Below are 114,449 nucleotides of genomic sequence, written 5' to 3'. Positions count from 1 at the left end.
TTCCAGATTGTCTTCCAGGCGCTCGCTCCAATGGTCCAGGGTGCGCGCGTAGTGCAGGCGCAGGCTTTCGACATCGACCACTTCCAGCCCGACTTCACTGATCTCGGCGGTCATCATCGCCAGGTGCGGCAGCTCGCCATTGGGGAATACATAGCGTTCGATAAAATCCCCCGCACCACGGCCTACCGGGCGGCCATCGGTGTGCTTGGCAGTAATGCCGTGGTTCATCACCAGGCCGCCTTCGCGCACGGCGCCGAACAAGGTCTTGCAGTATTCCGCCAGGTTGGCGTGGCCGACGTGTTCGAACATCCCCACGCTCACCACTTTGTCGAAACGGCCGTCCTGCGGCAGGTCTCGGTAATCGAGCAGTTGCAGGTCCACCTGGTCTTCCAGGCCTTCGGCTTTTACCCGCTCCCGGGCCAGGGCCAACTGCTCCTTGCTCAAGGTGATGCCAAACACTTTCACCCCAAACTCCCGCGCGGCGAACCGCGCCAGCCCGCCCCAACCACAGCCTACATCGAGCAAATACTCGCCCGGCTGCAGCCGCAGCTTGCGGCACAGGTGGCGAAATTTGTCTTGTTGAGCCTGGTCGATTGATTCGCTGCCGGTTTCGAAATAACCGCAGGAGTACGCCATGTCTTGGTCCAGCCACAGCTGGTAGAACTCGTTGGACAGGTCGTAATGGTAGGAAATGGCCGCTGCGTCAGTGGCCTTGTCGTGGATCGAGCGCACCGGACGACTCCCCTCGTCGTCTTCGATCAGGGCGTGACTCAATTCGTCACATACCCGGATGACCTCGGAGATGGAGCCTTCCAGCTCCAATTTGCCCTCGACGAAGGCTTCGCCCAGTGAATCGAGCGTGGGATGGGTCAGCTTGGAGACTACCGTGGGGTCCTTCACCACGATGGTCACACTGGGCTCGGGGCCCAAGTTGAATTCATGGCCGTCCCAGAGTCGAAGACGCAGCGGTAGCTGAAGATTCTGTAAGGCCGGTGGAAGTTGCGCGAGCATGAGTGATCCCCCCTTGTTTCAGACGTCTGCTGTGAGGGTAGACCATCCGAAGACAAAGTAGGAGGCTATCGATTTGATAGCGGTCTTCTATGGGGCTCGGCGCTCGAGCAAACCGTCCTGGATCCACTGTTTCAGCCAGGTGACGGCTTGCAGTGGTGCACCCTCTGCATAAGTGACTGCGAGTTCGGCGCACAGTTCTGAAAAACTCCAGCCGGTAGTCACCATGCCCGCCAGGGCGCAGATTTCTGCAGGCTCCAGGCTCCGGTAGTGGCACACATTCTGGTGCCGCCACACCAGGCAGATCTGCGCCGGGTCCAGCGACTGGCTGGGCGGGAAGTGCGACTTCGCCTTGCTGGCCTGCCAGAGTGCCACCGTATTGAAGCGGCAGAGTATCTGCTGCACGGAGGGCGCAAGCGTCACCTGCAAACCCGGCCAGTCTTCAGGCGCCAGGTGTGCCATGTCGTGGAGGGTCAGCGGTTCACCCTGGGGCGCATCAAACGCCAGTGTAAACGCCCACTCCAACCGCGCCAGTTCCGCCAGCGGCGCGCTTTGTTCCGCCACCAGGTGTTCAAGAATGAACGCCGGGAAACGCTTGCCCAGCCACCGCAGGCTGTAATGAGCCGATGGGTAACGGCGCACATAGGCGTCGGTCAGCGAGGCGAATTCATCATCGCCCAGCCAATAGAGGACAGCACTGAAATCATGCCGCAAGACTTCCCGCAGCCGTGCGAGGTAGGCGTTGTGGTAAATCGCCAGGCCCGTGTCCACGTCCAGCGTCGGCCCGCCCAGCAGGGTGGCGGCGAAGCCACTGTCGGCCACTGGGGTTTCGGCTAAAAGGTGCTGTTCAAAGGCCAGTTGCCAATCGATCAGGCGCATAACGATCTCCTGGCCAAGGCGATGGCCCCCAGTTCGCGAGCCTTGCCCAGCTCTGTGAGCAACGCTTCAAAGGGGGGGAAATGGTCGTCCCGCTCCAGTAGCGTCGACACCGGACCCAGGTGCTCCAGTGTCTGTTGATAGAGCGCCCACACCGGGTCACACACCGGATGGTCATGGGTGTCGACCACGTAGTCGCCATAGTCCATGTGCCCCGCCAGGTGCAGTTGGCGGATGCTCTCAGGGGGCAGGTTGCGGATAAACGTCCAGGCGTCAAAGCCATGATTGCGCGAGCTGACATACACATTGTTGACGTCGAGCAACAATTGGCAGCCCGACAGGTGCGCCAGGGCGTTGAGGAATTCCCACTCGGTGAATTCGTCCGCCTTCGAGCGCACATAACTGGAGACGTTTTCCAGCACCAGTGGACGCTGCAATACGTCCTGCACTTGGCGCACGCGGGCCGCCACGTGGTAAAGGCTTTCTTCGGTGTAAGGCAGCGGCAGCAGGTCGTGCAACTGGTGGGCGCTGCCGCGGCTCCAGCACAGGTGATCGGACACCCACGCCGGTTGGATACGCTCGGCGAGCTGTTTGATTTGCTTCAGGTAGTCGGTATCGAGGGCATGGGGCCCGCCGATGGACAGGGACACGCCGTGCATCACCAGGGGATAACGCTCGGCTATCGCCTCCAGGTAGTACAAGGCTTTGCCGCCCTGGACCAGATAATTCTCGGAGATCACTTCGAACCAATCCACAGGCGGCGATTGTTCAAGGATCTGTTCGTAGTATTCGTTGCGTAAACCCAGGCCGTAACCCAGGAAGGGAAGAGACGTGGCCATCATGGACTCCTGGAAAAGTGTCCGCAGCGGCGTGAAAGCCGCTGCGGTTGCACTCGGCTTGCGATTACTCGCCGACTTTGCCGCCGGCAGCGTCGCAGGCAGCCTTGGTCATGGCCTTGAAGCCGTGGCCCTTGCAGACAGCCTGGCCTTTGCAGGCGTTTTCAGCGGTCTTGCAGTCGTTCATGCCTTTGCAGGAGGTCACGCCGTAGCAATGAACGTTAGCGTCGGCGGCCTGCGCCTGGGTCGCAACACCGGCGAACATAGTGGCAGCAGCGATAGCCAGGGCAGCACCGGAAACGGCTTTTTTGATGTTCATTTTTGTATTCCTCAACGATCAGTAGGGGTGCCGTTCTGAACGGATTGTTCAGCCTCGACACACCACTAGAGTGAGGTCCCCCACAGGCGTTACAGCACCCGCAAAAAAAACTGAAAATTACTCCTCAAGCTTCAACAGGGGTTCCTGAAAGCGCAGCAAACGCCCGGCGTTCCCCAGTACCAGCAAGGTGCTGAGGTTATGCAACACCGCCGCAATCATGGCGCCAGCGGCACCCAACCAGCCAAACGCGGCAAACACGACAATGGCCAGGGTCCAACCCAGGCCGATGATCACGTTGACCTGCAACGTCTGCCGGCACTGGCGGCTCAAACGCACACAGGTGCCCAGGCGCCGCAGGTCGCTGCCGATCAGCACCACATCCGCCGACGCCAATGCGATATCCGCCCCGCCCGCGCCCATGGCCACGCCGACCACACCGGCCTTGAGCGCCAGCGAATCGTTGATGCCATCCCCCACCACCATTGGCCGGAAGCCGCTGCCGATCTCGCCCAGCACGCGGTTGAGCTTGTCTTCCGGCAGGGCCTGGGCCTGGACATCGCTGATGCCGACGTCCAGTGCCAGGCTGTCAGCCACACTCTGGCGGTCGCCGGTGAGCAGCAGTTGGCGACCGAGGCCAAGGTCCCGCAGCTCTTGCAGGGCCTGGCGGGCTTCCGGCTTGACGCTATCGGCCAGCAACAGCCAGGCCAGAAACTGCCCGTTCAGCGCCAACCCGGCGATGGGCCCATCGTGATTGGGAACAACCGTGGTGAGGATGCCCAGGTGTTCGAACAACTCCGGCCGGCCCAAGGCCGCTTCGCCCCCATCGGTCTGCGCCACCACACCAAGGCCCTGGCGCTCGCGAATATCCGTCAACGCCAGCCGCTGTCCCTGGGTCGCCAACCCCGCCAGCGCCCGGCTGACCGGGTGGCTGCTGGCCGAGCCCAAGCTGGCGGCCAGGTTCAGCAACACCTGCCGGTCCGGCTCGGTGGTTTCGATGGAGTGCAGGCGCAACGTACCGAAGGTCAGGGTGCCCGTCTTGTCGACCACCAGGGAGGTCAGGTCCGCCAGCTCTTCGAGGAACGCCGAGCTGCGAATCAGTATTCCATGCCGCGCCGCCACGGCAATCCCGGCAATGGCGGTGGCCGGCGCCGACAGCACCAAGGCGCATGGACACGCGGCCACCAACACCGCGAGCATCGCCTGGGCGTCATTGGTCACAAACCAGGTGACTGCCGCCAGCAGCAACACCAGCACCATATAGCTGCCGGCATAACGCTCCAGCAGCCGTGTGATCGGCGGCTTGGAACGCTCGGCGTTCTGCATCAGCGCAATGACCTTGCCCAAGGTAGATTCGTTACCGGTGCGGGTCACTTGCAGGCGCAGCAGGCCGTCGAGGTTGATCGCCCCACCAAACACCTGCACGCCCACGCTGGCTTCCAACGGCACCGACTCACCGGTAATCGGCGCCGTGTCCAGGCTCGCCTGGCCCGACAGCACCACACCATCAGCCGGTACCCGATCACCCGCACGCACCTCGACGATGTCGCCGGTGTTCAGCGTGCCGTTGTCCACCTCATGGATGCTGCCGTCAGCCTGCACCAACCGCGCATGACTGCGCGTGAGTTTACCCAGGGCATGAATCGCCTCCTGGGAGCCGATCACGCTGCGCTCTTCCAGCACATGCCCAAAGATCATGATGATCGGCAACAGCGCGGCGGTCAGCAGATCACCCGTGGCCCAGGCGCCGAGCATGGCCAAGGCGATCAGTTGGTCGGTGATGCCATGCAGGCTGGGAAATCGCAGGCTGTACCAGGCCGAACGCATCACCGGCACCGCCACCAACAGCGACGCGACGCCCAGCAGCAACTGGCTCACGCCGGTCTGGTCTGGCGCCAGCCAGCGCCATACCAGGCCTAACACCAGCAAGCCCAATGCGAGCATGGCCAGGGTCAATTGCCGGGCAGCGCTGCGCTGCTCGGCGGACGTCAGCATGGGTGCGCTCATTGTTCGGCTCCCTGGATGATCAAGCGGGCGTCGTCTTTAGGATCGACCGTGGTCACCGAGCCGGCCTGGCCGAGAATCTTTGGCAGGCGCTCGCGGTAGAGGCGCAACATCAGGCCCGGGTCTTTCACTTGGGCCAGGCTGGCGACCGTGGCCGTCTGCGCCTGGGCGTTGGCCAGGCGTTCGCTGGCCTGTGCGTGGGCGACTTGCACCAGGCGATCGGCCTGCTGGGTCGCGGTCTGGGTGAGTTTTTCCGCAGCGGTGCGGGCGTTGGCAACGGCTTTATCGGCCTGCTGACTGGCTGTCAGCACCGCATTGAACGCGTTTACCGCCGGGCCTGGCAGGCTCGATTGCACATCCACGCGGGTGACTTGGATACCCAATCCCAACCCTGTGGATGTCAGCTCCACCAGGCGTTTGTTGATGCCTTGCACCAAGTCGCCACGCAGCCGCTCGCGACGTTCGGCAGCGCCGTTATCGGACCCGATCAATTCAGGTCGTGCCACCAGGATCGTGTCCAGATCCCGTGCCGCCGTGAGCGCCACGGCACTGCGGGTGACCAGGCGATCCAGTTCCGGCAGCACATGCTCGCCCTGCAACACAAAGGCATAGGGTTCGATGACTTTGTAGAACACCCGCACATCCAACTGCACCACACCGGCATCGCCGGTCAGCAGATAACCGGAGCCGGCCAGCGCATCACTCAACGGCGTGGCGAAACTGGCCACGCGGTCGGCCTGGATCGCCGCGTCGGAACGCAGCAGATTCTCCACCCGCCGCTCGATCACACGGTCAGCCGCCGGCAATAGCACTACCTGCTCAAAAGGCTGCGGCCAGGCCAGCAAGAGCCCGGCATTCTGGATACGGTCGAGGGCGCCGAAGTGCAAAACCACCGCGCGGTACTGCGGGTCGATCTGGCGCACATTGGAAAACGCCCAGGCCAACGCCGCCAACACGGTCACCGCGTACAACGCCAGGAACGTCAGGCGCCCGGCCTGGATCCACGGACTGTCCGGGCTGTCACGCTCGGTCATGGCTGGACATCCTTCGGCCCGTCGACCAAGGCGCGGAATGGCGCAGCGTCGGTGCGCAGGATGATCTTGGTGCCTGGCGTGACCACGGTGCCCAAGGTATCCAGGGAGCGCAGCAGGTTGTACAGCTGCGGATTGCCGGCGTAGGCGCGGCCATAGATCTGAGCGGCCTCGACCCGCGACTGCGCTTCGATGTCGGCGGCTTTCACCGTGGCATCGGCCTGCACAATGCGCGCATCACGCTCGGCGGCGGAGCGGATCTGCGCCGCTTCGCGCTTGCCCACGGCGGTGCGCTCGGTGGCGATGGTTTCGCGCTCGGCGCGCATACGGTCGACGGTGGCGGTGAGGGTCACTGACGGCAAGGTCAGCCGTTCGATACCGACTTGGGCCACGCGCACGCCGTAGGTGGTGAGCAATTGTTGATCAATCTGCTGGCGCAACTGCGCTTCGAAGTCAGCGATGCGCACCTGGCTGGCATCGGTGTTGATCAGGCTCGACAGGTCGAAGCTGGCCGCGGTGGTTTCCAGCGCCGAACCCACGAAGGTGCGGATCTGCCGCGCCGCTTCATCCGGCTGGTTCTGCACCGCGCGCATGAAGCGCTGCACGTTGTCTGCGTCGCCCTGCACCTGCCACGCCACGTAGGCCTGCACGATGATGCGCAGGCCATCGCGGGTGCCCACATCCTGCAAACCGCTGGAGGTGGTGCGCAGGCGCAGATCCACCGGGATCGCCGCTTCGAACGGCGCCGGCCAACGCCAGCCCAGGCCGGGTTCCAGCAGCACCCGCGAAGGGTTGCCGAAACGAGTAATCACCGTGGCCTCGCCGGAGCGCACTTGCACCAGGCTGGCGGCGGCGACCGCAAACAATACCAGCAACAGCGCCCAGGCCATACGGCGCCAGGGGAACGGGCCAGCGGCGTGCTCGTCACCATGATGGTGGTGATGGTGATGGCCATGGTGATGATCGTGAGAATGAGCGCTCAACAGACAGACTCCTTATTGAACGGCTTTACGCGGCACCGAAGGATCGGCCGGCAAGGTAAAAGAACGCAGATCGATCGTCGGCGCGCCATCGGCGCCCAGGCGGTGATCCAGGATAAGCAACTTGGCATGGGCCAGGCCCTGGCTGAGTTGGCCAAGGTATTGCTCCAGCACGAAGGCCTGGCCGGCCGTAGCGTAGGCCTTTTGTTCGGCGGCGAAACGCAGGTCGGCGGCCTGGGCGCCGGCGTTCACTTCCCGCGCTGTGGCCTGGGCCTGATCGCGCGCGGTGCTGGCTTGCAGCAACGCCTGGTTGGTTTGCTCACTGGCCGCACCGCGCTCGCGGGAGATCAGGGCCTGGGCACCAATCTGCGCAGCTTGCACGCCGTGATAAGCGTTGGCGGCACCGGCCGGTGGGTGGATCGCCTCGACCACGGTGGCAAGGATTTCCACGCCACTGTCGAGTGTTTGCAGGTCCGCCTGCACGGCGCGCCCGATCTCGTCAGCCAGGGAGGTGCGTTGTTCGCCGAGCAATTCATCCAGGGTACGCGAGGCAAAGTCGTGCACCAGGATGCGACTGGCGGTGCTGCGGATGAGGGTCGGTACATCGGCGCTGTTGTAGGTGGCGGCCAGCGCGGCCTGATCGGTAAGGCCGATGCGGTAGACAAACCGCACGTCCATGTTGACGATCTGGAAGCTCTGCTTGTCGCCGCTGCTGCTGGCGATCACTTGGGATTTGTCATTCACATGGCTGGCGTCCCACAGCCGATTGGCAATCGACGGTGGCGGGCCTTCCGCAGCGGCCAGTTCCGGGGCAGCAGCTTCGCTGACACTGGTGGCCAGCTCATGCACCACGCCGTTTTCGACGCCGATGACACGGCCCAACGGCCACGGTAACCCCACATGCAAACCGGGGCCGAACACCTCAACGGGTTTACCAAAGCGCTCATAAATCCCACGGCCTTGCAGGGGCACTTCGTGCACACCGGTAAGCGCCCAGCCTACCGCAAGCACCACCAGCAACACCGGCAGGAACGCCCTGCGCATATAGGTAAAGGCCCAGATCTGGCGCAGGTCGATGCCGAAGCGGTTGTGCAACTCATGCTGCAACGCGAGCAAGGGTTGGGGCGGCCATCGAAGCAGCCCGGCGATAAAACTGTGCGCCATCAGCCGAGGTTCGACCCGTGGCTGGCGTGGGCTGAACAACGACAGCACAGCCCTCAATAGAAACTCCAGCGAGACCAATGCCGGCAGCAACCCGATCAGCACCGCCAGGCGCAACGGCCACACCGACTGCGCACCGGCAAATAGCAGGCAAACCGCACTGACCACCAGGCATATAATCGCCACCCGACTCAATTGCGCCAGTTGTGAGGCTTCCGGCCATTGCGCAACGGTTTCCTGAGCCAAGCGACGTTCGAACACCAGCAGGCCAAACGCCAAGGCCAATGCCAGCGCAGCACCGATGCTTGCCGATTGACCGACAGGGGCAGCGGGTAATGTCAGGTTCCAGAATTCGACAATGCTGATCAGCGCCAGCAGCGACCAGCCGCCCAGCCATAACACCGGCGCACCGATCTGCTTGCCAAAGCGCTCGACCAGGCGCGCGTAGCGGCCCGCGTCTTCAACCGGCAGGTCAACCGCGGGGGCCTCCAGTGCCTGGGCGCGCCAATCCGCCACCCACCAGGCCGACTGCAAAGCGGCGACCAGCAGCCATAACGCCGACGCGCAGTTGATCAGCACCACAGGCCAGATCGACAGCGGCGCAAACAACGCGACAAACAGCGCCAACACCCAGCCGGCCACCGCCAGCACCGTCAGGCTGATACCGGCCTGGCGCAATCGACGGGCATGGAACAGCCCCTGTTGAAAACGCGGTAGGCCTTCCACCGAAGCGCCGTCAGCTTCCAGATCCACTTGCATCCACTCAACGCCCAGTTGTACACAATTCGTTACGATATAACACGGAGCGTGAAATTTTTGTTCGAAAAACAGCAGTTTCAGATGCACCCAAATTCCCTGTGGAAGCGGTCTTGTGTGGGAGCTGGCTCGCCTGCGATAGCGCCACCTCGGTGTAACTGAAAAACCGAGGTGGCTCTATCGCAGGCAAGCCAGCCACCACAGAGGGACATCGTTGTGTTCAAGACCGTGACTAAACCCCCAGAAACACGCGCCATCACTGGTGCAGGCCGCGATTAATCGGCACACTCCAGAACAGTTTTTCGCGGGTCCACGGACAAGGAAGCGTCACCCCCCATGATTTCGATCTATCAGCTCAAACCGCGTTTTCAGAACTTGCTGCGCCCGCTTGTGCAGCGCCTTTACGACAATGGCACCACCGCCAACCAGATCACCGTGCTGGCCGGGGTGGTTTCGCTGCTGGTCGGGCTGCTGATCGCCAGCTTTGCCCAACACCTGTGGCTGTTCGCGCTGATCCCGTTGTGGATGATCCTGCGCATGGCCCTCAACGCCATCGACGGCATGCTCGCCCGCGAATTCGGCCAGCAGTCGCGCCTGGGCGCTTACCTCAATGAACTGTGCGATGTAATCGCCGACAGTGCGCTGATCCTGCCGTTTGCGCTGATCCCCGGTGTGAGCCTGGCGCCGGTGCTGCTGGTGGCGTTGCTGGCGGTATTCAGCGAATACGCCGGGGTGCTGGGGCCCATGGTCGGTGCGTCGCGCCGCTACGACGGGCCGATGGGCAAAAGTGATCGCGCCTTCGTACTCGGCGTGCTGGCCACCGGCGTGGCGCTGGGCTGGCTGAGTGCCGGTTGGGTCGATGCGGTGATGTGGCTGGTCGCGGCCCTGCTTGCCTACACCCTGGTCAATCGGGTGCGTCAGGGCCTTAAAGAACAACAAGAAACTTCACCGATTGCATAAGGATTTTTGCGATGCGCGAACAGCAAGAGCACAGCTTCAGCACCCATGATGGCGTCGAGCTTTTCTACCGGCACTGGCCAGCCACCGCCCAGGCAGACGGCGAGCCGCGCAAAGCGATTGTGTTGTTCCATCGCGGCCATGAGCATTCGGGGCGTATCGCCCACCTGGTCGATGAGCTGAACCTGGCGCAGTTCGACTTCTTCGCCTGGGACGCCCGTGGTCACGGCCAGTCCCCTGGCGAGCGCGGTGACAGCCCCAGCTTCGCCACCAGCGCCCGCGATGTGCAGACCTTTTGCAACCACATCGGTGCCACCTATGGCATCGAGGAAGAAAACTTCGCCGTCGTCGCCCAAAGCGTCGGTGCGGTCATTGCCGCCACGTGGGTACACGATTACGCGCCGAAAATCCGCGCCCTGGTGCTCGCCTCCCCGGCCTTCAAGGTCAAGCTCTACGTGCCGTTCGCGCGGCCGGGCCTGGCGCTGATGCGCAAGTTTCGCGGCAACTTTTTCGTCAACAGCTATGTCAAGGCCAAGTTCCTCAGCCATGACCCGGAACGCGTAGCCTCCTACGACACTGACCCACTGATCACCAAGGCAATCTCGGTAAACGTGCTGCTGGGCCTGTATGAGGCGGCCGACCGGGTAGTCGCCGATGCCCAGGCGATCCAGGTGCCGACCCAACTGCTGGTCTCCGGCTCCGACTTTGTGGTGCATCGCAAACCCCAGCAGCAATTCTTCGACCGCCTTGGCAGCCTGAAAAAAGAGCTGCATATCCTTCCCGGGTTCTTCCACGACACCCTCGGCGAACGTGACCGCGCCACCGCCGTGAACAGCGCCAGGCGCTTTATCCTGCAGAACTTCGAACACCCGCTGGACCGCGCCTCGCTGTTGGATGCGGACAAACTGGGCACCACCTGCGCCGAATCCGAAGCCCTCGCCGCGCCGCTGCCGCGCAATTCCCTGCGCGACCTGTACTGGCGCCTGACCCGCGCCAGCATGGGCCTGGGCAAAAACCTGTCGGATGGCGTGAAACTGGGCTTCGACACCGGTTTCGACTCCGGCAGCACCCTGGACTATGTGTACCGCAACACGCCCACCGGCAAGGGCGGGCTGGGGCGGATGATCGACACCAATTACCTCAACTCCATTGGCTGGCGCGGCATTCGCCAACGCAAGCTGAACGTCGAGGAACTGCTGCGCCTGGCCATGACCAAGTTGCGGGATGAACAGCGTGAAGTGCGCATCGTCGACATCGCTGCCGGCCACGGTCGCTACATCCTTGAAGCCTTGCAGGGTGTATCGCCGCTGCCGGAATCGATCCTGCTGCGTGACTACAGCGACATCAACGTGCGCGACGGTGGCGCGCTGATCCGCGAGAAAGGCCTTGGGGATATCGCGCAGTTCGTCAAAGGGGATGCGTTCGACCGCCTGGATCTGGCGGCGCTGGACCCGAAACCAACGCTGGCGGTGGTGTCCGGATTGTATGAACTGTTTGCCGACAACAGCATGGTCGGCGGCTCATTGGCCGGACTGGCCGAGGCCTTGGAGCCCGGTGGCTACCTGGTCTACACCGGCCAACCGTGGCACCCGCAACTGGAACTGATCGCCCGGGCGCTGACCAGCCATCGCCAGGGCCAAGCCTGGGTGATGCGTCGTCGCAGCCAGGCGGAAATGGATCAACTGGTGGAAGCTGCCGGCTTTCGCAAGATCACCCAACGTGTGGATGAGTGGGGCATCTTTACCGTGTCCCTGGCACAGAAGATCTGAACATGCGCGAACCCGGCTTGTTGAAACCAGCGGTCCTCTGGCTGCTGCTGTTGGCGCCGCTGTTCTTCAGTACTTACGGCTTTGCCACGTGGGTGACCAGCCAACGCAGCGACGTCGGCACGCTGGTGTTCGGCTGGGAAACCCATATGCCGTTCTGGGCATGGACCATCGTGCCCTACTGGTCCATCGACCTGCTCTACGGGTTTTCCCTGCTGCTGCCCAACACTCGGCATGAGTTGAAACAGCATGCATTGCGGCTACTGTCGGCCCAGGTCATCGCGGTCAGTTGTTTCCTGCTCTGGCCGCTGCGTTTCACCTTCGAGCGGCCAGCGTTGGATGGCGTTTTCGGCTGGCTGTTTGCCGTGCTGGCAGGCTTCGACAAGCCTTTCAACCAGGCGCCGTCGCTGCACATCGCGCTGCTGGTGATCCTGTGGGTCATGTACCAGCGCCATAGCCAAGGCGTGTGGCGTTGGCTGGTGCACGGCTGGTTCGCATTGATCGGTATTTCGGTGCTGACCACTTATCAACATCACTTTATCGACTTACCCACAGGCGCCCTCGCGGGGTGGATATGCGTGTGGCTGTGGCCGGTGGAACATCCGAGCCCACTGTTGAATGCGCGGCTCACACAAGACCCCAAGCGCTGGCGGTTGGGCGTGCGTTATGGCCTGGGTGCCTTGTTACTGGGGGTTCTTGCCTGGGTACTCGGCGGCGGCTGGCTGTGGATACTTTGGCCGGCGGTGTCGCTCGCCTTGATCAAGGCCAATTACTTCGTACTGGGCGCTTCGGGTTTCCAGAAACGCGCCGATGGTCAACTGACGCCCGCCGCGCGGTGGCTGTATGCGCCATACCTGGCAGCCGCGTGGATAAACTCGCGCCTGTGGACACGCAAGCATCCCCAACCCGACCACGTTGTGGATAATGTCTGGCTCGGTCGAATTCCTACGACAAACGAGCAGGCGCCCTTCAAGGCCATCGTCGATCTGTGTGCCGAATTGCCGATTAATCCACAGGGCCGCGCTTACCAATGCATCCCCGTACTGGACCTGATCGCCCCAACGCCGGACGAATGCCTGCAGGCCGCCCACGCCATCGAACGCCTGCGCGCCAGCGGCCCATTGCTGGTGTGTTGCGCCCTCGGCTACTCACGCAGTGCTACCGCCGTTGCCGCCTGGTTATTGCACTCTGGGCGCGCCGCGACGGTAGAGCAGGCGCTGACTATCATTCGTACAGCGCGGGCCGATGTGGTCCTGCACCCCGCACACCGTGAAGCGTTGGAGGGTTTGCCCCATGCCAGCTGATATGGAACTCCAAGTGGTTGCCAGCCTGTTACGCCGTGGCCGCTCGCTCGATCAGTTATCCACAGGCCTGACCGTGGCGGGTGTGTTGTTCGGCTTGGCCCAGTTGTTGATGGCGAGCATCTCGACGATCTGCCTGTTGCTCAGCCTGTGGATGATTATCCTCGGCTTGCTGCAGAAGTACTGGGCGCTGCGGGTGGCCTTCGACGCCGACCTGTTTGCTCTGTTGGCGCGTGATATCGAGCGCACCCCGGACCTTGACCAGGCCCTGCAAACCCTCGGCCTGCAATCGCCCAAGCGCGTTGGCCGGCCTTGGCCCGAACGCCGTCGCGGCGCGCTCAAACTGTTGCGCAAACAAGCCTGGCTGCTCGGCGCACAAGCGCTGCTGACCCTGGGCGTGATCCTCGCCAGCCCTTGGCTGCCTTTCGCCGGATAAGGAATCCCCATGTTCGAACCCGTGGTCGCCACGTTGATTACCTCCATGGCCCGCACCGTCACCGGAGCGCGCAGCCTGTGGCTGGGTTGCGCACCGGTGCCGGTGCAACGCATTTACTTCGCCAACCACAGCAGCCACGGCGACTTTGTGTTGCTGTGGGCCTCGCTGCCGCAGAACCTGCGTAAATTCACGCGTCCGGTGGCCGGCAGCGATTACTGGAATAAAAGCGCTCTGCGCCGCTACATCATCAACCGTGTATTCAACGGCGTATTGATCGATCGCGAACGCAAAGAGCCTGTGGATAACCCATTGCAGCCCATGCTCAATGCCCTGGAAGGCGGCGACTCGCTGATCATCTTCCCCGAAGGCACGCGCAATCTCGAAGACGGCCTGCTGCCATTCAAAAGCGGCCTGTATCACCTGGCCAAAAGTTACCCACAGGCCGAATTGATCCCGGTATGGATCGCCAACCTCAACCGGGTCATGCCCAAGGGCCGTGTACTGCCGCTGCCCCTGCTGTGCACCACCAGCTTCGGCGCGCCGCTGCAATTGGAGGAAGGCGAAGACAAAACCGCCTTCCTCGCCCGCACTCGCGATGCCCTGCTCGCCCTTGCCCCGGAGCACGTCTGACATGGATAGCCAAACCCTGATGTTGTTCGGCGGCATCGGCGCGATCCTGGTGCTCGCCTCGCTGATCGGCCTGATCCTCAAACTGCGCACCCGTGGCAGCCCAAACGCCGTCATCGACAACCTCAACGCGCGCATCAACGCCTGGTGGGTGATGGTGGTGGTCATCGGCATCGCCTTCTGGCTCGGCACCGGCGCGGTGATCCTGCTGTTCTACGCGGTGTCGTTCTACGCCCTGCGCGAATTCCTCACCCTCACCCCCACCCGCCGCAGTGACTACCCAGCGTTGGTCGCCGCGTTCTACCTGGCGCTACCGCTGCAATACCTGCTGATCTATTCAGACTGGTACGGCCTGTTCTCGATCTTCATCCCGGTGTACGTGTTCCTGCTGCTGCCGATCCTCGCCTCACTCGGCGGCGACAGCACACACTTCCTGGAGCGTGCCTCGAAGGTGCAGTGGGGCTTGATGATCGCGGTGTTCTGCGTGTCGTTCGTGCCCGCCCTGCTGACCCTCGACATCCCCGGCTACGAAGGCCGCAACCTGCTGCTGATTGCCTACCTGGTGATCGTGGTGCAGTTGTCCGACGTGCTGCAGTACGTGTGCGGCAAGCTGTTCGGCAAACACAAGATCGCGCCCAACCTGTCCCCTTCGAAGACGGTGGAAGGGTTTATCGGCGGGATTCTGCTCTCGTCGCTGATCGGCGCGGCATTGTGGTGGACCACGCCGTTCAACCCGTGGCAGTCGTTCTTGATTGCGCTGCTGATCAACCTGCTGGGGTTTGCTGGCGGCATCGTGATGTCTGCGATCAAGCGCGACCGGGGCGTGAAGGACTGGGGCCATATGATCGAAGGGCACGGCGGGATGCTGGATCGGTTGGATTCAGTGTGCTTCGCCGCGCCCATCTTCTTCCACCTCGTGCGCTACTGGTGGACCTGAACAAGCCCCTGTAGGAGCCGGCTTGCCGGCGATGGCGACCCGGAACGTTCATGAAATTCACGGGCCTAATCGCCGGCAAGCCGCTCCTACTGTCATTAGCCTGGCAAATGCCCCAGCGGCAATGCGCCTGGGGTCTTTACGGTCTGGATCGCGAAGTTGCTGCGGATGTCCCTCACCCCCGGCAGTTTCAACAGGCTGCCCGTGACAAACCGTTCGTACCCACGCAAGTCCGGCACCACCACCTGCAACAGAAAGTCCGACTCCCCCGACACCAGGAACGCCGAGATCACTTCCGGCAGCGCCGTCACTGCCTCGCGAAAGGCGTTGGCCTCGGTGTCGTTATGCCGCTCCACCTTCACGCCCACGAACACCATCATCCCCAGGCCGACTTCGTCACGGTCCAGCGTGGCCTGGTAGCCGCGAATCACACCGGCTTCTTCCAGCAGACGCACGCGCCGCAGACAGGGTGAAGCAGACAGCCCGATCTCGTCCGCCAGTTGCACATTGCTCAGGCGGCCGTCGCGTTGCAGGGCTTCAAGAATCTTGCGGTCAAACGCATCGAGTTTAAGGTTTGGCATAAATGCATGGCCGATAAGGTTGTAAATGGCAGGTTATGCCAAGAATAGACGCCTTTGTGGCTGACTACGCAAGCACCTGCCCCACCCTTCGGCCCTAGAATTGGCCAACACACAAGGGGGTGAGGCATGGCGGAACTCTGGTTATTCCTGGTGGCACTGTCGGTGGCGTATCTGTTGCCCGGGCCGGACATGATCCTGCTGCTGCAGACCGGAGCGCGCCAGGGCAAGGCGTTGGCGCTGACCACGGCGATTGGCTTGGGACTGGCTCGAGCCTGCCATGTGGCGTTGGCGGGCATGGGGTTGGCGACCTTGTTCAAGGTGGCGCCGTGGACCTTTGATGTCGTGCGCCTGGGTGGCGCGGCCTATCTGTTATGCCTGGGTATTCAATGCCTGCGCGCGACTATGCTGCCATCCCTGGAGACAGCAAACACCCCACTGGCAGCCCATGCCTGGCGTTCAGCATTCCAACGCGGCTTGCTCACCAACCTGCTCAACCCCAAGGCGCTGCTGTTCTGCTCGGTACTGCTGCCGCAATTCATCAACCCCCAGGCCGGCCCGGTGGCAGCGCAGTTTGCGTTGCTGGGCGTGATCCTGGTGGCCGTCGGTTTCGCGTTCGACTGTTGCTACGCCCTGGCCGGCGCGCGCATCGGCCAGTGGCTGGCACGCAATCGCTCGGCGCAGCGTCTGCAACAGTGGTTATTCGGCAGTCTTTTGATTGGTTTTGCGGTGCGTCTCACTTTTGTGCAACACGCCTAGCAGGGCGGCGTATCTGCGTCATCTTTTGTATCAAAGACGCGTGTAAGATACGCCGCACTTAGCCAGGGATGCTCACCATGTTCGATTCGTTCAAAGCGATCAGCCGCCGTATTGTCGGTGCGATATTGACTGTGGTGGGGGCCATCTTTGGCCAATGGCATCCACCGGTCTGGCTGCGCGCCACCGGCCGTGGGCTGGCGAACCTGGGCAGCAAAGCCCGCGCTTACCCACGTCAAACCGGTGCCGGCGTATTAGGGCTGGTCCTGTTGGCCGCTGCCGGTTTCTACGGCTGGCACTGGTATTCGAACCTGCCAAAGCCGCATACCGCGAGCTATTCGCTGCACAAGCCGAACCTCACCGACTACACCCAGCAAACGCCGGTTGTGGATAACTTGCAGGTGCGTTTCGGCGAGTCCGTGGCCCCACTGGCGGCCATCGGCAAACCGGTTACCGAGGGCATCAGCCTCAAACCTGCAGTCGCGGGCACCTGGCGCTGGGCGGATGACCGCAGCCTGTTGTTCGTACCGGAAAAAGACTGGCCCATCGACGCCCACTACACCGTCGAACTGGCAAAGAAAAACCTACTGGCCGACGGCGTGCTGCTGGACCAATACAGCACGCAGTTTTCCACTCAACCGTTCCGCGCCACCCTGGCACAAAACGAGCTGTACCAAGACCCGTCCAACCCGACGCTGAAACAGCTGGTGGCAACCTTCCGTTTTTCCCACCCGGTGGATGAAGACACCCTGCGCAAGCGCGTCACGGTCACCCTGGGCAAAGGCCTGGCCTACCGCGACGCCCAGTTGCCCAACCGCCCGGAAATCACCTTCGACGAGAAGAAACTCAACGCCTACGTACGCTCCGCCGCCCTGGCGACCCCGTTGGAAAGCACGCCGGTCAGCGCCAAGCTCGACGAAGGCATCAAGGCCCGCGACGGCGGCAACGCCAGCACCGCGCCGCTGGTGGCGGAAGTCACCGTGCCCGGTCGCTATCGCCTGACCTTCACCGGGGCCGAAGTGAGCTTTGTCGACAACGAACGTGGCGAGCCGGAGCCCGTGCTGATGTTCAGCAGCTCCAGCGCCGTGGCCGACGAAACCATCGCCGGCAAGGTCCAGGCCTGGCTGTTGCCGGAAAAAGCCCAGGACGAAACGCGTCCCTACAGCAGCAACGACATCGATGACGCCCTGCTCGCCCGCAGCACCAAGGTCAACCTGACCCACGTGCCCAGCGTCGAACCGCTTAATACCTTGCACGCCTTCAAATTCAAGGCCCCTGCCGGTCGCGCGGTGTATGTACGCGTGCCCGCCAACCTGGAAGCCATCGGCGGCTATCTGGCGAAGAATCCTACAGCGTCGCTGATCAGCATGCCGGCGTACCCGCGCACCTTGCAGTTCCTGTCCGACGGCGCCTTGCTCAGCCTCAACGGCGAAAAACGCCTGGGCTTCATGGCCCGTGGTGTACCTGGCGCCCATGTGGAAATCGCGCGCTTGCTGCCCAACCAGTTGCAACACTTGGTGGACCAGAGCAGCGGCAGCTTTGCCCGGCCGAATTTCGGCAATGAGTATTTCGATCGCATGGTCGAGCGTCAGGCGTTGGATATCCCGCTGTCATCCAATGACCCGGCAAAAACCGTCTATGACAATGTCGACCTGAGCCACTACCTAACCGCCAATGGCGGCCGGCGCGGCATTTTCGTGCTCAAGCTCAGCCCCCAGGATGACCCGGCCCCGCGCACGTTCGAGTACGACCGCAGCAGCACGAGCGACCTGCGCTTCATCGTGGTGACGGACCTGGGCATCATTGCCAAGCGCTCCAGCGATGGCAGCCACGATGTGTACGTGCAGTCCATTGGCAACGGTTCGCCAGTCTCCGACGCGCAAGTCGACATCATCGGCCGCAACGGTTTGCCGGTGAGCAGCGGCCACACGGATGCCGAAGGCCATGCGCATTTCGCCAAGCTCGATGAACTGCGCCGTGAGAAAACGCCGCTGATGTATGTGGTTACTCGCGGCAATGACCAGTCGTTCCTGCCGATCGCCCGCCAGTCCCAGCAGTTGGATCTGTCGCGTTTCGACGTAGGCGGCCTGGAAGAAGACGGTGCGATTGATCGCCTCAGCGCCTACCTGTTTACCGACCGTGGCCTGTACCGGCCGGGCGAAACCGCGCACCTGGGCATGATTGTGCGCAGCGGTAACTGGAAAGGCGCGTTGCAAGGCCTGCCGGTGGAGCTGCAGATCACCGACCCGCGTGGCCTGGAAGTGATTCGCCAGCCATTGAAGCTGTCCGCCAGTGGCTTTGAAACCTTTGATTTCCCCAGCAGCGAAGTCGCCCCTGCCGGTGAGTACACCGCAACCTTGCAGTTGATCGGCCAGAAACAGACCCGCACCGACCTGGGCAGTGTGAACTTCAAGGTCCGCGATTTCGAGCCGGACCGCATGAAGGTCAGCCTGAGCCTGCATGACACCCCTGTGCAGGGCTGGATTCCACCGGACCAAGTGGTGGCCAAGGTCACCGCCATGCACCTGTTCGGCGCTCCGGCAGCCGGCCGTCGGGTCACCGCGAAGATGTCCCTGAGCCCGACACTCGCGGCGTTTGACCGCTACCCGGATTACCGTTTCCGCCTCAACGACTCCCTGGAAGACGCCACGACCGAAGACTTGGCCGAAACCACCGTCGACGACAACGGCCAGGCCGTGCTCGACCTCAACCTGCAACGCTTCGCCAACAGCACCTATCGCCTGCAGGTAATGACGCAGGTGTTCGAAGCCGAAGGCGGCCGCAATGTGGCGGCGCAAAGTGCCTTGCTGGTGTCGTCCGCGCCTTATCTGGTCGGTGTGAAAAGTCAGGATTCGCTGTCGTACGTCGCCAAGGATGCCCCGCGCCAGGTGCAATGGCTGGCCGTCGCGCCGGACCTTACGCCGATGGCGGTGGATGGCCTGACCAGCGAAGTGGTCGAGCACCGCTATGTGTCGGTGCTGGTGAAACAGTCCAACGGCACCTACAAGTATGAGTCGCGCATCAAGAACATCAGCCAACCGGCCTCACCGCTGGTGATGACCAAGGAAGGCGCCAAGCAGACCTTGAACACCGGCACGCCGGGTGACTTCACCCTGCAACTCAAGGACGCCAACGGCAACCTGCTCAACCAGATCGACTACAGCGTGGCCGGGCGTGGCAACACATCGCGCTCCCTGGAACGCAATGCCGAGTTGCAACTGCGCCTGGATAAACGCAGCTACGCCACTGGCGATGAGATCGCCATCAGCATTCGTGCGCCGTATACCGGTGCCGGCTTGATCACCATCGAACGCGACAAGGTCTACACCCAGCAGTGGTTCAAGGCCGACAGCACCAACAGTGTGCAGCACATCCGTGTGCCGGCAGGGCTTGAGGGCAATGCCTACGTGAACGTGCAGTTTGTGCGCGACATGGGCTCGGCCGAGGTGTACATGAGCCCGCTGTCCTACGGCGTGGTGCCGTTCAGCATCAACCTGGATGCGCGGCGCATGGCCTTGAAGGTTGAAGGCCCGGCGAAGATCGAGCCGGGGCAGCCGCTGGATATCAAGGTCAACGCTGATCGCCCGGGCCGCGCGGTGGTCTACGCGGTCGATGAAGGCATCCTGCAAGTGGCGCGCTACCAGACGCCGGACCCGCTGGGTTTCTTCTTCCAGAAGCGTGCGCTGGAGGTTGGCACCAGCCAGATCCTTGACCTGATCCTGCCGGAATTCAGCCGCCTGCTCAGTGGGGCGGCGCCCGGTGGCGATACGGAAGGCGCCCTGGCCAATCACCTCAACCCGTTCAAGCGTAAACACCAGCCGCCGGTGGCCTGGTGGTCCGGGCTGGTGGACTTGCCGGCCGGCGAAACCGTGCTGCATTACCAAGTGCCGGACAGCTTCAACGGCAAGCTGCACCTGTTCGCGGTGGCGGTGGACAGCGACAGTGTCGGCGTCAGCGAAGCCACGACCGACGTGCGCGGGCCGATCGTGATCACGCCAAACGTGCCGGCCTTTGTCGCGCCAGGAGATGTGTTCAACGTCAGCGCCGGGGTGTTCAGCAATCTCGACGCGGCGGCGGACGTGAAGTTTGAAGTGCAGACCAGCGCAGGCCTGGTTGTGCAGGGCGACAAGGGCAGCACCTTGTCCCTGCAGCCGCGCAAGGAAGGCACGGCCGAGTTCAAGATCAAGGTTGGTGACACCCTCGGCTCGGCGGACCTGCGATTTGTCGCGGTACTGCCGGACGGCAAGCGTATCCAGGTGGCGGAAACCACCTCGATCCGGCCGTTGAGCGAGCACCGCGTGGCCCTCAGCCTGGGCCGTTTCGACAGCGCCAGCAAGGAGCTCAAACCCACCCGCGAGCTGTTCAGCCAACTGCGCGACGTACAGCTGGGCGTGGCCGCGTCGCCGCTGGTGTGGGCCAACGGCCTCAAGCATTACTTGGACGACTACGGCTACGCCTGCACCGAGCAATTGGTGTCCAAGGCCATGCCGGCGCTGATCTGGGGCGGCAACGCACCTGAAGCCGAACAGGCCTTCGTCAGTGCGGTGCGCATGCTGCGCCAGCGCCAGAACCAGGCCGGCGGCTTTGGTTTGTGGGCAGCCAACCCGGACGTGGCACCGTATGCCAGCCTGTACGCCACCGACTTCTTGATCGAAGCCAAGGAGCGCGGCTTACCGGTGCCGGAAGACCTGTTGGTGCGCTCGAATGCGTATCTGACGGATCTGGCCAATGGCCCTAGCGAAGGCCTGTCGGAATTGCGCAACCGGGCCTACGCCAGTTACCTGCTGAGCCGTCAGGGGATTCTAGTGAGCGGTGCGTTGAGCGATATCCGCGAGCGCTACGAAAGCTACTTCAAGGACACCTGGCAGAATGACCTGGGCGCCGCTTACCTGGCGGCCAGCTACAAGCTGCTCAAGCAGGATCGCCAGGCTGACACACTGTTCCGCAAAGTACCCTGGCGTTCGCTTGTGGATAAGTGGGACAGCGACGGTTTGTACTACGACCCGCTGGTGCACGACGCCGAACACCTGCACCTGCTGGCACGCCACTTCCCCGAGTTGATGGACGATGTGCCCACGGCGCTGCTGGACAAACTCGGCAAGCGCCTCAACGAGCAGCGTTACAACTCGCTGTCGGCGGCCCTGTTGCTGCGCGCCCTGGATAACTATGGCCAGCGTGCGCAAAGCGACATGACCCTTAAGGCCACCGCCTGGCTGGGCGACAAGCAGCAGCAATTGCTGGAGATGGCCGGCCAGCCGCCGCGCGCCGCCGTGCCGGGCAACACGCAAAAGCTGGTGATGGAAAAATCCGACGGCCCGGCCGCGTTCTACATGCTCAGCGAAGCCGGTTTCGACAAGGGCGCCAAGCTCAAGCCGATCAATAACGGCTTGGAAATCATCCACGAATACCTCGACCTCAAGGGCGAGCCCGTGAGCAAGGTTGCGGTGGGTGATGAGTTCCTGGTGCGCCTGCGCCTGCGCGCTACCGACCGCGATCAGGTGCAGCAAGTGGCCGTGGTCGACCTGCTGCCCGGTGGCGTCGAGCCTGTGTATAACCTGCCGCCGGAGCCGGAAGCCGCCAGCAGCGAGGACAGTGAGGGTGAAGAGTCCGAGTACGTCGAGGGAGACAGCCAGGAAGAACAAAGCTGGCAAGCGCCTATCGGTGAAACCGAACTGAGCAACTGGCAGCCGGAGTATGTGGACGTGCGTGATGATCGGGTGGTGTTGTACGGCACCGCACTGCGGGATGTCGGCACATTCGTGTACCGCGTGCGCGCCACCAACGCCGGTACCTTCAACACGCCACCGGCCTACGCCGAAGGCATGTACGAAACCACCCTGCAAGGGCGCGGCAAAGTAGGCCAGCTTGAAATCACCAAGCCTTAAGCGCCTGGCACCGCCGCTGCTCGTAGCGGCGGTAGTGCTGGTGGGCCTGCGGCTTTGGCCTCACGCCCCGCTGGAACAGGCCGTGACCTCATCGCGGGTGGTACTGGCCGACGACGGTTCGCTGCTGCGGATGACATTGGCGGATGACGGGCAATACCGCCTGTGGCTACCGCTGGAGCGGATCTCTCCTTCGCTGGTCCAGGCCTTGTTGCTCAAGGAAGACCGCAATTTCTATTGGCACCCGGGGATCAATCCCCCGGCATTGCTGCGCGCAGCCATGGCCACCTACAGCGGTGGCCAGCGCCAGGGCGGCTCGACCTTGAGCATGCAACTGGCGCGGCGCCTGTGGGACCTGAACACTCGCCAGGTGCCGGGCAAGTTGCAGCAGATGGCGTTGGCGCTGTGGCTGGAGGCGCGCTACAGCAAGCACGACATCCTGGAGGCCTACCTGAACCTGGCGCCCATGGGCGGAAATATCGAAGGGGCCGAGGCGGCGAGCCGTATCTACTTCGGCAAGTCGGCGGCGCAGCTGTCGTTGTCTGAGGCACTGGCGCTGGCAGTGATTCCCCAGCAGCCAGGCCGGCGCGCACGCTTCGGACCGTCGCTGCAAAACGCCCGCCTGCGCTTGATGAACGACTGGCGTGAGACTTATCCACAAGACCCGCGTAACGACAGTTTGCTGGAGTTGCCCCTTGAGGCCCGCAACCGCCAGCAGATCCCGTTCCTGGCGCCGCACGTGAGTGAACAGTTGCTGGCCTCCCAGGCCGGAAATGAGTTGAACAGCACCCTCAACCTGCCGTTGCAACAATTGCTCGAACGCCTGATCACCGGCTTTATCGCCGAACGGCGCAGTACAGGTGTGGAAAACGCCACGGCGATCCTGATCGACAGCCGCGACCAGAGTGTCAAAGCGCTGGTGGGTTCGGCGGACTACTTATCCACAAGCCTGCACGGCCAGGTCAATGGCGTGCTGTCGCGACGCTCACCAGGGTCGACGCTCAAGCCCTTCTTGTATGGGCTGGCGCTGGACCAAGGGGTCATCCACCCCATGAGCATCCTCAAGGACTTGCCGAGTAACTTCGGCTACTTCCAGCCGGAAAATTTCGACGGCAGTTTTGTCGGCCCGCTGACCGCGCGGGACGCCCTGATCCGTAGTCGCAACATCCCGGCGGTGTGGCTGGCCAGCCAGGTCAAGTCGCCGTCCCTGTACGGGCTGTTGCAGCGCGCCGGGATCAAAGGCCTGCGCGACGAAAGCCATTACGGCCTGGCCTTGGCCCTGGGGGGCGGGGAGATGACCCCGGAAGAGTTGGCGCGGCTGTATGTGATGTTGGCCGGTGATGGGCACCTTCGCCCGTTGCGCTATTTGCAGGAACAGCCCCAGACCACGGGGGCCCAACTGCTGACGCCCCAGGCAGCGTTCATGGTGCGCGACATGCTGCGCCGTAACCCACGCCCGGATGGCCTGCCCGGCCGTCACTGGCGCACCGCCTGGAAAACCGGCACCTCCTGGGGCTTTCACGATGCCTGGAGTGCAGGACTGGTCGGCCCCTACGTGCTGGTGGTGTGGGTGGGCAACTTCGATGGTCGTCCAAACCCAGCCTTCATCGGAGCCAAGACCGCCGCGCCGTTGTTCTTCCGCATCGCCGACGCCCTGCCTTTGGCCTTGCCCAACGTGGTGATCAAAGCCGACAAACCGCCCGCCGGATTAGTGCGCATTGATGTCTGCGCCGCGTCCGGCGAGTTGCCCAACCGCTGGTGCCCGCAAACCCGCAAGACCTGGTACATCCCCGGCGTATCGCCGATTCGCGTGTCGAACCTGCACCGCCCGGTGCTGATCGACACCCGCACCGGCAAGGCCGCCTGCCCGCCGTTTGACGCGCAATACACCCGCGAAGAAGTCTTCGAATTCTGGCCGAGCGACGTGCAACGCCTGTACCGCGCCGCCGGGCTGCCGCGACGTACCCCGCCAAACGTGATGAAAAACTGCCAGCCCAACCGCCTCAGCGACCAGAGCGAAGCCCCGCAGATCCGCTCGCCGCTGACCCAGGTGAGCTATCAACTGCGCCTGTCCCAGCCCCAGGAAAGCATCCCGTTGAATGCCAACGCCGCCAGCGATGCAACCACGCTGTACTGGTTTGCCGATCAAACCTTGATCGGCCAAGGGCCACCGCAAACCACGTTGAATTGGCGGCCGGGCAAGTCGGGGGAGTATCGGCTGCGGGTCAGTGATGATCAGGGGCGCAGTACGAGCCGGGGGTTGCGGGTGGAGTTTGTGCCTTAGGAGTGGTTGTCGCACGCAGCAAGCTCAACGTAGCTTGACTCCCCGCCTCCCGTCGCCCCCGACAACCAACCCCATACAAAGCTGAGCGTGGTAAGGCCGGCAGCATCCAACCCGACCGTGCCACGCGACCAACCGGACAGCAGCTCACCTTCCAAGGTCAGGCACTGAAAAAGCAGTTCGATAGTGTCCGGGCCTGTCACTCGTCCCACTTGCGTGCCCAGGCGAATGCGCCCGCCCTGGTAAGTGCCGGAGATGGCATCACCCTCGACAAGGTAATGAAACACCGTGCCCGAGCCGGAAAGCCCTTGGGCGTTGTTGGCGACGGTGAAGCGACGGTTGTTCAAGCGCTGGTGAATGTGGGACGAAGTTTGCATCGAGCGCGCGTCCTTTCGCGGGAGCCTGGAGGCCCGGGCGGGCCTCCAGGGGATGGCGGGTTACTCCACCGTCACCGACTTCGCCAGGTTGCGCGGCTGGTCTACGTCGGTGCCTTTGAGCACGGCCACGTAGTACGACAGCAGTTGCAGCGGGATGGTGTAGAGGATCGGCGACAGGGTGTCGTTGATGTGCGGCATGTTGATGACATGAGTGCCTTCACCGTTGGTCATGCCGGCTTTTTCATCAGCGAACACCACCAGTTGACCGCCACGGGCGCGGACTTCCTGCAGGTTGGACTTGAGCTTCTCCAGCAGTTCGTTGTTCGGCGCCACGGTCACCACCGGCATGTCGTCATCCACCAGGGCCAATGGGCCGTGTTTGAGTTCGCCGGCCGGGTAGGCTTCGGCGTGGATGTACGAGATTTCCTTGAGCTTGAGCGAGCCTTCCATCGCCACCGGGTATTGCGCGCCACGGCCGAGGAACAGGGTGTGGTTCTTGTCGGCGAACAGCTCGGCGACTTTTTCCACGGTGCTGTCCATCGCCAGGGCTTCACCGAGGCGGGCTGGCAGGCGGCGCAGTTCTTCGACCAGGGTGGCTTCGACGCCTTCGGCGAGGGTGCCGCGAACCTGGCCCAGGGACAGGGTCAGCAACAGCAGGCCAACCAACTGGGTGGTGAAGGCTTTGGTGGACGCCACGCCGATTTCACGACCGGCCTGGGTCAGCAGGGTCAGGTCGGATTCACGCACCAGGGAGCTGATGCTGACGTTGCAGATCGCAAGGCTGGCCAGGAAGCCCAGCTCCTTGGCATTGCGCAGGGCGGCCAGGGTGTCGGCGGTTTCGCCGGACTGGGAGATGGTCACGAACAGGGTATCGGGCTGCACCACCACCTTGCGGTAGCGGAACTCACTGGCGACTTCCACCTGGCACGGGATACCGGCCAGTTCTTCCAGCCAGTAACGGGCAACCATGCCTGCGTGGTAGCTGGTGCCGCAGGCCACGATCTGCACATTGCGCACTTTGGCAAACAGTTCGGCGGCTTGTGGGCCGAAGGCATTGACCAGCACCTGGTTCTGGCTCAGGCGACCTTCGAGGGTGCGTTGCACCACTGCGGGTTGCTCGTGGATTTCCTTCAGCATGAAGTGGCGGTACTCGCCCTTGTCGGCCGCTTCAGCGCCGTCGCGGTATTGCACGGCTTCGCGCTCGACGGATTGACCGTTTACGTCCCAGATCTGCACGCTTTCACGGCGGATGTCGGCGATATCGCCTTCTTCCAGGTACATGAAGCGGTCGGTGACTTGGCGCAGGGCCAATTGGTCGGACGCGAGGAAGTTTTCGCCCAAGCCCAGGCCGATCACCAGCGGGCTACCACTGCGCGCGGCAACCACGCGGTCGGGTTGGCTGGCGCTGACCACGGCCAGGCCATAGGCGCCGTGCAGTTCCTTGACCGTGGCCTTGAGGGCGACCGTCAAATCGCCAAGGTCCTTGAGCTTGTGGTTGAGCAGGTGGGCGATGACTTCGGTGTCGGTGTCCGAAGTGAACACGTAACCCAGGCCCTTGAGCTGTTCACGCAGCACTTCGTGGTTTTCGATAATGCCGTTGTGGACCACGGCCAGGTCACCGGAGAAGTGCGGATGGGCATTGCGTTCGCACGGTGCACCGTGAGTAGCCCAGCGGGTGTGGGCAATGCCCAAGCGGCCTACCAATGGCTCGCCAAGCAAGGCTTGCTCCAGCTCGCTGACCTTACCCGGGCGGCGCATGCGCTCAAGCTTGCCGGCATTGGTGAAGACGGCCACACCGGCGCTGTCATAGCCGCGGTATTCCAGGCGCTTGAGGCCTTCGAGCAGGATGGGGGTGATGTTGCGTTCAGCGACTGCGCCTACGATGCCACACATGGTGTTTCTCCTAGATGATTGCCGCGCATATCAGCGTAATGCCGCGGGCTTGGATCTGGTCGCGGGCCTCAAGCGGCAGGCGATCATCGGTGATAAGGGTATGGACGCTGCTCCACGGCAGTTCCAGGTTGGGAATCTTGCGGCCGATCTTGTCGGATTCGACCATCACCACCACTTCACGGGCGACCTCGGCCATGACGCGGCTCAGGCCCAGCAATTCGTTGAAGGTGGTGGTGCCGCGTTCCAAGTCGATGCCGTCGGCACCGATGAACAGTTGATCGAAGTCGTAAGAACGCAACACCTGCTCGGCAACCTGGCCCTGGAACGAGTCCGAATGCGGATCCCAGGTGCCGCCGGTCATCAACAGCACGGGCTCATGTTCCAGTTCGCTCAAGGCGCGGGCCACGTGCAGGGAGTTGGTCATCACCACCAGGCCGGGCTGATGGCCCAGCTCCGGGATCATCGCGGCGGTGGTGCTGCCACTGTCGATGATGATGCGGGCGTGTTCGCGCAGGCGAATGACCGCAGCACGCGCGATGGCACGCTTGTAGGCCGACACCGGTTGAGTGGCATCGCCCACCAATTCCTGGGGCATGGTGATTGCGCCACCGTAGCGGCGCAGCAGCAGGCCGTTGCTTTCCAGCGCAGCCAAGTCCTTGCGGATGGTAACTTCCGACGTTTCGAAACGTTTAGCCAACTCGTCCACGCTGACTTCGCCCTGTTCGTTGAGCAAAGTCAGGATGTTGTGGCGCCGCTGGGGGGTATTTCGTTTCGACATGGTGATGATAAGTTTCGTTTCGAAAGATAACGAAGGCAATCAAAACCTATTGGTGAAACGTCGTCAAGTGGGGCGTACAAAATTTTTAGATCAACACAAAACCAATGTGGGAGCGGGCTTGCTCGCGAATGCGGAGTGTCAGTCACTGGAGATGTTGACTGAACCACCGCATTCGCGAGCAAGCCCGCTCCCACATTGGATATTTATCGCTGATCAGATTGTGGATAACTCAGGTCTTTTTGATTTTGACCGGGCGTTTCCAACCGTCGATGTTGCGTTGGCGGGCGCGGGCGACAGCCAGTTGGGACTTATCCACATCCTGGTTGATGGTTGAGCCCGCTGCCGTATTCGAGCCATCACCGATGGTGACAGGCGCAATCAGTGAGTTGTTGGAGCCGATGAATACATCCTCCCCAATAGTCGTCTGATACTTGTTAGCACCGTCGTAGTTGCACGTGATGGCGCCTGCACCGATGTTGCTGCGTGCACCGATCACTGCATCACCGAGGTAGGCCAGGTGACCAGCCTTCGCATCGTCACCCATTTTCGCGTTTTTCAGCTCGACGAAATTGCCGACGTGCGCCCTGGCCCCCATCACTGTGCCGGGACGTAACCGCGCAAACGGCCCAGCATCGCTGCCCTCGCCCATCACGGCACCGTCGATATGGCTGTTGGCCTTGATTACCACGCCCTTGCGTAGGGTACTGTCCTTGATTACGCAGTTAGGGCCAATCACCACGTCGTCTTCGATGACCACACGGCCTTCGAGAATCACGTTGATGTCGATCAGCACGTCGCGGCCGACGGTCACTTCACCGCGCACATCGAAACGCGCCGGGTCGCGCAGGGTCACACCCTGGGCCATCAGGCGACGGCCTTCGCGCAACTGATAGTGACGCTCCAGTTCGGCCAACTGTTTGCGATCGTTGGCGCCCTGCACTTCCATCGGGTCGTGGGGTTGTTCAGTGGCAACCAGCAGGCCATCACTCACGGCCATTTCGATGACGTCGGTGAGGTAGTACTCGCCCTGGGCGTTGTTGTTGGACAGACGGCTCATCCAGTCAGCGAGCTTATTGGCGGGCACTGCGAGAATACCGGTGTTGCCTTCAGTGATGGCACGCTGGGCTTCGCTGGCATCCTTGTGCTCAACGATGGCGGCGACCTTGCCGTCGGCATTGCGTACGATACGCCCGTAGCCGGTGGGGTCGTCCAGCTCAACGGTCAGCAGGCCCATCTGGCCAGGCACAACGTGCTTGAGCAGGCGTTGCAGGGTTTCCACTTCGATCAACGGTACGTCGCCATACAGGATCAGCACGGTGTCGGCCGTAATGAAGGGGACGGCCTGCGCGGTGGCGTGGCCAGTACCCAGTTGCTTGTCTTGAAGGACGAAATTCAAGTCGTCTGCGGCGAGGCGTTCACGCACTGCATCGGCACCGTGACCGATCACCACGTGAATGCGCTGGGGGTCGAGCTGTCGGGCGCTGTGGATAACATGACCCAGCATGGAATTGCCCGCAACCGGGTGCAGCACCTTGGGCAGGGCCGAACGCATGCGGGTGCCCTGGCCTGCGGCGAGAATGACGATTTCAAGAGACATGAATGGCTACCAATCCTGGGCGGTCCTGCTTCAGACCTGAGAAGTGTTTTGCAAAAAAAGAAAAAGGGTAGCCGAGGCTACCCTTTTTAATCAATCGCGCATGAAGCATGACGGCATGGCCGCTTACTTCTTGCGGATCTGCTGGAGCGTGCGCAGCTGAGCTGCAGCCTCGGCCAGACGTACAGCAGCAGCGCTGTAGTCGAAGTCCGCGCCCTTTTCGTTCAGGGCCTTCTCGGCAGCCTTGACGGCTTCCTGAGCGGAGGCTTCATCCAGGTCGCCAGCACGTTGCACGGTGTCGGCAAGTACCTTGACCATGTTCGGCTGAACCTCGAGGAAACCACCAGAGATGTAAAACACCTCTTTTTCCCCGCCTTGCTTGGTCAGCGTGATAGGACCTGGCTTCAAGCTGGTGATCAACGGCGCGTGGCCCATGGCAATACCCAGGTCACCCAGGTCGCCGTGTGCAATCACCATTTCTACCAGACCGGAGAAGATTTCCCCTTCCGCGCTGACGATATCGCAATGGACTGTCATAGCCATCTGATTGCCTCAACCTGATGAGCGCCCGTTGCCGGGCGCTTGGATTACAGTTTCTTGGCTTTCTCGATCGCTTCTTCGATGCCGCCGACCATGTAGAACGCTTGTTCTGGCAGGTGGTCGTAGTCACCGTTGAGGATGCCTTTGAAGCCAGCAATGGTGTCTTTCAGGGAAACGTATTTACCCGATGCACCGGTGAAGACTTCAGCCACGAAGAACGGCTGCGACAAGAAGCGCTGGATCTTACGAGCGCGGGATACCAACTGCTTGTCGGTTTCCGACAGCTCGTCCATACCCAGGATCGCAATGATGTCCTTCAGTTCTTTGTAACGCTGCAGCACGTACTGAACGCCGCGAGCGGTGTCGTAGTGCTCCTGGCCGATCACGTTCGGGTCCAGCTGGCGCGAAGTCGAGTCGAGTGGATCGACCGCTGGGTAGATACCCAGGGAAGCGATGTCACGGGACAGTACGACGGTGGCGTCCAAGTGGGCGAAGGTGGTCGCTGGCGACGGGTCGGTCAAGTCATCCGCAGGTACGTATACCGCTTGGATCGAAGTGATCGAACCTTCCTTGGTCGAAGTGATACGTTCTTGCAGAACGCCCATCTCTTCAGCCAGGGTCGGCTGGTAACCTACTGCCGAAGGCATACGGCCCAGCAGTGCGGATACTTCGGTACCGGCCAGGGTGTAACGGTAGATGTTGTCGACGAACAGCAGAACGTCGTTACCTTCGTCACGGAACTTCTCGGCCATGGTCAGGCCAGTCAGTGCTACGCGCAGACGGTTTCCCGGCGGCTCGTTCATCTGACCGTAAACCAGTGCCACTTTGTCCAGAACGTTGGAGTCCTTCATCTCGTGGTAGAAGTCGTTACCCTCACGAGTACGCTCACCCACACCGGCGAACACGGAATAACCGCTGTGCTCGATGGCGATGTTACGGATCAGTTCCATCATGTTTACGGTCTTGCCTACACCGGCACCACCGAACAGACCGACTTTACCGCCTTTGGCGAACGGGCATACCAGGTCGATAACCTTGATGCCGGTTTCCAGCAGATCGTTGCCGCCCGCCTGTTCGGCGAACGAAGGTGCTGGACGGTGAATGCCCCAGCGCTCTTCGGTGTCGATCGGGCCAGCTTCGTCAATCGGGTTGCCCAGTACGTCCATGATCCGGCCCAGGGTCGCTTTACCGACCGGTACGGAGATGGCAGCGCCAGTGTCGACAACGTCCAGACCGCGCTTCAAGCCTTCGGTGGAACCCATCGCAATGGTACGAACTACGCCGTCGCCCAGCTGCTGCTGAACTTCCAGAGTAGTTTCCGCGCCTTGTACTTTCAGCGCGTTGTAGATGCTCGGTACGCTGTCGCGTGGAAATTCCACGTCGATAACGGCGCCGATGATTTGAACGATACGTCCGCTACTCATAGCTGGATCCTCTGAATATTTGAACCGTTAAACCGCGGCAGCGCCGCCGACGATTTCCGAGATCTCTTGGGTGATCGCAGCCTGACGCGCCTTGTTGTAGATCAGCTGCAAATCGCTGATCAGATCACCGGCGTTATCGGTAGCGTTTTTCATCGCGATCATCCGCGCCGCTTGTTCAGCTGCGTTGTTCTCGACCACCGCCTGGTACACCTGCGACTCCACGTAGCGCACCATCAAGCCGTCAAGCAGCTCTTTGGCGTCTGGTTCGTAGAGGTAGTCCCAGTGGTGCTTGAGTTCCTGATCCGGAGTCGCCACCAGTGGAATCAACTGCTCCACGGTTGGCTGCTGGGTCATGGTGTTGATGAACTTGTTGGATACCACGGACAGGCGGTCAATCCGGCCTTCCAGGTACGCATCCAGCATCACCTTCACACTGCCGATCAAATCATTGATCGACGGCTCTTCACCCAGGTGGCTGATAGCTGCAACGACGTTACCGCCGAAGTTGCGGAAAAAGGCCGCACCCTTGCTACCAACAACACACAGATCGATCTCGACGCCGTTTTCGCGGTTTACCGCCATGTCCTTGACCAGGGCCTTGAACAGGTTGGTATTCAAACCACCGCACAAACCACGGTCACTGCTCACAACCACATAACCCACACGCTTTACTTCGCGGTCGATCATGAACGGGTGGCGGTATTCCGGGTTGGCGTTGGCCAGATGCCCAATTACCTGGCGGATACGCTCCGCATAAGGACGGCTAGCAGCCATGCGCATTTGTGCCTTGCGCATTTTGCTGACCGCCACTTTTTCCATGGCGCTGGTAATTTTTTGCGTGCTTTTGATGCTCGCAATCTTACTGCGAATCTCTTTTGCGCCTGCCATGTAACACCTATCAGGTTAGCAAGCGGGAGCCTTGCGGCTCCCGCTGCGGCTTACCAGGTTTGGGTGGCCTTGAACTTCTCGATACCGGCTTTCATGCCAGCGTCGATATCGTCATTGAAGTCACCCTTCACGTTGATCTTCGCCATCAATTCGGCGTGATCGCGGTTGAAGTAAGCAATCAGCGCTTGTTCAAAGCTGCCGACCTTGGCGATTTCAACGTCGGTCAGGAACCCACGCTCAGCGGCATACAGCGACAACGCCATGTCAGCGATCGACATTGGGGCGTATTGCTTCTGCTTCATCAGCTCGGTAACGCGCTGACCATGCTCAAGTTGCTTACGGGTCGCTTCGTCCAGGTCAGAAGCGAACTGGGCGAATGCCGCCAGTTCACGGTACTGAGCCAGAGCGGTACGGATACCACCGGAGAGCTTCTTGATGATCTTGGTCTGAGCGGCACCACCCACACGGGATACCGAAACACCGGCGTTCACTGCAGGGCGGATGCCCGAGTTGAACATGGCCGATTCCAGGAAGATCTGACCGTCAGTGATGGAAATCACGTTGGTCGGAACGAACGCGGAAACGTCGCCAGCCTGGGTTTCGATGATCGGCAGTGCGGTCAGGGAACCGGTTTTGCCGGTCACTGCGCCGTTGGTGAACTTCTCTACGTATTCTTCGGAAACGCGGGATGCGCGCTCCAGCAGACGGGAGTGGAGATAGAACACGTCGCCTGGGTAAGCTTCACGGCCTGGTGGACGGCGCAGCAGCAGGGAAATCTGGCGGTAAGCCACTGCTTGCTTGGACAGATCGTCATAAACGATCAGCGCGTCTTCACCGCGGTCGCGGAAGAATTCACCCATGGTGCAACCGGAGTACGGTGCCAGGAATTGCAGCGCAGGAGATTCCGAAGCACTGGCAGCCACGATGATCGTGTTGGCCAGGGCGCCGTTTTCTTCCAGCTTGCGAACCACGTTGGCGATGGTCGATTGCTTCTGACCGATCGCTACGTAGACGCAGAAAATGCCGCTGTTCTTCTGGTTGATGATCGCGTCGATCGCCAGAGCGGTTTTACCGATCTGACGGTCACCGATGATCAGCTCACGCTGGCCACGGCCGACTGGGATCATGGCATCGACAGCCTTGTAGCCAGTCTGTACAGGCTGGTCTACCGACTTACGCCAGATCACGCCTGGAGCAACTTTCTCGACCGCGTCGGTCTCGGTGTTGCCCAGTGGACCTTTACCGTCAACAGGGTTACCCAGTGCGTCGACTACGCGACCCAGCAGTTCCTTACCAACCGGAACTTCCAGGATGCGGCCTGTGCACTTGGCGCTCATGCCTTCAGCCAGACTGGTGTACGCGCCCAATACAACGGCACCTACGGAGTCTTGCTCCAGGTTGAGGGCCATACCGTAGACGCCGCCCGGAAACTCGATCATCTCGCCGTACATGACGTCGGCCAGACCGTGAATCCGCACGATGCCGTCAGATACGCTGACGACAGTGCCTTCGTTACGGGCTTGGGAGGTCACATCGAGCTTGTCGATGCGGCCCTTGATAATTTCACTTATTTCGGAAGGATTGAGTTGCTGCATTGCTCTGCTGCCCCTTCAAACTCAAGATTTCAATGCTTCGGCAAGGCTCGCGAGTTTGCCGCGAACCGAGCCATCGATAACCAGGTCGCCGGCGCGAATGACAATGCCCCCAATGAGGGATCTGTCTTCCGCAACTTGCAGGCGCACTTCCCGGTCGAGTCGTGCACTGAGAACCTTGGCGAGTTTGTCTTGCTGTTCTTGGTTCAATGCAAAAGCACTGGTGACTTCAACGTCTACCGATTTCTCTTGCTCGGCCTTGTACAGGTCGAACAGAGCGGCAATCTCCGGCAAAAGCGGGAGACGGTCGTTTTCGGCAACGACATTGATGAAGTTCTGCACTTTCACATCAAACTTGTCGCCGCACACTTCAATAAAAGTGGCGGCCTTGTCTGCGCTCGTCAGGCGCGGGGCCTTGAGCACGCGCTGCATGGTGTCGTCTTGCGACACTGCTGCAGCCAGGCCGAGCATGGCTGACCAAGAGGCCAGCTGCTGGTGGGCCTGGGCGTGCTCGAAGGCTGCCTTAGCGTAAGGTCGGGCCAACGTGGTCAGTTCTGCCATGATCGCCCTCGCTTAAATTTCAGCAGCCAGTTTGTTAACCAGCTCCGCGTGCGCGTTTTGATCGATTGTGGCACCGAGGATCTTCTCAGCACCGCCGACCGCCAGAGCACCCAGTTGGGCACGCAGCGCGTCTTTGACGCCGTTCAGTTCCTGTTCGATCTCGGCATGAGCCGAAGCCTTCACACGGTCAGCTTCGACGCGGGCTTTTTCAACAGCCTCTTCGACGATCTGGTTACCGCGTTTCTTGGCTTGCTCAATGATCTCAGCTGCCTGTGCTTTAGCATCGCGCAGTTGATGACCCACTTTCTCTTGGGCCAACTCCAGGTCGCGAGCTGCACGGCTGGCAGCGTCCAAGCCATCAGCGATCTTCTTCTGACGTTCGTGCAAAGCCGCGATGACCGGAGGCCACACGAACTTCATGCAAAACACTACAAAAATGAAGAACGCAACGGATTGGCCAATCAGGGTTGCATTAATGTTCACGCCAACACCTCGCTCATTCGTTGTCCATCACTCCAATCAACTCGAAAAATTCGAGTGATTAGCCAGCGAGTTGACCAACGAAGGGGTTCGCGAAGGTGAAGAACAGAGCGATACCAACGCCGATCATGGTCACGGCGTCGAGCAGGCCGGCGACGATGAACATTTTAACTTGCAGCATTGGAACCATTTCTGGCTGACGCGCAGCGCCTTCCAGGAATTTGCCGCCCAGCAGGCCGAAACCAATGGCAGTACCCAGGGCGCCCAGGCCGATCAACAGTGCAACAGCGATAGCGGTTAGACCAACTACAGTTTCCATCTTTCCTCCCGACTTTTACGTCGTATGGTTTAGGTTTTTTAGATTTTAAAGCGGTAAAACAAATCGTTTCATAGCCCTGGTGGGCCACCTTCCCGTTTCACCGGGAAGGACATCAGACTAGTCGAGACTGGCCTTAATGGTTCTCTTCGTGCGCCATCGACAGGTAGACGATGGTCAGCATCATGAAGATGAAGGCCTGCAGGGTGATGATCAGGATGTGGAACACCGCCCACGCCCACTGCAGAACCACGCCCAGGCCGCTAAGCCAGAGCAGACCGCTGCCGAACATCACAGCGATCAGAATGAACACCAGCTCGCCGGCATACATGTTGCCGAACAGTCGCAGGGCCAGGGAGATCGGCTTGGCGACCAGGGTCACGAACTCCAGCAGGAAGTTCACCGGGATCAGCAGTGCTTGAACGAAGATGTTCTTGCTGCCGAACGGGTGCAGGGTCAGTTCGCCGATGAAGCCGCCGATGCCCTTGACCTTGATGCTGTAGAAAATGATCAACGCAAACACCGACAGGGCCATGCCCAGGGTGGCGTTAGGGTCTGTGGTCGATACGGCACGGAATGGAATGTGCGCATCGCCGGTGATCAGGATGGCCAGCTGAGGAATCCAGTCGACCGGGATCAGGTCGACGGCGTTCATCAGGAACACCCAGACGAAGATGGTCAGTGCCAGCGGTGCAATCACCGGGCTACGGCCATGGAAGCTGTCTTTCACGCTGCCATCGACGAATTCGACCAGTACTTCAACGAAGTTCTGCAAGGCACCTGGCTGACCGGACGTTGCCTTCTTTGCCGCCATGCGGAAAATCAGGACGAAGATCAGACCCAATGCGACCGACCAGCCCAGAGTATCCAGGTGGAAAGCCCAGAAGCCCATTTCTTTGGCTTCTGCTGCGGAGTGGGCAAAGCCCCAGCCGCCATTAGGAAGCTGACCGAAGGTCAGGTTCTGCAAGTGGTGCTGGATATAGCCCGAAGCGGTTGTTTCTGCCATGGTTGCCTCAAACGCCCTAAGGTTTCGAAAGTCTTGTTTTCATTAGCAGGGGAGCGAACCAGCTGACCAGTTGGGTCAACACGAAGACGCCGAATACAGCCAGCGGCGCCAATGGCTTCACACCTGCAAAGGTCAGTGCAAACAGCACTGCCGTCAAAATCAGTTTCCCCGCCTCGCCGGCATAAAAGGACCGGACGATAGCCTGGGCTGCTCGGGCGCCGGAAAACCGAAAGGCCCTGTGAGCAAAATACATATTGGGCAGCAAGGCTATCAGGCCTCCGCAGAGTCCTGAATATCCGGCTACGACTCCATGCCAATACCAAAGCGCCAACGCGGCGATCAGCAGAATGACAAATTGAGCCAATAAAACCGGGAAAACGGCCAAGCGATGGAACGGCAACGTGTTTGGCGTGCGGGTTTCCATCACTCTTGCTCCTCAATGGTCGGCTGCCGGAAATCAATAACTTGGCATAATTTGTGCCGACAAAATGCGCGCAGAGTATAGGGGCGGTTCTGCCCCTATTCAACTGCCGGGTAGTGATTTCCGATCACGCGCTACATAAGCAAATGTTTCAGCGGATGTGGGCAAGGACGCCCTGAAGCTCATCGAGAGAGTTATATCCGATGACTAATTGCCCTTTGCCTTTCTTACCGTGGCGAATTTGCACCGCAGAGCCCAGGCGCTCGGCCAAGCGCTGCTCGAGACGTGCGATATCCGGATCAGGTTTGGCCGCTTCGACCGGTGCGGGTTTACCGCTCAGCCACTGACGAACCAGGGCCTCGGTCTGACGAACGGTGAGCCCCCGTGCGACAACGTGTCGCGCCCCTTCAACCTGTTGATTTTCCGGCAAACCGAGCAATGCACGGGCGTGGCCCATCTCCAGGTCGCCATGGGACAACATGGTCTTGATGACTTCCGGCAGCGCGATCAGGCGCAGCAGGTTGGACACGGTCACGCGGGATTTACCCACTGCCTCGGCCACTTGTTGCTGGGTCAGCTGGAATTCCTGCTGCAAACGCTGCAGGGCGATGGCCTCTTCGATCGGGTTGAGGTCTTCGCGCTGGATGTTCTCGATCAGCGCCATGGCGATGGCGGTTTCATCCGGCACATCACGCACCATCGCGGGGATGGTTTCCTTGCCGGCCTGCTGGCTCGCGCGCCAGCGGCGTTCACCGGCGATGATCTCAAAGCGGCCGCCACCGATCGGGCGCACGACGATCGGCTGCATGACGCCCTGGGCCTTGATCGAGTTGGCCAGTTCTTCCAGCGCCTGGGGGTCCATGTCCCGGCGTGGCTGGTATTTACCGCGCTGGATCAGGTCCAGCGGCAGGTGTTGCAGCTCGCGCTCGTCGGCCTGCACCGCTTGTTCTTCAAGCGATGTGACGGTCGGACCACTCAACAGTGCATCCAGACCACGTCCTAGACCTCGTTTCTTGACGGCCATGGGGATTCCTTAAGTTGGCTGGGCTGCAGCGGTGCGTGAGTTGCGGCGCTGGCGACGAACCATCTCGCCAGCCAGCGCCAGGTAGGCGATGGCACCACGGGATTGTTTGTCGTACGCCAGGGCCGGCATGCCGTAGCTCGGGGCTTCGGCCAAGCGGATGTTGCGCGGGATCACCGTGTCATACAGCTGATCGCCGAAGTGTTCCTTGAGCTGCGCCGACACATCGTTCATCAGGCTCAGGCGCGGATCGAACATGGTGCGCAACAAACCTTCAATTTGCAGGTTAGGGTTGAGCAACTCGGCGATGCGCTTGATGTTATCCACAAGGTCGCTCAAACCTTCCAGCGCGTAGTACTCGCACTGCATGGGGATAATGACCCCATCGGCAGCCACCAACGCGTTCAACGTCAGCATCGACAGTGACGGCGGGCAGTCGATCAGAATGTAATCGTAATTCTCGCGGATCGGCGCCAGGGCGCTGCGCAGACGACTTTCTTTCATCTGCATTTCCAGCAGCACCACTTCCGCCGCGGTCAAGTCGCGGTTGGCCGGCAAAAGTTGGTAACCGCCGTGCTCGGAGTAGTGCATGGCTTGGGCCAGGTCGCACTCGCCAATCAGCAAGTCGTAGACCGAGTTTTCCAGGCCGTGTTTATCCACACCGCTACCCATGGTGGCGTTGCCCTGTGGATCGAGGTCGATCAGCAGCACCCGACGCTTGGTAGCGACCAGGGAAGCTGCGAGGTTGATGCAGGTGGTGGTTTTGCCCACGCCACCTTTCTGGTTCGCTATCGCGAATACCTTAGCCATTCTTGCTTGTGTTCCCAATCATGCCGTGCGGCGCAGTATCAGCAGATGGCGTTGGCCTTGGCAACCGGGTACGGCCAAGGCGTGTTCGCTATCGAGGTGGAAGTCTGCCGGCAATGCTAACAGCTCATCGCTTGGATGGACGCCCTTCATTGCCAGCCAGCGGGTGTCGCGGTCGCCCAGGTGGCGGGTCCAGTTGCTGAAGTTCTCCATACTGCTGAACGCCCGGGACACAATTCCGTTGAAAGGCTGTTCAGGCGTGAAGGCTTCGACGCGACTGTGGATAACGTTCAGGTTGTCCAGCTTGAGTTCGAGTTTGACCTGGGTCAGAAAGCGGGTCTTCTTGCCGTTGCTGTCCAGGCACGTCACTTGCGACTCGGGAAACAGGATTGCCAGCGGAATGCCGGGCATGCCACCGCCACTGCCTACGTCGAGCCAGCGACCGTTTTCGATAAACGGCATGACGCTCAGGCTGTCGAGCAGATGGCGTGACACCATCTCGTCGGGATCGCGCACTGCAGTCAGGTTGTAAGCCTTGTTCCACTTGATCAACAGGGCCAGGTAGCCCAGTAGCAATTCGTGCTGGACAGGGGTCAGGTCGACACCCAACTGGCGTGCACCTGTGGATAACTCTTCGGCGTGTTGCGAGGTGACCAACGAACTCAAGCGCTTTGCTCCAACTGACGGCCCGCGCCGCGTTTTTTCAAATGGATCATCAACAGCGAAATCGCTGCAGGGGTAACACCGGGGATACGTGAAGCCTGGCCCAGGGTCTCTGGCCGAGTTATCCCCAGCTTGCTTTGAATTTCCTTCGACAGCCCGGAAATCCCGGAGTAGTCGATATCCACAGGCAGCTTGGTGTTTTCACTGGCGCGCAGGCGGGCGATCTCGTCCTGTTGGCGGTCAATGTAACCGGCGTATTTGGTCTTGATCTCGACCTGCTCGGCAACCTGTGGGTCTTCTGCACCCTGGCCTGTCACTTCGACCAGACCAGCGTAGTCGATTTCCGGACGGGACAGCAGGTTCAGCAAGTTGTATTCGTGGGTCAACGGTGTGCCGAATTTTTCGGCAATCGCGTCGCCTTGCTCGGTGCCCGGGCGGACCCAGGTGCTTTTCAGGCGCTGTTCTTCCAATGCAATGCTTTCGCGTTTTTTGCAGAAGGCGGCCCAACGGGCGTCATCGACCAGGCCCAGTTCGCGACCTTTCTCGGTCAGGCGCAGGTCAGCGTTGTCTTCACGCAGGATCAGGCGATATTCCGCCCGGGAAGTAAACATCCGGTACGGTTCCTGGGTCCCCAAGGTAATCAGGTCGTCGACCAATACACCGATGTACGCTTCATCGCGACGCGGGCACCAGCTGTCTTTGCCCTGTGCGCGCAATGCTGCGTTGGTACCGGCCAGCAAACCTTGGGCGCCAGCTTCTTCATAACCGGTGGTGCCGTTGATTTGCCCGGCGAAGAACAGGCCGCCGATCACTTTGGTTTCGAGGCTGTACTTCAGGTCACGCGGGTCGAAGTAGTCATACTCGATGGCGTAGCCCGGACGCACGATGTGCGCGTTTTCCATGCCGCGAATCGATTGCACGATCTGGATTTGCACGTCGAACGGCAGGGAAGTGGAAATCCCGTTTGGGTACAGCTCGTGAGTGGTCAAGCCTTCGGGCTCGATGAAGACCTGGTGGCTTTCTTTGTCGGCAAAGCGGTGGATCTTGTCTTCGATCGACGGGCAGTAACGCGGGCCGATGCCTTCGATCACCCCGGAATACATCGGCGAACGATCAAGGTTCGCGGCAATGATTTCGTGGGTGCGGGCATTGGTGTGGGTAATCCAGCAGCTCACCTGTTTCGGGTGCTGCTCCTTGGAGCCCATGAACGACATGACCGGGATAGGTGTATCGCCGGCTTGCTCGGTCATCACCGAAAAATCCACAGAACGCCCGTCGATACGCGGCGGGGTCCCGGTTTTGAGGCGGCCGACACGCAGCGGCAATTCACGCAGTCGTTTTGCCAGGGCAATCGACGGCGGATCACCGGCACGACCCCCGGAATAATTCTGCATACCGATGTGGATAAGTCCGCCAAGGAACGTACCGGTGGTCAACACCACGGATTCTGCGAAGAAACGCAGGCCCATTTGCGTGACAACACCGCGTACCTGGTCCTGCTCGACGATCAGGTCATCGGCGGCTTGTTGAAATATCCACAGGTTCGGCTGGTTTTCCAGGGTTTCGCGCACCGCAGCCTTGTACAGAATGCGGTCGGCTTGTGCCCGAGTGGCCCTTACGGCCGGGCCCTTGCGGCTGTTGAGCACGCGGAATTGGATACCACCTTTGTCGGTAGCCATGGCCATTACGCCGCCAAGGGCGTCGATTTCCTTGACCAGATGGCTTTTGCCGATCCCACCGATGGCAGGGTTGCAACTCATGGCGCCGAGGGTCTCCACGTTATGCGTCAACAACAGGGTTTTTACGCCCATGCGTGCTGACGCCAGTGCTGCCTCGGTACCGGCATGACCGCCGCCGATGACGATCACTTCAAAACGGGAAGGGAAATCCACCACGCACCTCGTGCCTGCTTATGTAGGTAATTAGGAATTGATTGATTGAGCTGGTTTTAGAGCTTTGGCGGCAAGTATAGGGACTTAGCCCTTCCTAAAGAACCCTTTGCACAAAATTTAACCAGCTGTGGATGAATCACAGACAATAGAAATTAAAAGAGAGAAATTTATTAAATCTTTGTTTTTATGTTTATTTCTACTGAACCCTATTTCTGTGGATAGATCTACGCAGGCCTTTATCTACGGTATGTACAGCGATTCAAAAGTCTGTGGTCATGTACCAACGAGGCCCTTGGATAAGTGCTTTAAGCCTGTGGATTAAACGTATGGTTATCCACAGAGGGGTTTTTGCTCAGGTTTCAGGCCCTGTTATCAACTGGGCACAGGGGCGGTTATTCACAGGGCTTAATCCACAGAAATCGGTGATGCTGTCTGTATTCGGTCCACGACAACGCCAACAGAAACCTCCACTCGGTGATGAGCCCAGCAAAAAAGAGATCTATTGTGAGAAAACGACAGGGCAGTTAATAATAGCGATTATCATTAACCTACCTTGTCATGCCCTATGTCCCCTTCTTCACACACGGCTGCGGTCCAGAACATCTATGAGCAGCACCATTCCTGGCTGCACGGGTGGCTCAAAGGGAAGTTGCATAACGCCTGCGATGCGGCCGATGTGGCGCACGACACGTTCGTGCGCATCCTGGGCGGGCGGCATGCGGGGCAGATCGTTGAACCGCGAGACTATTTGGCGACCATTGCCAGGGGCTTGGTGATTGATCGTTACCGTCGACATGCCATCGAACAGGCCTATAAGCAAACCTTGGCCGAACGGCCTGAAGCCATAGCCATCAGCGAAGAAGACAAAGCCATCATCATCGAAACGTTGGTGGCTGTGGATAAAGCCTTGTCGGCACTCGGCGAGCGAGCACGGCGGATATTTATGCTGTCGCAGATCGAGGGCCTGACTTATCAACAGATTGCCGATCAGCTTCAGGTTTCACTGACCACGGTAAAGAAACACATGATCCGTGCATTGACCGAATGCGCATTGATCATGGCCAGCTTGTAATGGCGGCGCCTGATCGCAAAACCTTTGAGGCCGCTGCCAGTTGGTATGTGCAGTTTCAATCCCAAACCCCTACCGCCGCCGAGCGCCAAGCCTGGCAACAATGGCTAAACGGCGATCCGTCCCATCAGGCCGCGTGGAACCAGATGGAGCAGTTGCAGCGCAGTCTCGGCGCCCTGCCCCAGGATTTCACCCGCCGCGCCTTGTCGACCGGCCAGCAACGACGCCAGGTGTTGAAGTGGATGCTGGTGCTCGGCGGTACCGGGTATCTCGGCTGGAATGTCCAGCAACACACGCCCCTGGCCAATGTATGGGCCGACTACCGGACGTCCGTGGGAGAGCGCCGGCGTATCGAGCTGGCTGACGGTACGCGGATTGATCTGAACACCCGTACGGCAATTGATGTGGTATTCGATGGGCGCCAGCGTTTGATTCGCCTGCGTGAAGGTGAAGTACTTATCCACACCGGCAAGCGGGGTGGCCAGACGCCATTTTATGTCGAGACCCGCCAAGGCCGAATCCAAGCCCTGGGCACCACCTTCACCGTGCGCCAGTTGCCAGACTCCACACGTGTCGGCGTCCTCGAGGATCGGGTGAGCGTAGCGCCTGGTGACCAACCCAATCACGCGCGGCTACTCAGTGCCGGTGAAAGCGCTGACTTCGATCGCCAACACGTGGGGCTTAACCACGCGTACCGCGGCTCACAAGCGGCGTGGGTCGATGGTCAGTTGATCGTATTGGACGCTCGCCTCGGGGATGTGATCGAAGACCTCGCCCGCTACCGCCCGGGCGTCCTGCAATGCGACTTGGCGTCGGCACGCCTGCGTGTCTCCGGGACCTTCCGCCTGGATTCCACCGATGCGGTACTGGCCAATCTGCAGGCAACCCTGCCAATCCAGGTGAAGTACTTCACCCGCTATTGGGTTTCAGTGAAACGAATCGGTTGATTGCAAAAAATATCCGCACAAGGGTTATCTTTTTCAGACCTGACACGGCCCTACAGGTAATCACGACGCCACCTTCAGGGCTTATCCACTTATGCGCCTCCCTTCCAAGCTCCGCCAGCGACTTTCCTACCACGGTATGACGTGCAGCCTGCTACTCGGCACGGCAGCCACCGGCGGTATTTTATTATCCACCGATGTCCTGGCCGCCAGCGCGGTGCAGCACTACGCTATTGCGGCGGGGCCCCTGGACAATGCGTTGAGCCAATTTGCCGCTCGGGCGAATGTGATTCTATCTTTTTCGCCCCAGCAAACCGCGCGTTTGAACTCGACCGGGCTTGAAGGCGAGTATTCGGTAGAGCAAGGCTTTGCGCTGTTGCTGCAGAACTCGGGGTTACAAGCGGTAGCCCAGGCGCCCGGCAGCTATGTCCTGCAGGCCGTTCCTGCTGGGCAACTCACGCTTGCGCCCACCACCGTCAGCACTTATCAACAAGACGGTTTTAACCAGGAGATCGCCGGGGATGTGGGCTACAAGGCACAAAACAGCCGCGTCGGTACCAAGACCAGTACGCCTCTGTCAGAAACACCGCGTTCGGTATCCGTAGTCACCGGTCAGCGCATCAAGGACCAGAAGTCACAGACCCTGACGGAAGTGTTGGGCTACGTGCCAGGTATCTTTGCGCCACCCTTTGCTGCCGGCGACGGTCTGGCGGGTGACCTGTTCTTCATTCGTGGTTTCAATGCCACCGATTATGGCTACGGTTTGCTGCGAGATGGCCTACGTGTACAAGGCAATCGGTATGACACCACCAGTGAGCCGTATGGCCTGGAGCGCGTCGAAATCTTCCGTGGCCCCTCTTCCCTGCTCTACGGCGAAAACGCACCTGGCGGTTTGGTGAACCTGGTGAGCAAGCACCCGACAGCCACGCCGCAAGGTGAAGTCCAGCTGGGGTATGGCTCCAATAATCGGCGTCAGCTGGGTGTGGATATCTCGGGGCCGCTCAATGACAGCGGCAATATTCTTGGCCGGGTTGTGATGCTCGGTCGCAAATCCGACACGCAGACCGACCATGTGCCAGATGATCGCCTGTACATCGCGCCATCACTGACCCTGAATTTCGACGACTACAACACCCTTACCCTGTTGGCTAATTATCAAAAGGACCACACCAATCTCGAACTTGGCCTACCGGCTGCCGGCACCTTGCTGACAAATCCCAATGGCAAGCTATCCAAGCACACCATGCTCGGCGACCCGGACTGGAACACATTTGAACGCGAAGCCTGGAGCACCGGTTACGAATTCAGCCACAGCTTCAACGACGATTGGCAGTTCCGCCAGAACTCGCGGTATATGCAGTCGCGCATCAACCGCCATGAAACTTGGCCCAGCGCGCTGAATAACCGCGGGTTTGGTACGCAACTGAACATGACCGCCTATGACCGCTACAACAAGTCGATGGTGTATTCCCTGGATAACCAGTTGGAAGGCAAATTCCAGGTAGGCGGCCTGGAAAACACGGTGCTGTTGGGTGCCAGCTATGACCGCACTTCGTTCAATCAGGATTGGGACGCCGGTTTCGCCGGCACCATCAATGTGTATAACCCCGTGTATCTGCGTGATCCGCTTACGCCGGTGGCAGTGCAAAACACCTTGCTCGAGCAGCAGATGAAGGGCGTTTATGCACAGATCCAGAGCAAGTACGACCACTGGCTGTTCCTGCTGGGTGGCCGTCAGGATTGGGTCGACAGCGATTTCCGCGACAAGGTCAACAAGGCCAGTAACACCGGCTCGGAAGACCGCAAGTTCACCTACCAAGGCGGGGTGATGTACCAGTTCGACAACGGCCTGACGCCGTACGTCAGCTACTCCACCGCATTTGTGCCGGTGCAGCAGATCTCCAATGCCGGGTCACCGCTGAAGCCGATTACCAGCAGTCAGTACGAAGTGGGTGTGAAGTACGAGCCGATCGGCTGGGATACGGCGATGACCCTGTCGGTGTATGACCTGCGCAAGGAAGACGACACTTACCTCGACGCCACCACCAACAGTTATCGCCAGGTGGGCGAAAGCCGGGCCAAAGGTGCGGAAGTCGAGGTGAACAGCAACATCACCCCCAACCTGAATGTGACGGCCGCTTACACCTACACTGACGCTCGGATTACCAAGGATTCGGCTACATCGCTGGTCGAAGGGCACCAGATGACGGGGGTTCCACGCAACCAGGCTTCGGTATGGGGCAAGTACCGCTTCCTTGATGGCCAACTCAAAGGTTTGTCCCTGGGCGGCGGTGTGCGTTATTTCGACAGCACCTTTTCCTACACCGCGCCAACGCTCTACGGGAAGTTGGATGCAGGCAGCGTAACCTTGGTGGATGCAGCCGTTGGCTATCAAATCGATAAACATTGGTCTGTGGATGTGAACGCCAAGAACCTGTTCGACAAGGAATATGTATCTGGTTGCAACGACGCGGGCCGCTGCTATTGGGGGGACAGCCGCACGCTGCTTGGGACGGTTTCGTACAACTGGTGATGGGTGAGGGCCTGAAGAATGTGGTGTTCTTCAGGCCGCTATCGCTGCCAAGCCAATGCCTGCAGGGCGTGTGGATAACTTTTTTATTTGCCGATGCAGAAGCTGGAAAAGATCCGGCCTAACAAATCATCGGAGCTGAATGCACCGGTGATCTCTCCCAACAGCTGCTGCGCCTGACGCAGATCCTCCGCCAGCAGCTCCCCTGCCCCCGCTAAGGTCAGCTGTGCCCGGCCGTGCTCCAACGCTGCGCTCGCGTGGCCCAACGCCTCCAGGTGCCTACGGCGCGCACTGAAGCTGCTTTCCGAGGTCTGCTCGTAGCCCATACAGGCCTTGAGGTGCTCGCGCAGCAGTTCCAGGCCTTCACCCGCCGACTTGGCGCTCAGGCTAATCGTGACGTGGCCATCCGCGCTGGTTTCCATCGCAATGGCTTCACCCGTCAGGTCGGCTTTGTTGCGAATCAAGGTGACCTTGGCCGGGTCCGGCCGTTGCTCAAGGAACTCCGGCCATAATGCGAAAGGATCCACAGCCTCGGGCGCCGTCGCATCCACTACCAGCAGAACTCGATCCGCTTCGCCGATGGCCTTGAGCGCGCGTTCCACGCCGATCTTTTCCACCTGGTCATCGGTGTCGCGCAAACCGGCGGTGTCGACCACGTGCAGTGGCATGCCGTCGATGTGGATATGTTCGCGCAGGATATCCCGGGTGGTGCCGGCGATCTCTGTAACGATGGCAGCCTCACGGCCCGCCAGCGCATTCAACAGACTGGATTTGCCTGCATTGGGCCGTCCAGCAATCACCACTGTCATGCCGTCACGCAGCAGCGCACCTTGCCCGGCTTCACGCAACACTGTGGATAACTCGTCACGGACTTTATCGAGCATCGCCAAGACATGGCCATCGGCGAGGAAATCGATTTCTTCCTCGGGAAAATCAATCGCGGCCTCGACGTATATGCGTAGGCTGATCAGTTGTTCGGTCAGGTTATGCACACGCAGCGAGAACGCGCCCTGCAGCGAGCGCAGTGCGTTGCGTGCAGCCTGTGCAGAACTGGCTTCGATCAAATCAGCAATGGCCTCAGCCTGGGCCAGGTCGAGCTTGTCGTTGAGAAAGGCGCGTTCGCTGAACTCGCCAGGCCTGGCCAAGCGGCAGCCCAGTTGCAGGCAACGCTGCAGCAACATATCCAGCACAACCGGGCCGCCGTGGCCCTGCAATTCCAGGACATCTTCCCCGGTAAAGGAATTGGGCCCAGGGAAATAAAGGACCAAGCCTTCGTCCAGCACCGTTTCGTCTGCATCCAGGAACGGGCCGTAATGGGCATACCGCGGCTTCAACTCGCGACCGCTGATAGCCTTGGCTGCAACGCTTGCGAGCGGCCCGGAAATTCTAACGATACCGACACCGCCGCGACCCTGAGCGGTAGCGACAGCAGCGATGGTTTCACGAGGAGCGCTCATCAGCAGGTTCCAGAACTAAAGTGACGGAAAGCAAAACGCCCCACTAGGGGGCGTCTTGAGTGGTTATCCACAGAGTAAATTACGCCGCGGCTTTTGCGGTAGCCGCTTCGATTTTACGTGTGATGTACCACTGTTGAGAGATCGACAACACGTTGTTGACCACCCAGTACAGCACCAGACCAGCAGGGAACCACAGGAAGAAGAAGGTGAAGATGATTGGCATCATTTTCATTACCTTGGCCTGCATCGGATCCGGCGGAGTCGGGTTCAAGCGCTGCTGGATAAACATGGTCGCGCCCATGATGATCGGCAGGATAAAGAACGGGTCTTTGATCGACAGGTCAGTTATCCACAGCATGAACGGTGCCTGGCGCATTTCCACGCTTTCCAGGAGAACCCAGTACAGCGACAGGAACACCGGCATTTGCACAAGAATCGGCAAGCATCCACCCAGCGGGTTGATCTTCTCTTTCTTGTACAGCTCCATCATGGCCTGCGACATTTTCTGCCGATCATCGCCATGTTGTTCTTTCAGCGCCGCCAGTTTCGGTGCTACGGCACGCATGCGCGCCATCGACTTGTAGCTGGCTGCCGACAGTGGGAAGAAGATCCCCTTGATCAGCATGGTCAGGAAGATGATCGAGAAGCCCCAGTTACCCACAATGCTGTGGATATGTTGCAGCAACCAGAAAATCGGCTGGGCGATGAACCACAGGAAGCCGTAATCCACAGTCAGTTCCAGACCTGGGGACAACTCTTTCAGCACAGCCTGGCTTTTCGGGCCGGCGTACAGAGTAGCGCTGGTTTCAGCCTTGGCACCGGGTGCGACGGTCAACGCCGGGCCCGTAAAGCCAATGATGTAGTTGCCTTGGCTGTCCTTGCGGGTTTGAACCAGGTTTGCATCACCCTTGTTCGGGATCCAGGCGGTCACGAAGTAGTGCTGCAGCCAGGCTACCCAACCACCTTGGACGGTCTCTTTCAGCGAGCCCTTGTCGATGTCTTTCATCGACACTTTTTTGTACGGCTCGTTACTTGTCCACAGGGCAGCGCCCAGGTAAGTCGCGGTGCCGGTGGCAGTGCTGGAAGAAGGATCGGAACTGGCGTCACGCTTGAGCTGGGCAAACAGGTTGCCGCTCCATGGTTTGTCGCTTTCGTTGTCGATCAGGTAAGTGACCTTCAAGTCGTACAGACCACGGGTGAAGCTGAAGCGCTTGATGTAATTGACGCCGTCGAGGCTGAATTTCAGGTCGACGTTCAACTGGTTCTGGCCATCAGCCAGTTGATAAGTCTTTTGTTCGGTCGAATAAACCGGACGACCGGTAGCACGTGCATCCGGACCATTGGTGCCGGTCAGGCCGCTTTGCGCCAGATAAGTACGTTCACCGCCGTTATCGAACAGTTGGAACGGAACATCCGGATGGTCTTGGCGACGTGGATACAGCGGCAGTTTCAACTGCGCGATATCACCACCTTGTGGGTCGATAGCCAGGTCGAGCACATCCGTTTTTACGTGGATGAGGTCTTTATTGGTGACCACTGGCGTTTCTAAAGGGGCGCTTGTCTCGCCATTCGCGCTGGGAACATCGGCACTCGCGGACGCATTGTTACCCAGCGGGGTGTCCGGAATAGCCGGCGCAGCCTGGTTGGTAGCAACATTCTGAGTCGGCAGGGCAGCCTGGCCGTAGTCCTGGTTCCACTTAAGAACCATGACGTAGGACACGATTGCCAGGGCGACGATCAGGATCGTGCGTTTAATATCCATGATTACTCGGCCATCGAAGAAGAACGGGAGGTAGGGATAGGTGGAACCGGGTCATAACCACCGGGATTCCACGGATGACAGCGACCTAAACGACGAAAGGTCAGCCAGCCACCGCGCAGAAGACCATGGTTTTCTATGGCCTCTAACGCGTAGCAGGAACAACTGGGGTAGAAACGACAGTGGTTGGCCATCAGAGGACTAATGGCATAGCGATAAAACTGGATCGGAACGAGGGCCAGTTTACGCATCAAGACTGTCTACCCCTACAGTTTCGGTGCTGACTGCTGGTGCTGGCTTGTTGGTACGCGCCAAACGTTTCCAGAGCTTGCCGAAATGCTGAATCAATTCGGGGTTTTCTACGTCCCCCAAGCCTTTGCGCGCGACGATAACAATATCCCAACCAACCAGAGTGTCCTGGTGGAGGCGAAACGATTCGCGCATCAGACGCTTGAGGCGATTGCGCTCAACGGAGAGCTTTACGCTCTTCTTGCCGATCACCAGCCCGAGTCGGGGGTGATCAAGATCGTTGTTACGCGCAAGGAGCAGGAGATTTTTCCCCGGAACCTTGCCGGTGGGGGAGTCAAAGACTGCCTTGAAATGCCGGGGGGTTAGCAGACGCTTTTCCCGACTGAAGTCCTGACTCACCACCAGTACCGGATTATCAAACTGCCAGACGCGCACGACCTTTGGCGCGACGACGCGACAGGACAGCACGGCCGTTCTTGGTAGCCATGCGAGCACGGAAACCGTGGGTGCGGGCGCGTTTGATGGTGCTTGGTTGGAAAGTACGTTTCATGGCGTTGTTACCTGGTTCGTCCACAACGGGCCGGAATGGCCCCCGTTTTAAGAGACCGGCGATTCTAGTGAAAGCAAGCCTCTAGGTCAATTTCCAACCAGCTTTTCCTTTAATTAGATCTCCACAGGCCATCCGGTCATTTCTGCCCGCCAGGCTTTCACCGGTCATTGGATAAATATAAAAATAAAGAAGGAAGTTATTTAAAGCTTTTCTGTAAAGCTTATAAAAGCTAGGCAGGCCTTCATCTGTGGATAACTGCCTTGAGGCCATATTCCACCTGATGTACAGAGAATGACAACACGGGGGAGAAACGGTGCTCTGCCTGTGCTGCGCTGTCGGATAAGCTGTGTGTGGAATGGGTTGTTATCCACAGGCCAGTTACCCACAGACTTTCGACCCCACTTGTACAACGACCTTAGGTAGGCTTATCCACAGAGCTTATGCACAGACCATTGGTCGCCTTTATTACTGTTAAGACGTTGATTTTGGCCGGCCTGTGATCAAGCTACATGTGGATAAGTGGACGGCTCGCCGCTACAATGGCGGCTGTTTTTGCCTCACCGGCTTTCAACTTAGGGGATATCCGTGTCAGTGGAACTTTGGCAGCAGTGCGTGGAGCTTTTGCGCGATGAGCTGCCTGCCCAGCAATTCAACACCTGGATCCGTCCGCTACAGGTCGAAGCCGAAGGCGACGAGTTGCGTGTCTACGCGCCCAATCGTTTTGTTCTCGACTGGGTCAACGAGAAGTACCTGAGCCGCGTTCTCGAATTGCTCGACGAACATGGCAACGGACTCGCGCCCGTGCTCTCCTTGTTAATAGGCAGCAAACGCAGCTCCGCGCCTCGCGCTGCGCCAAACGCGCCATTGGCGGCTAGTGCCTCGCAGGCACAGGCAGCAGCGCCTGTTAATAATTCGCCAGCACCGGTGGCCCAGACGGCTTCGAAATCCGCGTCGCAGAAAAACGCGCCTATAAATGAAGAGCCGTCCCGCGACAGCTTCGACCCAATGGCAGGCGCCAGTTCCCAGCAGGCCCCGGTCCGCGCCGAACAGCGCACCGTGCAGGTCGAAGGCGCGCTCAAGCACACCAGCTACCTGAACCGTACGTTCACCTTCGAGAACTTCGTTGAAGGTAAATCCAACCAACTGGCTCGTGCAGCCGCTTGGCAGGTAGCCGATAACCCCAAGCATGGTTACAACCCGCTCTTCCTATATGGCGGCGTTGGCTTGGGTAAGACCCACTTGATGCACGCTGTGGGTAACCACCTATTAAAGAAGAACCCGAATGCCAAGGTTGTGTACCTGCACTCGGAGCGCTTCGTGGCTGACATGGTCAAGGCCCTGCAGCTCAACGCGATCAACGAGTTCAAGCGGTTCTACCGCTCGGTTGATGCGTTGCTGATCGATGACATTCAATTCTTTGCCCGCAAAGAGCGTTCCCAGGAAGAGTTTTTCCACACCTTCAACGCCCTGCTCGAAGGTGGCCAGCAGGTCATCTTGACCAGCGACCGTTACCCGAAAGAAATCGAAGGTCTGGAAGAACGCCTTAAATCGCGCTTCGGCTGGGGCCTGACCGTTGCGGTAGAGCCGCCGGAGCTGGAAACCCGGGTCGCGATCCTGATGAAAAAGGCCGACCAGGCCAAAGTCGATTTGCCGCACGATGCAGCGTTCTTCATCGCCCAGCGTATCCGCTCCAACGTGCGTGAGCTGGAAGGCGCACTCAAGCGGGTCATTGCGCATTCGCACTTCATGGGCCGCGACATCACCATCGAGCTGATCCGCGAATCCCTCAAAGACTTGCTGGCACTGCAGGACAAACTGGTGAGTGTGGATAACATCCAGCGCACCGTGGCCGAGTACTACAAGATCAAGATTTCCGACCTGCTGTCCAAGCGCCGCTCGCGCTCGGTGGCACGTCCTCGTCAGGTGGCCATGGCCCTCTCCAAGGAGTTGACCAACCACAGCCTGCCGGAAATCGGTGATGTGTTTGGCGGACGCGACCACACCACGGTCTTGCACGCGTGCCGCAAGATCAACGAACTTAAGGAATCCGACGCGGATATTCGCGAGGACTACAAGAACCTGCTGCGTACACTGACAACTTGATGACACCAGCGCAGCTTATTAAGGCAAGGGACTAGACCATGCATTTCACCATTCAACGCGAAGCCCTGTTGAAACCCCTGCAACTGGTCGCAGGCGTCGTCGAGCGCCGACAGACCTTGCCGGTGCTCTCCAACGTATTGCTGGTAGTCGAAGGCCAGCAATTGTCCTTGACCGGTACTGACCTGGAAGTCGAGCTGGTCGGTCGTGTGCAGTTGGAAGAGCCTGCCGAGCCGGGCGAGATCACCGTACCGGCGCGCAAGCTGATGGATATCTGCAAAAGCCTGCCGAACGACGCGCTGATCGACATCAAGGTTGATGAAGCGAAATTGGTCGTCAAGGCCGGCCGCAGCCGTTTCACCCTGTCCACGTTGCCGGCGAATGATTTCCCGACCGTTGAAGAAGGCCCGGGCTCGCTGACCTGCAGCCTGGAGCAGAGCAAGCTGCGTCGCTTGATCGAGCGCACCAGCTTCGCCATGGCCCAGCAGGACGTGCGTTACTACCTCAACGGTATGCTGTTGGAAGTATCGGAAGGCATCATCCGCGCCGTGGCTACGGACGGTCACCGTCTGGCCATGTGTTCGATGCGCGCCGATATCGGCCAGCCGGACCGTCACCAGGTGATCGTGCCACGCAAGGGTATCCTTGAGCTGGCGCGCCTGCTCACCGAGCCGGAAGGCAATGTCAGCATCGTGTTGGGTCAGCACCATATTCGCGCCACCACCGGTGAGTTCACCTTCACTTCCAAGTTGGTGGACGGCAAATTCCCGGATTACGAGCGCGTGCTGCCTAAAGGTGGCGACAAGCTGGTTCTCGGTGATCGTCAGGCACTGCGCGAAGCGTTTAGCCGTACCGCGATTCTGTCCAACGAAAAGTACCGCGGTATCCGTCTGCAACTGGCCAACGGTCAGTTGAAGATCCAGGCGAACAACCCGGAGCAGGAAGAAGCGGAAGAAGAAGTGGGCGTCGATTACAACGGCGGTTCGCTGGAGATCGGCTTCAACGTGAGCTACCTGCTGGACGTGCTGGGTGTGATGACCACCGAACAGGTTCGCCTGATTCTATCGGACTCCAACAGCAGCGCCCTGGTACAGGAATCCGACAACGACGACTCGGCTTATGTTGTCATGCCGATGCGCCTGTAACCATGCTCAGCAGAAGCTAGATGTCCCTCAGTCGCGTCTCGGTCACCGCGGTGCGCAATTTGCACCCGGTGACCTTCTCCCCCTCCCCCCGCATCAATATCCTCCACGGCGCCAACGGCAGTGGCAAAACCAGCGTGCTGGAAGCCATTCACCTGTTGGGGCTTGCCCGTTCCTTTCGCAGTGCTCGCTTGTTACCAGTCATCCAGTATGAGCAGTTGGCATGCACGGTGTTTGGCCAGGTTGAACTGGCAGAAGGTGGGCACAGCAGCCTGGGGATTTCCCGTGATCGTGGCGGAGAGTTCCAAATTCGCATTGACGGGCAAAATGCTCGCAGTGCTGCGCAGCTGGCGGAGATCCTGCCGCTGCAATTGATCAACCCTGACAGTTTCCGCCTATTGGAAGGTGCGCCCAGAATCCGCAGGCAATTCCTCGATTGGGGAGTGTTCCACGTGGAACCCCGGTTCATGGCCACGTGGCAGCGTTTGCAGAAGGCCCTGCGGCAGCGGAACTCATGGCTGCGGCATGGTACACTTGACGCCGCTTCGCAAGCGGCCTGGGACCGGGAACTGTGCCTGGCCAGCGATGAAATAGATGAATACCGCCGTGCCTATATCAAAGCCTTGAAACCAGTCTTTGAACAGACCTTGAGTGAGTTATTGGATCTCGAGGGTCTGACGCTGAGTTACTACCGTGGTTGGGATAAAGAACGTGAGCTGAGTGCAGTGCTCGCAACGTCCTTGCAGCGGGATCAGCAAATTGGCCATACCCAAGCCGGACCCCAGCGAGCTGATTTGCGCCTTAGGTTAGGCGCTCACAATGCTGCGGATATCTTGTCCCGTGGCCAGCAGAAGTTGGTGGTATGTGCATTGCGGATCGCCCAGGGCCATTTGGTTAGTCAGGCCCGGCGCGGTCAGTGTATTTATCTGGTGGATGACTTGCCGTCTGAGCTCGACGAGCAACACCGCCGCGCGCTATGCCGCTTGTTGGAAGAATTACGCTGCCAGGTGTTTATCACCTGTGTAGACCACGAATTATTGAGGGAAGGCTGGCAGACGGAAACGCCAGTCGCTTTGTTCCACGTGGAACAAGGCCGTATCACCCAGACCCACGACCATCGGGAGTGAAGGCATGAGCGAAGAAAACACGTACGACTCGACCAGCATTAAAGTGCTGAAAGGTTTGGATGCCGTACGCAAACGTCCCGGTATGTACATTGGCGACACTGATGACGGTAGCGGTCTGCACCACATGGTGTTCGAGGTGGTCGACAACTCCATCGACGAAGCTCTGGCCGGTCACTGCGACGACATCAGCATTATCATCCACCCGGATGAGTCGATTACCGTACGCGACAACGGTCGCGGCATTCCGGTAGACGTGCACAAAGAAGAAGGCGTTTCGGCGGCAGAGGTCATCATGACCGTGCTCCACGCTGGCGGTAAGTTCGACGACAACTCCTATAAAGTCTCCGGCGGTTTGCACGGTGTGGGCGTTTCGGTAGTGAACGCACTGTCCGAAGAGCTGATCCTGACTGTGCGCCGCAGCGGCAAGATCTGGGAACAGACCTACGTTCACGGCGTTCCACAAGAACCGATGAAAATCGTCGGCGACAGTGAAACCACCGGCACCCAGATTCACTTCAAGCCATCGGCTGAAACCTTCAAGAATATTCACTTCAGCTGGGACATCCTGGCCAAGCGTATTCGTGAACTGTCGTTCCTTAACTCCGGCGTGGGTATCGTCCTCAAGGACGAGCGCAGCGGCAAGGAAGAGCTGTTCAAGTACGAAGGCGGCTTGCGTGCGTTCGTTGAATACCTGAACACCAACAAGACTGCGGTCAACCAGGTGTTCCACTTCAACATCCAGCGTGAAGACGGCATTGGCGTGGAAATCGCCCTGCAGTGGAACGACAGCTTCAACGAGAACCTGTTGTGCTTCACCAACAACATTCCTCAGCGCGATGGCGGTACTCACCTGGTGGGTTTCCGTTCGGCACTGACGCGTAACCTGAACACCTACATCGAAGCCGAAGGCCTGGCGAAGAAGCATAAAGTTGCCACCACCGGTGACGATGCCCGCGAAGGCTTGACCGCGATTATCTCGGTGAAAGTACCGGATCCGAAGTTCAGCTCCCAGACCAAAGACAAGCTGGTGTCTTCCGAAGTGAAGACCGCAGTGGAGCAGGAGATGGGCAAGTACTTCTCCGACTTCCTGCTGGAGAACCCGAACGAAGCCAAGTTGGTCGTCGGCAAGATGATCGACGCTGCACGTGCCCGTGAAGCCGCGCGTAAGGCCCGTGAAATGACCCGTCGTAAAGGCGCGTTGGACATTGCCGGCCTGCCGGGCAAACTCGCTGACTGCCAGGAGAAGGACCCTGCCCTCTCCGAACTGTACCTGGTGGAAGGTGACTCTGCTGGCGGTTCCGCCAAGCAGGGTCGTAACCGTCGCACCCAGGCCATCCTGCCGTTGAAGGGTAAGATCCTCAACGTCGAGAAGGCGCGCTTCGACAAGATGATTTCTTCCCAGGAAGTTGGCACCTTGATCACGGCGTTGGGTTGCGGTATCGGTCGTGACGAATACAACATCGACAAGCTGCGTTATCACAACATCATCATCATGACCGATGCTGACGTCGACGGTTCGCACATCCGTACCCTGCTGCTGACCTTCTTCTTCCGTCAGTTGCCTGAGCTGATCGAACGCGGCTATATCTACATCGCCCAACCGCCGTTGTACAAAGTGAAAAAAGGCAAGCAAGAGCAATACATCAAAGACGACGACGCCATGGAAGAGTACATGACGCAGTCGGCCTTGGAAGATGCCAGCCTGCACTTGAACGACGAAGCGCCGGGTATCTCCGGTGAGGCGTTGGAGCGTCTGGTTAACGATTTCCGCATGGTAATGAAGACCCTCAAGCGTCTGTCGCGCCTGTACCCGCAGGAACTGACCGAGCACTTCATCTACCTGCCGTCCGTGAGTCTGGAGCAATTGGGTGATCACGCCCACATGCAGAATTGGCTGGCTCAATACGAAACCCGCCTGCGCACTTCGGAGAAGTCCGGCCTGGTGTACAAAGCCAGCCTGCGTGAAGACCGTGAACGTAACGTCTGGCTGCCAGAGGTCGAATTGATCTCCCACGGCCTGTCGAACTACGTCACCTTCAACCGCGACTTCTTCGGCAGCAATGACTACAAGACCGTGGTTACCCTGGGCGCGCAACTGAGCACCCTGCTGGACGACGGTGCTTATATTCAGCGTGGCGAACGCAAGAAGCAGGTCAAGGAGTTCAAGGAAGCCCTCGACTGGCTGATGGCCGAAAGCACCAAGCGTCACACTATCCAGCGATACAAAGGTCTGGGCGAAATGAACCCGGATCAACTGTGGGAAACCACTATGGATCCGGCTCAGCGTCGTATGCTGCGCGTGACCATCGAAGACGCCATTGGCGCGGACCAGATCTTCAACACCCTCATGGGTGATGCGGTCGAGCCTCGTCGTGACTTCATCGAGAGCAATGCGTTGGCGGTGTCTAACCTGGACTTCTGATTCAGGCAAACAGCCAAACCAAAAAAGGCCAACGCTAAGCGTTGGCCTTTTTTATTGGGCAGTGTTCAGTGATCTAGAAATTGCTCCACGTGGAACATCAGCGTTTTTAGCTTTCCGAAACAGTCGCCACGCTCTCCAATCGGTACCCATACCCATAGATGGTCAGCAGCTGCCAACCGCGATCGGCGGTGAGCCCCAGCTTATTGCGCAACCGGTAGATATGCGTATCCAGCGGACGTGAGGACACTATTTCTTCATGGGTCCAGAACCGCTCGTAGAGGTACTCGCGAGACAGTGGTCGCGCCAAATTGGCAAATAAGCAACTGGCCAGTCGGTACTCTCGCTCGGTCAGGTTGATAGGTTTACCCGCGCGGGTGACGGTCAATTCTGCGTCATCGAAGGTCAGGTCGTTGAAGCTTTGCACTTCATGGTTGGCGGATTTCTGCAGGCCGTGGCGACGCAGAACCGCCGTGACCCTCGCCTTCAGTTCATTGGGGCGAAAGGGTTTGCTGACGTAGTCATCCGCACCGCTGTTCAGCGCAGTGACGATATCACTCTCGGCGTCACGGCTGGTGAGCATGATGACGGCAGGAGGCGACTCCATGTGTTCGCGGGTCCAGCGTAGCAATGCAATCCCGGTGATATCGGGCAATTGCCAGTCGAGTATCAACAGGTCGAACGTTTCCCGGCGCAGTTGGCGAAGCAGGTCTTCACCGCGTTCGAAGCAATGCAGGGTCCAGGGGTGTTCGGCGGTGCTGGGGATTTGTCGCAGTGTCTGTTCCACCCGGCGCAGTTCCGCGGGTTCGTCATCCAGTATTGCGACACGCATGGGTGGGTCCTTTCTACTTAAAGAGTACGGCAGCCGTCAGCCTGGTGTTATTGATGGGCACGTACTGCGCAGATGCCGGCCGTTGAATCTGAAGAATTGTGCTCAGATTCGTCGACCCCTTGGATCTCTCGGTACGCTGGGATCAATGAGGGGTGAACCCACTGAAAGTCGTCGCGACCTATGTGGGAAAGATACCGGCTCCCGACCATAAGGAAAAGGATCAGCCGACGCATGCGCTGTCGTAAACTCCTGTGCGCTGATAGCCGACGCCCTCTGGAACCCCGACCTTGATGAGCATCATGATCCTTTCACCGAACCGCTTACGCCGCGCCCTCCCCCCACTGCTGATCATGGCGGTCGGCTCTGTGGGGGCTGCTGCCAAGAATCGTTCGCCTTACATTGATGACGACTTTCTGTGCCGAGCCCAGCCTCTACCGGCAGTGGTTCAGCACCTCACCGGGGAAGCGTGGAAACTCGATACCAAAGGCAAGGCAAGCCCTTTGCTGGAAGGCATGACCATTGATGAACAGGAAGGTGTAAAGACATCGGCGTCGGCGTTCGTCAGCTTGTTGCTCGGTGACGGATCCCGGGTGGTATTACCTTCCAGTTCCCAGGTGCGATTGCATCTGGAAAAGAAGCAGTCGATTCCCCAGGTTGTACTCGATCAGGGCCAGGCGGAAGCGTATGTGATCAAGCGCGCCAGCGAACATGACCGTTTCCAGATCGTCACCCCCGTGGGTGTGCTGGGTGTACGAGGCACACACTTTCGGGTGCGTAACGACACTGAGCAATCGGTACTCGAAGTGTTGGACGGTCAGGTCGCCGTCAATCGCGAGACTAAGACCCGGACCGTGGAACAGGAGGTCAACGTGGGCGCCCGGCAAGGTTTGCTGTTCAAGAAACACGGTGATTTGAAACCCGTTGAGTTGCTTACCGCACCGAAGCTCGTGGGGCAGGATGGCCAAAAGGGCGATGCGCCGGTCTGGAGTCTGTACCTTCGGCCACTGCCGGGTGCCCATCGGTACCGCGCCCAAGTCGCCACTGATAAAGCCTTTATGAACATCAAGCAGGAAAACTTTTCCAGCACGCCGAAAATGAGCTTCACTGGGCTCAAAGCCTCGTTCTATCACGTGCGCTTGTCGGCATACGATGAAAACGGCCTGGAGGGAGAAACCGGGGTCTATGACATCTTCTACTACCCACCCACCGCCCAGGCACGTTGACCTATGATGCTTTGGGGCAAGGCCGAGAAACGCCAACCTACCCATGCCCAGCGCCTGTTCCACGGCTTAGTGCGCGAGTGGCTGTGGATTGGCTTGCTGCTATTGCCGATCACCGCTTACCTGTCCTTGAGCCCTGGCCTGGCGCTGAATAATCCGTTGTATGACAGCCTGCGCCGCCTCACCCCGCTACCGGTAGACCCGCGTATCCTGCTGGTGACCATCGACGACCCCAGCCTGAAAAAGCTCGGTCAATGGCCCTGGCCGCGCAGTTTGCATGCTGACCTGATCGATCGTCTCAATGCGGCACAACCGGCGGGTATCCTGTTCGATGTGATCTTCAGTGAAGCCGGCGACCCGACCAATGACAAACGCCTGGCAGAGGCGGTCTGCAATGCCGGCAATGTGTTGCTGCCGCTGGTGCGTGAGGGCACGGCGAGCTACAGCCAACCCAGCGCACAGATGCAGCCGCTGCATAAATGCGCCAAGGGTGTGGGCCATATCAATGTGGAGGCCGACAACGACGGTGTGGTCCGCAGCCTGTACCTGCGTGAAGGTCCACCAGACGCCACGGCGCCCCAACTGGCTTGGCTGGCCTACGAGATGAGCGGCGAGTTGTCAGAGATGCCGGGTGAGCCTCTGCAGGCGCTCACCCAACACTGGCACCGTGAACACTCGATTCGCATCCCATTCATCGCACCACACACCCATTTTCCTAGCGTGTCCTACGTCAGCGTTCTGCGCGGTGAAGTACCGCCCGAGCAGTTGCGCGGTCGCCTGATTTTGGTGGGGTCAACAGCTTCAGGCTTGGGCGATCGTTTTGTCACGCCGCTGTCCTCCACGGTTGGCACCACTGCGGGCGTGGAGATCCAAGCCAACGTACTCAATGGCTTGCTTCAAGGCCGCAGCATTGTCGATTTGCCGGGATGGCTCGCGGCGCTTATGGCGACGTCCCTGGTGGCATTGCTGTTGGGCTTGCTGCTCTACAGTCCGCGCTACGCGTTGTGGATGACCCTGGGCTGCATGTCTGCCGCACTGCTGGGTTCCTTGGCCCTGTTGCGCCTGGGTCACTGGTGGTCGCCCGCGGCCTGCTTGATCGGTTTGCTGCTCAGTTACCTGATTTGGAACTGGCGTCGCCTCAGTGTGATCCTCGCCTACTTCGGCTGGGAACTGGCGCGCCTGGACAACGAACCCAAAGTCCTGCCCGAACGCCGCCGTGCGCCCGCCAGCAGGGGTGATGTCTTGCAGGCGCGTATCTTTGCCCTGGAGCAGGCCGTAAGCCGCACGCGTGACACGCGGCGCTTTATGGCCGATGGCTTGGAATGCCTGCCGGTGGCAACGTTGATCACCGACCCCAAGGGCAATATCCTGTTGGCCAACCGTATCGCCCGTGACGTGTTCGGCAATGACCTTGTTACCGAAAACCTGCTGGAGCAGTTGGCCGACCTGGGCTACCCGCCGCTGCACAATGGCGTGCGCCCTGCCCTCTCGGCGCTGGAGCTGGTCGAGTTCCGGGATATCCACCAACGCAGCCTGCGCATGGAGTTGGCGCCCTTGTTGCCGGCCGAAGGCGATGTCGCACTGGGCTGGCTGCTGAGCCTGACGGACTTGAGCAAGGAGCGCGAAGCCCAGCAACATCGCGAGACGATGTTACGGTTCCTCTCCCACGACCTGCGTGCACCACACTCGGCGATCCTGGCGCTGCTGGATGTGCATAACGGCGAGTCCCAAGTGTTCGCCCAAATCGAACAGCAAGTTCGTCGCGCCTTGAGCCTCACGGAATCCTTTGTGCAACTGGCCAAGGCCGAGGCTGACGGTTACCAGTTCCAGCCAACGTTGTTCGCCATGTTGGTCATGGATGCCTTTGATCAAGTCGCGTTGATTGCCCAGCTCAAGGGTATCCACCTGGTTCACGATCTGGATGAAGCCGATGAGGGCATGGTGTCTGCGGATCAGTCACTGCTCACGCGGGCATTATTTAATGTGCTGGAGAACGCCATCAAGTATTCGCCCTCCGGCACCACTGTCCGGCTCAGACACAGCAGTGCGCAGGGCTGGTTGGAATGTCGTATGAGTGACCAGGGGCCTGGGATTGCGGCAGAGGACCTGCCCGAGTTGTTCAGCCAATACCGGCGCTTTGATTCCGCCCAGGGCAGCGAAGGTTTGGGGCTTGGGCTGACCATGGTCAAAGCGGTGGTGGAGCGCCATGGTGGACGTATCAGCTGTGAAAGCGTGGTTGGCAAAGGCACCACGTTCAGCCTGCAATTGCCCCTGTTGGAAGACTGAGAAATCCTACTTTCCTGCTGTGCATAAAAAACCGGTCGCAAGGACCGGTTTTTTTCTGCGGAAAAAACTTATGCACCTTTTCCGTGATTTTATGAGCTTGGGAAATATGTAATAAAATCAGCTTCTTATAAGTCAAAAAGTGCAATTCGCCAACAAACCGTGCACAGGTTATCCACAGATGCTCAGATCACCGGCGTGTCCACCACAACGGGCTCAGGCGGCAGCGAACCCATGGCCCGTTGCTGCGCTTCATTCCAGGCCGCAGCACGGTCATTCAGCGCAGCAATCGCCCGTGGCCCTTCACCTTCGGCGTACATCGGTTCGCCGATGACTACGGTGATGGTGCCTTCGCGTTTAGCCCAGCCGGTTTTTGGCCAGAATTTGCCGGCGTTGTGGGCAATCGGCAGTACGGGCAGGTTGGCGTTGACGGCCAACGCCGTGCCGCCACGTGAGAACTTGCCCACGGTGCCGTAGGGCACACGAGTGCCTTCGGGGAAGATCAGCACCCAAACACCATCCTTGAGCAACTCGTCGCCCTTCTTGGCCACGTGCTTGAGGGCCGCCTTGGGGTTGTCACGGTCAATGGCGATCGGCCGCAACATGGCCATGGCCCAGCCGAAGAACGGTACATACAGCAATTCGCGCTTAAGCACCTGGCTCAACGGCGAGAAGTACGCCGAGAGAAAGAACGTCTCCCAGGTGCTCTGGTGGTTCGACAGAATCACGCAGGGCTGGTCCGGTACGTTTTCCGCGCCCTTGATCTCGAAGCGGATGTTCAGGAACACCTTGGTCAGCCACAACGCGCAGCGGCACCAATAGACGTTGATAAAGCGATAGCGCGCCTTGAACGGCAGGAAAGGCGCGATAAAAAAGCTCAGGGTGCACCAGAGAAACGAACTGGTGCCCAACAGCAGGTAAAAGAAGAAGGTTCTGATGGCCTGCAAAATCGACATGGCGGCATTTACCGTTGCGGGACAACGCCCGCCTGTTAAAAGCGCACTCCCGAACAATCCTTGGTCAGGAAGTCGAGGGCGGCTAGTTGTTGATAAGTTCTGCGGCAACGGCCGCCAGATCGTCAAAAATCAAGGTGCCTACCGGCAGGTTTTTCGCCTGGGTCTTTTCGCCTTTCCCGGTCTTAACCAAAACTGGCTGAGAGTCGACGGCTTTGGCCGCCGCCAGGTCACCGAGGCTGTCCCCGACGAACCATATCCCAGCCAAGGGCACCTTGTAATGTTCTGCAATGGTTTTCAACATGCCGGGTTTGGGTTTGCGGCAATCGCAGCCCTCATCCGGCCCGTGGGGGCAGTACACCACCAGCCCTACCTCACCGCCCTGCTCGGCCACCAACGCGCGCAGGCGTGCATGCATGGCGTCCAGGGTGGCGATGTCGTAGTAACCACGGGAGATGCCGGACTGGTTGGTGGCGATCGCCACTGTCCAGCCGGCTTTGCTCAACTGCGCGATGGCCTCGATCGAACCGGGCAGTGGAATCCATTCCGCCACCGACTTGATGTAAGCGTCGGAGTCGTAGTTGATCACTCCGTCCCGATCGAGAATCAGCAGTTTCAACATGGTCAGCTCAGCGTCGAAATGTCAGCGATATTGACGAACAAGCCACGCAGGCGCGCCAGCATGGCGTAGCGGTTTTTCCGCACGCCGGCATCTTCGGCATTGATCATCACGGCTTCGAAGAACGCATCCACCGGCTCACGCAAGGTGGCCAGGCGCGCCAATGCTTCGGCGTAGTTGCGCTCGGCGATCAGCGGCTTCACGGCGTTTTCAGCCTTGGCGATGGCCGAGTTCAGCGAAAACTCCTTGGCGTCTGCAAACAGGCCAGGGTCGACGTCGGCATTGCCCAGGCCTTCGGCCTTGCTCAGCAGGTTCGACACACGCTTGTTCACGGCGGCCAGTGCATCGGCTTCCGGCAGTTTGCGGAAGGCCTGCACGGCTTGTACGCGCTGGTCGAAGTCCAGCGCCGAACCCGGCTGCAGGGCACGTACCGACAGGTACACCGACACGTCCACGCCTTCGTCTTCGTAGCGCGCACGCAGGCGGTCGAACACGAACTCCAGCACTTGTTCGGCCAGGCCGGCTTGCTTGACCTTGGCACCGAACTGGCCGACGGCGAACACCACGGCCTGGGTCAGGTCGAGGTCGAGCTTCTTGTCGATGAGGATACGCAGCACGCCCAGGGCCGCTCGGCGCAGGGCATACGGGTCTTTGCTGCCGGTTGGCAACATGCCGATACCGAAGATACCCACGAGGGTGTCCAGTTTGTCGGCGATCGCCACAGCTGCACCGGTCAGGGTGGTCGGCAGTTCAGCGCCGGCACCGCGTGGCATGTACTGCTCGTTCAGGGCCAGGGCGACATCTTGCGGCTCGCCGTCGTTGAGCGCGTAGTAGTAGCCGGCGACACCTTGCATCTCCGGGAACTCGCCGACCATCTCGGTGGCCAGGTCGCACTTGGACAGCAAGCCTGCACGCGCAGCCCAGGCGGAATCGCCGCCAATGCGTGGCGCAATGTAGGCGGCCAGCTTGGAGACCCGTACGGCCTTGTCGTAGACGCTGCCGAGTTTTTCCTGGAACACCACGTTTTGCAGGCGCAGGTTGAAGTCTTCGAGCTTCTGCTTCTTGTCTTGCTTGAAGAAGAACTCGGCGTCAGTCAGGCGCGGGCGAACGACTTTTTCGTTACCGGCGATGATCTGCTGCGGGTCCTTGCTCTCGATGTTGGCCACGGTGATGAAACGCGGCAGCAACTTGCCATCCACATCCAGCAGGCAGAAATACTTCTGGTTGTCCTGCATGGTAGTGATCAGCGCTTCTTGCGGCACGTCGAGGAAACGTTCCTCGAACGAGCACACCAGCGGCACTGGCCACTCAACCAACGCCGTCACTTCGTCGAGCAGGCTTGGCGGCACGATGGCGGTGCCTTCCTGCAGGCGGGCCAGCTCTTCGGTGCGCTTGCTGATCAGCTCGCGCCGCTCGTTGGCGTCGGCCAGCACATAGGCGGCGCGCAGGTCGTTGAGGTAGTTGGCCGGCGACGTGATGCGTACGGCTTGCGGGTGGTGGAAGCGGTGGCCACGGGAATCACGACCGGCTTTCTGGGCGAGGAGGGTGCAGTCGATGACTTGATCACCGAGCAGCATCACCAGCCACTGGGTTGGACGTACGAACTCTTCCTTGCGAGCACCCCAGCGCATGCGCTTGGGAATCGGCAAGTCGTTCAGGGAATCTTCGACGATGGTCGGCAACAGGCTGGCGGTCGGCTTGCCGGTGATGACCTGGCTGAAACGCAGTTTCGGACCGCTCTGGTCGATCTCGCTCAGTTCCACGCCACACTTCTTGGCAAAACCCAGTGCAGCTTGAGTCGGGTTGCCTTCAGCATCGAAAGCCGCCTGGCGTGGCGGGCCGTCGAGGTTGATGCTGCGGTCCGGTTGCTGGGTTTCCAGCGCGGTCAGCAACACGGCCAGGCGACGTGGCGCGGCGTAGACTTTTTTCGCGGCGAATTTCAGGCCAGCGGTCTGCAGGCCTTTTTCGATACCGGCCAGGAACGCGTCGGCCAGGGTGTTCAGTGCCTTGGGTGGCAGCTCTTCTGTGCCCAGTTCAACCAGGAAATCTTGAGCACTCATTGTGCAGCCTCCAGCTTAGCCAACACTTCATCACGCAGGTCCGGGGTTGCCATCGGGAAGCCCAGCTTGGCGCGAGCCAGCAGGTAGGCTTGGGCGACGGAACGCGCCAGGGTGCGCACACGCAGGATGTATTGCTGGCGCGCGGTGACCGAGATGGCACGGCGGGCATCCAGCAGGTTGAAGGTATGGGAGGCCTTCAACACCATTTCATAGCTTGGCAACGGCAGCGGCTGGTCGAGTTCGATCAGGCGCTTGGCTTCGCTTTCATAGAAGTCGAACAGTTCGAACAGTTTGTCGACGTTGGCGTGTTCGAAGTTGTAGGTGGACTGCTCCACCTCGTTCTGGTGGAACACGTCGCCGTAGGTCACTTTGCCGAACGGGCCATCCGCCCACACCAGGTCGTAGACCGAGTCCACGCCTTGCAGGTACATGGCCAGGCGCTCGAGACCGTAGGTGATCTCGCCGGTCACCGGGTAGCACTCGATGCCACCGGCTTGCTGGAAGTAAGTGAACTGCGTCACTTCCATACCGTTGAGCCAGACTTCCCAGCCCAGGCCCCAGGCGCCCAGGGTCGGCGATTCCCAGTTGTCTTCGACAAAACGGATGTCATGGACCAGTGGGTCGAGGCCCACATGCTTGAGCGAGCCCAGGTACAGTTCCTGGAAGTTGTCCGGGTTCGGCTTCAGTACCACCTGGAACTGGTAGTAGTGCTGCAGACGGTTCGGGTTTTCGCCGTAGCGGCCGTCAGTCGGGCGACGACTGGGCTGCACATAAGCGGCGTTCCAGGTTTCCGGGCCAATGGCCCGCAGGAAGGTAGCGGTGTGGAAAGTGCCGGCGCCTACTTCCATATCGTAGGGCTGAAGTACCACACAACCTTGCTCGGCCCAGTATTGCTGGAGGGCGAGGATCAAGTCTTGGAAGGTACGCACGGCTGGCGTAGGCTGGCTCACGAAATTCACCTGTTACTTGGGCTGCGATTTAAAGAGCGGGAGTATACCCGATTCGGCCGCGCCACCATCCCCTGGAGCCTTATGCCACGCTGCTTTTGGTGTTCTGAAGATCCGCTGTACATGGCTTATCACGATCAGGAGTGGGGAACGCCGCTGCGCGATGCGCAGGGTTTGTTCGAGTTGCTTTTACTCGAAGGGTTCCAGGCGGGCCTGTCCTGGATCACCGTTTTACGCAAACGCGAGCATTATCGAAAGGTCTTGTTCGGTTTTAATGCGCAGCGCTTGGCCCAACTGAGCGACGCCGAGATCGAAGCGCTGATGCTCGATCCGGGCATCGTGCGTAACCGCCTGAAACTCAATGCCACCCGACGCAATGCCGCCGCCTGGCTGGCGCTGGAGGACCCGGTGGGGTTGCTCTGGTCCTTCGTCGGCGGCACACCCAAGGTCAACCATTTCAAGGATCGCAGCGAAGTCCCGGCGATCACGCCCGAGGCCGAAGCAATGAGCAAGACGCTGAAAAAAGCCGGCTTTACCTTTGTCGGCCCGACCATTTGCTACGCGTTCATGCAGGCCTCGGGCATGGTCATGGACCACACTCAGGACTGCGACCGTTACGCGGACCTGGCCAACGCCGGTTAGAATGCCGGCTTTGCGCACCACACACGATCAGGAGTGACCTGTGGAAAAGTTTAAAGGCGCCTTGCTGGTAGGCGCTCTCCGGCTGTTTGCCCTGCTGCCATGGCGCGCTGTCCAGGCCGTCGGCACGGCTATTGGCTGGATTATGTGGAAAACCCCCAATCGTTCCCGCGACACCGTGCGGATCAACCTCTCCAAATGCTTCCCGGACATGGACCCCGCCGAGCGCGAAGCGCTGGTCGGCCGCAGCCTGATGGACATCGGCAAGTCCCTGACCGAAAGCGCCTGCGCCTGGATCTGGCCGGCCCAGCGCTCCATCGATCTGGTGCGTGAAGTCGAAGGCTTGGAGGTGCTGCATGAAGCCCTCGCCTCGGGCAAAGGTGTGGTCGGTATCACCAGCCACCTGGGCAACTGGGAAGTGCTGAACCACTTCTATTGCAGCCAATGCAAACCGATCATTTTCTACCGCCCGCCCAAACTCAAGGCGGTGGACGAATTGCTGCGCAAGCAGCGCGTGCAACTGGGCAACCGTGTGGCCGCGTCGACCAAGGAAGGCATCCTCAGTGTGATCAAGGAAGTGCGCAAAGGCGGCCAGGTAGGTATCCCCGCCGACCCGGAGCCGGCCGAATCCGCCGGGATCTTCGTGCCATTCTTCGCCACCCAGGCGCTGACCAGCAAGTTCGTGCCGAACATGCTCGCCGGCCACAAGGCGGTAGGCGTGTTCCTGCATGCGCTGCGGCTGCCGGACGGTTCGGGTTACAAAGTGATCCTGGAAGCGGCGCCGGAAGACATGTACAGCACCGACACTGCCACGTCCTGCGCGGCGATGAGCAAGGTGGTGGAACGTTATGTCGGCGCGTACCCGAGCCAGTACATGTGGAGCATGAAACGCTTCAAGAAGCGCCCGCCGGGTGAGGCGCGGTGGTATTGAGCCACCCCTGACTCAAGACCCATGAAGATCTAATGTGGGAGCTGGCTTGCCTGCGATGCAGGCAATTCAGTCTTTCAGTTAAACCGAGTTGATGCCATCGCAGGCAAGCCAGCTCCCACAAGGGATCGGCTCAAGGTTGGCGGTCGAGTTTCTTCAGGAACACCGTCATCTCTTTTTCGGCCTGTTTGTCGCCATGGGCCTGGGCCGCTTCGATGCCCTTCTCCCACGCCAGCCGCGCCGCCGAACGATCTTCCAAGCCCAACTGCGCCTTGCCCAGAAGCTTCCACGCCGCCGAATATTTCGGATCAAACTCGACGCACTTTTGCAGATGCTCCGCCGCCTTGGCGTTGTCTTTCAAGTCCAGGTAACCCTTGCCCAAGCCAAACCGTAGCAGCGCGTTATCCACACCCTTGGCGAGCATTTTCTCCAGTGACTCAAGCATACAACCCCCCCTTTAGGAGCCGGCTTGCCGGCGGTAGCGCCATCAGAAAAAACTCAGCCCCACGTGGAACAACTTCTCCACATCGCGAATATGTTTCTTATCCACCAGAAACAGGATCACATGGTCCCCGGTTTCAATCACCGTATCGTCATGGGCGATGATCACTTCTTCATCACGAATGATCGCGCCTATGGTCGTCCCCGGCGGCAGGCCGATATCGCGGATGGCCTTGCCGATCACCTTGCTCGATTTCGAGTCACCGTGGGCAATCGCCTCGATGGCTTCCGCCGCGCCTCGACGCAGGGAGTGCACGCTGACGATATCGCCACGGCGCACGTGGGCGAGCAAGGTGCCGATGGTGGCCAACTGCGGGCTGATGGCGATGTCGATATCGCCACCTTGGATCAAGTCCACATAAGCCGGGTTGTTGATGATGGTCATCACCTTTTTCGCACCCAGCCGCTTGGCCAGCAATGACGACATGATATTGGCTTCGTCATCGTTGGTCAGGGCCAGGAAGATATCGGCGTCGGCGATGTTTTCTTCCATCAGCAGGTCGCGGTCCGAGGCGCTGCCTTGCAGGACGACGGTGCTGTCGAGGGTGTCGGACAAATGCCGGCAACGTGCCGGGCTCATCTCGATGATCTTGACCTGGTAGCGGCTTTCGATGGCTTCGGCCAAGCGCTCGCCGATCTGCCCTCCCCCCGCGATGACGATGCGTTTGTAGGTCTCGTCGAGGCGGCGCATTTCGCTCATGACCGCGCGAATATTCGCCTTGGCGGCGATGAAAAATACTTCGTCGTCAGCCTCGATCACCGTATCGCCCTGGGGCAGGATCGGGCGGTCACGGCGGAAAATCGCGGCTACGCGGGTTTCCACATTCGGCATGTGCTCGCGCAACTGACGCAGTTGCTGCCCCACCAGCGGGCCGCCGTAATAGGCCTTTACCGCGACCAGTTGCGCCTTGCCGCCGGCAAAGTCGATCACCTGCAGGGCGCCGGGGATTTCGATCAGGCGCTTGATGTAGTGGGTGACCACTTGCTCGGGGCTGATCAACACGTCCACCGGAATCGCATCGTTGTCGAACAGGCCGGCGCGGGTCAGGTAGGCCGCTTCGCGCACGCGGGCGATCTTGGTCGGAGTGTGGAACAGGGTGTGGGCGACCTGGCAGGCGACCATGTTGGTTTCGTCGCTGTTGGTCACGGCGACGAGCATGTCGGCATCGTCAGCGCCGGCCTGGCGCAGCACGGTTGGAAACGACGCGCGGCCCTGCACCGTGCGGATGTCCAGGCGGTCGCCGAGGTTGCGCAGGCGCTCGGCATCAGTGTCGACCACGGTGATGTCGTTGGCTTCACTGGCCAAATGTTCGGCCAGCGTACCGCCGACCTGCCCTGCCCCAAGGATGATGATTTTCATCCGGTCACTCCCTTAAAACCATTCAGCCGCGCGCGGCGGCGATCTTGATCAGTTTGGCGTAGTAAAAGCCATCGTGTCCGCCTTCTTGCGCGAGCAACTGGCGGCCATGGGGCTGCCTGATGCCGGCCGTGGTGGCAAGGTCCAGCTCCCGGGCGCCGCTGGTGCGGGCGAGGAAGGCTTCGATCACCTCGGTGTTTTCAGTCGGCAACGTGGAGCAGGTGGCGTAGAGCAGGATGCCGCCGACTTCCAGGGTTGGCCACAGCGCGTCGAGCAATTCGCCTTGCAGCACGGCCAGCGCGGCGATGTCATCGGGTTGGCGGGTGAGCTTGATGTCCGGGTGGCGACGGATCACCCCAGTGGCGGAGCACGGCGCATCGAGCAGGATGCGCTGGAACGGTTTGCCGTCCCACCAGGTGGCGGTGTCGCGGCCGTCGGCGGCGATCAGTTCGGCGCTGAGGCCCAGGCGGGCGAGGTTTTCGCGCACGCGCACCAGGCGCTTGGCTTCCAGGTCGACAGCCACCACACCGGCGAGGTCTTGTTGTACCTCAAGGATGTGGCAGGTCTTGCCGCCTGGCGCGCAGCAGGCATCCAGCACGCGTTGGCCGGGCGCCAGGTCGAGCAGGTCGGCAGCCAGTTGCGCCGCTTCGTCCTGCACGCTGATCCAGCCTTCGGCAAAGCCCGGCAGGCTGCGCACATCGGTGGCCGCTTCGAGCACGATGCCGTCGACGCTGTACACGCACGGCGTGGCATTGATGCCGGCGGTGGTGAGCAATTGCAGGTAGGCGTCACGGCTGTGATGACGACGGTTGACCCGCAGGATCATCGGCGGGTGCGCATTGTTCGCCGCGCAAATGGCTTCCCACTGCTCAGGCCAGAACGCCTTCAGGGATTTTTGCAGCCAGCGCGGATGGGCGGTGCGCACCACCGGGTCATGTTCCAATTCGGCCAGCAGCGCTTCGCTTTCGCGCTGGGCGCGGCGCAGCACGGCATTGAGCAGGGCTTTGGCCCAAGGTTTTTTCAGCTTGTCGGCGCAACCGACCGTTTCGCCGATCGCGGCGTGAGCGGGGACGCGGGTATAGAGCAACTGATACAGGCCCACCAGCAGCAGCGCCTCGACATCCGCATCGGCGGCCTTGAACGGTTTCTGCAGCAGCTTGGCCGCCAGCGCCGACAAGCGTGGCTGCCAGCGGGCCGTGCCAAAGGCCAGGTCCTGGGTGAAACCGCGATCGCGGTCTTCGACCTTGTCCAACTGGGTCGGCAATGAACTGTTCAGCGACGCCTTGCCGTTGAGAACGGCGGCGAGAGCCTTGGCGGCGGCCAGACGCGGGTTCATTGGGCGACCACCCCGAGGACGGTGCCCAGGGCAAATTTCTCACGACGGCTGTTGAACAAATCGCTGAAATTAAGCGCCTTGCCCCCGGGCAATTGCAGACGGGTCAGGCACAGCGCCTGATCGCCGCAAGCGACCAACAGGCCGTCCTTGCTGGCGCCGATGATTTCACCGGGCGCGCCCTTGCCTTCGGCCAGGGTTGCGGCCAGCACTTTCAAGGCTTCGCCATTTAGCGTGCTATGGCAGATCGGCCACGGGTTGAAGGCGCGTACCAGGCGCTCCAGCTCCACGGCCGGGCGGCTCCAGTCGATGCGCGCTTCGTCTTTGTTCAGTTTGTGGGCGTAGGTCGCGAGGCTGTCGTCCTGTATTTCGCCTTCCAGCGTACCGGCTGCCAGGCCGGCGATGGCCTGGGTCACGGCAGGCGGGCCCAGCTCGGCAAGGCGGTCGTGCAGGCTGCCGCCGGTGTCTGCGGCGGTGATCGGGGTGGTGACTTTCAGCAACATCGGGCCGGTGTCCAGGCCAGCCTCCATGCGCATCACGGTCACGCCGCTCTCGCTGTCGCCGGCTTCCACGGCCCGCTGGATCGGCGCCGCCCCGCGCCAGCGTGGCAGCAGCGACGCATGGCTGTTGATGCAACCCAGGCGCGGGATATCCAGCACCGCTTGCGGCAGGATCAAGCCGTAGGCAACGACCACCAACAGGTCTGGCTTGAGCGCCGCCAGTTCGGCCTGGGCCTCGGCATTGCGCAAGGTCGGCGGTTGCAGCACGGGAATGTCGTGCTCCAGCGCCAACTGCTTGACCGGGCTCGGCATCAGTTTTTGCCCGCGACCGGCCGGGCGATCCGGCTGGGTGTATACCGCGACGATGTCATAAGGGCTGGCAAGCAGCGCCTTGAGGTGTTCGGCGGCAAATTCGGGGGTACCGGCAAAAACAATGCGCAGTGGCTCGGTCATGGGAGTTCTCGGTTAAAAGCAGTCACAAAAGAAAAAGGCTTGCCGCAGCAAGCCTTTGGAAGAAGGGCATCAAGCTTGCTGGCGATGCTTTTTTTCCAGCTTCTTCTTGATCCGGTCGCGCTTGAGCGTGGACAGGTAGTCGACAAACAGCTTGCCATTGAGGTGGTCGCATTCGTGCTGGATGCACACCGCCAGCAGGCCTTCGGCAATCAGCTCGAACGGCTTGCCGTCGCGGTCCAGGGCCTTGATCTTCACGCGCAGCGGGCGTTCGACGTTCTCGTAGAACTCCGGCACCGACAGGCAGCCTTCCTGGTATTCACCCATCTCGTCGGTCAGCGGTTCGAACTCTGGGTTGATGTACACCATCGGTTCGCTGCGATCTTCCGACAGGTCCATGACCACGACGCGCAGATGCACGTTGACCTGGGTAGCGGCGAGGCCGATGCCCGGGGCTTCATACATTGTTTCAAACATGTCATCGACCAACTGACGAACCTTGTCGTCCACTACGGCCACCGGTTTGGCGATCGTGCGCAGGCGCGAGTCGGGAAATTCGAGGATGTTCAAAATAGCCATAAGCGTAATTGCTGCACATGTGAGGTAGAGGCAAATCGGCGTTGGGATGGACCCAGACAGCCGGTGTGAAACGTCCCTAAGCCGCGAAGGCCCTGGCATTTCACGCGAACGCACATAATAAAGGAGATTCACCCCATGAGGAAATCGCTACTCGTCTTGCTGCTGTGGGCCCCGCTTGCCATGGCCCTGCTGCCCCAGCCCGTCCAGCGTCTGGATCAACCGACGCAACAGGCCATACAGCGCTTTTTACTGCATAACCGCATTCTTGATTCGCCCCAGGATCTGGACAACGCCCCTTACATTATCGCCGCCGATGCAGGGCGTGTGCTGGGGGCTAACGGTGAGCGGGTGTATGCCCGAGGCAACCTGGAACCTTCCCAACCCCATTACGGAATATTCCGACGCGGCAAGGTCTATACCGACCCTCAGACCCAGGAGCTGCTGGGCATCAATGCCGACGACATCGGCACGGCGCAATTTGTCGTGGCCGGCGACCTGACGACCCTGGCCGTACAGCGGGTCACTCAAGAGGTGCGACCCGGCGACCGCCTGTTACGCGCGGAGTCTCCCGTCGACCCGGCGACTTTTTCGCGCAAGCCAAGCGCGGCTTTCGTGAAAGGGCAAATCATCGATATCCCCAAAGGCGTCACCCAGATCGGCGTGCTCGATGCCGTCACGCTCAACAAAGGTCGCCGCGATGGCCTGGCCGAAGGCCAACTGCTCAGCGTGATCAAGACAGGCGCCACCGTCCGCGACACCCTCACTGGTGCCCCGGTGGCACTTCCCGATGAGCACGCCGGCACCCTGCTGGTGTTTCGCACCTACGAAAAGCTCAGTTACGGCCTGGTGCTCAGTGCCTCACGACCCTTGGTGGTGATGGACCGTTTCGAGACTGCTCATCAAACACAATAAATAGCCTGCTAAATAAGTTACCAACAGAGTTATCCACAGCTTGTTCTGATCAAGGACGATCCAATGAATCCGATAAACAGTCATGAAATATCCCCGTCAGAATTGGAAGCCCGACTACGCTTGCACAGGCTGCCGGAACTGGGTCCGAAACGTTTTCACCTACTGATCGAAGCGTTCGGCTCTGCGTCGAAGGCGATCAGCGCCCCCGCCAGTGCCTGGCGTTCACTGGGCTTGCCTGCCACCAGTGCCGATGCACGGCGCAGTCATGAAATCCGCGACGGTGCCAGTGCGGCATTGGCCTGGCTGGCGCGTCCGGGCCAGCATTTGCTGATGTGGGACCAGCCGGAGTACCCCGCGTTGCTCGCCCAGATCGATGACGCGCCACCGCTGTTATTCGTTGCAGGGGACCCTCTGATCCTGGAAAAACCGCAACTGGCGATGGTGGGCAGCCGTCGTGCATCCCGTCCTGGCATGGACACGGCGGCTGCGTTTTCCCGCAGTTTGGCGAGCGCGGGTTTTGTCATCACCAGCGGCCTGGCCTTGGGCATTGACGGCGCCGCCCATCAAGCGGCATTGGACGTGGGCGGCCAGACAATCGGCGTGCTCGGCACCGGGCTTGAAAATTTTTATCCACAGCGCCACAAACGGTTGGCAGCGGCGATGATTGACCAGGGCAGCGCCGTGGTTTCCGAGTTTCCCCTGGACGCTCCGCCCCAGGCCGGCAACTTCCCCAGGCGTAACCGCATCATCAGTGGCCTGTCCCTGGGCGTGCTGGTGGTGGAAGCCAGCATGGCCAGCGGTTCGCTGATCACCGCGAAACTGGCGGCCGAGCAAGGACGGGAGGTGTATGCCATTCCGGGTTCCATCCACCATCCCGGTGCCAAGGGCTGTCATCAGTTGATCCGCGACGGTGCGGTGTTGGTGGAAACCATCGAGCACATTCTTGAAGGGTTGCGCGGCTGGCAGGCGCTGTCCCGCCCGACGCCGATCCCTGTCGTGCATCCGCTCGTGGCGCTGCTGCACGCGGCGCCCCACACCAGTGAGGCGCTGTCGATTGCCAGTGGGCGGCCGTTGTCCCAGGTGTTGGCGACCCTGACCGAGCTTGAGCTCGAAGGCCAGGTCATCTGCGAAAGCGGACGCTGGCTTGCGCGCTGCTAGGTTTTGTAACGAAGATCGGTAAACTGCGCAGAGCTTTAGTCTGGAGAGTGAACAATGGTCAACCGGTGGCGTGTGCTGGAAACCGCACGAGAAATTCGCGCAGGCGCAGTGATTGCCTATCCAACCGAAGCGGTTTGGGGCTTGGGCTGCGACCCGTGGAACGAAGAAGCAGTGGACCGTTTGCTCGCCATCAAGAACCGTTCGGTGGACAAGGGCCTGATCCTGGTGGCGGACAACATCCGCCAGTTCGACTTCCTGTTTGAAGACTTCCCGCAGGATTGGATCGACCGCATGGCCAGCACCTGGCCGGGGCCGAACACCTGGCTGGTACCGCACCAGGATTTGCTGCCGGAATGGGTAACGGGTGTGCACGACACCGTGGCGCTGCGCGTGACGGACCATCCACTGGTGCGCGACTTGTGCTCGCTGGTGGGGCCGTTGATTTCCACCTCGGCCAACCCGCAGGGCCGTCCGGCGGCACGCACGCGGATTCGCGTGGAGCAATACTTCCGTGGCCAGGTGGACCTGGTGTTGGGTGGCGCCCTGGGTGGGCGCAAGAACCCGAGCCTGATTCGCGATCTGGCGACGGGTGAGGTGGTGCGGCCTGCTTGAGACCGAGGTGTTGCCATCGCCGGCAAGCCCGGCTCCCATACCTGATCCGCGTCTTTCATGACAACGCGGTCAAATGTGGGAGCCGGGCTTGCCCGCGATGAGGCCCTTACAGACTCCAGATATCGGTTGCCTTACGGCAACAGAATGGTCGACCCCGTCGTGCGCCGCCCCGACAACTCCGTCTGCGCCTTCGCCGCTTCCGCCAGCGGGTAGCGCTGGTTGATATCAATGCGCACCTTGCCGCTCTTGATCATCGAGAACAGGTCATCGGCCATCGCCTGCAGGTTCTGCGGGTTGTTGGCGTATGTCGCCAACGTCGGCCGGGTGACGTACAGCGAGCCCTTGGCCGACAGGATCCCCAGGTTCACCCCATCCACCGCGCCCGACGCATTACCGAAACTCACCACCAGCCCTCGCGGCGCCACGCTGTCCAGCGACGTCAGCCAGGTGTCCTTGCCGACACCGTCATACACTACTGGGACTTTTTTGCCGTCGGTCAACTCCAGCACGCGCTGTGCGACGTCTTCCTTGCTGTAGTCGATGGTTTCCCAGGCGCCGAGGGATTTGGCCAGTGCGGCTTTTTCCGGCGAACTCACGGTACCGATCAGCTTGACGCCCAGGGCCTTGGCCCATTGGCAGGCCAGGGAGCCCACGCCACCTGCGGCGGCATGGAACAGGATGGTTTCGCCGCCTTTGAGTTCATAGGTCTGGCGCAACAGGTATTGCACGGTCAGGCCCTTGAGCATGGCGCCGGCGGCTTGTTCGAAGCTGATGTCGTCGGGCAGGTGCACCAGGTTGGCGGCGGGCAACACATGCAATTGGCTGTAGGCGCCCAGCGGGCCGCTGCCGTAGGCCACGCGGTCGCCGACCTTGAATTGGGTGACTTCGCTACCGACAGCGTCGACTACGCCAGCGCCCTCTGCGCCCAATCCCGATGGCAACGCGGGTGGCGCATACAGGCCGCTGCGGAAATAGGTGTCGATGAAGTTGAGGCCGATCGCCTCGTTGCGCACGCGAACCTGCTGCGGGCCCGGCTCGGCCGGCGTGTAGTCCACATACTCAAGTACATCGGGGCCGCCATGGGCGCTGAACTGGATACGTTTTGCCATCTGCCTTCTCCTTGGGTCGAATTCGCGTAGCCCCCTATCCCACTCCTAAGCTTGATCTTCGTCAACTGCGGCGCAACGGGGTGCAGTGGTATCCTGTGCGCCCATTTGCCGCCGACGCCCAATGGCCTCGCGTAGCTTTGCCCGATTCAAGGTGATGCCATGACTACCCGCACCGAGGCTGTAAAGGCCTACCTGCTTGACCTGCAAGACCGTATTTGCAGCGCCCTGGAAACCTTCGAGACGGACACTCGCTTTATCGAAGACGCCTGGACCCGGCCTGCCGGTGGCGGTGGTCGCACCCGTGTGATCGAAAACGGCTCGGTGATCGAAAAAGGCGGCGTTAACTTTTCCCACGTGTTTGGCAGCGGCCTCCCACCGTCCGCCAGCGCGCATCGGCCTGAACTGGCCGGCCGTGGTTTTGAGGCCCTGGGCGTGTCGCTGGTGATCCACCCACACAATCCTCATGTGCCGACTTCCCACGCCAATGTGCGTTTTTTCATCGCCGAAAAAGAAGGCGAAGAGGCGGTGTGGTGGTTCGGCGGCGGTTTCGACCTCACGCCTTACTACGGCAACGAAGAAGACTGCATCCACTGGCACCGCGTGGCCGAGCAGGCCTGTGCGCCGTTCGGACCGGACGTGTATTCGCGCTACAAGGCCTGGTGCGACACCTACTTCCACATCAAGCACCGCAACGAACCGCGCGGTATCGGCGGTCTGTTCTTCGATGACTTGAACGAGTGGGACTTTGACACCTGCTTCGCCTTCATTCGCGCCATCGGCGACGCGTACATCGACGCTTACCTGCCGATTGTGCAGCGCCGCAAGGCTATCGCCTACACCGAGCAACAGCGCGAATTCCAGGAATTCCGCCGTGGCCGCTACGTAGAATTCAACCTGGTCTATGACCGTGGCACCCTCTTCGGCCTGCAGTCGGGCGGGCGCACCGAGTCGATCCTGATGTCGCTGCCGCCGCAAGTGCGCTGGAGCTATGACTGGAAGGCCCAGGCCGGCAGCGAAGAGGCACGCCTCACCGACTACTTCCTGCAAGACCGCGACTGGCTGGGCGTTGCCACGCCCAAGGCGGCTGTCTGATGGACCGTTATGTCGTCTTCGGCAACCCCATCGGCCACAGTAAGTCACCGCTGATCCACCGGATGTTCGCCGAGCAGACGGGCGAGCAACTGGACTACAGCACCTTGCTCGCGCCCTTGGAGGATTTCACCGGCTGCGCCCGTGAGTTTTTCCTACAGGGCCGAGGCGCCAATGTCACAGTGCCGTTCAAGGAAGACGCTTACCGCCTGGCCAACAGCCTCACCGAGCGCGCCCAACGCGCGGGTGCGGTGAACACCCTGAGCAAGCTGGCCGATGGCAGCCTGCTGGGCGACAACACCGACGGCGCCGGCCTGGTGCGCGACCTCACGGTCAATGCCGGGCTGACCCTGCAAGGCAAGCGCATCCTGTTGCTGGGCGCGGGTGGCGCGGTACGTGGCGCGCTGGAGCCGCTGCTGGCCGAGCAGCCGGCCTCGCTGATCATCGCCAACCGCACCGTGGAAAAGGCGGAATTGCTCGCCGAGTTGTTCGACGATCTGGGCCCGGTGTCTGCCAGTGGTTTCGACTGGCTGCGTGAGCCGGTGGACGTGATCATCAACGCCACCTCCGCCAGCCTGTCAGGCGATTTACCGCCGATCGCCGGCAGCCTGATCGAACCAGGCAAGACGTTTTGCTACGACATGATGTATGCCAAGGAGCCGACCGCGTTCTGCCGCTGGGCCAACGAACACGGCGCAGCCGTGGCGATGGATGGCCTGGGCATGCTGGTTGAGCAAGCGGCGGAAGCGTTCTCCCTGTGGCGCGGCGTGCGCCCGGATTCGGCGCCAGTGTTGGCTGAGCTGCGCCGCCAGTTGATCTGACACTGATCCGAATGTGGGAGGGGGCTTGCCCCCGATGAGGGAGTGTCAGTTGATACATCCATGGCTGACACACCGCTATCGGGGGCAAGCCCCCTCCCACATTGTTGATCGTTTTCAGTCTTGGAACTGGATGGGGCAGTTGTCGGCCCCTTCCAGTTTCCTCAACTCTTCCATCACCTGCGGCCGAGCCCGGCGCAAGGTCAAACTACGTCCCAACCCACGTAGTCGCCGCGCCTCCTGGTGCAGCATCTCCACCCCGGAATAGTCGATAAAGTTGATCTGCTGGGCCTCGATCACCACCCGTTCACCCTGCAGGCTCTGCAGGCGCACTTGCAGGTAATGGCTGGCGCCGAAGAAGATCGAGCCGCCCACCCGGAGCACATCCTCATCCCCGTCGCGCCATTGCTGTACCCGTGGTTGCGAGGTGCGCTTGAGGTAGAAAAACAGCGACGCCAGTACCCCGGCATAAATCGCCGTCTGCAGCTCCAGCAGCAAAGTGGCGACGCAGGTAAGGCCCATCACCACAAACTCGGCGCGACTCACACGGAACAACGCTCGAATGCCGCGATGGTCCACCAGGCCCCAGCAAATCAACAGGATGCTTGCGGCCATGCTCGGTATCGGGATGTGCGCAATCAACGCTGCACCGAATAATGCGAACAACGCCACCCACAGAGCGGAAAACACGCCAGCCAACGGCGAGCAGGCGCCTGCTTCGTAGCTGAGGCCGGAGCGCGTAAAGGAACCCGCTGACAGGTAGCCGGAGAAAAATCCGCCCACGATATTGGATAAACCCTGCGCGCGAACCTCTTGGTTGGCATCGAGCAATTGTTGCGAACGGGCCGACAGCGAGCGGGCAATCGACAGGCTGGTCACCAGCCCGAGCATGCCCACCGCCACGGCGCTGGGCAGCAGGCGCAAGATCATGTCCAAGTCCATCGGCAACGGGCTGAACGGCGGCAGCTTGCCAATAAACGAACTGACCAGCGCCACGTGCCCGAACATCGCCGGCCACAGCCACGCCACCAGGCTGCCCAGTGCCAGGGCGATCAACAACGTCGGCCAGCGCGGCATCAGGTATTTGAGCAGCGCGCCCAGCAGTAAAGTGCCCAACCCCAGGGCAAGGGACGCACGGTCCCATTCGCCACTGTGGTGGATCAGTGCCAGCAGGCTATTGATTGCCGTGGCCTGGCTCGGTAGGTCCAGCCCCAACAAGTTGGGCAACTGTCCCAGGGCGATCACCACCGCGGCGCCCAGGGTGAAACCGAGCACCACCGAGTGAGAGACAAAATTCACCAGCGCGCCAAAGCGCAGCATGCCCAGCAGCCACTGGAAGATGCCGGCGAGGAAGGTGAGCAGCAGGATCAGCGTGATGTAGTCCTGGGACCCCGGCACAGCCAGGGGACTGACGCTGGCGTAAAGCACAATGGAAATGGCCGCCGTGGGCCCGCAGATCAGGTGCCAGGAGGAGCCCCAGAGGCAGGCGATCAACACCGGGATGATCGCGGCGTAAAGGCCGTATTCGGGGGGGAGGCCGGCGATCAGCGCGTAGGCAATCGACTGTGGCAGGGCGAGCACGGCGCCACTGAGGCCAACCAGTGCGTCCCGACCGACGCTGGCGCGGGTCTGGCGCGGCAGCCAGGCGAGAAAGGGGAAAAGTGATTGGCGGTTGGGCCGGGGCATGAAAGGCTCGGATTGAAAGGTTTGCATCAGGTTATCAGCACACACCGGTCCCTGTGGGAGCTGGCTTGCCTGCGATGCAGGCGACTCGGTCTGTCAGTAAGACCGAGGTGATCCTATCGCAGGCAAGCCAGCTCCCACACAAGCCAGTTTGAGGCTCAGAGTTTGGCTTTTACAGCGGCCAGCGCATCCTTGCCATCCACGGTCTTCACGCCATCCAGCCACTTATCCAATACCGCCGGGTTGGCCTTGATCCACGCCTTGGCTGCGTCGGCATTGCTGACTTTGTTATTGGCCACCTGCGCCATGATGGCGTTCTCCATCTCCTGGGTAAAACTCAGGTTGGTCAGCAGCTTTCCTACGTTCGGGCAGGCTTGTGCATAGCCCTTGCGGGTCAAGGTATACACGCTGCCGGTGTCACCAAAGTATTTCTCTCCGCCTTTGAGGTAGTGCATTTTCAACTGCACGTTCATCGGGTGCGGGGTCCAGCCGAGGAAGGTGACGAACTTTTGCTTCTTCACCGCTCGCGACACTTCGGCGAGCATCGCTTGTTCGCTGGACTCGATCAGCTTCCATTGACCGAGATCGAAGTCGTTCTTCTTGATGATCTCCTGCAGCGAGATGTTCGCCGGCGCGCCGGAGCCGATGCCGTAGATCTTCTTGTCGAACTTGTCGGCAAACTTGTTCAGGTCGGCAAAGTCATGCACGCCGGCGTCCCACACGTAGTCGGGCACGGCGAGGGTGAACTCGGTGCCGTCGAGGTTCTTCGCCAGTTGCACCACGTCGCCATTGGCCACGAACTTGTCATAGAAGCCCTGCTGCGCCGGCATCCAGTTGCCGAGGAACACGTCTACCTGACCGTCCTTGAGCCCGCCAAATGTGATCGGCACCGCGAGGGTGTCGACCTTGGCCTTGTAGCCCATGCCGCTTAACAGGAAACCGGTGATGGCATTGGTGGCGGCGATATCGCTCCAGCCGGGATCGGCCATCTTTACCGTTTCACAACTGGCGTCTGCGTAAACATTGGCGCTTCCCAGCGCCAGGAGCCCCAGCATCACAGTTAACTTTTGCATGGCCTTCCCTCAGTGTTATTGGTTTTGGCAGGGTTGTGGATAACGTGCCTTGCGCTCCAGGTCGTCGAGGTCGATATGGTTGCGCATGTATTGCTGACTGGCGTCCACCAGTGGCTGGTGATCCCAGCTCTTCAGCTTGCCCTGGGTCAGTGCGTCAAACACCAGACGGCGGCGGCGTTGGCTGGCGAGCACCTGCTGGTGGATCGCCGGGATGTCCCATTTGGCCCGCGCCTCGTCCAGGAAGGCTGCAAACAGCGCCTGATGCTGCGGCGACTGGCTGAGGTCTTCCTGCTCCCGAGGGTCGTTGTGTACATCGAACAGTAGACAAGGGTCGTCTTCGCTGTAGATGAATTTGTAGGCGCCACGGCGAATCATCATCAGTGGGCTGATGGTGCCTTCAGCCATGTATTCGCCGAACACTTCGTCGTGCCCGCCCTGCCCTTGCAAGTGCGGAACCAGCGAGCGGCCGTCCAGCGGCAGGCGCGGGTCCAACTCGCCGCCGGCCAGTTCAACCAGGGTCGGCAACAAGTCGGCGGTGGACACGGCTTTGCTGACGCGGCCCGCCGCGAATTGCCCTGGCGCACTGATCAGCAGCGGTACGCGGGCGGCCATTTCAAACCAGTGCATTTTGTACCAGAGGCCCCGCTCGCCGAGCATGTCGCCGTGGTCGCCGGAGAAGATGATGAGGGTGTCATCGGCCAGGCCGGTATCTTCCAGGGTCTGCAGCAGCTTGCCGACATTGCTGTCGATGTAGCTGCACGCGCCGAAATAGGCACGGCGTGCGTCGCGGATCTTATCCACAGGCAGCGGCTTGTCCCACAGGTCGTAGACCTTGAGCAGGCGCCGGGAGTGGGGGTCGAGATCGCCTTGCGCAGGGGTCGTCGGCAAAGGGATGTCGGCGTCGTCGTACAGGTCCCAGAACGGCTTGGGAATGGTGTACGGGTCATGGGGGTGGGTCATCGACACGGTCAGGCAAAACGGCTGGTCGCCGTCTTCACGGATATGGTCGAACAGGTATTGCTGGGCCTTGAACACCACCTCTTCGTCGAAATCCAGCTGGTTGGTGCGCACGCATGGCCCGGCTTGCAGCACCGACGACATGTTGTGGTACCAGGAGGGGCGCACGTCCGGCTCGTCCCAGTTCACCGCCCAGCCATAGTCGGCGGGGTAGATGTCACTGGTCAGGCGCTCTTCGTAACCGTGCAGTTGATCGGGGCCGCAGAAGTGCATCTTGCCCGACAGTGCGGTGCGGTAGCCGAGGCGACGCAGGTAGTGGGCGTAGGTTGGCACATCGGCGGGGAAATCGGCGGCGTTGTCGTACGCGCCAATCTTGCTCGGCAATTGCCCGCTCACCAGGGTGAAGCGCGACGGTGCGCACAGCGGGCTGTTGCAATAGGCGGCGTCGAAAACAACGCCTTGCGCGGCAAGGCGGCTCAGGTTGGGCAGCTTGATCGGCGAAGGACCGTAGAACGGAAGCAGGGGGGCGGCCATTTGGTCGGCCATGATGAAAAGAATGTTCTTGCGCTTCATGATCTATCGGCATTCCATAGGCGGTGTTTATGCGAATGAGCATGCAGCCCATGGAAAATGGGGTAAAGCCCATGAAAAGCAATGTCTAGGATAAGCACAGCTTATGTATGAAGCCCTCGGTGACCTGTCCCTCGACCTGCTGCGCGCCTTTGAAGCGGCAGCCCGTCATCGCAGCTTTACCGCCGCCGCGATGGAGCTGGGCACCACCCAGCCTGCGATCAGCCAGCAGATCAAGCGCTTGGAAGAGCAACTGGCGATCCGTCTGTTTGATCGCATCTACCGTGGCATCGAACTCACCGATGCTGGCGCCCTGCTGTTCGAGCATGTGCAGGGCGGTTTGCAGGCCATCAACGCGGGCCTCAGCGCGATCACCCAGCAAGATCAGCACGAAGTGCTGCAAGTGGCCACCGACTTCGCCTTCGCTGCCTATTGGCTGATGCCGCGCCTGCATCGCTTTCACGCGGCGAACCCCCAGGTGGATGTGAGCCTGGTCACCAGCGAACGCAACCACGCGACCTTGCGCAGCGACATCGACGTGGCGGTGCTGTTTGGCGACGGTCGTTTCAAGCAAGGTGACAGCCTGTGGCTATTCAACGAGGAAGTGTTCCCGGTGTGCAGCCCGCAATGGCTCCAGGCACAGGCCAGCCCACTGTCTGTACAAAATTTGCACGATTTTCCCTTGTTGCACCTGCGTCAGGAAAACAACAGCCAGTGGTTCGACTGGAGCGGCGTATTCCGTGAGCTGGGCATCGCCAGCGCGCCAACGCCCGGCCAACTGCGTTTCGACAACTACACCCTACTCATTCAGGCGGCGATTGCCGGCCAGGGCGTGGCTATCGGCTGGCGGCACCTTGTGGATAACCTGCTGGAACAGGGCTGGTTGTGCCGACCGGTCAGCGACACGGTGATCTCGCGCTTTGGCTATTACGTGGTGCAACCCCAGCGCAAACGCCGGGGGCAGTTGGTGGAACGGTTTGTCGACTGGCTGGTGGCCGAGCAAGCCAGCAGCGCGCAGTCCTTGACCGGGCTGGCCCTGCCGTCCATTGCGGTCTAGCATCTGGCGCATATTGGATCCGGAGTCCGCTATGCAACGTATTAAGGGCTACCACGCCCATATCTACTTCGACGCACACACGATCGACCAGGCGCGCACCTTGTGCGAAGACGCCGCCAAACTCTTCCCACTGCGCATGGGCCGTGTGCATGAACGCCCGGTGGGCCCGCACCCAGACTGGAGCTGCCAGCTGGCGTTCGAGCCGGAATACATCGGCGTGGTGCTGCCGTGGCTGGTGATCCATCGCAATGGGCTGGTGGTGTTCTTGCACCCCGATACGGGCGATGACCTGAAGGATCACACCGACTATGCGGTCTGGATGGGTGCGATGCGGGAGCTGGACTTGTCAGCCTTTTCCTAAACTGTATCCCTAAATATGGGATCAATATTTATATATTGAGACTTTCTCGCCCATAGGTTTATATTCGCTGCATCCGCTCAGAACTCAGGTGAAGCGATGCAGGCGCAATTGATCGCGCTCGATTGGGGGACCAGCTCCCTTCGTGCTTATAAACTCGGCCACGCAGGCGTGGTGCTCGAACAGCGCTCGCTGGGGTGGGGCATCATGCATTTGCCCAGCGAGCCGCGGGACATCGCCGGCGTGCGCTGCAGCGATGGCTTCGAGTTGGCGTTCGATGCGGCCTGCGGCGATTGGCTCGACGCCGCGCCAAACCTGCCGGTGATCGCCTGCGGCATGGTCGGCAGCGCCCAGGGCTGGAGCGAAGCGGCCTATCGCAACACCCCGGTCGACGTGGCGAGCCTGGGCCAGGCCCTGCACCGCGTGCGCAGTTTGCGTGGGGTCGATGTGAATATCGTGCCGGGCGTGATTGAGCACGTTGGCTTGCCCAACGTGATGCGCGGCGAAGAAACCCAAGTATTGGGCGTGCTGCAAGGGCTGGGCGCGGATGGGTTGATCGGCCTGCCCGGCAGCCATTCCAAGTGGGTCGAGGTGGTCGAGGGCTGCATCACCCACTTCGACACCTTCATGACCGGCGAGCTGTTCGCGGTGCTGAGCAAGCACAGCATCCTCGGGCGCACCCAGCAACCCAGCGAACGATTCCAGGCCGACGCCTTTGACCGAGGCGTGCAGGTGGCGCTGTCAGAGGACGGCCAGCGCGGTGTGCTGTCGACCCTGTTCAGCGCACGCACCCTGGGACTCACCGGCGAACTCGCTCCTGACCAGCAGCCCGATTACCTCTCGGGCTTGCTCATCGGCCATGAACTCGCCGGTTTGCCCGACAGCGCAAAACACCAGCCGATCGTCCTGGTCGGCGCCGCTCCCCTCTGCGCCCGCTATCAACGCGCCCTCGCCCTTTGCGGCTTTGCCCACGTCAGCCTGGCACAAGAAGCCACCGAGCGTGGCCTGTGGCAACTGGCCGTAGCGGCCGGGCTCACTCAACTTGTATCGGAGGCCTGACATGCTCAAGCAAGCACTCGCGCAAAACGGTTTGATCGCCATTCTGCGTGGCATTCGCCCGGACGAAGCCCAGGCCGTCGGCCAGGTGCTGTATCAGGCCGGGTTTCGTGTAATCGAAGTCCCGCTCAATTCGCCTGACCCTTACACCAGCATCCGCACCCTGCGCGACAGCCTGCCCGCCGATTGCCTGATCGGTGCCGGCACGGTGTTGACGCCTGAGCAAGTCGAGCAGGTGAAGGCAGCCGGTGGTCAGGTGATCGTCATGCCCCACAGCGATGCCAAGGTGTTGCGCGCCGCCAAAGCCGCAGGCCTGTTCCTGTCGCCGGGTGTGGCGACGCCAACCGAAGCCTTCGCCGCACTGGCCGAAGGCGCCGACGTTTTGAAGCTCTTCCCGGCCGAGCAGATGGGCCCGGCGGTGATCAAGGCGTGGCTGGCGGTATTGCCGGCAGGCACTTTGCTGCTGCCGGTGGGTGGCATTACCCCGGACAACATGCAGGTGTTCACCGACGCCGGCGCCAAAGGTTTCGGGCTGGGTTCCGGGTTGTTCAAACCGGGTATGACCGTGGATCAGGTAGCGAGCCGCGCCCAGGCTTATGTCGCCGCCTGGAAAGCCCTGAGCTGACATCAAGTTTCGCGCCCCTGGCGCTGCATCTATAAGAGAGACAAGAGATGAAAATCACCAAACTGACGACCTTTATCGTCCCGCCGCGCTGGTGCTTCCTCAAGGTCGAGACCGACCAGGGCGTGACCGGCTGGGGTGAGCCCGTGGTCGAAGGCCGCGCTCACACCGTGGCGGCTGCCGTTGAAGAACTGTCCGACTACCTGATCGGCAAAGACCCACGCAATATCGAAGACATCTGGACCGTGCTCTATCGCGGCGGCTTTTATCGCGGCGGCGCCGTGCACATGAGCGCCCTCGCTGGTATCGACCAGGCGTTGTGGGACATCAAGGGCAAGGCCCTCGGCGTGTCCGTCAGCGACTTGCTCGGTGGCCAGGTGCGCGACAAGATCCGCGTGTACTCATGGATCGGCGGCGACCGCCCCGCAGACACCGCCCGCGCCGCCAAAGAGGCCGTAGCCCGAGGCTTCACGGCGGTAAAAATGAACGGCACCGAAGAGCTGCAGTTCGTCGACAGCTTCGAAAAGGTCGACCTGGCCCTGGCCAACGTCGCCGCCGTGCGTGATGCGGTCGGACCCAACGTCGGCATCGGCGTCGACTTCCATGGCCGCGTGCACAAGCCCATGGCCAAGGTGCTGATGAAGGAGCTGGACCCCTACAAGCTGATGTTTATCGAAGAGCCGGTGCTCAGCGAAAACTACGAAGCGCTCAAGGAACTCGCGCCGCTGACCAGCACCCCGATTGCCCTGGGCGAGCGCCTGTTCTCGCGCTGGGACTTCAAGCGTGTACTCAGCGAAGGCTATGTCGACATCATCCAGCCCGATGCTTCCCACGCGGGTGGCATCACCGAAACCCGCAAGATCGCCAACATGGCCGAGGCCTATGACGTGGCCCTGGCACTGCACTGCCCGCTGGGTCCGATTGCCCTGGCGGCGTGTTTGCAACTGGATGCGGTCTGCTACAACGCGTTTATCCAGGAGCAAAGCCTGGGCATTCACTATAACGAGAGCAATGACTTGCTCGACTACGTGCGCGATCCGGGCGTGTTCGACTACGACCAAGGCTTCGTGAAGATTCCCAACGGACCGGGCCTGGGCATCGAGATCAACGAAGAATACGTGATCGAACGCGCTGCCATTGGTCACCGCTGGCGCAACCCGATCTGGCGGCATGCCGACGGCAGCTTCGCCGAGTGGTAATAGTCCTCTGAAGGAACGCGGTAAAAAATGTGGGAGCTGGCTTGCCTGCGAAGGCGGTGGGTCAGCTTGCATCGCTGGCACTGATACACGGTCTTCGCAGGCAAGCCAGCTCCCACATTTAGATCCGGTTCCTTCAGTAAGACTTGTCCTCAACAAACATAAGAAGAGGCACCCCCCATGCACCCTGAATCCTTCACCGGGCAGGCATCTTTAGTCACGCCTACCAGAAAGCGTTTCTTCATCATGGTGCTGCTGTTTATCACCGTGGTGATCAACTACCTCGACCGCAGCAACCTGTCCATCGCCGCCCCGGCACTGACCAGCGAACTGGGCATCGACCCAGTGCACGTCGGGCTGATTTTCTCCGCGTTCGGCTGGACCTATGCAGCCATGCAGATCCCTGGCGGCTGGCTGGTGGACCGCGTGCCGCCGCGCATTCTCTATACCGTCGCACTGATCTTGTGGTCCATCGCCACCGTGATGCTCGGCTTCGCTGCCAGCTTTATTGCGTTGTTCGTGCTGCGCATGGCGGTGGGGGCCCTGGAAGCCCCGGCGTATCCGATCAACAGCCGCGTGGTCACCACCTGGTTTCCCGAGCGCGAACGCGCCACGGCGATTGGCTTCTACACCTCCGGGCAGTTTGTCGGGCTGGCATTCCTCACGCCGGTACTGGCCTGGCTGCAACACGCCTTCGGCTGGCACATGGTGTTTGTCGTCACCGGTGGCGTTGGCATCCTGTGGGGGATCATCTGGTACGCGGTGTATCGCGAGCCGAAGGATTTCAAAGGCGCCAACGCTGCTGAAATCGAGTTGATCCGCGAAGGCGGCGGCCTGGTGGACATGCAGGAAAAAACCGCCAAGGCCCCGTTCAGTTGGGTCGACCTGGGGATCGTGCTGAGCAAGCGCAAACTCTGGGGCATCTACCTGGGGCAGTTCTGCCTGAACTCCACGCTGTGGTTTTTCCTGACGTGGTTCCCCACCTACCTGGTGAAATATCGCGGGATGGACTTCATCAAATCCGGCCTGCTGGCATCGTTGCCGTTCCTGGCGGCGTTTGTCGGCGTGCTGTGTTCCGGGATCTTTTCCGACTGGCTGATTCGTCGCGGCGCGTCGGTGGGGTTTGCGCGCAAGTTGCCGATCATTGGCGGGCTGCTGATTTCCACGGCGATCATCGGCGCCAACTATGTTGACTCGACGGCCTGGGTGATTGCGTTCCTGGCGGTGGCGTTCTTTGGCAATGGCCTGGCGTCGATTACCTGGTCGCTGGTGTCGACCCTGGCACCGGCGCGCCTGTTGGGGCTGACCGGTGGGGTGTTCAACTTCATCGGCAACCTGTCGGCGATTGCCACGCCGATTGTGATCGGCTTTTTGGCTAGCGGTGATTCGTTTGCGCCGGCGATTACCTATATCGCGGTGCTGGCCTTGCTCGGGGCGCTTTCCTACGTGTTGCTGGTCGGTAAAGTCGAGCGGATCGAGTTGTAAAAACGGGCGACCTTGCGGTCGCCCTTTTTCATTTCGGCTCAGGGCACCGACATCTCGTTACGGAACACATTCAGCGGGTCCCAGCGCTGCTTGGTGCGGCGCAGGCGGCTTTCAATCATGAGGTCGGGGAAGAAGATCTTGTACCACTGCGGGTTGGGTCCCTTGCTGGGGTCGCCGTCGATAAACAGCATGTCGCGGTCGGGGTAATTGATGTAGCACCCTTCGAACTGGGCATTGACCGGAACGCCGTTGTCATTGGCAAATGCCGCGAAAAACAGTCCCTGGATCCATTGCGCATGGGCTTGATCCGAAGTGCTGCTTTCGTCACGCCAGTAGCATTGTGGTTGCCACTTCAAGTAGGACGAACGCTGTGCAACCGATGATTCCCGCCGCACGGCAGCGCTGGCCTGATTGATGTGCCCACCGAAGGACTGGATCTGGATCAGGCTTTGAGTCAGCCGTTTATCGGGATCGTCCCACGTCAGCGTGTCCCAGATCGCCTGCAGCACAGTGGCGGTGAAAATACCCTTCTGGTAGGCCGACTTATACCGGCCACGCTGGTTGGGCCCTGAGCCGTTGAGTGTCTGCTGGCAATGCAGCCAATCCATTCGACGGGTCGCCGCCAGGGCAGACGTCAGTGAATTGATCGTCCGCCCTGGCGGGTTGCTGCGTGGCAGGTGGGTCGTTGGGGGAGGACTCAGGCATTCGGTGGCAGGAATGCCGATGGCATTGAGCATCGACCTGACAAAGTCTTCAAAGGGCGCTTGATCATTCAACTCGCCCTGCTTGTCCACGTAATGAACGTCCATCGTGACGTTGCCAGTGTTCTGATGGCGCATCTCCAGTTTGGTCGCCAGGCCCCAGGTGTCCGGGTTGGCCTGGTTGCGGGCAAACCAGTCCTGATAGGCCGCCAGCAATCTGTCGAGGGCTGGCTTGGTCAGCAGGGACCAGTCCCATTCCAGTACCAGCCACAGCACTTCCTTGGGGGCTTGTGGCAAACGTTCGAAGTAGTAACTGGTGATAATCCCGAACTGCCCGCCGCCTGCACCGCAGCAGGCGGCGAACAGATCCAGTTCGTCCTGTTGGGCGCTGTTGCGGGCGACATGCACAGGAACCAGGCCGTTGCCCTGGGCGTTCGGCACCAGTATGTCGACGCCGCTCAACCAATCGCACACCAGGCCATCCTTGCGTGACAGCACCCCGTAGCCACCGCCGCAAATATGGCCACCCAGCCCGACCGAATAGCACGAGCCGCCGGGCAGGCTCGTGTTGGCCAGTTTGTACAGCGCCACATAGGTATCCCAGTTCTGGCCGCCCGCTTCCAGGCGGTAGCTGTAGCGATGAAGCGAGGCGGGCACCAGTTGTGAGGCGATCTGCCCCGTGGCGTCGTAGACCACTTGGTTCAGTTGGCTGATATCGATGATCGAGAGCACTTCGTTGGGACTGTCGGGCATCTTGTTCGCGACAAAACCCTCATAGCAGTGGCCACCGCTGCGCACCGTAATCCGGCCATCGGGGATCGCCAACGCCTGGGCGGCGGCGTCGATGATGTCCTGGGGGCTATAACAGAGATAAATCAAGTTGGCGCCGTTCGACGACGATTCACCCTGCACATTGCCCAGCGGCCAGCGCAGGTTGAAACCTTTTTGCAGCGTTGAATGACGACGGTCCGCAGCGGTAATGAGATCAAATGCCATGATGTACTCCAAAGAGCCAAGAATGACTTCTGATGCGGCTAACTTAACGACCGGGAGGGCAAGGAATGCGGGGCTTGCGCAGGCGGTTAGACGGCAATAGGCATGAAGTGCGTTGAGGGAGGACGCAATGTCCACCCTCAAGCCTAGCGGAAAAGGTGAAGGCGCTGGGGGGTTAGTTGAGTACGCCGTCGAGGATCTCGTAGACGATGCCTGTTCCCACTGCGATCAGCACCACATCCGGCCCCGAACGGCGCCACTCATAACCTGGGTACACCGGCAGGCGTGCGAGGGCGCGGTTGTCGAGGCGTTCGCCGTAGTAACCACGGGGCATCGGCTGGCCGCGCACCAGCCGTACGTTGGGTGGCGGTGGCGCGCCACGTGAAAACTGGCCGTGGTTGTCATGGATGATCTGTCGGACCGGGCCGAAGTCCTGGGGTGGGCCGCCGCGACGGTTGTCCTGCGGGCCGCGATGGTCGTCGCCACGTTGTTCGTGCTGGCCTTGCGGGCCGCCACGGTCGGGGCCGCCTTGGTCATACGGCGCGGCCTGCACCAGGGCACTGGCGCCAAGCACCAGCACGCCAAGGCCTGCAATCACGGATTTAGGCATTTTCATCGGGTATTCCTCGGGGCACACAAGCAAAAAAGGGATTTCGAACGAGGTTCGAAATCCCTTGGTCTTGCTGTTTAGGCCGTGCCCGAGCGGGTTGATTCCTCTGTATCAGGAACTTTACCTACTGCTTACGGGGCGCTTACTTACGAGCGTTACGAACGCCTTCCGACAATGCCGCACACAGGCTCAACACGCCGTCGATGGCTTGCTGGTCATTCTTGGCATTGGCGATATGGTCGATCAGTGCCGAACCTACGACGACACCGTCAGCCAGGCGGGCGATGGCCCCCGCTTGTTCCGGGGTGCGGATACCAAAACCGATGCTGATCGGCAGGTCGGTATGGCGACGCAGGCGGGTCACGGCCTCTTCCACGTGCTCCAGTGTCGCGGCACCGGCGCCGGTCACGCCGGCCACTGACACGTAGTACACAAAACCGGAGCTGCCATTCAGCACTGTCGGCAAGCGCACATCGTCAGTGGTCGGCGTGGTCAGGCGGATAAAGTCGATGCCAGCGGCCTGGGCCGGGTCGCACAGCTCGCCGTTATGCTCGGGCGGCATGTCGACCACGATCAGGCCGTCGACCCCGGCTTCCTTGGCATCGGCAATAAATGCCGGCACGCCGTATTTGTGAATCGGGTTGAAGTAGCCCATCAACACCAGCGGCGTGTCGTTGTTGTCTTGGCGGAACTCGCGGACCATCTGCAGGGTTTTCAGCAGGTTCTGCTTGGCTTCCAGCGCGCGGATGTTGGCCAGTTGGATCGCCGGGCCGTCCGCCATTGGATCGGTGAAGGGCATGCCCAACTCGATCACGTCGGCGCCAGCGGCTGGCAAGCCCTTGAGGATCGCCAGGGAGGTGTCATAACCCGGGTCGCCGGCGGTGACGAAGGTCACCAAGGCGGCGCGGTTTTGTTCTTTAAGCTGTGCGAAGCGGGTTTGCAGGCGGCTCATCAGTGTTTCTCCTGCTTGGCGGTTTCCATGTGGTGCATCACGGTCTGCATGTCTTTGTCGCCACGGCCAGACAGGTTAACCACCATCAGGTGATCCTTCGGCAGGGTCGGTGCGCGTTTGAACACTTCGGCCAGGGCGTGGGCGCTTTCCAGGGCAGGAATGATGCCTTCCAGGCGGCAGCACTTGTGGAACGCGTCCAAGGCTTCGTCGTCGGTCACCGAGGTGTACTGGACGCGACCGATGTCATGCAACCACGCGTGTTCCGGGCCGATGCCGGGGTAATCCAGGCCAGCAGAGATGGAGTGGGCGTCGATGATCTGGCCATCGTCGTCCTGCAGCAGGAAGGTACGGTTGCCGTGCAGTACGCCGGGTACCCCGCCGTTGAGGCTGGCGGCGTGCTTGCCGGTCTCGATGCCGTGGCCGGCGGCTTCCACGCCGATGATCTCGACGCTGGTGTCATCCAGGAATGGGTGGAACAGGCCCATGGCGTTGGAGCCACCGCCGATGCACGCCACCAGGCTGTCCGGCAGGCGGCCTTCCTGGGCTTGCAACTGGTCGCGGGTTTCCTTGCCGATCACGGCCTGGAAGTCGCGCACCATCGCAGGGTACGGGTGCGGGCCGGCCACGGTGCCGATCAGGTAGAAGGTGCTGTCGACGTTGGTCACCCAGTCACGCAGGGCTTCGTTCATCGCGTCTTTCAGGGTGCCGGTGCCGGCCACCACCGGGATCACTTCAGCGCCCAGCAGCTTCATGCGGAACACGTTGGCCTGCTGGCGCTCGATGTCGGTGGTGCCCATGTAGATCACGCATTGCAGGCCGAAGCGTGCAGCCACGGTGGCAGTGGCCACGCCGTGCATGCCGGCGCCGGTCTCGGCGATGATGCGTTTCTTGCCCATGCGCCGGGCCAGCAGAATCTGGCCGATGCAGTTGTTGATCTTGTGCGCGCCGGTGTGGTTCAGCTCTTCGCGCTTGAGGTAGATCTTGGCGCCGCCGCAGAACTCGGTCAGGCGCTCGGCGAAATACAGCGGGCTTGGACGACCGACATAATCGCGTTGGAAGTAGGCCAATTCTTCTTTGAATGCAGGATCTTCCTTGGCCGCTTCGTATTCGCGGGCCAGGTCGAGGATCAACGGCATCAGGGTTTCAGCGACGTAGCGGCCGCCGAACGCACCAAACAGGCCGTTGGCGTCAGGGCCGTTGCGCAGATCGGTCTGGGACTGAGTCATGGGGCGCTCCAGGAAATAATTCGTGTGAGAGGCAATGACGGCCACTCTACCCCTCACATGCGGTGCTGAAAACCGATAAGATCGCCGAAACCTGTCAGGAAAACTCACAGATGAGCCGAGACCTTCCTCCCCTCAATGCCTTGCGCGCTTTTGAAGCCACCGCGCGGCTGAACAGCGTCAGCCAGGCCGCCGAGCAGTTGAACGTGACCCACGGCGCCGTCAGCCGACAGTTGAAGGTGCTGGAGGAGCACTTGGGGGTGAGTTTGTTCGTCAAGGATGGACGCGGCCTTAAACTCACAGATTCCGGTGTTCGCCTGCGCGATGCCAGTGCCGAAGCGTTCGAGCGGTTGCGGGATGTGTGTGCAGAGCTGACCCAGGCCGGTGCCGATGCACCTTTCGTGCTTGGCTGTTCGGGCAGTTTGCTGGCGCGTTGGTTGATCCCGCGCCTGGGCCGTTTGAACGCGGACCTGCCGGACCTGCGCCTGCACCTGTCGGCAGGTGACGGTGATCTCGATCCTCGCCGTCCAGGACTGGATGCCCTGCTGGTGTTTGCCGAGCCACCCTGGCCCGCCGACATGCAGGTGTATGAATTGGCCAGTGAACGCATCGGCCCGGTGATGAGCCCACGGTTTGCCGGCTACGAGCGCTTGCGCCAGGCACCCGCCCAGGCCTTGTGTGATGAAGCGTTGTTACACACTACGTCTCGCCCGCAAGCCTGGCCCAGTTGGGCGCAGCAACACGGCATCGCGCCCGACGCGTTGAAACACGGCCAGGGGTTTGAGCATTTGTATTATTTGCTGGAGGCAGCGGTAGCAGGATTGGGTGTAGCGATTGCGCCAGAACCGCTAGTGGCAGAGGACCTGCGCGCGGGTCGCCTGGTGGCGCCGTGGGGTTTCAGCAAAACCCCGGCGCACCTGGCGTTGTGGCTACCCAAGCGCGCCGCAGACGGGCGCGCCGGGCAACTGGCGCAGTGGCTCAAGGCTGAGCTGTTGCGCCAGCCTGGCCGGTAAAACTATCAGTCACCGCGTTTGCACAGCAGGTAGGCTGCCAGCAGGCCCAGTGCACCGACAGCGACGCCGGCTGTGGTCCATGGGTGCTCTTGTGCGTAATCGCGGGTTGCAACACCGGTTTCGCGGATTTTGACTTTGCTTTCTTCGTAGGCATCGCTGATCAGATGACGGGAGTGCTTGAGGGCATTCTCGGCATTGCTTTTCAGGGCCTTCAGCGTTTTGCGCGACTCGTCGGACGCATCGTCCTTGAGGCTCTCAAGGGACTTGAGCAGGCTCGAAATCTCGGCTTCCATGCTTTCCAGCGACGCTTTGCGTAAAGAAGTGTTGGCCATGTGGACTCTCCTGAAATGATTGAGTGGCGTGTGTAGATACCGACTGCGGCCGTTTCAGAAAGTGCAGTAAATCTGAACTTTCGGGTAGGAATGGTCGCCAGAAGCAGTACGAACATTGACTGCTACGCTTGCTTAACGACCCTTAGGAGAATTGCCATGAGTGATCATCACACCTACAAGAAAGTCGAATTGGTCGGCTCGTCCGCCACCAGCATTGAAGACGCGATCAACAATGCCTTGGCCGAGGCCAACAAAAGCATCAAGCACCTGGAATGGTTCGAGGTGACTGAAACCCGTGGTCACATCAAGGACGGCAAGGCGGCGCACTTCCAAGTCACCCTCAAAGTGGGGTTCCGTATTGCCAGTAGTTGATCACCTCGGTTGAACTTGCCGACTGGCCGATTGCCATAACCTGCGCTACAACCAATGGGTGCCGACGCCACGCGCGTCGGCACGCTCTATTAGATCAGCGCAAGGAAAGTAACGGATGAAGAAGTTCCTGTTAGCGGTAGGTTTGTTGAGCATTGCAGGCACAGCCCTGGCGGCGGGCAAGCCTTGTGAAGAGCTGAAAAGCGAAATTGCAGCGAAAATCGACGCCAAGGGCGCTTCGGGTTATTCGCTGGAAGTGGTGGAAAAAGGCGCTGCGCCGAGCGATCACACAGTGGTCGGCAGCTGCGAAGGTGGTACCAAGGAAATTGCCTACAAGCGCGGTTAATCCCGTGTTGCAGACATAAAAAACCGACGCAAGTGCGTCGGTTTTTTTTCGCCTGAAGGTTTTAGCCCTTCATCAACTGCGCCAGTAACTCGTAGGAATGAATCCGGTCGGCGTGTTCGTACAGGTCGCAGGTAAAGATCAGCTCATCAGCGCCGGTCTGCTCGATCAGCACTTCCAGTTTGGCGCGGATCTTCGCCGGGCTACCGACCATGGCCAGGCCGAGGAAGCTACCCACTGCGTCTTTTTCATGGGGCAGCCACAGGCCGTCCATGGTTTTGACCGGTGGGCGCTGCACCAGGCTTTGCCCGCGCATCAGCGCCAGAATGCGTTGATACACGGAGGTGGCCAGGTAGTCGGCCTGTTCATCGGTGTCCGCCGCCACCAACGGAATGCCGAGCATCACGTAGGGTTTGTCCAGCACGGCTGATGGCTTGAAGTGGTTGCGGTACACGCGAATCGCCTCATGCATCAGGCGGGGTGCGAAGTGCGAAGCGAAGGCGTAGGGCAAGCCGCGCTCGCCAGCCAGCTGTGCGCTGAACAGACTGGAGCCCAGCAGCCACACGGGCACATTGGTGCCGGTACCCGGTACGGCAATGATCCGTTGATCGGGCGTGCGTGGGCCGAGGTAGGCCATCAGCTCGGCGACATCTTCCGGGAATTCATCGGCGCTGCCGGAACGCTCGCGGCGTAGGGCGCGGGCGGTCATTTGGTCAGAGCCGGGCGCACGGCCCAGGCCCAGGTCGATACGGCCAGGGTAGAGACTCTCCAGGGTGCCGAACTGCTCGGCGATCACCAGGGGCGCGTGGTTGGGCAGCATCACGCCGCCGGAACCGACGCGAATGGTCGAAGTGCCACCGGCCAGGTATCCCAGCAGCACCGAAGTCGCGGAGCTGGCGATGCCGTCCATGTTGTGGTGTTCGGCCACCCAGAAACGGTTGTAGCCGAACTTTTCCACATGTTGGGCCAGGTCCAGGGAATTGCGCAGCGACTGCGCCGGACTGCCATTGGCCCGCACGGGCACCAGGTCGAGGGTCGAGAACTTTACGTCGGACAGCGATTTCATAAGCCTGCTTCTCCAAGGGGGCCGCAGGCTTTATAGACGAACCAAAACCTGCCGCTTCATGTGCATACCTATGCAATGAGGGCATATACCCGAGATTCAATAGCACGCTAGGAAAATTCCTACTGTATTGCTAGGTTTCTCCGACAGGATGAACTTTGCCAGTCCGACTACTCTCAGAACCCTTACTGACGCAAAACCACCGTTCGAGGAGACCGCTATGAGTATCGTGAAAAAAGCATCCGCGCATTGGGAAGGTGACCTGAAGACTGGCCTGGGTTCCATTTCCACGGAAACCGGCGTGCTACGTGAAGCGCCCTACGGCTTCAAGGCGCGTTTCGAGGGTGGCAAGGGCACCAACCCGGAAGAACTGATCGGAGCGGCCCACGCCGGCTGTTTCTCCATGGCCTTCTCCATGATTCTCGGCGATGCCGGGCTCAAGGCTGACAGCATCGACACCCAGGCCGAAGTGACCCTGGACCAGGTCGACGGTGGTTTTGCGATCACCGCCGTGCACTTGATCCTCAAGGCCAAGATTCCGGGCGCAAGCCAGGCGCAGTTCGATGAGTTGAGCAAAAAGGCCAAGGAAGGGTGCCCGGTGTCCAAGGTGCTGAATGCAAAAATCAGCCTGGATGCCACGCTTGTAAACTGACACCGCTAAACCTGTAGCAGCCGGCTTCTGTGTGAGCTGGCTTGCCTGCGGAAGCATTACCTCGGAGTCACTGCGAAGCCGAGGCAACTGTATCGCGGGCAAGCGCGGCTCCCACAGAGGTCGTTCCGACATTTAGTTATGCGTTAAATCAGAACTCGTGTTTCACCGATGTGGTCCTATAGCCTATGCAGCCTTAGCCGCACACCCGTGCGCAATGCATTTAGGGAGCTTCAAACATGAAACGTTTTGCCTTGGCGATCATCTGCGGTGTATTGGCCACATCGGCTGTGGCCGCACCAAAAGACTGCGAAGAGCTCAGGAAAGAGATCGAGGTCAAGATCCAGGCTAATGCGGTTCCGTCCTACACCCTGGAGATCGTCAGCAAGGAAGAAGCCGACAAGCACGACAGCGCCATGGTTGTCGGCAGCTGTGAGAATGGCACCAAGGCCATCGTCTACCAGAAGAACAACGACTGATCAGATGCAGTTGACGCTGCGTTCCTCCGCGAGCAACTGACGCGCCGAGTCATACAACCGGATATTGGGTGTGAAGGCCAACGAGCGCCCTTCCAGCACATAGCGCTGGCCGGCCTGGAAGTGGTCGTATTCCAGGGTCATGAAGCAGGTGCGGTACATCATCTGGCTCAGCCCACCCAAACCGCCACCCGCCGGGACTTCAAAGTCGAAGCGCACCATCAATTCGTGATGGCCGGGCGGAAATTGGAAGAAACGTCCGTCATCCAGGTTCTTGCCGTCCAGACGCTGCGCCATCACCAGCTTGGAGCCCGGCGTTGGCGTGGTGAAATCGACCCAGGCTTGCTGCGGATCCGCCGGTGGAACGGGGGTAGTCGTGCAGGCACTGAGGAACAAGGCGGCGACGGGAAACAAGAGCTGACGCATGGCAGGCACTCGATGAAAGGAGAGAATGGAGCCCGGCGCCGACGGCAGCAGGCTCCCTATGAGTATAAACACGTCATGCCGTGGAAAAATTCCGCGCAGGCACGATAGTCTGGCGAGCAAATTACCCAGGAGTGGTCGGGGCATGGTCAGGCGTTTTCTTCCAGGGTTGATGGTTGTGCTGCTCAGCGGCTGCTCCAGTGTCAGTTACTACGGTCAATTGGCCAGCGGTCAGTGGCAGTTGCTGCGGGCCAGGGAGCCGGTGGCTCAGGTGATTGCCGACCCCTCCCGCCCTGCCTTATTGCGCGAGCACCTGGTGCAATCGCAAAAGGCGCGCACGTTCGCCAGTGAACACCTGCACCTGCCTGACAACCAGAGTTACAGGTTGTACGCCGACATCGGCCGGCCCTATGTGGTCTGGAACGTCTTTGCCACGCAGGAATTTTCCTTGTCCCCCGAAACCCATTGCTTCCCCATCGCCGGCTGTGTGGCCTATCGCGGCTATTACAACCAGGGCGCGGCGCGTGGCGAGGCTGCGTTGCTGAAGCAGCAGGGCATGGACGTCTCGATAGGCGGCGTCGAGGCGTATTCCACCTTGGGTTGGTTCAACGACCCGATCATGAATTCAATGATGAACTGGGGCGATGAACGCCTGGCCACGCTGATCTTCCATGAGCTGGCGCACCAGCGTTTCTATGTGAAGGACGACACCGAGTTCAACGAGTCGTTTGCCAATTTCGTCGAGCAGGAAGGTACACGCCAATGGCGCGCTGCGCGGGGGCTGGCGCCTGATAGCTTGTCCACGTCCAAACAGCGTGACCAGTTTATCCAGTTGGTCCTCGATACCCGTCAACGCTTGCAAACGCTCTACGCCCAACCCTTGGCTGAGGATGCGATGCGTCAGGCCAAGGCGGCGCAATTCGAGCGTTTGCGCAGCGATTACCGGCAACTGCGCGACAGCCAATGGGGCGGCGATAAACGTTATGACGCCTGGATCAACCAGCCCATGAACAATGCGCGGCTGTTGCCATTTGGGCTGTACGACCAGTGGGTGCCGGCGTTTGCGGCGTTGTTTGCGCAGGAAGGTGGGGATTGGGTGAGGTTTTATGCGGCGGTGGAACGGTTGGGAGGGTTGCCGGTGGAGCAGCGCAAGGCGGCGTTGAGGCACTTGCAAGGTGGTGGCCTTTAGGGCCATCGCAGGCAAACCAGCTCCCACAGTTGACCGATTTTCAACATGAGAACGCTTTCAACTGTGGGAGCTGGCTTGCCTGCGATAGCTATTTTAAGGCCGCTGCAAAAATGCCTGGTGCATCTGCGCCAATGTCTCAAAATGCCAAGTCGGCGCCTCGGCATTCAATTCTTCAAAGCTGCCGAACCCATACCCCACCGCTGCCGAATCCAGCCCATTGCTGCGCGCACCGATCAGGTCATGCTTGCGGTCACCAATCATCAGGGTGGTGGCAGGGTCCAGATGCTCTTCGTTGATCAAATGGGCAATCAGCTCGACCTTATTGGTGCGTGTGCCATCCAATTCGCTGCCGTAGATCACCTTGAAGTGCTTGGCGAAATCGAAATGCCGAGCGATCTCGCGGGCAAATACCCACGGCTTGGACGTCGCCACGTACAGCTGGCGACCTTGGCCGCTCAGGTCTTCCAACAGCGGCATCACGCCGTCGAACACACGGTTTTCATACAGGCCGGTGACCTTGAAGCGCTCGCGATAGAAATTCACCGCTTCCCAGGCCTTGGCCTCGTCAAAGCCGTAGAACTGCATGAAGGCTTGCAGCAAGGGTGGGCCGATGAAGTGTTCCAGCTTGGTCAGGTCCGGCTCATCAATGCCGAGTTTGCCGAGGGCGTACTGGATCGAGCGGGTGATGCCTTCGCGCGGGTCGGTGAGGGTGCCGTCCAGGTCGAACAGCACGGTTTGGTAGTGCAGGGTCATCGGTCGAATCCTTCAGCCAGGTGCAGGTCTTTGAGCTTCACGTAGTTCGCGGCGCTGTAGGTGAAAAAGGCGCGCTCCTTGTCAGTCAGTGGGCGGATTTGTTTAACCGGGCTGCCCACGTACAAGAAGCCGCTTTCGAGTTTCTTGCCTGGCGGCACCAGGCTGCCAGCGCCGATGATCACGTCGTCTTCCACCACGGCGCCGTCCATCACGATGCTGCCCATGCCGATCAGGATGCGGTTGCCCACGGTGCAGCCATGCAGCATGACTTTGTGGGCGATGGTCACGTCGTCGCCGATCAACAGCGGGAAGCCGTCCGGGTTAAAAGGACCGGCATGGGTGATGTGCAGCACGCAGCCGTCCTGCACGCTGGTGCGCGCACCGATGCGGATGCGGTGCATGTCGCCGCGGATCACGGTCAGCGGCCAGACCGAGCTGTCGGCGCCGATTTCGACGTCGCCGATCACCACCGCCGAGATATCGACAAAAGCCCCGGCGCCCAGGGCTGGCGTGTGGTTCTGATAGGTGCGAAGGGTCACGATAGCCTCTCTCTCTTCTGCTGATAGCTGCGGTGGACGTTGATTGTAATTAAGATGGCCCCATCTTTGTTCTTACATGTTTCTTCAGCCAAGGTGCCAACCGTGAGCGCGAACAACCCTCTTCTGCAGTCCTACGACCTGCCGCCGTTCTCGGCGATCCGTGCCGAGCACGTCCAGCCGGCCATTGAACAGATCCTCGCCGACAACCGCGTTGCCATCGAAGGCATCCTGCACAGCCAGGGTAAAAATCCGACGTGGGCCGGCCTGGTCCTGGCCATGGACGAACTGAATGACCGCCTCGGTGCTGCCTGGAGCCCGGTCAGCCACCTCAACGCCGTGTGCAACAGCGCTGAACTGCGCGAAGCCTACGAAAGTTGCCTGCCGGCGTTGAGCGCCTACTCCACCGAGATGGGCCAGAACCGCGCGCTGTTCCAGGCCTTCGAAGCCCTGGCCAACAGCCCGGAAGCCGCCGGTTTCGATGTGGCGCAGAAAACTATCCTGGAACACTCGCTGCGTGACTTCCGCCTATCGGGTATCGATCTGCCGCCCGAGCAGCAAAAGCGCTACGCCGAAGTGCAGAGCAAACTGTCCGAGTTGGGCAGCAAATTTTCCAACCAGTTGCTGGACGCCACCCAGGCCTGGACCAAACACGTGACTGATGAGGCCACCCTCGCCGGCCTGACCGACTCGGCCAAGGCGCAGATGGCTGCCGCTGCCCAGGCCAAAGGCCTCGACGGCTGGCTGATCACCCTGGAATTCCCGAGCTACTACGCGGTGATGACCTACGCCCAGGATCGTGCCCTGCGTGAAGAGGTCTACGCGGCCTACTGCACCCGAGCGTCGGACCAAGGCCCGAATGCCGGTCAGAACGATAACGGCCCGGTGATGGAACAGATCCTCGACCTGCGTCAGGAGCTGGCCCAGTTGCTCGGTTACGCGTCGTTCTCCGAACTGAGCCTGGCGACCAAGATGGCCGAGTCCAGTGACCAGGTGCTGACCTTCCTGCGCGACCTGGCCAAGCGCAGCAAGCCGTTTGCCGTCCAGGACCTGCAACAGCTCAAGGCCTACGCCGCCGAACAAGGCTGCGCCGACCTGCAAAGCTGGGACAGCGGTTTCTACGGCGAGAAACTCCGTGAGCAGCGCTACAGCGTCTCCCAGGAAGCCCTGCGCGCCTACTTCCCGATCGACAAAGTGCTGGGCGGCCTGTTCGCCATTGTGCAGCGCCTGTACGGCATCGAGATCGCCGAGCAGAAAGGCTTCGACACCTGGCACCCGGATGTCCGCCTGTTTGAAATCAAGGAAAACGGCCAGCATGTCGGTCGCTTCTTCTTCGACCTCTACGCCCGCGCCAACAAGCGTGGCGGTGCATGGATGGACGGCGCCCGCGACCGTCGCCGCACGATCGACGGTGTACTGCAAAGCCCGGTGGCCAACCTGGTGTGCAACTTCACCCCGGCTGACAGCGGCAAGCCTGCCCTGCTGACCCACGATGAAGTCACCACGCTGTTCCACGAATTCGGCCACGGCCTGCATCACCTGCTGACCCGCGTTGAACACGCTGGCGTGTCCGGCATCAACGGCGTGGCCTGGGATGCGGTGGAGCTGCCGAGCCAGTTCATGGAGAACTGGTGCTGGGAGCCCGAAGGCCTGGCGTTGATCTCCGGTCACTATGAAACCGGCGAGCCATTGCCACAGGATCTGCTGGAAAAAATGCTCGCGGCGAAGAATTTCCAGTCCGGCCTGATGATGGTGCGCCAGCTGGAATTCTCGCTGTTCGACTTCGAACTGCATGCCACTCACGGTGATGGCCGCAGTGTGGCGCAGGTGCTGGAAGGCGTGCGCGATGAGGTGTCGGTGATGCGTCCGCCGGCCTACAATCGCTTCCCCAACAGCTTTGCTCACATCTTTGCGGGCGGTTACGCCGCGGGTTACTACAGCTACAAGTGGGCTGAAGTGCTGTCGGCAGATGCCTTCTCCAAGTTCGAGGAAGACGGCGTGCTCAATGCCGAAACCGGCCGCGCCTTCCGCGAAGCCATCCTCGCGCGTGGCGGCTCCCAGGCGCCAATGGTGCTGTTCGTCGACTTCCGCGGACGTGCGCCGTCGATTGACGCACTCTTGCGCCACAGCGGCCTGAGTGAGGACGCGGCAGCATGAGTGAAGGGCCTGTGATTACCAAAAAGCAATTTATCGCCGGGGCGGTCTGCCCGGCGTGCAGTGAGCCGGACAAGCTGAAGATGTGGACCGAAGACAACGTGCCACACCGTGAGTGCGTGGCGTGCGGTTACACCGACACCTTGAATGACCAGGGTCTGTCGGTGCCCAAGGAATTGGGCACCCGGGTGAATACCTCGGCGTTGAAAGCCCCTGCGGACCCAAAAGTGCAGGCGGTGCAGTTCTTTCCTAATCCGAAGCTGAAAAAAGACTAGCCAGCGTACGCAGACCTAATGTGGGAGGGGGCTTGCCCCTGATGGTGGTTTATCAGCCAGCCTATTGGCATTGATAAACCGCCATCGGGAGCAAGCCTCCTCCCACTTTTTTTGCCCGCATTTATTCGACTTAGGTCGCTGAATCGATTCTCTACATCCTTAGCCTGCTATCATTTGTAACTATTGATTGCCGCTGCGTTCTATCTCCTTGGGTCGGTTGGATCCAATTCGCTGCTGAAAAAATCAGAAGCCGCTCCCAGAAGCGGCTGATAAACCCGTGACCACATGATGAGGTGCCACCATGTCTGATCAAGATCAAGACAACCCCCGGCGTGACTTTTTGCGCAAATCCTTGACCTTGATCCCGGTGGTCACGGTTGCCAGCACCGGCCTTGGCGGTTCGATGCTGATGGCTACGCCCGAGCCGGCCCAGGCGGCACCCGCCAAGCCTGTGGCGAGCGAAAAGGCCTACGAGCCCACGTACTTCACCGCCGAGGAATGGGCGTTTATCAACGCCGCCGTCGAGCGCTTGATCCCCGCCGATGCCCAAGGCCCGGGTGCCCTGGAAGCGGGTGCGCCGGAATACATCGACCGCCAGATGAATACCCCTTACGCCAGCGGTGCGTTGTGGTTCATGCAGGGCCCGTTCAACGCCGACGCGCCGCCGGAAATGGGATGGCAGAGCAAACTGGTGCCCAAGGACATCTATCGCCTGGGCATTGCCGCGACGGATGCCTGGTCGAAGGCGTTCAACGGTAAGGTTTTTGCTGCGCAAGACAGCGCTACCCGAGACGATATGTTGCACCGTCTCGAAGCCGGCGGCAGTGAGGTGACCGCGCATTTTGACGCGGTGCCGCCGAAGATTTTCTTCAACCTGTTACTGCAAAACACCAAGGAAGGGTTCTTCTGCGACCCGATCCACGGCGGCAACAAAGGCATGGTCGGCTGGACCATGATCGGTTTCCCCGGCGCCCGCGCCGATTTCATGGACTGGGTGGAACGCAACGAGCAGTACCCCTTCCCGGCCGTTTCAATCCGCGGCGAGAGGGCATAAGCGTGGCGACCATCATGAAGAAAGTGGATGCAGTGATCGTAGGCTTCGGCTGGACCGGCGCGATTATGGCCAAGGAACTGACGGAAGCGGGCCTCAACGTGGTTGCGCTGGAGCGCGGCCCGATGCAGGACACATACCCGGACGGCAACTATCCCCAGGTCATCGACGAACTGACCTACAGCGTGCGTAAGAAGCTCTTTCAGGACATCTCCAAGGAGACGGTGACCATTCGTCATAGCGTGAATGATGTTGCCCTGCCTAACCGTCAGTTGGGTGCGTTCTTGCCGGGCAACGGCGTGGGCGGCGCGGGCCTGCACTGGTCGGGGGTGCATTTCCGTGTCGATCCAATTGAACTGCGTATGCGCAGCCACTACGAGGAACGCTACGGGAAAAACTTCATCCCCAAGGACATGACCATCCAGGACTTCGGCGTGAGCTATGAAGAGCTGGAGCCGTTTTTCGACTATGCGGAAAAAGTCTTCGGTACGTCCGGCCAAGCCTGGACCGTGAAGGGCCAGTTGGTCGGCGAAGGCCGTGGCGGCAACCCTTATGCACCGGATCGCTCCAACCCGTTCCCATTGGAAGCGCAGAAGAACACCGTCTCCGCACAGCTGTTTCAGAAAGCGGCGGCCAGCGTCGGGTATAAGCCTTACAACCTGCCGTCAGCCAATACCTCGGGGCCCTACACCAACCCTTATGGTGCGCAGATGGGCCCGTGCAATTTCTGCGGCTTCTGCAGTGGCTACGTGTGCTACATGTATTCCAAAGCCTCGCCGAACGTGAATATCCTGCCGGCGTTGCGCCAGGTGCCGAACTTTGAGCTGCGGCCCAATTCCCACGTGCTCAAGGTCAACCTCGACAGCACCAAGCGCAAAGCCACCGGCGTGACCTACATCGACGCCCAGGGCCGCGAATGCGAGCAACCGGCGGACTTGGTGATCCTCGGCGCGTTCCAGTTCCATAACGTGCGTTTGATGCTGCTCTCCGGTATCGGCAAGCCGTACGACCCGATTACCAATGAAGGCGTGGTGGGCAGGAACTTCGCCTACCAGAACATGGCGACCATCAAGGCGTTCTTCGACAAGGACACCCACACCAACAACTTCATCGGTGCGGGCGGCAATGGCGTGGCCATCGATGACTTCAACGCCGACAACTTCGACCATGGGCCCCACGGCTTTGTGGGCGGTTCGCCGATGTGGGTGAACCAGGCTGGCAGCCGACCTATTGCCGGCACCTCGAACCCGCCGGGTACTCCAGCCTGGGGCAGCGCCTGGAAGCGCGCCACCGCCGATTACTACACCCACCAAGTGTCGATGGATGCCCATGGCGCCCATCAATCCTACCGGGGCAACTACCTGGATCTGGACCCGGTTTACCGCGATGCCTATGGCCTACCGTTGCTGCGCATGACGTTCGACTGGCAGGAAAACGACATCAAGATGAACCGCTTCATGGTCGAGAAAATGGGCAAGGTCGCCGAGGCGATGAACCCCAAGGCGATTGCGGTGTTGGGCAAAAAGGTCGGTGAGCACTTCAATACAGCGTCCTACCAGACCACCCACCTCAACGGCGGCGCGATCATGGGCACCGACCCGAAAACCAGCGCGCTGAACCGTTATCTGCAGTGCTGGGATGTGCACAACGTGTTTGTCCCAGGCGCATCCGCTTTCCCACAAGGCTTGGGCTACAACCCTACCGGCCTGGTGGCGGCGCTGACCTACTGGTCGGCCCGGGCAATCCGCGAGCAGTACCTGAAAAACCCCGGCCCACTGGTTCAGGCATAAGGAGCGATGACCATGAAAGCACTTGTTATCGCCACCTTCGCCCTTTTCAGCAGTTGCTCAGTGAGCGCCGCCGAAACCGACGTGATCAAGCAAGGCGAATACCTGGCACGCGCCGGTGACTGCGTGGCCTGCCACACTGCCAAGGGTGGCAAGCCCTTCGCCGGTGGCCTGCCAATGGAAACCCCCATTGGCGTGATCTATTCCACCAACATCACTCCGGACAAGACCGGCCTGGGCGACTACAGCTTCGAAGACTTCGACAAGGCCGTGCGCCATGGCGTCGCCAAGAGCGGTAGTACCCTTTACCCAGCGATGCCCTACCCGTCATATGCTCGCGTCAGCGACAGCGACATGAAGGCGTTGTACACGTACTTCATGAAGGGCGTTGAGCCCGTTGCCCAGGAGAACAAGGACAGCGATATTCCGTGGCCCTTGAGCATGCGTTGGCCGCTGGCGGCGTGGCGCTGGATGTTCGCGCCGGCTGTCGAGGAGCACCCGGCGCAAGCCACTGCCGACCCGGTGATCAGCCGCGGTGCCTATTTGGTGGAAGGCCTCGGTCACTGCGGCGCGTGCCATACGCCACGGGCGTTGACCATGCAGGAAAAAGCCCTGAGCGCCACTGATGGCAACGCTTTCCTGTCCGGCAGTGCGCCGCTGGAAGGCTGGATCGCCAAGAGCCTGCGCGGTGACCACAAGGACGGCCTGGGCAGTTGGAGCGAGGAGCAACTGGTGCAATTCCTCAAGACCGGTCGCAGTGATCGCAGCGCGGTGTTTGGCGGCATGAGCGATGTTGTCGTCCATAGCATGCAGTACATGTCGGAAAATGATCTGACGGCGATCGCCCGTTACCTCAAGAGCCTGCCGGCGGTGGACCCCAAGGATCAGCCGCACCAGTACGACAAGCAGGCAGCGGATGCCCTGTGGAAAGGCGATGACAGTCAGCGTGGCGCCTCGGTGTACATCGACAACTGCGCCGCCTGCCACCGTACCGATGGCCATGGTTATACACGTGTGTTCCCGGCGTTGGCGGGCAACCCGGTGCTGCAGACGGCGGATGCCACGTCATTGGTCAACATCGTGTTGAACGGCGGCACCTTGCCGGCGACCCACACGGCGCCATCCACCTTCACCATGCCGGCGTTCGCCTGGCGCCTGTCGGATCAGGAAGTCGCCGATGTGGTCAGTTTCATTCGTGGCAGTTGGGGCAACAAGGGCGCGCCAGTCGACGCCAGCGAAGTGGCGGACCTGCGCAAGAACGATATGCGCACTACCTCCGGCGATGACTTGGGGCAGGTAACACAAAAGCACTGATCCTTCCCTGGCCGCCAAACGGCACTGGTCAGAAACCTTGCGCCTCGATACTGTATATAAAAACAGTATTGAGGCGCTTTCATGTCTACTCCGCTGCCACCCCGAGGCCGGGGCACGGCCACCAACCTGCATAACCGCTTTTCGCCCACGGTCAGCGTGGTCGAGGATGACGGCTGGTTCCAGGAAGTGCCGCCGACCCAGGGCACCGAAGTGCGCATAGAGACGGCCAAGACCATCATCACCCGCAACAACTCGCCGGACTTGCCGTTTGATCGCTCGATCAACCCCTACCGTGGCTGCGAGCATGGCTGTATCTACTGCTATGCACGGCCCAGCCATGCCTATTGGGACATGTCGCCGGGGTTGGATTTCGAGACCCGGTTGATCGCCAAGACCAATGCCGCCGATGTGCTGGAACAGCAACTGTCGAAGCCGGGCTACGTGTGTGCGCCGATCAACCTGGGCTCCAATACCGACCCGTACCAGCCGATCGAGCGCGAGTACAAGATCACCCGGCGAACCCTGGAAGTCCTGCTGCGCTATCGCCACCCGGTAACGATCATCACAAAAGGATCGCTGATTTTGCGCGATCTGGACCTGCTCACCGAACTGGCCCGCCAGCGACTGGTGGCCGTGATGATCAGCCTTACCAGCCTGGACGACGAACTCAAGCGCATCCTGGAGCCACGTACGGCGGCGCCCAAGGCGCGGTTGCGGGCGATCCGGGTGATGCGCGACGCGGGGATCCCGGTGGGTGTGCTGTGTTCGCCGATGATTCCGATGATCAACGACAGTGAGCTGGAAAGCCTGTTGACCGAAGCCCACGCGGCGGGTGCGCAAAGTGCGGCGTACATGATGCTGCGCCTGCCCCTGGAGGTGGCGCCATTGTTCGAGGAGTGGCTGGCGGCCCATTACCCGCAACGCGCGGCCCATGTCATGAGCCTTGTGCGCCAGGTGCGCGGTGGTGAGGTGTATGACAGCCGCTTTGGTGTGCGCATGCGTGGTGAAGGCCCGTTTGCCGATTTGCTCGCCCAGCGCTTCAGCAAGGCGATCAAACGCCTGGGGCTCAACCGGCGAGAAGGCTTCAACCTGGATTGCAGCGCCTTTTGTCCACCCGGCAGACAGATGGCTTTGTTGTAGACTGAACGGGCGGAATGCCCTGTTCTTGTAGGGATAGTCGCGTTTTGACATCACTGAAACCCGCGTCCTAGAGCGGTTCATTCAGTTTGAGTTAAGTTTCGACGGTTACCTTGTTCAGCGAGTGACTGATGAGTCGGCACTCTGGCCCCTGGCGTTTTACAACTTTTCCACTGGCCAAGCGTCGAACTGACCTGAAAACTCCCCTGCATTAATCAAGAGGATGAATCATGAGTGACAAGGATAAACAGCCGTTGGCTGCGTCGGCTTCTGCCTCTCCAGTGGCGGAAACCGCCGATGCAGCGCTAAAGCATATCGTTGACGGCTTTTTGCATTTCCATCACGACGTCTTCCCGCAGCAGGAAGAACTCTTCAAGAAACTCGCCACGGCCCAGAGCCCACGGGCGATGTTTATTACCTGCGCCGACTCGCGCATCGTGCCTGAGCTGATCACCCAAAGCTCCCCGGGCGATCTGTTCGTGACGCGTAACGTCGGTAACGTCGTACCGCCTTATGGGCAGATGAACGGCGGTGTTTCCACGGCCATCGAGTACGCCGTCCTTGCTCTGGGCGTGCAGCACATCATCGTTTGCGGGCACTCCGATTGCGGCGCTATGCGTGCGGTCCTCAACCCCGCCAGCCTGGAGAAGATGCCAACCGTCAGGGCCTGGCTGCGACACGCTGAGGTGGCCAAGTCCATGGTCGAAGACAACTGCGACTGTGCCAATGAAGGCGAGAGCATGAAGGTGCTGACCGAAGAAAACGTCATCGCCCAACTGCAGCATTTGCGTACCCACCCTTCCGTGGCATCGCGCATGGCCAATGGTCAGCTGTATATCCATGGCTGGATCTACAACATCGAGACCAGCGAAATCCGCGCCTACGATGCCGACCAGTCGGCGTTCCGACCGTTGGGCGGCGACGGGCCGATCCCTTGCGCGACGCCTAAAGCGCGCTTCTAACACACTTCCCTGCCGGGTAAAGCGGTGGCTGCCATGGACGCAGCCAGGCTTTACCGCGCCCGGCGAATGCCTCGGGAGAGTCATCATGCGTGCTGCTCAATTGAAAGCTGTATTGCCACGGGAGCTGCTCGCTTCCGTGGTTGTGTTTCTGGTTGCCCTGCCCTTGTGCATGGGCATCGCGATTGCCTCTGGCATGCCGCCCGCCAAGGGCCTGATCACCGGGATCATCGGCGGCCTTGTGGTGGGTTGGCTGGCGGGCTCGCCGTTGCAAGTCAGTGGTCCGGCGGCCGGTTTGGCTGTATTGGTATTCGAACTGGTGCGCCAGCACGGCATGCTGATGCTCGGGCCGATCCTGTTGCTGGCGGGCTTTCTGCAGCTGGTAGCCGGGCGTCTGCGCCTGGGCTGCTGGTTTCGCGTCACGGCCCCGGCGGTGGTGTACGGCATGCTGGCAGGGATTGGCGTGCTGATTGTGCTATCCCAGATTCACGTGATGCTCGACGGCGCGCCGAAGCCCTCGGGGCTGGACAACCTGGCAGGCTTCCCGGCGGCGTTGGCCGAGGCGATCCCGACCCTGGGCGGTGGCCTGGGCTGGCAGGCGGGATTGCTCGGGTTGTCGACGATGCTGGTGATGTACGTCTGGGATAAATTCCGCCCACAGACGCTGCGCTTTGTACCCGGCGCCTTGTTGGGTGTGGGCCTGGCCACCGTGGTCAGCCTGATGCTGGCGTTGCAGGTCAAGCGCGTGGAAGTCCCGGAAAATCTTGCCGATGCCATCGATTGGCTGCGCCCCAGCGATCTGTTGAATCTTGCAGATCCTCAACTGTTGATTGCCGCGTTTGCGGTGGCGTTTATCGCGAGTGCCGAAACCCTGCTCTCCGCCGCGGCGGTGGATCGCATGCACAGCGGTCAGCGTTCTGATTTCGACAAGGAATTGTCTGCTCAAGGTTTAGGCAACATGCTCTGCGGCCTGGTGGGTGCCTTGCCGATGACCGGCGTGATCGTGCGCAGCTCGGCCAACGTACAGGCCGGTGCTACCACGCGCCTGTCGGCGATGTTCCATGGCCTGTGGCTGCTGGCGTTCGTGCTGTTGCTGTCGAGTGTGCTGCAGAGCATTCCGGTGGCGAGCCTGGCGGGCGTGCTGGTGTACACCGGTATCAAACTGGTGGACGTCAAGGCATTCAAGGCATTGGGACGCTATGGGCGGATGCCGATGTTCACCTATGCGGCCACGGCGCTGGCGATCATCTTTACCGACCTGCTGACCGGCGTGCTGGTGGGCTTCGGCTTGACCTTGGTCAAGCTGGCGTTCAAGGCTTCGCGGCTCAAGGTCAGCCTGATCGACTTGCCCCAGGAGGGCGAGATGGAGCTGCGCCTGACCGGTGCGGCGACCTTTCTGAAAGTGCCGGCGTTGACCCAGGTGCTGTCCACGGTACCGGCGGGCAGCACTGTGCATGTGCCGCTCAATAACCTGAGTTACATCGACCATTCCTGCCTGGAGCTGCTCGAGGAATGGGGGCGGGCCAATGCGGCCAAGGGCTCGAAGCTGGTGATCGAGGCGCGCGGGTTGAAGCGCCGGTTGGAAGGTCGGGTGCGGACTACGACGGGGATAGGCTCAGCACCAGCCTGAAGCGCAGATAACCGCTGTAGGAGCCGGCGTGCCGGCGAGGAAGCCCGCAAGATCAGTTAGGTTCAAGGGCCTCATCGCTGGCAAGCCAGTGCCTACAAGGGGGGATCAGGCAGGCTGGTCCAGCGCCAACTCAACCCCCAGCTGTCGCGACAGGCACGGCCAGCGCTTCCACGCGGCTTCCGTGTCCGGGCTCTTGAGCTGTTCGCGATAGGTCTCGACCGACTCCAGCGCAAAGCTGTCTTCGTTGAGCATTTCATCCACCGCGTGATGCACCGCTTCATCCAGTTGATTGGCGAAGGTTTCGCCGATCAGCTGGTGGGCGATGACATTGGCCACGGTGGTGTCGGCCGGAATCAACGGCTGGCCAAAATGCTTGATGTACAGGTCGTTGACCTCTTCGACCAGGCGATGAGCCAGGTAGGCCTCATCCAGCAGGCCGTCGAGCCCTTCGTGGCCGGCGAGGATGGCAGGCGGTTGCAGGAAGAAGTGCTCGGCAATTTTCAGCACCGGCTTGATCTGGCTTTCGATACCCGCCTCGCGGGCCACATCGTTGGCGGCGTCCAGCAAGTCCGGGACCAGGTCGATGTAGGCGGTGACAAAGCGAGTCATGACAATGTTGCGATCACCGTCAGCCAGGGAGATGGCCGAATGCAGGTGCGGCAATTGTTTTTCCAGTTGCTGGGCAAGCTGGCCCGTGCTGGCTTCGTGTTGATGGGCACGGGAAATCTGCTCGCGCAATGCGGCGGTGTTCATGAAAGCTCCAGTGATGCAGGCGTAGGAAAAGGGAGAGGATAAGGTAGCTCGTTTATACGAGAGCTTAAGACGCATTTGTCATAATTATTTCATGGTTATGCGCCTGCGTTATATCGAATTGCCATCGTTCGTCGGATAAACGATTCCGCACCCGGTTTTATTAGCCCTAACCGGTCATTTTTGCTCATTTGCCCCTACACATTGCGGGGTTGCAGAGCCTGTCTATACTCGGATTTGTACGCGATTAGCTGATGACGCCAGACTGCATAAGCAGGCAAGGCTAAGCGGTTGTAAGCAGTATGGAAGCCGCTCCCTTCGACGCAGGTGCAAACCGGCGGGATAACAAGAACGATAAGGGGAACCCGCAATGATGCGACATCCACACGTTTGGATGGGCCTCCTGTTGTGGTCAGTATTCGGCCAGGCACATGCCGCCTGGACAACGAATATGGCGCCAGGGGCGACAGAAGTCAGTCACGCTGTGTTCGACCTGCACATGACCATATTCTGGATCTGTGTGGTGATCGGCATCATCGTGTTTGGCGCGATGTTCTGGTCGATGATCGTTCATCGCCGGTCCACGGGCCAGGTCGCGGCCAAGTTCCACGAAAGCACTACCGTGGAGATCCTCTGGACCGTCGTGCCCTTGCTGATCCTGGTCGCCATGGCCATTCCGGCGACCAAAACCCTGATCAATATCTACGACAGCAGTGAATCGGATATCGATATCCAGGTCACCGGTTACCAGTGGAAGTGGCACTACAAATACCTGGGCCAGGACGTGGAGTTCTTCAGCAACCTGGCCACGCCCGCCGAGCAGATCCACAACCAGGCCACCAAGGGCGAACACTACCTGCTGGAAGTCGACCAGCCACTGGTGTTGCCGGTGGGCGCCAAGGTGCGCTTTTTGGTGACGGCTGCCGACGTGATCCATTCCTGGTGGGTGCCGGCGTTTGCGGTCAAGCGCGACGCCATCCCCGGCTTCGTCAACGAGGCCTGGACCCGTATCGAGAAGCCTGGCATCTACCGTGGCCAGTGCGCCGAACTGTGCGGCAAGGACCACGGGTTCATGCCCATCGTGGTCGAGGTCAAGTCCAAGGCCGACTACGACACTTGGCTCGGCGAGCGTAAGGAAGAGGCCGCCAAGCTCAAGGAACTGACCTCCAAAGAGTGGACGCTGGAAGAGCTGGTGGCCCGTGGCGACAAGGTATACCACACCACCTGCGTGGCCTGTCACCAGGCCGAGGGCCAGGGCTTGCCGCCAATGTTCCCGGCGCTCAAGGGTTCGAAAATCGCGACAGGGCCAAAAGAAGGCCACCTGAGTCTCGTCTACCACGGCAAGCCGGGCACCGCGATGGCGGCCTTTGGCAAGCAGCTTTCGGAAGTGGATATCGCCGCCGTGGTGACCTACGAGCGCAATGCGTGGGGCAACAACAAAGGCGACATGGTCACGCCTAAAGACGTGCTGGCCATCAAGCAGGCGGAAAGCAAATGACCTACCTCAAGGCGTTTACCTCGACCCGCCCCGCCCACTCGCTTGCAGGAGAACGGCCATGAGCGCTGTGATCGATGACCATGGTCACGCCGACCATGCCCACGGCCCCGCCAAGGGGTTGATGCGCTGGGTGCTGACCACCAACCACAAAGACATCGGCACCCTGTACCTGTGGTTCGCTTTCACCATGTTTTTGCTCGGCGGCTCGTTCGCCATGGTGATCCGCGCCGAACTGTTCCAGCCCGGCCTGCAGATTGTCGAGCCGGCGTTCTTCAACCAGATGACCACCATGCACGGCCTGATCATGGTGTTCGGCGCGGTGATGCCGGCGTTCGTCGGCCTGGCCAACTGGATGATCCCGCTGATGATCGGTGCGCCGGACATGGCCCTGCCGCGCATGAACAACTTCAGCTTCTGGCTGCTGCCGGCGGCGTTCCTGCTGCTGGTCTCGACCCTGTTCACCCCCGGCGGCGGGCCGAATTTCGGCTGGACCTTCTACGCCCCGCTCTCTACCACCTATGCGCCGGAAAGCGTGACGTTCTTCATCTTCGCCATCCACCTCATGGGCATCAGTTCGATCATGGGCGCGATCAACGTGGTCGCGACCATCCTCAACCTGCGCGCACCCGGCATGACGTTGATGAAAATGCCGTTGTTTGTCTGGACCTGGCTGATCACCGCGTTCCTACTGATCGCGGTAATGCCGGTGCTGGCGGGTTGCGTGACCATGATGCTGATGGACATCCACTTCGGCACCAGCTTCTTCAGTGCGGCTGGCGGTGGTGACCCGGTGCTGTTCCAGCACGTGTTCTGGTTCTTCGGCCATCCCGAGGTGTACATCATGATCCTGCCGGCCTTCGGCGCCGTCAGCTCAATCATCCCGACCTTCTCGCGCAAGCCGCTGTTCGGCTACACCTCAATGGTCTACGCCACGGCGAGCATCGCGTTCCTGTCGTTCATCGTGTGGGCGCACCACATGTTCGTGGTGGGCATTCCGTTGGTGGGCGAGTTGTTCTTCATGTACGCCACCCTGCTGATCGCCGTGCCGACGGGGGTGAAGGTGTTCAACTGGGTCAGCACCATGTGGCAAGGCTCGCTGACCTTCGAGACGCCGATGCTGTTTGCCGTGGCGTTCGTGATCCTGTTCACCATCGGTGGCTTCTCCGGGCTGATGTTGGCGATTGCGCCGGCGGACTTCCAGTACCACGACACCTACTTCGTGGTAGCGCACTTCCATTACGTACTGGTGCCCGGCGCGATCTTCGGCATCTTCGCCTCGGCCTACTACTGGCTGCCGAAATGGACCGGCCACATGTACGACGAAACCCTGGGCAAGCTGCACTTTTGGCTGTCTTTCGTGGGCATGAACATGGCGTTCTTCCCCATGCACTTCGTCGGGCTGGCGGGCATGCCGCGCCGGGTGCCGGACTACAACCTGCAGTTCGCCGACTTCAATATGGTGTCGTCGATTGGTGCGTTCATGTTTGGCGCAACGCAGATCTTCTTCCTGTTCATCGTGATCAAGTGCATCCGTGGCGGCCCGCCGGCGCCGGCCAAGCCGTGGGATGGCGCCGAAGGGCTGGAGTGGAGCATTCCTTCGCCTGCGCCGTACCACACGTTCACGACGCCGCCGGAGGTGAAATGAACACCTTGGTGCAGGCCGACACGGTCTCCTGTGGGAGCTGGCTTGCCTGCGATGAGGGTGTGGCAGTGGGTAGATTCGGTGCCTGGCACACCGCTATCGCAGGCAAGCCAGCTCCCACAGAAAATCAAAAGCGGGGTGGTCGCCATGGCTGAGTCCGTGCCTATCAAGCGCCTGGTTACTCGGCTGCTCATCCTGGTGGTGGCGATGTTCGCCTTCGGCTTTGCCCTGGTGCCGATCTACGACGTGATGTGCAAAGCGTTCGGTATCAATGGCAAGACGGCCGGGCAGTACGAGGGTGAACAGGTTGTCGACGCTTCACGCCAGGTGCGGGTGCAGTTCCTGTCCACCAACGCTATCGACATGGTCTGGGATTTTTACGCCAAGGCTGACGAAGTGGTGGTCAATCCGGGTGCGGTGACCGAGATGCTGTTCGTGGCCCACAACCCCACCGACAAGCCGATGACTGCCCAGGCCGTGCCCAGTATTTCCCCGGCCGAAGCGGCGATGTACTTCCACAAGACCGAGTGCTTTTGCTTTACCCAGCAAGTGCTGCAACCGGGCCAGCGCATCGAGATGCCGGTGCGTTTCATTGTCGACCGCGACATGCCCAAGGATGTGAAGCATCTGACCCTGGCGTACACGCTGTTTGATATTACTGCGCGCCAACCGCCGGTGGCTGCCCACAGCGGCGGCTAGCTACTGTTTGCCCCCTCAATCAGGAGAGCGAATACATGTCGTCTCATGATACGTACTACGTACCAGCGCAAAGCAAATGGCCAATAATTGCCACGTTTGGCCTGTTGATCACGGTGTACGGGCTGGGCCTGTGGTTCAACGACCTCAAGGCCGCGCGGGCGGAATCCCACGGTCCGTGGATCTTTTTCGTCGGCGGGCTGTTATTGGCCTACATGCTGTTCGGCTGGTTCGGCGCGGTGATCAAGGAAAGCCGCGCCGGTTTGTACAGTTCGCAGATGGATCGCTCTTTCCGCTGGGGCATGACCTGGTTCATCTTTTCCGAAGTGATGTTCTTTATCGCCTTCTTCGGTGCGCTGTTTTATGTGCGGCACATGTCGGCGCCCTGGCTGGCGGGTGAAGGCTCAAAGGGCATTGCGCACATGCTGTGGCCGAACTTTGAGTTTGCCTGGCCGTTGCTGAACAACCCCGACCCGAAAATGTACCCGGCACCGGAAGGCACCATCAGCCCGTGGGGCCTGCCGCTGGTGAACACCATTCTGCTGGTGAGTTCCAGCGTGACCATCACCATCGCCCACCACGCGCTGCGCAAAGGTCATCGCGGCGCGCTGAAACTCTGGTTGGCGATCACCGTGCTGCTCGGCCTGGCGTTCCTGGGGTTTCAGGCCGAGGAATACATCCACGCTTATAAAGAGCTGGGCCTGACATTGGGCTCGGGGGTGTATGGCGCGACGTTCTTCATGCTCACCGGTTTCCACGGTGCGCACGTCACCATCGGCACGATCATTCTGTTCGTGATGTTGATGCGCATCCTCAAGGGGCACTTCAATGCCGAGCACCAGTTCGGCTTCGAGGCGGCCAGTTGGTATTGGCACTTTGTGGATGTGGTG

The 114,449-nt window shown here is 60.5% G+C and carries 104 protein-coding genes (2 of these 104 only partly in view); 49 read left to right on the top strand and 55 right to left on the bottom strand.

Annotated features, from left to right (window positions below):
- From cfaB to hflK (KHP07_RS09885), 8 genes are all read right to left on the bottom strand, one after another.
- Positions 1–1,011, bottom strand: the 5' portion of a protein-coding gene (cfaB, locus tag KHP07_RS09920) for a C17 cyclopropane fatty acid synthase CfaB (protein ID WP_078050815.1). 174 nt of this gene lie to the left of the window's left edge; 1,011 of the gene's 1,185 nt are visible here — the first part of the coding sequence; it begins with the start codon at positions 1,009–1,011; the stop codon falls past the left edge of the window.
- An 87-nt stretch (positions 1,012–1,098) separates the two neighbouring features.
- A complete protein-coding gene (locus tag KHP07_RS09915) occupies positions 1,099–1,887 on the bottom strand; it encodes an HvfC/BufC N-terminal domain-containing protein (protein ID WP_214497130.1) in 789 nt (262 codons plus the stop codon).
- On the bottom strand, positions 1,878–2,723 hold the full coding sequence (gene bufB, locus KHP07_RS09910) for an MNIO family bufferin maturase (protein WP_078050817.1): 846 nt from the start codon (positions 2,721–2,723) through the stop codon (positions 1,878–1,880). The genes KHP07_RS09915 and bufB overlap by 10 nt, the downstream gene beginning before the upstream one ends.
- Before the next feature lie 64 nt (positions 2,724–2,787).
- A complete protein-coding gene (bufA2, locus tag KHP07_RS09905; protein WP_078050818.1) occupies positions 2,788–3,039 on the bottom strand; it encodes a BufA2 family periplasmic bufferin-type metallophore in 252 nt (83 codons plus the stop codon).
- Positions 3,040–3,156: 117 nt separating this feature from the next.
- Positions 3,157–5,043, bottom strand: a complete 1,887-nt coding sequence (locus tag KHP07_RS09900) for a cation-translocating P-type ATPase (RefSeq protein ID WP_099493267.1) — start codon at positions 5,041–5,043, stop codon at positions 3,157–3,159.
- Positions 5,040–6,074 (bottom strand): protease modulator HflK, encoded by a 1,035-nt coding sequence (gene hflK / locus KHP07_RS09895; RefSeq protein ID WP_214497129.1) that lies wholly within the window; start codon positions 6,072–6,074, stop codon positions 5,040–5,042. The genes KHP07_RS09900 and hflK (KHP07_RS09895) overlap by 4 nt, the downstream gene beginning before the upstream one ends.
- Positions 6,071–7,057 (bottom strand): protease modulator HflC, encoded by a 987-nt coding sequence (hflC, locus tag KHP07_RS09890; protein ID WP_177409534.1) that lies wholly within the window; start codon positions 7,055–7,057, stop codon positions 6,071–6,073. Before hflC ends, hflK (KHP07_RS09895) begins: the two co-directional genes overlap by 4 nt.
- A 9-nt stretch (positions 7,058–7,066) precedes the next feature.
- Positions 7,067–8,971 carry a protease modulator HflK gene (gene hflK, locus KHP07_RS09885; RefSeq protein ID WP_214497128.1) on the bottom strand — a complete coding sequence of 635 codons (1,905 nt, stop codon included), beginning with the start codon at positions 8,969–8,971 and terminating at the stop codon, positions 7,067–7,069.
- 333 nt (positions 8,972–9,304) lie between these two features.
- Here hflK (KHP07_RS09885) and KHP07_RS09880 point away from each other — a divergent pair, with 333 nt between their 5' ends.
- Genes KHP07_RS09880 through KHP07_RS09855 form a run of 6 tightly spaced genes read left to right on the top strand, consistent with a single transcriptional unit; the run spans position 9,305 to position 14,992 of the window.
- Positions 9,305–9,928, top strand: a complete 624-nt coding sequence (locus KHP07_RS09880) for a CDP-alcohol phosphatidyltransferase family protein (RefSeq protein ID WP_214497127.1) — start codon at positions 9,305–9,307, stop codon at positions 9,926–9,928.
- A gap of 11 nt (positions 9,929–9,939) precedes the next feature.
- Positions 9,940–11,694, top strand: a complete 1,755-nt coding sequence (locus KHP07_RS09875) for a bifunctional alpha/beta hydrolase/class I SAM-dependent methyltransferase (RefSeq protein WP_100491844.1) — start codon at positions 9,940–9,942, stop codon at positions 11,692–11,694.
- Positions 11,695–11,696: 2 nt separating this feature from the next.
- Positions 11,697–12,995 carry a phosphatase PAP2/dual specificity phosphatase family protein gene (locus KHP07_RS09870; RefSeq protein ID WP_214497126.1) on the top strand — a complete coding sequence of 433 codons (1,299 nt, stop codon included), beginning with the start codon at positions 11,697–11,699 and terminating at the stop codon, positions 12,993–12,995.
- Positions 12,985–13,428 carry a hypothetical protein gene (locus KHP07_RS09865; protein WP_078050825.1) on the top strand — a complete coding sequence of 148 codons (444 nt, stop codon included), beginning with the start codon at positions 12,985–12,987 and terminating at the stop codon, positions 13,426–13,428. Before KHP07_RS09870 ends, KHP07_RS09865 begins: the two co-directional genes overlap by 11 nt.
- Before the next feature lie 9 nt (positions 13,429–13,437).
- Positions 13,438–14,058, top strand: coding sequence for a lysophospholipid acyltransferase family protein (locus KHP07_RS09860; protein WP_100491842.1), 621 nt, complete (start codon positions 13,438–13,440; stop codon positions 14,056–14,058).
- Between the two features lies 1 nt (position 14,059).
- Positions 14,060–14,992 carry a phosphatidate cytidylyltransferase gene (locus KHP07_RS09855; protein ID WP_078050827.1) on the top strand — a complete coding sequence of 311 codons (933 nt, stop codon included), beginning with the start codon at positions 14,060–14,062 and terminating at the stop codon, positions 14,990–14,992.
- A gap of 95 nt (positions 14,993–15,087) precedes the next feature.
- Here KHP07_RS09855 and KHP07_RS09850 read toward each other — a convergent pair whose 3' ends face one another.
- Complete coding sequence (locus tag KHP07_RS09850; protein ID WP_016978705.1) at positions 15,088–15,570, bottom strand: Lrp/AsnC family transcriptional regulator; 483 nt, start codon at positions 15,568–15,570, stop codon at positions 15,088–15,090.
- Positions 15,571–15,696: 126 nt separating this feature from the next.
- Between KHP07_RS09850 and KHP07_RS09845 the strand changes: the two genes are divergently transcribed.
- The 3 genes from KHP07_RS09845 (at position 15,697) to pbpC (ending at position 24,489) form a co-directional block, all read left to right on the top strand.
- Positions 15,697–16,326, top strand: coding sequence for a LysE family translocator (locus KHP07_RS09845; protein ID WP_078050828.1), 630 nt, complete (start codon positions 15,697–15,699; stop codon positions 16,324–16,326).
- A gap of 77 nt (positions 16,327–16,403) precedes the next feature.
- Complete coding sequence (locus tag KHP07_RS09840) at positions 16,404–22,208, top strand: MG2 domain-containing protein (RefSeq protein ID WP_214497125.1); 5,805 nt, start codon at positions 16,404–16,406, stop codon at positions 22,206–22,208.
- Positions 22,189–24,489 (top strand): penicillin-binding protein 1C, encoded by a 2,301-nt coding sequence (gene pbpC, locus KHP07_RS09835; RefSeq protein WP_100491841.1) that lies wholly within the window; start codon positions 22,189–22,191, stop codon positions 24,487–24,489. Before KHP07_RS09840 ends, pbpC begins: the two co-directional genes overlap by 20 nt.
- Here the strand turns inward: pbpC and KHP07_RS09830 are convergent.
- The 17 genes from KHP07_RS09830 to mnmG all read right to left on the bottom strand — a co-directional run bounded on the left by KHP07_RS09830 (position 24,486) and on the right by mnmG (position 40,739).
- Positions 24,486–24,863, bottom strand: coding sequence for an avidin-fold protein (locus tag KHP07_RS09830; protein WP_214497124.1), 378 nt, complete (start codon positions 24,861–24,863; stop codon positions 24,486–24,488). The genes pbpC and KHP07_RS09830 overlap by 4 nt on opposite strands.
- A 60-nt stretch (positions 24,864–24,923) precedes the next feature.
- Entirely contained in the window at positions 24,924–26,756 is a 1,833-nt protein-coding gene (gene glmS / locus KHP07_RS09825; RefSeq protein ID WP_034110478.1) for a glutamine--fructose-6-phosphate transaminase (isomerizing), read from the bottom strand.
- Positions 26,757–26,766: 10 nt separating this feature from the next.
- Positions 26,767–27,534 (bottom strand): DeoR/GlpR family DNA-binding transcription regulator, encoded by a 768-nt coding sequence (locus KHP07_RS09820; RefSeq protein WP_214497123.1) that lies wholly within the window; start codon positions 27,532–27,534, stop codon positions 26,767–26,769.
- A gap of 229 nt (positions 27,535–27,763) precedes the next feature.
- Positions 27,764–29,131, bottom strand: coding sequence for a bifunctional UDP-N-acetylglucosamine diphosphorylase/glucosamine-1-phosphate N-acetyltransferase GlmU (gene glmU, locus KHP07_RS09815; protein WP_214497122.1), 1,368 nt, complete (start codon positions 29,129–29,131; stop codon positions 27,764–27,766).
- Positions 29,132–29,254: 123 nt separating this feature from the next.
- Complete coding sequence (locus KHP07_RS09810) at positions 29,255–29,671, bottom strand: F0F1 ATP synthase subunit epsilon (protein ID WP_015886644.1); 417 nt, start codon at positions 29,669–29,671, stop codon at positions 29,255–29,257.
- 44 nt (positions 29,672–29,715) lie between these two features.
- A complete protein-coding gene (atpD, locus tag KHP07_RS09805) occupies positions 29,716–31,092 on the bottom strand; it encodes a F0F1 ATP synthase subunit beta (protein WP_015886645.1) in 1,377 nt (458 codons plus the stop codon).
- A 27-nt stretch (positions 31,093–31,119) separates the two neighbouring features.
- Positions 31,120–31,980, bottom strand: coding sequence for a F0F1 ATP synthase subunit gamma (gene atpG, locus KHP07_RS09800; protein WP_010565870.1), 861 nt, complete (start codon positions 31,978–31,980; stop codon positions 31,120–31,122).
- A gap of 50 nt (positions 31,981–32,030) precedes the next feature.
- On the bottom strand, positions 32,031–33,575 hold the full coding sequence (atpA, locus tag KHP07_RS09795; RefSeq protein WP_003177064.1) for a F0F1 ATP synthase subunit alpha: 1,545 nt from the start codon (positions 33,573–33,575) through the stop codon (positions 32,031–32,033).
- Positions 33,576–33,596: 21 nt separating this feature from the next.
- Positions 33,597–34,133 (bottom strand): F0F1 ATP synthase subunit delta, encoded by a 537-nt coding sequence (locus KHP07_RS09790; RefSeq protein WP_003233569.1) that lies wholly within the window; start codon positions 34,131–34,133, stop codon positions 33,597–33,599.
- Positions 34,134–34,145: 12 nt separating this feature from the next.
- Positions 34,146–34,616, bottom strand: a complete 471-nt coding sequence (locus KHP07_RS09785; RefSeq protein WP_015886647.1) for a F0F1 ATP synthase subunit B — start codon at positions 34,614–34,616, stop codon at positions 34,146–34,148.
- 58 nt (positions 34,617–34,674) lie between these two features.
- A complete protein-coding gene (gene atpE, locus KHP07_RS09780) occupies positions 34,675–34,932 on the bottom strand; it encodes a F0F1 ATP synthase subunit C (RefSeq protein ID WP_002555987.1) in 258 nt (85 codons plus the stop codon).
- A 133-nt stretch (positions 34,933–35,065) separates the two neighbouring features.
- The gene (gene atpB / locus KHP07_RS09775) at positions 35,066–35,935 is read right to left on the bottom strand and encodes a F0F1 ATP synthase subunit A (RefSeq protein WP_025854397.1); all 870 of its coding nucleotides are present in this window, start codon (positions 35,933–35,935) and stop codon (positions 35,066–35,068) included.
- A gap of 16 nt (positions 35,936–35,951) precedes the next feature.
- Positions 35,952–36,359: a F0F1 ATP synthase subunit I gene (locus KHP07_RS09770; protein ID WP_010565865.1), complete on the bottom strand. Its 408-nt coding sequence runs from the start codon at positions 36,357–36,359 to the stop codon at positions 35,952–35,954.
- 148 nt (positions 36,360–36,507) lie between these two features.
- On the bottom strand, positions 36,508–37,380 hold the full coding sequence (locus tag KHP07_RS09765; protein ID WP_078050833.1) for a ParB/RepB/Spo0J family partition protein: 873 nt from the start codon (positions 37,378–37,380) through the stop codon (positions 36,508–36,510).
- A 9-nt stretch (positions 37,381–37,389) separates the two neighbouring features.
- Positions 37,390–38,187 (bottom strand): ParA family protein, encoded by a 798-nt coding sequence (locus KHP07_RS09760; protein ID WP_010207696.1) that lies wholly within the window; start codon positions 38,185–38,187, stop codon positions 37,390–37,392.
- Positions 38,188–38,205: 18 nt separating this feature from the next.
- Positions 38,206–38,850, bottom strand: a complete 645-nt coding sequence (gene rsmG, locus KHP07_RS09755) for a 16S rRNA (guanine(527)-N(7))-methyltransferase RsmG (RefSeq protein WP_078050834.1) — start codon at positions 38,848–38,850, stop codon at positions 38,206–38,208.
- Entirely contained in the window at positions 38,847–40,739 is a 1,893-nt protein-coding gene (mnmG, locus tag KHP07_RS09750) for a tRNA uridine-5-carboxymethylaminomethyl(34) synthesis enzyme MnmG (protein ID WP_078051012.1), read from the bottom strand. The genes rsmG and mnmG overlap by 4 nt, the downstream gene beginning before the upstream one ends.
- A 565-nt stretch (positions 40,740–41,304) precedes the next feature.
- On the opposite strand from mnmG, the gene KHP07_RS09745 reads away from it, so the two are divergent.
- The 3 genes from KHP07_RS09745 to KHP07_RS09735 all read left to right on the top strand — a co-directional run bounded on the left by KHP07_RS09745 (position 41,305) and on the right by KHP07_RS09735 (position 45,285).
- Positions 41,305–41,811, top strand: coding sequence for a sigma-70 family RNA polymerase sigma factor (locus KHP07_RS09745; protein ID WP_078050835.1), 507 nt, complete (start codon positions 41,305–41,307; stop codon positions 41,809–41,811).
- Entirely contained in the window at positions 41,811–42,755 is a 945-nt protein-coding gene (locus KHP07_RS09740) for a FecR domain-containing protein (RefSeq protein WP_099493281.1), read from the top strand. Before KHP07_RS09745 ends, KHP07_RS09740 begins: the two co-directional genes overlap by 1 nt.
- Before the next feature lie 91 nt (positions 42,756–42,846).
- Positions 42,847–45,285 (top strand): TonB-dependent siderophore receptor, encoded by a 2,439-nt coding sequence (locus KHP07_RS09735; RefSeq protein WP_214497121.1) that lies wholly within the window; start codon positions 42,847–42,849, stop codon positions 45,283–45,285.
- An 83-nt stretch (positions 45,286–45,368) separates the two neighbouring features.
- Here KHP07_RS09735 and mnmE read toward each other — a convergent pair whose 3' ends face one another.
- The 5 genes from mnmE to rpmH form a co-directional block, all read right to left on the bottom strand.
- Positions 45,369–46,739, bottom strand: a complete 1,371-nt coding sequence (gene mnmE, locus KHP07_RS09730) for a tRNA uridine-5-carboxymethylaminomethyl(34) synthesis GTPase MnmE (protein ID WP_214497119.1) — start codon at positions 46,737–46,739, stop codon at positions 45,369–45,371.
- 79 nt (positions 46,740–46,818) lie between these two features.
- Entirely contained in the window at positions 46,819–48,501 is a 1,683-nt protein-coding gene (yidC, locus tag KHP07_RS09725) for a membrane protein insertase YidC (RefSeq protein ID WP_078050839.1), read from the bottom strand.
- A gap of 2 nt (positions 48,502–48,503) precedes the next feature.
- Complete coding sequence (yidD, locus tag KHP07_RS09720) at positions 48,504–48,749, bottom strand: membrane protein insertion efficiency factor YidD (RefSeq protein WP_003213574.1); 246 nt, start codon at positions 48,747–48,749, stop codon at positions 48,504–48,506.
- Positions 48,742–49,146: a ribonuclease P protein component gene (rnpA, locus tag KHP07_RS09715; RefSeq protein WP_010565857.1), complete on the bottom strand. Its 405-nt coding sequence runs from the start codon at positions 49,144–49,146 to the stop codon at positions 48,742–48,744. The genes yidD and rnpA overlap by 8 nt, the downstream gene beginning before the upstream one ends.
- 16 nt (positions 49,147–49,162) lie before the next feature.
- Positions 49,163–49,297, bottom strand: a complete 135-nt coding sequence (gene rpmH, locus KHP07_RS09710) for a 50S ribosomal protein L34 (protein WP_003213577.1) — start codon at positions 49,295–49,297, stop codon at positions 49,163–49,165.
- A gap of 585 nt (positions 49,298–49,882) precedes the next feature.
- Between rpmH and dnaA the strand changes: the two genes are divergently transcribed.
- Genes dnaA through gyrB form a run of 4 tightly spaced genes read left to right on the top strand, consistent with a single transcriptional unit; the run spans position 49,883 to position 56,088 of the window.
- Positions 49,883–51,400, top strand: coding sequence for a chromosomal replication initiator protein DnaA (dnaA, locus tag KHP07_RS09705; protein WP_078046196.1), 1,518 nt, complete (start codon positions 49,883–49,885; stop codon positions 51,398–51,400).
- Positions 51,401–51,438: 38 nt separating this feature from the next.
- The gene (dnaN, locus tag KHP07_RS09700) at positions 51,439–52,542 is read left to right on the top strand and encodes a DNA polymerase III subunit beta (RefSeq protein ID WP_010207719.1); all 1,104 of its coding nucleotides are present in this window, start codon (positions 51,439–51,441) and stop codon (positions 52,540–52,542) included.
- A 20-nt stretch (positions 52,543–52,562) separates the two neighbouring features.
- Complete coding sequence (gene recF / locus KHP07_RS09695) at positions 52,563–53,666, top strand: DNA replication/repair protein RecF (RefSeq protein ID WP_214497118.1); 1,104 nt, start codon at positions 52,563–52,565, stop codon at positions 53,664–53,666.
- 4 nt (positions 53,667–53,670) lie between these two features.
- Positions 53,671–56,088, top strand: a complete 2,418-nt coding sequence (gyrB, locus tag KHP07_RS09690) for a DNA topoisomerase (ATP-hydrolyzing) subunit B (RefSeq protein WP_078046197.1) — start codon at positions 53,671–53,673, stop codon at positions 56,086–56,088.
- Between the two features lie 106 nt (positions 56,089–56,194).
- On the opposite strand, the gene KHP07_RS09685 is transcribed toward gyrB, so the two are convergent.
- Positions 56,195–56,917: a response regulator transcription factor gene (locus tag KHP07_RS09685; RefSeq protein ID WP_214497117.1), complete on the bottom strand. Its 723-nt coding sequence runs from the start codon at positions 56,915–56,917 to the stop codon at positions 56,195–56,197.
- A gap of 350 nt (positions 56,918–57,267) precedes the next feature.
- On the opposite strand from KHP07_RS09685, the gene KHP07_RS09680 reads away from it, so the two are divergent.
- Together KHP07_RS09680 and KHP07_RS09675 are read left to right on the top strand one after the other, a co-directional pair.
- Positions 57,268–58,140, top strand: coding sequence for a FecR family protein (locus KHP07_RS09680; protein WP_250883536.1), 873 nt, complete (start codon positions 57,268–57,270; stop codon positions 58,138–58,140).
- 3 nt (positions 58,141–58,143) lie between these two features.
- Entirely contained in the window at positions 58,144–60,423 is a 2,280-nt protein-coding gene (locus KHP07_RS09675) for a CHASE2 domain-containing protein (protein ID WP_214497115.1), read from the top strand.
- Positions 60,424–60,605: 182 nt separating this feature from the next.
- On the opposite strand, the gene KHP07_RS09670 is transcribed toward KHP07_RS09675, so the two are convergent.
- The 4 genes from KHP07_RS09670 to glyQ all read right to left on the bottom strand — a co-directional run bounded on the left by KHP07_RS09670 (position 60,606) and on the right by glyQ (position 65,002).
- Positions 60,606–61,376, bottom strand: a complete 771-nt coding sequence (locus KHP07_RS09670) for a lysophospholipid acyltransferase family protein (RefSeq protein WP_078046201.1) — start codon at positions 61,374–61,376, stop codon at positions 60,606–60,608.
- 82 nt (positions 61,377–61,458) lie between these two features.
- The gene (gene gmhB, locus KHP07_RS09665; RefSeq protein WP_214497114.1) at positions 61,459–61,995 is read right to left on the bottom strand and encodes a D-glycero-beta-D-manno-heptose 1,7-bisphosphate 7-phosphatase; all 537 of its coding nucleotides are present in this window, start codon (positions 61,993–61,995) and stop codon (positions 61,459–61,461) included.
- Positions 61,996–61,997: 2 nt separating this feature from the next.
- A complete protein-coding gene (gene glyS, locus KHP07_RS09660; protein WP_078046202.1) occupies positions 61,998–64,052 on the bottom strand; it encodes a glycine--tRNA ligase subunit beta in 2,055 nt (684 codons plus the stop codon).
- A complete protein-coding gene (gene glyQ, locus KHP07_RS09655; RefSeq protein WP_003187265.1) occupies positions 64,049–65,002 on the bottom strand; it encodes a glycine--tRNA ligase subunit alpha in 954 nt (317 codons plus the stop codon). The genes glyS and glyQ overlap by 4 nt, the downstream gene beginning before the upstream one ends.
- Positions 65,003–65,083: 81 nt before the next feature.
- Here glyQ and KHP07_RS09650 point away from each other — a divergent pair, with 81 nt between their 5' ends.
- Both KHP07_RS09650 and KHP07_RS09645 read left to right on the top strand, forming a co-directional pair.
- The gene (locus KHP07_RS09650) at positions 65,084–65,641 is read left to right on the top strand and encodes a DNA-3-methyladenine glycosylase I (protein ID WP_078046203.1); all 558 of its coding nucleotides are present in this window, start codon (positions 65,084–65,086) and stop codon (positions 65,639–65,641) included.
- A 40-nt stretch (positions 65,642–65,681) separates the two neighbouring features.
- Positions 65,682–66,569, top strand: coding sequence for a lysophospholipid acyltransferase (locus KHP07_RS09645; protein WP_025854378.1), 888 nt, complete (start codon positions 65,682–65,684; stop codon positions 66,567–66,569).
- A gap of 130 nt (positions 66,570–66,699) precedes the next feature.
- Here KHP07_RS09645 and KHP07_RS09640 read toward each other — a convergent pair whose 3' ends face one another.
- The 5 genes from KHP07_RS09640 to def all read right to left on the bottom strand — a co-directional run bounded on the left by KHP07_RS09640 (position 66,700) and on the right by def (position 71,286).
- Positions 66,700–67,011, bottom strand: a complete 312-nt coding sequence (locus KHP07_RS09640) for a hypothetical protein (RefSeq protein WP_100491831.1) — start codon at positions 67,009–67,011, stop codon at positions 66,700–66,702.
- Between the two features lie 42 nt (positions 67,012–67,053).
- A complete protein-coding gene (gene trkA, locus KHP07_RS09635) occupies positions 67,054–68,427 on the bottom strand; it encodes a Trk system potassium transporter TrkA (RefSeq protein ID WP_065875588.1) in 1,374 nt (457 codons plus the stop codon).
- A gap of 22 nt (positions 68,428–68,449) precedes the next feature.
- Positions 68,450–69,760: a 16S rRNA (cytosine(967)-C(5))-methyltransferase RsmB gene (rsmB, locus tag KHP07_RS09630; protein ID WP_214497113.1), complete on the bottom strand. Its 1,311-nt coding sequence runs from the start codon at positions 69,758–69,760 to the stop codon at positions 68,450–68,452.
- The gene (gene fmt / locus KHP07_RS09625; protein ID WP_214497112.1) at positions 69,757–70,710 is read right to left on the bottom strand and encodes a methionyl-tRNA formyltransferase; all 954 of its coding nucleotides are present in this window, start codon (positions 70,708–70,710) and stop codon (positions 69,757–69,759) included. The genes rsmB and fmt overlap by 4 nt, the downstream gene beginning before the upstream one ends.
- A 69-nt stretch (positions 70,711–70,779) precedes the next feature.
- Positions 70,780–71,286, bottom strand: a complete 507-nt coding sequence (gene def, locus KHP07_RS09620) for a peptide deformylase (protein ID WP_029290229.1) — start codon at positions 71,284–71,286, stop codon at positions 70,780–70,782.
- A gap of 135 nt (positions 71,287–71,421) precedes the next feature.
- Between def and KHP07_RS09615 the strand changes: the two genes are divergently transcribed.
- The 3 genes from KHP07_RS09615 to tsaC all read left to right on the top strand — a co-directional run bounded on the left by KHP07_RS09615 (position 71,422) and on the right by tsaC (position 73,968).
- Complete coding sequence (locus KHP07_RS09615; RefSeq protein WP_078046207.1) at positions 71,422–72,198, top strand: peptidoglycan-binding protein; 777 nt, start codon at positions 71,422–71,424, stop codon at positions 72,196–72,198.
- Positions 72,199–72,261: 63 nt separating this feature from the next.
- Positions 72,262–73,356, top strand: coding sequence for a DNA-processing protein DprA (dprA, locus tag KHP07_RS09610; RefSeq protein ID WP_078046208.1), 1,095 nt, complete (start codon positions 72,262–72,264; stop codon positions 73,354–73,356).
- 54 nt (positions 73,357–73,410) lie between these two features.
- Entirely contained in the window at positions 73,411–73,968 is a 558-nt protein-coding gene (gene tsaC, locus KHP07_RS09605; RefSeq protein WP_078046209.1) for an L-threonylcarbamoyladenylate synthase type 1 TsaC, read from the top strand.
- Between the two features lie 131 nt (positions 73,969–74,099).
- On the opposite strand, the gene KHP07_RS09600 is transcribed toward tsaC, so the two are convergent.
- Positions 74,100–75,077 (bottom strand): quinone oxidoreductase family protein, encoded by a 978-nt coding sequence (locus KHP07_RS09600; protein WP_099493292.1) that lies wholly within the window; start codon positions 75,075–75,077, stop codon positions 74,100–74,102.
- 159 nt (positions 75,078–75,236) lie between these two features.
- Between KHP07_RS09600 and hemF the strand changes: the two genes are divergently transcribed.
- Together hemF and aroE are read left to right on the top strand one after the other, a co-directional pair.
- Positions 75,237–76,169, top strand: coding sequence for an oxygen-dependent coproporphyrinogen oxidase (hemF, locus tag KHP07_RS09595; RefSeq protein WP_078046211.1), 933 nt, complete (start codon positions 75,237–75,239; stop codon positions 76,167–76,169).
- Entirely contained in the window at positions 76,169–76,987 is an 819-nt protein-coding gene (gene aroE, locus KHP07_RS09590; RefSeq protein ID WP_214497111.1) for a shikimate dehydrogenase, read from the top strand. Before hemF ends, aroE begins: the two co-directional genes overlap by 1 nt.
- A 114-nt stretch (positions 76,988–77,101) precedes the next feature.
- On the opposite strand, the gene KHP07_RS09585 is transcribed toward aroE, so the two are convergent.
- The 3 genes from KHP07_RS09585 to betC form a co-directional block, all read right to left on the bottom strand.
- The gene (locus KHP07_RS09585) at positions 77,102–78,670 is read right to left on the bottom strand and encodes a SulP family inorganic anion transporter (RefSeq protein WP_214497110.1); all 1,569 of its coding nucleotides are present in this window, start codon (positions 78,668–78,670) and stop codon (positions 77,102–77,104) included.
- A gap of 155 nt (positions 78,671–78,825) precedes the next feature.
- Positions 78,826–79,740, bottom strand: a complete 915-nt coding sequence (gene choX / locus KHP07_RS09580) for a choline ABC transporter substrate-binding protein (RefSeq protein ID WP_214497109.1) — start codon at positions 79,738–79,740, stop codon at positions 78,826–78,828.
- A 15-nt stretch (positions 79,741–79,755) separates the two neighbouring features.
- Positions 79,756–81,270 (bottom strand): choline-sulfatase, encoded by a 1,515-nt coding sequence (gene betC, locus KHP07_RS09575; protein WP_214497108.1) that lies wholly within the window; start codon positions 81,268–81,270, stop codon positions 79,756–79,758.
- A gap of 103 nt (positions 81,271–81,373) precedes the next feature.
- Here betC and KHP07_RS09570 point away from each other — a divergent pair, with 103 nt between their 5' ends.
- The 6 genes from KHP07_RS09570 to KHP07_RS09545 all read left to right on the top strand — a co-directional run bounded on the left by KHP07_RS09570 (position 81,374) and on the right by KHP07_RS09545 (position 87,041).
- Positions 81,374–82,324: a choline sulfate utilization transcriptional regulator gene (locus KHP07_RS09570; RefSeq protein WP_100491826.1), complete on the top strand. Its 951-nt coding sequence runs from the start codon at positions 81,374–81,376 to the stop codon at positions 82,322–82,324.
- A gap of 31 nt (positions 82,325–82,355) precedes the next feature.
- A complete protein-coding gene (locus KHP07_RS09565; RefSeq protein WP_078046216.1) occupies positions 82,356–82,685 on the top strand; it encodes a DOPA 4,5-dioxygenase family protein in 330 nt (109 codons plus the stop codon).
- Between the two features lie 96 nt (positions 82,686–82,781).
- A complete protein-coding gene (locus KHP07_RS09560; protein ID WP_214497107.1) occupies positions 82,782–83,741 on the top strand; it encodes a 2-dehydro-3-deoxygalactonokinase in 960 nt (319 codons plus the stop codon).
- Position 83,742: 1 nt separating this feature from the next.
- A complete protein-coding gene (locus tag KHP07_RS09555) occupies positions 83,743–84,363 on the top strand; it encodes a 2-dehydro-3-deoxy-6-phosphogalactonate aldolase (RefSeq protein WP_214497106.1) in 621 nt (206 codons plus the stop codon).
- A gap of 47 nt (positions 84,364–84,410) precedes the next feature.
- The gene (gene dgoD, locus KHP07_RS09550; RefSeq protein WP_003170741.1) at positions 84,411–85,559 is read left to right on the top strand and encodes a galactonate dehydratase; all 1,149 of its coding nucleotides are present in this window, start codon (positions 84,411–84,413) and stop codon (positions 85,557–85,559) included.
- A gap of 177 nt (positions 85,560–85,736) precedes the next feature.
- Positions 85,737–87,041 (top strand): MFS transporter, encoded by a 1,305-nt coding sequence (locus KHP07_RS09545; RefSeq protein WP_078046219.1) that lies wholly within the window; start codon positions 85,737–85,739, stop codon positions 87,039–87,041.
- Between the two features lie 38 nt (positions 87,042–87,079).
- Here KHP07_RS09545 and KHP07_RS09540 read toward each other — a convergent pair whose 3' ends face one another.
- From KHP07_RS09540 to trpB, 4 genes are all read right to left on the bottom strand, one after another.
- Entirely contained in the window at positions 87,080–88,738 is a 1,659-nt protein-coding gene (locus tag KHP07_RS09540; RefSeq protein WP_214497105.1) for a BBE domain-containing protein, read from the bottom strand.
- Positions 88,739–88,910: 172 nt separating this feature from the next.
- Positions 88,911–89,351: an anti-virulence regulator CigR family protein gene (locus tag KHP07_RS09535; RefSeq protein ID WP_078046221.1), complete on the bottom strand. Its 441-nt coding sequence runs from the start codon at positions 89,349–89,351 to the stop codon at positions 88,911–88,913.
- 136 nt (positions 89,352–89,487) lie between these two features.
- Positions 89,488–90,297: a tryptophan synthase subunit alpha gene (gene trpA, locus KHP07_RS09530; protein ID WP_214497104.1), complete on the bottom strand. Its 810-nt coding sequence runs from the start codon at positions 90,295–90,297 to the stop codon at positions 89,488–89,490.
- Positions 90,297–91,523, bottom strand: coding sequence for a tryptophan synthase subunit beta (gene trpB / locus KHP07_RS09525; protein ID WP_078046223.1), 1,227 nt, complete (start codon positions 91,521–91,523; stop codon positions 90,297–90,299). The genes trpA and trpB overlap by 1 nt, the downstream gene beginning before the upstream one ends.
- 110 nt (positions 91,524–91,633) lie before the next feature.
- On the opposite strand from trpB, the gene KHP07_RS09520 reads away from it, so the two are divergent.
- Positions 91,634–92,533, top strand: coding sequence for a LysR family transcriptional regulator (locus KHP07_RS09520; protein ID WP_214497103.1), 900 nt, complete (start codon positions 91,634–91,636; stop codon positions 92,531–92,533).
- 5 nt (positions 92,534–92,538) lie between these two features.
- Here KHP07_RS09520 and KHP07_RS09515 read toward each other — a convergent pair whose 3' ends face one another.
- The gene (locus KHP07_RS09515; protein ID WP_003170746.1) at positions 92,539–92,865 is read right to left on the bottom strand and encodes an ElaB/YgaM/YqjD family protein; all 327 of its coding nucleotides are present in this window, start codon (positions 92,863–92,865) and stop codon (positions 92,539–92,541) included.
- A gap of 156 nt (positions 92,866–93,021) precedes the next feature.
- On the opposite strand from KHP07_RS09515, the gene KHP07_RS09510 reads away from it, so the two are divergent.
- Positions 93,022–93,237, top strand: a complete 216-nt coding sequence (locus KHP07_RS09510; RefSeq protein ID WP_003187305.1) for a dodecin — start codon at positions 93,022–93,024, stop codon at positions 93,235–93,237.
- Between the two features lie 115 nt (positions 93,238–93,352).
- Positions 93,353–93,580, top strand: coding sequence for a DUF1161 domain-containing protein (locus KHP07_RS09505; protein ID WP_078046225.1), 228 nt, complete (start codon positions 93,353–93,355; stop codon positions 93,578–93,580).
- A 61-nt stretch (positions 93,581–93,641) separates the two neighbouring features.
- On the opposite strand, the gene KHP07_RS09500 is transcribed toward KHP07_RS09505, so the two are convergent.
- Positions 93,642–94,643 (bottom strand): LLM class flavin-dependent oxidoreductase, encoded by a 1,002-nt coding sequence (locus KHP07_RS09500; RefSeq protein ID WP_099493303.1) that lies wholly within the window; start codon positions 94,641–94,643, stop codon positions 93,642–93,644.
- Between the two features lie 217 nt (positions 94,644–94,860).
- On the opposite strand from KHP07_RS09500, the gene KHP07_RS09495 reads away from it, so the two are divergent.
- Together KHP07_RS09495 and KHP07_RS09490 are read left to right on the top strand one after the other, a co-directional pair.
- Complete coding sequence (locus tag KHP07_RS09495; protein WP_010207768.1) at positions 94,861–95,292, top strand: OsmC family protein; 432 nt, start codon at positions 94,861–94,863, stop codon at positions 95,290–95,292.
- 236 nt (positions 95,293–95,528) lie between these two features.
- Positions 95,529–95,768, top strand: coding sequence for a DUF1161 domain-containing protein (locus KHP07_RS09490; protein ID WP_010207769.1), 240 nt, complete (start codon positions 95,529–95,531; stop codon positions 95,766–95,768).
- Here KHP07_RS09490 and KHP07_RS09485 read toward each other — a convergent pair whose 3' ends face one another.
- A complete protein-coding gene (locus KHP07_RS09485; RefSeq protein ID WP_078046227.1) occupies positions 95,769–96,191 on the bottom strand; it encodes a PA0061/PA0062 family lipoprotein in 423 nt (140 codons plus the stop codon).
- 142 nt (positions 96,192–96,333) lie between these two features.
- Between KHP07_RS09485 and KHP07_RS09480 the strand changes: the two genes are divergently transcribed.
- A complete protein-coding gene (locus tag KHP07_RS09480; protein ID WP_214497102.1) occupies positions 96,334–97,377 on the top strand; it encodes an aminopeptidase in 1,044 nt (347 codons plus the stop codon).
- Between the two features lie 93 nt (positions 97,378–97,470).
- On the opposite strand, the gene KHP07_RS09475 is transcribed toward KHP07_RS09480, so the two are convergent.
- Both KHP07_RS09475 and KHP07_RS09470 read right to left on the bottom strand, forming a co-directional pair.
- Positions 97,471–98,130, bottom strand: coding sequence for an HAD family hydrolase (locus KHP07_RS09475; RefSeq protein ID WP_078046229.1), 660 nt, complete (start codon positions 98,128–98,130; stop codon positions 97,471–97,473).
- On the bottom strand, positions 98,127–98,669 hold the full coding sequence (locus KHP07_RS09470) for a gamma carbonic anhydrase family protein (protein ID WP_016978759.1): 543 nt from the start codon (positions 98,667–98,669) through the stop codon (positions 98,127–98,129). Before KHP07_RS09470 ends, KHP07_RS09475 begins: the two co-directional genes overlap by 4 nt.
- 102 nt (positions 98,670–98,771) lie before the next feature.
- Here KHP07_RS09470 and prlC point away from each other — a divergent pair, with 102 nt between their 5' ends.
- The 8 genes from prlC to KHP07_RS09430 all read left to right on the top strand — a co-directional run bounded on the left by prlC (position 98,772) and on the right by KHP07_RS09430 (position 108,973).
- The gene (prlC, locus tag KHP07_RS09465; protein WP_352152398.1) at positions 98,772–100,823 is read left to right on the top strand and encodes an oligopeptidase A; all 2,052 of its coding nucleotides are present in this window, start codon (positions 98,772–98,774) and stop codon (positions 100,821–100,823) included.
- Positions 100,820–101,095 carry a YheV family putative zinc ribbon protein gene (locus KHP07_RS09460; protein ID WP_010207776.1) on the top strand — a complete coding sequence of 92 codons (276 nt, stop codon included), beginning with the start codon at positions 100,820–100,822 and terminating at the stop codon, positions 101,093–101,095. Before prlC ends, KHP07_RS09460 begins: the two co-directional genes overlap by 4 nt.
- A 301-nt stretch (positions 101,096–101,396) precedes the next feature.
- On the top strand, positions 101,397–102,149 hold the full coding sequence (locus KHP07_RS09455; RefSeq protein ID WP_078046232.1) for a gluconate 2-dehydrogenase subunit 3 family protein: 753 nt from the start codon (positions 101,397–101,399) through the stop codon (positions 102,147–102,149).
- Positions 102,150–102,151: 2 nt separating this feature from the next.
- A complete protein-coding gene (locus KHP07_RS09450) occupies positions 102,152–103,936 on the top strand; it encodes a GMC family oxidoreductase (RefSeq protein WP_078046233.1) in 1,785 nt (594 codons plus the stop codon).
- A gap of 12 nt (positions 103,937–103,948) precedes the next feature.
- Positions 103,949–105,247 carry a cytochrome c gene (locus KHP07_RS09445; protein ID WP_214497100.1) on the top strand — a complete coding sequence of 433 codons (1,299 nt, stop codon included), beginning with the start codon at positions 103,949–103,951 and terminating at the stop codon, positions 105,245–105,247.
- Between the two features lie 81 nt (positions 105,248–105,328).
- On the top strand, positions 105,329–106,387 hold the full coding sequence (locus KHP07_RS09440) for a PA0069 family radical SAM protein (RefSeq protein ID WP_078046235.1): 1,059 nt from the start codon (positions 105,329–105,331) through the stop codon (positions 106,385–106,387).
- 227 nt (positions 106,388–106,614) lie between these two features.
- Positions 106,615–107,346, top strand: a complete 732-nt coding sequence (locus KHP07_RS09435; protein ID WP_078046236.1) for a carbonic anhydrase — start codon at positions 106,615–106,617, stop codon at positions 107,344–107,346.
- 85 nt (positions 107,347–107,431) lie between these two features.
- Positions 107,432–108,973, top strand: coding sequence for a SulP family inorganic anion transporter (locus KHP07_RS09430; protein WP_214497099.1), 1,542 nt, complete (start codon positions 107,432–107,434; stop codon positions 108,971–108,973).
- Positions 108,974–109,078: 105 nt separating this feature from the next.
- Here the strand turns inward: KHP07_RS09430 and KHP07_RS09425 are convergent, their stop codons facing one another.
- Positions 109,079–109,726 (bottom strand): hypothetical protein, encoded by a 648-nt coding sequence (locus KHP07_RS09425; protein ID WP_099493310.1) that lies wholly within the window; start codon positions 109,724–109,726, stop codon positions 109,079–109,081.
- Between the two features lie 367 nt (positions 109,727–110,093).
- Here KHP07_RS09425 and coxB point away from each other — a divergent pair, with 367 nt between their 5' ends.
- From coxB to KHP07_RS09405, 4 genes are all read left to right on the top strand, one after another.
- Positions 110,094–111,221, top strand: a complete 1,128-nt coding sequence (coxB, locus tag KHP07_RS09420) for a cytochrome c oxidase subunit II (RefSeq protein ID WP_078046239.1) — start codon at positions 110,094–110,096, stop codon at positions 111,219–111,221.
- A gap of 58 nt (positions 111,222–111,279) precedes the next feature.
- A complete protein-coding gene (ctaD, locus tag KHP07_RS09415) occupies positions 111,280–112,866 on the top strand; it encodes a cytochrome c oxidase subunit I (protein ID WP_078046240.1) in 1,587 nt (528 codons plus the stop codon).
- A gap of 144 nt (positions 112,867–113,010) precedes the next feature.
- The gene (locus KHP07_RS09410; RefSeq protein ID WP_025999925.1) at positions 113,011–113,562 is read left to right on the top strand and encodes a cytochrome c oxidase assembly protein; all 552 of its coding nucleotides are present in this window, start codon (positions 113,011–113,013) and stop codon (positions 113,560–113,562) included.
- Between the two features lie 35 nt (positions 113,563–113,597).
- Positions 113,598–114,449: the 5' portion of a cytochrome c oxidase subunit 3 gene (locus KHP07_RS09405; RefSeq protein WP_028618636.1), read on the top strand. It continues 36 nt past the right edge of the window; only the first 852 of its 888 coding nucleotides appear in the window; its start codon is at positions 113,598–113,600; the stop codon falls past the right edge of the window.

This window comes from Pseudomonas sp. VS40 (assembly GCF_018587885.1).
GTDB classification, from domain to species: Bacteria; Pseudomonadota; Gammaproteobacteria; order Pseudomonadales; family Pseudomonadaceae; genus Aquipseudomonas; species Aquipseudomonas pergaminensis.
This window is presented reverse-complemented; position numbering and strand designations above follow the sequence as displayed.

Excerpts from the sequence above, each read along its gene's own strand:
- KHP07_RS09915 (WP_214497130.1), bottom strand. The coding sequence starts at position 1,887 with ATGCGCCTGATCGATTGGCAACTGGCCTTTGAACAGCACCTTTTAGCC.
- bufB (WP_078050817.1), bottom strand. The coding sequence starts at position 2,723 with ATGGCCACGTCTCTTCCCTTCCTGGGTTACGGCCTGGGTTTACGCAAC.
- bufA2 (WP_078050818.1), bottom strand. The coding sequence starts at position 3,039 with ATGAACATCAAAAAAGCCGTTTCCGGTGCTGCCCTGGCTATCGCTGCT.
- KHP07_RS09900 (WP_099493267.1), bottom strand. The coding sequence starts at position 5,043 with ATGAGCGCACCCATGCTGACGTCCGCCGAGCAGCGCAGCGCTGCCCGG.
- hflK (WP_214497129.1), bottom strand. The coding sequence starts at position 6,074 with ATGACCGAGCGTGACAGCCCGGACAGTCCGTGGATCCAGGCCGGGCGC.
- hflK (WP_214497128.1), bottom strand. The coding sequence starts at position 8,971 with ATGCAAGTGGATCTGGAAGCTGACGGCGCTTCGGTGGAAGGCCTACCG.
- KHP07_RS09880 (WP_214497127.1), top strand. The coding sequence starts at position 9,305 with ATGATTTCGATCTATCAGCTCAAACCGCGTTTTCAGAACTTGCTGCGC.
- KHP07_RS09875 (WP_100491844.1), top strand. The coding sequence starts at position 9,940 with ATGCGCGAACAGCAAGAGCACAGCTTCAGCACCCATGATGGCGTCGAG.
- KHP07_RS09870 (WP_214497126.1), top strand. The coding sequence starts at position 11,697 with ATGCGCGAACCCGGCTTGTTGAAACCAGCGGTCCTCTGGCTGCTGCTG.
- KHP07_RS09865 (WP_078050825.1), top strand. The coding sequence starts at position 12,985 with ATGCCAGCTGATATGGAACTCCAAGTGGTTGCCAGCCTGTTACGCCGT.
- KHP07_RS09860 (WP_100491842.1), top strand. The coding sequence starts at position 13,438 with ATGTTCGAACCCGTGGTCGCCACGTTGATTACCTCCATGGCCCGCACC.
- KHP07_RS09855 (WP_078050827.1), top strand. The coding sequence starts at position 14,060 with ATGGATAGCCAAACCCTGATGTTGTTCGGCGGCATCGGCGCGATCCTG.
- KHP07_RS09850 (WP_016978705.1), bottom strand. The coding sequence starts at position 15,570 with ATGCCAAACCTTAAACTCGATGCGTTTGACCGCAAGATTCTTGAAGCC.
- KHP07_RS09845 (WP_078050828.1), top strand. The coding sequence starts at position 15,697 with ATGGCGGAACTCTGGTTATTCCTGGTGGCACTGTCGGTGGCGTATCTG.
- KHP07_RS09840 (WP_214497125.1), top strand. The coding sequence starts at position 16,404 with ATGTTCGATTCGTTCAAAGCGATCAGCCGCCGTATTGTCGGTGCGATA.
- KHP07_RS09830 (WP_214497124.1), bottom strand. The coding sequence starts at position 24,863 with ATGCAAACTTCGTCCCACATTCACCAGCGCTTGAACAACCGTCGCTTC.
- glmS (WP_034110478.1), bottom strand. The coding sequence starts at position 26,756 with ATGTGTGGCATCGTAGGCGCAGTCGCTGAACGCAACATCACCCCCATC.
- KHP07_RS09820 (WP_214497123.1), bottom strand. The coding sequence starts at position 27,534 with ATGTCGAAACGAAATACCCCCCAGCGGCGCCACAACATCCTGACTTTG.
- glmU (WP_214497122.1), bottom strand. The coding sequence starts at position 29,131 with ATGTCTCTTGAAATCGTCATTCTCGCCGCAGGCCAGGGCACCCGCATG.
- KHP07_RS09810 (WP_015886644.1), bottom strand. The coding sequence starts at position 29,671 with ATGGCTATGACAGTCCATTGCGATATCGTCAGCGCGGAAGGGGAAATC.
- atpD (WP_015886645.1), bottom strand. The coding sequence starts at position 31,092 with ATGAGTAGCGGACGTATCGTTCAAATCATCGGCGCCGTTATCGACGTG.
- atpG (WP_010565870.1), bottom strand. The coding sequence starts at position 31,980 with ATGGCAGGCGCAAAAGAGATTCGCAGTAAGATTGCGAGCATCAAAAGC.
- atpA (WP_003177064.1), bottom strand. The coding sequence starts at position 33,575 with ATGCAGCAACTCAATCCTTCCGAAATAAGTGAAATTATCAAGGGCCGC.
- KHP07_RS09790 (WP_003233569.1), bottom strand. The coding sequence starts at position 34,133 with ATGGCAGAACTGACCACGTTGGCCCGACCTTACGCTAAGGCAGCCTTC.
- atpE (WP_002555987.1), bottom strand. The coding sequence starts at position 34,932 with ATGGAAACTGTAGTTGGTCTAACCGCTATCGCTGTTGCACTGTTGATC.
- atpB (WP_025854397.1), bottom strand. The coding sequence starts at position 35,935 with ATGGCAGAAACAACCGCTTCGGGCTATATCCAGCACCACTTGCAGAAC.
- KHP07_RS09770 (WP_010565865.1), bottom strand. The coding sequence starts at position 36,359 with ATGGAAACCCGCACGCCAAACACGTTGCCGTTCCATCGCTTGGCCGTT.
- KHP07_RS09765 (WP_078050833.1), bottom strand. The coding sequence starts at position 37,380 with ATGGCCGTCAAGAAACGAGGTCTAGGACGTGGTCTGGATGCACTGTTG.
- KHP07_RS09760 (WP_010207696.1), bottom strand. The coding sequence starts at position 38,187 with ATGGCTAAGGTATTCGCGATAGCGAACCAGAAAGGTGGCGTGGGCAAA.
- KHP07_RS09745 (WP_078050835.1), top strand. The coding sequence starts at position 41,305 with ATGTCCCCTTCTTCACACACGGCTGCGGTCCAGAACATCTATGAGCAG.
- KHP07_RS09740 (WP_099493281.1), top strand. The coding sequence starts at position 41,811 with ATGGCGGCGCCTGATCGCAAAACCTTTGAGGCCGCTGCCAGTTGGTAT.
- KHP07_RS09735 (WP_214497121.1), top strand. The coding sequence starts at position 42,847 with ATGCGCCTCCCTTCCAAGCTCCGCCAGCGACTTTCCTACCACGGTATG.
- mnmE (WP_214497119.1), bottom strand. The coding sequence starts at position 46,739 with ATGAGCGCTCCTCGTGAAACCATCGCTGCTGTCGCTACCGCTCAGGGT.
- yidC (WP_078050839.1), bottom strand. The coding sequence starts at position 48,501 with ATGGATATTAAACGCACGATCCTGATCGTCGCCCTGGCAATCGTGTCC.
- yidD (WP_003213574.1), bottom strand. The coding sequence starts at position 48,749 with ATGCGTAAACTGGCCCTCGTTCCGATCCAGTTTTATCGCTATGCCATT.
- rpmH (WP_003213577.1), bottom strand. The coding sequence starts at position 49,297 with ATGAAACGTACTTTCCAACCAAGCACCATCAAACGCGCCCGCACCCAC.
- dnaN (WP_010207719.1), top strand. The coding sequence starts at position 51,439 with ATGCATTTCACCATTCAACGCGAAGCCCTGTTGAAACCCCTGCAACTG.
- recF (WP_214497118.1), top strand. The coding sequence starts at position 52,563 with ATGTCCCTCAGTCGCGTCTCGGTCACCGCGGTGCGCAATTTGCACCCG.
- gyrB (WP_078046197.1), top strand. The coding sequence starts at position 53,671 with ATGAGCGAAGAAAACACGTACGACTCGACCAGCATTAAAGTGCTGAAA.
- KHP07_RS09685 (WP_214497117.1), bottom strand. The coding sequence starts at position 56,917 with ATGCGTGTCGCAATACTGGATGACGAACCCGCGGAACTGCGCCGGGTG.
- KHP07_RS09680 (WP_250883536.1), top strand. The coding sequence starts at position 57,268 with ATGGCGGTCGGCTCTGTGGGGGCTGCTGCCAAGAATCGTTCGCCTTAC.
- KHP07_RS09675 (WP_214497115.1), top strand. The coding sequence starts at position 58,144 with ATGATGCTTTGGGGCAAGGCCGAGAAACGCCAACCTACCCATGCCCAG.
- KHP07_RS09670 (WP_078046201.1), bottom strand. The coding sequence starts at position 61,376 with ATGTCGATTTTGCAGGCCATCAGAACCTTCTTCTTTTACCTGCTGTTG.
- gmhB (WP_214497114.1), bottom strand. The coding sequence starts at position 61,995 with ATGTTGAAACTGCTGATTCTCGATCGGGACGGAGTGATCAACTACGAC.
- glyS (WP_078046202.1), bottom strand. The coding sequence starts at position 64,052 with ATGAGTGCTCAAGATTTCCTGGTTGAACTGGGCACAGAAGAGCTGCCA.
- KHP07_RS09650 (WP_078046203.1), top strand. The coding sequence starts at position 65,084 with ATGCCACGCTGCTTTTGGTGTTCTGAAGATCCGCTGTACATGGCTTAT.
- KHP07_RS09640 (WP_100491831.1), bottom strand. The coding sequence starts at position 67,011 with ATGCTTGAGTCACTGGAGAAAATGCTCGCCAAGGGTGTGGATAACGCG.
- trkA (WP_065875588.1), bottom strand. The coding sequence starts at position 68,427 with ATGAAAATCATCATCCTTGGGGCAGGGCAGGTCGGCGGTACGCTGGCC.
- rsmB (WP_214497113.1), bottom strand. The coding sequence starts at position 69,760 with ATGAACCCGCGTCTGGCCGCCGCCAAGGCTCTCGCCGCCGTTCTCAAC.
- fmt (WP_214497112.1), bottom strand. The coding sequence starts at position 70,710 with ATGACCGAGCCACTGCGCATTGTTTTTGCCGGTACCCCCGAATTTGCC.
- def (WP_029290229.1), bottom strand. The coding sequence starts at position 71,286 with ATGGCTATTTTGAACATCCTCGAATTTCCCGACTCGCGCCTGCGCACG.
- KHP07_RS09615 (WP_078046207.1), top strand. The coding sequence starts at position 71,422 with ATGAGGAAATCGCTACTCGTCTTGCTGCTGTGGGCCCCGCTTGCCATG.
- dprA (WP_078046208.1), top strand. The coding sequence starts at position 72,262 with ATGAATCCGATAAACAGTCATGAAATATCCCCGTCAGAATTGGAAGCC.
- tsaC (WP_078046209.1), top strand. The coding sequence starts at position 73,411 with ATGGTCAACCGGTGGCGTGTGCTGGAAACCGCACGAGAAATTCGCGCA.
- KHP07_RS09600 (WP_099493292.1), bottom strand. The coding sequence starts at position 75,077 with ATGGCAAAACGTATCCAGTTCAGCGCCCATGGCGGCCCCGATGTACTT.
- hemF (WP_078046211.1), top strand. The coding sequence starts at position 75,237 with ATGACTACCCGCACCGAGGCTGTAAAGGCCTACCTGCTTGACCTGCAA.
- aroE (WP_214497111.1), top strand. The coding sequence starts at position 76,169 with ATGGACCGTTATGTCGTCTTCGGCAACCCCATCGGCCACAGTAAGTCA.
- KHP07_RS09585 (WP_214497110.1), bottom strand. The coding sequence starts at position 78,670 with ATGCCCCGGCCCAACCGCCAATCACTTTTCCCCTTTCTCGCCTGGCTG.
- choX (WP_214497109.1), bottom strand. The coding sequence starts at position 79,740 with ATGCAAAAGTTAACTGTGATGCTGGGGCTCCTGGCGCTGGGAAGCGCC.
- betC (WP_214497108.1), bottom strand. The coding sequence starts at position 81,270 with ATGAAGCGCAAGAACATTCTTTTCATCATGGCCGACCAAATGGCCGCC.
- KHP07_RS09570 (WP_100491826.1), top strand. The coding sequence starts at position 81,374 with ATGTATGAAGCCCTCGGTGACCTGTCCCTCGACCTGCTGCGCGCCTTT.
- KHP07_RS09565 (WP_078046216.1), top strand. The coding sequence starts at position 82,356 with ATGCAACGTATTAAGGGCTACCACGCCCATATCTACTTCGACGCACAC.
- KHP07_RS09560 (WP_214497107.1), top strand. The coding sequence starts at position 82,782 with ATGCAGGCGCAATTGATCGCGCTCGATTGGGGGACCAGCTCCCTTCGT.
- KHP07_RS09555 (WP_214497106.1), top strand. The coding sequence starts at position 83,743 with ATGCTCAAGCAAGCACTCGCGCAAAACGGTTTGATCGCCATTCTGCGT.
- dgoD (WP_003170741.1), top strand. The coding sequence starts at position 84,411 with ATGAAAATCACCAAACTGACGACCTTTATCGTCCCGCCGCGCTGGTGC.
- KHP07_RS09545 (WP_078046219.1), top strand. The coding sequence starts at position 85,737 with ATGCACCCTGAATCCTTCACCGGGCAGGCATCTTTAGTCACGCCTACC.
- KHP07_RS09540 (WP_214497105.1), bottom strand. The coding sequence starts at position 88,738 with ATGGCATTTGATCTCATTACCGCTGCGGACCGTCGTCATTCAACGCTG.
- KHP07_RS09535 (WP_078046221.1), bottom strand. The coding sequence starts at position 89,351 with ATGAAAATGCCTAAATCCGTGATTGCAGGCCTTGGCGTGCTGGTGCTT.
- trpA (WP_214497104.1), bottom strand. The coding sequence starts at position 90,297 with ATGAGCCGCCTGCAAACCCGCTTCGCACAGCTTAAAGAACAAAACCGC.
- trpB (WP_078046223.1), bottom strand. The coding sequence starts at position 91,523 with ATGACTCAGTCCCAGACCGATCTGCGCAACGGCCCTGACGCCAACGGC.
- KHP07_RS09520 (WP_214497103.1), top strand. The coding sequence starts at position 91,634 with ATGAGCCGAGACCTTCCTCCCCTCAATGCCTTGCGCGCTTTTGAAGCC.
- KHP07_RS09515 (WP_003170746.1), bottom strand. The coding sequence starts at position 92,865 with ATGGCCAACACTTCTTTACGCAAAGCGTCGCTGGAAAGCATGGAAGCC.
- KHP07_RS09510 (WP_003187305.1), top strand. The coding sequence starts at position 93,022 with ATGAGTGATCATCACACCTACAAGAAAGTCGAATTGGTCGGCTCGTCC.
- KHP07_RS09505 (WP_078046225.1), top strand. The coding sequence starts at position 93,353 with ATGAAGAAGTTCCTGTTAGCGGTAGGTTTGTTGAGCATTGCAGGCACA.
- KHP07_RS09500 (WP_099493303.1), bottom strand. The coding sequence starts at position 94,643 with ATGAAATCGCTGTCCGACGTAAAGTTCTCGACCCTCGACCTGGTGCCC.
- KHP07_RS09495 (WP_010207768.1), top strand. The coding sequence starts at position 94,861 with ATGAGTATCGTGAAAAAAGCATCCGCGCATTGGGAAGGTGACCTGAAG.
- KHP07_RS09490 (WP_010207769.1), top strand. The coding sequence starts at position 95,529 with ATGAAACGTTTTGCCTTGGCGATCATCTGCGGTGTATTGGCCACATCG.
- KHP07_RS09485 (WP_078046227.1), bottom strand. The coding sequence starts at position 96,191 with ATGCGTCAGCTCTTGTTTCCCGTCGCCGCCTTGTTCCTCAGTGCCTGC.
- KHP07_RS09480 (WP_214497102.1), top strand. The coding sequence starts at position 96,334 with ATGGTCAGGCGTTTTCTTCCAGGGTTGATGGTTGTGCTGCTCAGCGGC.
- KHP07_RS09475 (WP_078046229.1), bottom strand. The coding sequence starts at position 98,130 with ATGACCCTGCACTACCAAACCGTGCTGTTCGACCTGGACGGCACCCTC.
- KHP07_RS09460 (WP_010207776.1), top strand. The coding sequence starts at position 100,820 with ATGAGTGAAGGGCCTGTGATTACCAAAAAGCAATTTATCGCCGGGGCG.
- KHP07_RS09455 (WP_078046232.1), top strand. The coding sequence starts at position 101,397 with ATGTCTGATCAAGATCAAGACAACCCCCGGCGTGACTTTTTGCGCAAA.
- KHP07_RS09445 (WP_214497100.1), top strand. The coding sequence starts at position 103,949 with ATGAAAGCACTTGTTATCGCCACCTTCGCCCTTTTCAGCAGTTGCTCA.
- KHP07_RS09440 (WP_078046235.1), top strand. The coding sequence starts at position 105,329 with ATGTCTACTCCGCTGCCACCCCGAGGCCGGGGCACGGCCACCAACCTG.
- KHP07_RS09435 (WP_078046236.1), top strand. The coding sequence starts at position 106,615 with ATGAGTGACAAGGATAAACAGCCGTTGGCTGCGTCGGCTTCTGCCTCT.
- KHP07_RS09430 (WP_214497099.1), top strand. The coding sequence starts at position 107,432 with ATGCGTGCTGCTCAATTGAAAGCTGTATTGCCACGGGAGCTGCTCGCT.
- KHP07_RS09425 (WP_099493310.1), bottom strand. The coding sequence starts at position 109,726 with ATGAACACCGCCGCATTGCGCGAGCAGATTTCCCGTGCCCATCAACAC.
- coxB (WP_078046239.1), top strand. The coding sequence starts at position 110,094 with ATGATGCGACATCCACACGTTTGGATGGGCCTCCTGTTGTGGTCAGTA.
- ctaD (WP_078046240.1), top strand. The coding sequence starts at position 111,280 with ATGAGCGCTGTGATCGATGACCATGGTCACGCCGACCATGCCCACGGC.
- KHP07_RS09410 (WP_025999925.1), top strand. The coding sequence starts at position 113,011 with ATGGCTGAGTCCGTGCCTATCAAGCGCCTGGTTACTCGGCTGCTCATC.